The sequence below is a fragment of the Faecalibacterium sp. HTF-F genome, from assembly GCF_023347535.1.
GTDB classification, from domain to species: domain Bacteria; phylum Bacillota; class Clostridia; order Oscillospirales; family Ruminococcaceae; genus Faecalibacterium; species Faecalibacterium wellingii.
In genome coordinates, this window is sequence record NZ_CP094473.1 from 801,901 (window position 1) to 915,313 (window position 113,413).

A 113,413-nucleotide genomic window follows, 5' to 3' on the forward strand; every position below is an offset into this window, starting at 1 on the left:
GAGGACCGGCGGGAGTCCCGGCGGCGGATGGACGAGCTGCAGCTGGAACGTCAGCAGATGCAGACCGAGCTGTCCCGGCTGGCGGACGTGTGCCGCAACGAGTCGGTGCCCGATGCCTTCCAGACCTTTGTGGCGGGCATCCCCACCCTGACCAAGACCGAACGCCGCATCTTTGACGGCTACGCCGCCGGGCTGCGCACCCGGGAGATCGCGCAGCAGCTGGATATCAAGGACAGCACCCTGCGCTTCCACAACAAGAACATCTACGACAAACTGGGTGTCAGCTCCCTCAAGCAGCTGCAGCAGTTCGTGGCGATCCTGAACTCCGGCAGCGGCAGCGCCCCGGACGAAAACGCCCCGCCGAAAGGCCGCTGAACGGAATGCTCCCGCGCCGCTATCCCAAACACCTTTACTTGAAATAGGCCTGAAATGGTGGTAGAGTTGAGAAAAACAGGAGGAAGCAGTATGTGGTTTGTTTTTGCGTTGGGGTCAGCGGTATTTGCCGCATTGACTTCTATTCTTGCGAAGATCGGCATTGACGGAGTAAATTCCACGCTTGCCACGGCCATTCGCACTGCAGTTGTGCTCCTGATGAGCTGGGGCATGGTGTTTCTGACGGGAACACAGACCGGCATCGGGGATATTTCTCACAAAAGCTGGCTGTTCCTGATCCTATCCGGCCTTGCCACGGGTGCAAGCTGGCTGTGCTACTATCACGCTCTGCAGATCGGTGCAGCGTCCAAGGTGGTTCCTGTCGATAAACTGAGCGTGGTCATCACGCTGGCACTGGCATTTTTCATCCTGCATGAGCCGTTCACGGCAAAAAGTCTGATCGGCTGTGCGCTCATTGCTGCAGGAACCTTGTTCATGGTATTATAAAAGCAAGAAATGGCTGTGACACGCTGCGTGGTGCCGCAGCCTGCAGATCAAGCGCTTTCGTCTGATATAACTATTATTTTTGAACAAATGCCTTGACATCTTGTGCGGACTGCGTTATTATAAAGATAATAAAAGTTTGTTCAGAGAATCGAGCAGAACAAACAAGAGGGAAACCGAAAACCCTTTTGTTTGCTCTGCTCTTTTTCTTCTGTTCGGAAAACAGAGCGATCAGGAGGTATTTATGCTGGATGTAGCGATCATCGGCTGCGGCGTCATCGGCGCAGCAAGTGCCTACGAGCTGTCACACTACCGGCTGCAGACCGCGGTCTTTGAGGCGGAAAACGATGTGGCAGACTGCACGACCAAGGCCAACAGTGCTATTCTGCACGCCGGATACGATCCCGAGCCGGGCACCCAGATGGCACGGCTCAACGTGGAGGGCTCTGCACTGGCCAAGGAGATCTGTGCCCGTCTGGATGTGCCGTACCGTCAGTGCGGCAGTCTGGTGCTGGCCCTCAGCCCGGAGGAGCTGCCCCACCTGCAGAAACTGTATGAGAACGGCATCGCCAACGGCGTGCCGGGTATCCGGCTGCTTTCCGCAGAGGAAACGCTTGCCATGGAGCCGAATCTGGCCCCCAATGTGGTTAGCGCGCTGTATGCGCCCAGCGCCGCCATCGTCAGCCCGTGGGACTTTGCACTGGCCATGGCAGAAGTAGCCGTGCGCAACGGCGTGGAGCTGCACCGCAGCTGCCCTGTGACCCACATTGAAAAGACTGCCGACGGATGGGCACTGACAACGCCCGATGGCATCGTGGAGACCCGCTACATCATCAATGCGGCAGGCATCTCGGCACAGGCCGTGCACGATATGGCTGCGCCCCACAAATTTACCATCCAGCCCACCCGCGGCGAATACTACCTGCTGGACAAATCCGAGGGCAGCCGTGTGCACCACGTCATCTTCCAGTGCCCCAACGAAAACGGCAAGGGCGTTCTGGTCGCGCCCACCGTCCACGGCAACCTGCTCGTTGGCCCGGACGCCGTTCGGGTAGAGGGCGACAACACCGCCTGCACCGCTGCCGGTCTGGCTTTTGTCAGCGCCGCAGCCCGCCGCAGCGTGCCGAGCATCCGGTTCGGGGAGTCCATCCGCAACTTTGCGGGCGTCCGCGCCAATGTGGACACGGGCGACTTCGTTATCGGCGAAGCGGAAGGCGCGCCCGGCTTCATTGATCTGGCGGGTATGAAATCGCCCGGCCTGTCCAGCGCCCCGGCTGTCGCAAAGGAAGTTACCAAGATCCTGAAGGCCCACGGCGACCTGCCCGCCGCCAAGACAGACTACAGGGACGGCCGCACCAGAGTGCGCTTTAAGGAGTGCTCGCCGGAAGAAAAGGCCCGGCTCATTGCGGAAGATCCCGCATACGGCCGCGTGGTCTGCCGCTGCGAGACGATCACCGAGGGGGAGATCCTGAACGCCCTGCGGGAAGAGATCCCCGCCACCACCATCGACGGCGTCAAGCGCCGCTGCGGTGCCGGTATGGGCCGCTGTCAGGGCGGCTTCTGCGGGCCGCGGGTGCTGGAGCTGATCAGCAAAACGCTGGGCATCAGCCCGCTGGACGTGCTGCAGGATAAAGCCGGTACCAACGTCTTACTGTGCGAAACCAAGCAGGAGGAAAATCACCATGATTGATCTGGTCATCGTCGGCGGCGGCCCGGCAGGCCTTGCCGCAGCTTACAGCGCATGGCAGCACGGCCTGCGCGATATTCTGATTTTGGAGCGGGACAACGAACTGGGCGGCATCCTGAACCAGTGCATCCACAATGGCTTTGGCCTGCACCGCTTTGGAGAGCAGCTCACCGGCCCGGAGTATGCCGGACGCTGCATTGAACTGCTGCAATCCACCGGCGTGCGGGTGGAGCTGGGCACCATGGTGCTGGAGGTCACCCCGGACAAAAAGATCCACTGTGTCAGCCGAGAAAAGGGTTATCAGATTTTGGAAGCCAGAAGCATCATCCTCTGCATGGGCTGCCGGGAGCGCACCCGCGGTGCCATCGGCATCCCGGGCACCCGCCCCGCCGGCATCTACACCGCCGGTGCTGCCCAGCGCTATGTCAACATGGAGGGCTATCTGGTAGGCAAGCGGGTGCTCATCCTCGGCAGCGGCGACATCGGCCTGATCATGGCCCGCCGCATGACGCTGGAAGGGGCCAAAGTGCTGGCCTGCGTGGAGGTCATGCCGTATTCCGGCGGCCTGACCCGCAACATCGTGCAGTGCCTGCAGGACTTCGACATCCCTCTGTATCTGTCCCATACCATCGTGGATATTCAGGGCAAGGCCCGCGTAGAAAAGGCCATCGTTGCCAAGGTGGACGAGAACCGCCGCCCCATCCCGGGCACCGAAATGGAATTTGATGTGGATACCATCCTGCTCAGCGTTGGCCTGATCCCGGAAAATGAGCTGACCCGGCAGGCCGGGATCCCCATGGACCCCCACACCAAGGGCGCTGTGGTCTACGAGAATATGGAGACCGGCATCCCCGGTGTGTTCGCCTGCGGCAATGTGGTGCACGTGCATGATCTGGTGGACTTCGTTTCGGGCGAAAGCGACCTTGCCGGTGCTTCTGCGGCGGCCTATGTTTTGAAGGGCGAAGCCTCCGATACGGTTGTACTTGACCTTGTCCCGGGCAATGGCGTGGGCTACACCGTGCCGCAGCGGGTGCGCCCCGCCGATGTGGACAGGAGCGTGAATGTCTCCTTCCGCGTGCGGCAGAACTACGGCCCCAGCCAGATCACAGTGGCCTGCGGCGGCAGGCAGTTGGCCCGGTTCAAGCGCCAGCGCATGGCACCCGGTGAGATGGAGCACATCGCCCTGCCAAAAGTCCTGCTGGAAAAAGCGGACGGCCCTCTGACCGTCGCGGTAGAGGAGGTTATTGCAGAATGAGCCGTATCAAAGAAGTTATTTGCATCTGCTGTCCCTGCGGCTGCCACTTGCAGGTGGACCCGGAAAATGATTATAATGTAACGGGAAACGCCTGCCCCAACGGTGCCGCCTACGGCAGGGAAGAACTGACCCACCCCACCCGCATCCTCACCAGCACCGTGCGGGTGGAGGGCGGGCTGTATCCGCGCTGCCCGGTAAAGACTGCGCAGGCTGTGCCCAAAGAGAAGATGACCGAGGTCATGGCTGCACTGGACCGCGTCACTCTGCACGCACCCGTCCGCACCGGGCAGGTGGTGCTGGCCGACGTGTGCGGCACCGGCGTGGACATTGTGGCGACGCGAAATCTGTAATACACACTCCTGAAACGATACGGAGGTAGCAAAAGCATGAGTACAAAATATGTTCTGGCGCTGGATCAGGGAACCACCAGCAGCCGTGCCATCCTGTTCGACAATGAGCAGAACATCATTGCGGTGCAGCAGCGCGAGTTTGAGCAGATCTATCCGCAGCAGGGCTGGGTGGAGCACAACCCTATGGAGATCTGGTCCACCCAGTATGGAGTCATGAACGAGGTGGTGGCCCAGAGCGGCGTCGATGTCCATGACATCGCCGCCATTGGCATCACCAACCAGCGGGAGACCACCATCCTGTGGGAAAAGGCCACCGGCCGCCCCATCTATAACGCCATCGTCTGGCAGTGCCGCCGCACGGCACCGCTGGTGGATGAACTGCTGCAGCAGCCCGGCATGGCAGACTACATCCGGGAGAACACCGGCCTGATGCCCGACGCCTATTTCTCCGCAACGAAGATCAAGTGGATCCTGGACAATGTGCCCGGTGCGCGGGAGCGGGCCGAGGCAGGGGAGATCCTGTTCGGCACCGTGGACACATGGCTGGTCTGGAAGCTGACCGGCGGCAGAGTGCACGTCACCGACCGCACCAACGCCAGCCGCACCATGCTGTATAACATCCGCACGCTGGACTGGGACGACACTCTGCTCAAAGCGCTGGATATTCCGCGCTGCATTCTGCCCCGCGTCACCGATTCCAGCGAGGTCTACGGCACCACCGACCTGTGCGGTGTGCAGATCCCGGTGGCCGGCATTGCCGGTGACCAGCAGGCTGCGCTGTTCGGGCAGAGCTGCTTTGGCAAGGGGGAGGCCAAGAACACCTACGGCACCGGCTGCTTTTTGCTGATGAACACCGGCGACACCATCTGCCGCAGCCGGAACGGCCTGATCTCTACCATTGCCATCAGCCTGAACGGCAGGGTGGAGTATGCGCTGGAGGGCAGCGTCTTTGTGGGCGGTGCTGTAATCCAATGGGTGCGCGACGGTCTGCGCATGATCCAGGAAAGCCGCGACGCGGAATACTACGCCCAGAAGGTGCCGGACAACGGCGGCGTTTACATCGTGCCCGCCTTTACCGGTCTGGGTGCACCGTACTGGGATATGTACGCCCGCGGTGCCATTGTGGGCATCACCCGCGGAACCACCCAAAACCATATCATCCGCGCGGCGGAGGAGTCCATCGCCTACCAGAGCGCCGATCTTGTGGCGGCTATGGAAAAAGACATCGGCGTGCCCATCACCTCGCTGAAGGTGGACGGCGGTGCCTCCCGTGACCAGTTCCTGATGCAGTTCCAAGCCGACATCCTGAACAAGACCGTGCTGCGCCCGGCCATCCGGGAGACGACCGCTCTGGGCGCAGCCTATCTGGCGGGCCTTGCCACCGGCGTATGGAAGGACCGGGATGAGATCCGCAGCCTGTGGCACTGCAACATGACCTTTGCCCCGCAGATGGACGAGGCCGAACGCACCCGCCTGCTGGCCGGCTGGCACAAGGCCGTGGGCCGCAGCAGCGACTGGGCAGAGCATTGATGGTTTTCGCTCACGATCACTTACAGCAAAAATGAGACAGGCAGCCCCTTGTTTTCGGGGAAGCCTGTCTCATTTTTTGGATAGAGCAATTTGCAGCGGCCCATCGGGCCAGATTATTACATCATTTGATGTCGAGTTCGGGCGGGACGTCGATCTGATCCGAGACGTACTTCCCGTTCTTTTTGCGCTGACGCACGCACTCGGTGAGCAGATACTCGATCTGTCCGTTCACCGAGCGGAAGTCATCCTCTGCCCAGGCGGCAAGGGCGTCGTAGAGCTTCGCGTTCAGGCGCAGGGGCACCTGCTTTTTGGGCTCTGCCATCAGTACAGGCTGCCGCTGTTCACAATGGGCTGTGCGTCACGGTTGCCGCACAGCACCACCAGCAGATTGGAGACCATCGCCGCCTTGCGTTCGTCGTCCAGCTCCACCACCTTGTTTTCGCTCAGGCGATCCAGGGCCATTTCCACCATGCCCACGGCACCGTCCACGATCATCTTGCGGGCGTCGATGATGGCGCTTGCCTGCTGGCGCTGCAGCATCACGGCTGCGATCTCCGGCGCATAGGCCAGATAGGTGATGCGGGCCTCCACCACTTCGATGCCGGCCTGCTCAACATTCTTCTGGATCTCGTCCCGGATGCGGGCGGCTACCACCTCCGAGGAACCGCGCAGACTGCCCTCATCGGCCACGCCGTCGCCGGTGGTGTCCACATTGGGGGCTACATCATAAGGGTAAACGCGCACCACGTTGCGCAGGGCGCTGTCGCACTGCAGGGAGAGGTATTCCTTATAGTTGTCCACATTGAACACGGCCTTTGCGGTGTCGGTGACCCGCCAGATGACCGCAATGCCGATCTCCACCGGGTTGCCCAGACAGTCGTTGATCTTCTGGCGGGAGTTGTTGAGGGTCATCATTTTGAGCGAGATCTTCTTGCTGGTAGATTCTGCGGTCTGGGCACTGCTGTTACCTGCCTTGAGCAGGGCCGCCATGCCGGTTTCGCCGCTGTTCACGTCACCGCTCTGGCTGAGCTTTGTGCCCGCCGCAGGGTTGACTGCGGTACAGAACGGATTCACCCAGTAAAAGCCCTGCCCCTTTAAGGTGCCGATGTAGTCGCCGAAGAGGGTGAGCACCAGTGCCTCCTGCGGCTTGAGCACCTTCAGGCCGCAGAACAGGAAAATGCCCGCCACCCAGTACAGGATGGACAGCGCCATGAGCAGAATGCCCGGGAACAGGCTGGTGTCCAGCAGGATCAGGCTGTACACGAACAGTGCCGTGAACACCACATAGCCCAGCAGGGTGAGCAGCAGCATGACCATGCCGTTCTTTTTGGTCTGCAGAATTTTCTCTTCCATAATGGTCTCCTTCTTATCAGGGCTTGAAAACGTTTCTTTATGATATCAAAATCATATCACTTTGAACTTTCTTTGTCAAGCCCCGGAGGCCAAAATCCCTTCAGGCGGGGTACAATGTTTATAAAACCGGCTTCTCAGTCCCGGAGCAATGCCACGGCCACATCGTTGACGTTCGTGCCGGTGGCTCCGGTCATGATGAGCCCCTCCACAGCCCGGAGGGCGTGGTAGGCATCGTTGTGCTGCAGGGTGTCAAACACGTTCCAGCCTTTTGCAGTCAGCGCAGCAAGGGTCTCGCCGTCCACATAGCCGCCTGCGGCATCAGTGGGGCCATCGGTGCCGTCACTGCCCACCGAGAACACTGCCGCGTTCCGCCCTGCAATGGCGGGAGCTGCCGCAAGCGCCAGCTCCTGATTCCGCCCGCCGAGGCCCCTGCCGGTCAGGTGGACGACCGTCTCGCCGCCTGCGATATAGGCCAGCTTTTTCCCGTGCCCCGTGTGGGTGCGGACGATGGAGCCAAGAAAGCTGCCCGCTTCCCGGGCCTCACAGCAAAGTTGATCGGTCAGCAGGATGGGCTCATAGCCCAATTCCCGGCAGGCATTGGCCGCAGCGGTGCACAGTTCCCGCACGCTGCCGGTGATCCGGGTGGTCACGTTGTCCAGCGCTTTGGGCGTTTCCTGCTGCAGCAGCGTCTTTGCCTGTTCCGACAGGTTTAAGTGGTACTTTTCCGCAATGGCAAGGGCCTGTGCGCAGGTGGAGGTGTCCGGCACCGCCGGGCCGCTGGCAATCATGTCCAGCGGGTCGCCGAGAATGTCGCTGAGTACGATGCTGAACACCTCTGCCGGGGCACAGGCCTGCGCAAACCGTCCGCCCTTGACAGCGGAAAGCCGCTTGCGGATGGTGTTCATTTCCACGATATCGGCCCCGCTGGCGAGAAGCTGGCTTGTGATGTCCTGCAGCTCTTCCCCGGGCAGCAGCGGCCGCTCGAACAATGCGCTGCCGCCGCCGGAGAGCAGGAACAGCACAGTATCCTCTGCCGTCAGGCCCTGCACAAGGGCCAGCGCCTTTTCGGTGGCAGCAAAGCTGTTCTCGTCCGGGACCGGATGGCCTGCTTCACAGCAGGTCACGCCCGGGATCTCACCCTTTACGTGGCCGTATTTGGTCACCACCACACCGCCGTCCACACGGCCCAGTGCTTCCACCGCAGCGTGTGCCATCTGCCAGGCCGCCTTGCCCGCTGCCACCAGCAGCACTCTGCCGCCCCTCGGCGCAAAGGCGTTCAACGCACGGCGCACGGCTTCGTCCGGCAGAACGGCGTTCAGGCTGGAGCGGATGATGGCATCTGCATCCCTTCGCAGAGTCGGATTCATAAAGCATTCCTCCACTAACTGTTTTTGCTTTTAGTATAGCGCGTTTCTGCATTCTTTTAAAGTGCAGCTCTGCCGGGTTTCCTTCTTGATTTCAAAGAAAAATAAGGGTGAAAAAAACTGATATAACAGCTAAAATAACGAAAAATGCATTGACAGTTGCACGGTTGTGACGCTATAATAGGCCATGGAATATTTTCCGGCAGGATCATATTCCGAGGGAAAGAGGGGAAGCATACCTTTTTGAACACAAAAAAACAATATCGCGCTGCTGCTGCGGCGCTGGCTGTACTGGTGCTGGCGGCTTTGCTGCTTTTTGCAGGCGGCAGCTGGCTGGAAAAGCGCAGCCGGAAACCGGAGACCCGGACGGAGCTGCCGCAGGCAGAGCAGGAGACCGTGGAACTGAACGGCCATACCTACAAAAAGCGTGACGGGCTTACGACCATTCTTGTAATGGGCGTGGATCATGAAACGCAGGAGTCCTATGCATACCGGCAGGCCGGTCAGGCGGATTTCCTCCGGTTGATCGTGCTGGACAGTAACAACAAGACGGTGCAGCAGTTGCAGATCGACCGTGACACGATCACGCCGGTGACAGTGCTGGGCGTTATGGGGGATCGGTATGAGCCGGTGGAGCAGCAGATCTGTGTGGGCTATGGCTTTGGCGATGGACGCCAGACCAGCTGCGAGGTCACAGTGGAAGCTGTGGAAAATCTGCTGGGCGGACAGACGGTCGATCAGTACCTTTCCATGGGTCTGGATGGCATTTCAACACTGAATGACTTGGCGGGCGGCATTACCGTTACGCTGGAGGATGATTTCTCCGCCATCGATCCGGCTATGACCAAGGGCACGACCCTGACGCTGCATGGAGACCAGGCAGAGACCTTTGTCCGTACCCGCCGCAGCATCGGCGTTGGCACCAATGAGGCCCGCATGGCCCGGCAGGAACAGTATATCCAGAAGCTTGCCACACAGCTGGATGCTGAAGTAAAGCAGAACCAGAACTTTGTGCTCACGGCTTACGACGCAATGGAACCGTATCTCTATACGAACATCCCGCGCGGCCAGCTGGCAAATGAAGTGTGGGCGGCAAAGGATTATGAGCGGATGGATACAATCAAGCCGGAAGGCACCCATGAGATCGGTGCCGATGGCTTTATGGAGTTCTATCCGGATGCTGCAAGCCTGCAGCAGGCTGTATTGCAGCTTTTCTATGAACAGGTTGAATAAATGTGTGTGTTGCACATTTAGATAGAGGTACTCTCGGGGAAAGAGTGTGAAAGTTTGAAAGGAAGAGTCATATGAGAATGAAAAAGGTCGTTGGTGTTGCAGTTTCTGTGGTTCTGGCCGTAAGTATGGTTGCAGCCACTGCTTTTGCAGCAGAGACTGCTCCTGCAAGCCCGACCAGCGCAGATAAGGATGCCGGCAAGATTACCTTTGAGGCCACCGGTTCTTCTTTTGAGGGCCTGAACATCGAGTTAAAGACCACCACTGTTTCTGCCGCGGAAGAGGAAGCTCTGAAGGCAGCAGGCAGCGTGCGGGCTTATCTGGGTGCAGATGCCTATTCTGAAATTACCCGCATTCTGGGCAGCAATGTGACCATCAGCGAGATCAAGGAGCTGATGGTCACCGGTTATGTGGCTAGCATGGGTGATGTTACCGCTTACCTTCACTTTGCAGCTCTGCCCAAGGCAGGCACTCAGGTTGTCGTTACGGTCAAGGTCGTCACTGCGAATGGCAACGTTGTGACTCTGCCTGTGGTTGGTACCGTTGTTGAGCAGACTTCCACCGTCAATGGTAAACCTGTGACCCGGCGTGCTGTCAAGGTTGTGCTGGATAGCGTGACCATGGCAAACATTCAGGCTGGCAAGGCAACTGCTTCTGTTGCTACCGCAAAGTAATTAGCAGACTGCATCATTTGCGGTGCTCCCTGATGAAACAGGGGACGCCGCATTTTTGGCGTATAGGATTTAGAAAAATAGAGGAAAGGGCACAACGCCCGGGCCGCATGGGCGGCAGTATTATGCAGTATTATATAAGTAAGGAGTGAAATCGTGCAGCAAGATACTTTTGTGAAGGAGCGCACAGCTTTAGCGGTACAGCAGGAACAGGGAGAAGACACCATTGATCTGCTGGAACTGTTCATGGGTCTGCTGGCCCACTGGACGCTCATTGCAGCCACGGCTGTGGTGGGTGCCGTACTGATGGCGCTTTATACGTTTTTTCTGGTAACGCCGATGTACAAGGCAACGGCTACCATCTATGTGGTCAGCCGCAATGATTCGGTGCTGAACTTCTCCGACCTGCAGGTCGGCAGTGAGCTGACCAGCGATTACATCAAGGTCTTTGAAATGTGGGAAGTCCACGAAAAGGTCATCAGCAACCTGAACCTGAATTATACCTACACCAATATGGCCAGTATGCTGTCTGTCACCAACACCAGCGACACCCGTATGCTGGATATCACGGTCACGAACCCGGACCCGGAAGAAGCGGCAGCGATCGCAAACGAGTATGCGGATGTGGGCGCAAAGTACATCTCGGAAAAGATGAAGACGGACGAGCCCACCCTGATGTCTTCTGCGCGCGTGCCGGAGAATCCGTTCAGCCCCAACAAGGCCAAGAACATCCTGATGGGCTTTGTAGTGGGCTTTGTGCTGGCCTGCGCCGTGGTGGTGCTGCGGACCATGCTGGATGATACCTACAAGTCTGCTGATGATATCCGCAAGTATACCGGCATGGTCGTGCTGGCATCGATCCCGCTGGCCGACGCCGGCGAACAGCCGAAAGAGAAAAGCGAGTTCAAGCGCCGCACCAAGCGATTTGCCGATGATATCCGCCGCCGTGTGGGCGGCAGCTCCGGGAGGAAAGCATGAAACAGCTGAAGATCACAAAATTTCCGGCTCTGGATTATGCGGGAAATGAAGCCTTTAATACCCTGAGCACCAACCTCTCCTTTGCAGGTGCGAGTGTCAAAAAGATTATGATCACCAGCTGCCATGCTACAGAGGGCAAGAGCTATCTGTCCATGAACCTGATGCGCACGCTGGCACAGCGCGGCCTCAAGGTAGCGCTGGTGGACGCAGACCTGCGCCGCAGCACGATCAACAGTGACTACGGCCTGAAATATGAGGATGGCCGCAGCGACGGCAAAGGCCTCTCCCATTTTCTGGCCGGTATGGTGGGCATGGATGAGGTCATCTACCAGACTGACATCCCCAACGCGATCATGGTGCCGGTGGGCCGCGATGTGCCCAACCCGCTGGCGCTGCTGACCAACAGCCATTTTGCCGAACTGCTGGATATGCTGGCCAGAATGGCAGATTACGTCATTGTGGACGCACCCCCGGTGGGCGTGGTCATCGATGCGGCAGAGATCGCCAAGGCATGTGACGGTACCCTGATCGCAGTGAACTACAACGATGTGAGCCGTCAGGAGCTGCTGGACGTGAAGCAGCAGATCGAGCAGACCGGCTGCCCCATTCTGGGCACGGTGCTCAATCAGGTGGACTACGACAACTATATGGGCCGCAAGTACTACAAATCCTACTCAAAGTATGGGAAGTACGGCTATTACAAAAAGTATTATAAGCGGAGCCACGAAGCGGAAAAGAAATGAGCGGCTTTACGGATTATCATGCGCACTTCGTCTACGGCGTGGACGATGGTGCGCAGACCAGAGAAGAAATGTATGCCATGCTGGATGCAGCGGCAGCAGACGGTGTGCGGCACCTGTTTGCTACCTCGCACAGTACGCCGGGCATGGAACGCTTCCCGCAGGAAGTCTATGACCGGCATCTGGCTCTGGCCCGCGCATACTGCACACAAAAAGGCTACGACCTGAAGCTGGAGCACGGCGCTGAGCTGCTGTATACCCCTGCGGCGGGATATGCGGCAGTCCAGCACCAGCTGCTGACCTTGGGAGATACCGGCTGGGTGCTGCTGGAGTTTGTGCCGAACATAACGGCAAAGGAGCTGGAAACGGCTCTGCAGGAGATCACGGGTGCGGGCTACCGCATTCTGGTGGCCCACATTGAGCGGTATCCCTGCCTTGTGCAGCACGGCTTGCTGGCCCGCCTGCATGAGCAGTACCGGCTGCGCTGTCAGATCAACTGCTCGGCTGTGCTGGACAGCGGCTTCTGGCAGCGGATGCGGCTGGAGCACTGGGTCAAGGCGGGGCTGGTGGACACGGTCTCTTCCGATGCACACAACTGCACCTCCCGCCCGACCCGGATGCGGCAGACCTATGAGCAGCTGTGCAGCCATGTGGGAGAAACCACGGCACAAAAATTGACAGGGTTGGACGGCACGGAATATCTTGTATAACTGCCTGAGCTGCGGGAAATAAGATCCGGCTCAGACACCTCTTTCGGTCAGTGGTTTTGCGGACAAACTGCACGGAAGAGGTGCTTTTTCGTAATTAAGATAAGGTTTCCGTTTTTTTGTGCAAAAATAACTTGCGAATCAGCGGGTGACGTGTTAAACTGAACAAGGGGGAGCGTTTTGAACGTAAGCTTGCGGGGGTGTGTTATTAAATGAAGATATTGGTCGTCGATGACGGACAGCTTGCGATCAACTCGCTGGTCCGCATCCTGTGCCGTGTTGCACCCGACTGTGATTATATCAGCGCCATGACCACCGAAGACGCTCTGACATGGATGCGTCAGGGGCCTATGGATGCTGCCTTCCTGAATCTGGAAATGCCCGGCATGAACGGGCTTGGTTTGGCGCGCATGATCCAGAAGCTGCAGCCGCGCTGCAACATCATTGTGGTGACAGAGCATCCGGAATATGCGCTGGAAGCGCTGCAGATCTTCGTCAGCGGCTTTCTGCTCAAGCCCGCAAACGAGGATGATGTCAAGAATGTGCTGAAGCATCTGCGCTACCCGCCGGAGGATGGCCCGGCAGGCGTCAAGATCCAATGCTTCGGCAATTTTGAGATCTTCGTCAATGGGCGCACACTGGCCTTCAAGCGCAGCAAGAGCAAAGAGCTGCTGGCCTATCTGGTGGACCGCAACGGTGCCACCTGTACCAACGGTGAAATGCTGGCGGTGCTGTGGGAGGACAAGCCCGATACCGCATCCCTGCACAGCCATCTGCGCAACCTGATCTTTGACCTGAGCCATGCGCTGGAAGATGCAGGCGTTACCGGCCTGCTCATCCGCGGCCGCAGCACACTGGCCATCGATACGGGCAAGGTGGACTGCGATTACTACAACTTCCTGAAGGGGGACCGCTCGGCCATCAATTCCTACCGGGGCGAGTATATGACCCAGTATTCCTGGGCAGAGGTGACCCGCTCGGCGCTGCGCCAGCAGGCAAGCGCCCAGAAAACGGCGTCCATTCCCAGCTATTACGCGCCGACCGAATTTTGAAGCAAAAAGAAAGCACTGCATTGCAGTGCTTTTCTTTTTGTCGAAATGCTTTTAGTTTTTCAAATGGGCATCCCAGCCGGAGGAGGTAATGATCTGCTGATCCGGTGTGCACCACATGGCTTCCACGCCGTCCAGACTTTCCACGATCTTCAGCCCGTCCTCCAGCGGCTGGCAGAACAGGCCGGTGGTCAGGCAGTCGGCCAGACCGGAGTCACTGCACAGCACGGTCACACCATTGAAGTAGGTGGAAGGGAACAGGGTGTCCGGGTCGATCAGGTGGTGATAGCGCTTGCCGTCCACCACAAAGTAGCGCTGGTAGTCGCCGCTGGTCACAAGGGCCATATCGCTCATGTTGATGGCACCGCTCAGCATGGAACTGGCGGTGTACAGGTCGGAAGCGTTCCACGGGTTTTCCACACCGCCGGTCCACTGGCTGCCGTCCGGCTTTGTGCCGATGGCACGCAGATTGCCGCCCACACTCACCAGAGCGCTGGTCAGGCCGCGGGCCTCGGCTGCCTGACATGCCATTTCCACGGCATAGCCCTTGCCCACGCTGCCCACGTCCAGCCGCATGTCCGGGTCGGCCAGATAGACGGTCTTGGCGTCCTCGTCGATGATGACATTGTTGATGTCGCAGTGCTGGGCGGCAGCTTCCAGCTCGTCCATGCCGGGCAGCTTGTTGTCCGCATCGGTCTCGGTGGCCTCGGCCGCTTCGCGGTAGTTGTGCCAGATGTTCAGCACGCTGCCCATGGCGATGTTCAGCTTGCCGTTGGTGGTGGCGTACATCTGGTCGGCCAGCTCCAGCATGGAAAGGATGCGGTCATCCACCTCCACGGGGGCCTTGCCGGCGTTGTCGTTGATGGTCTTCACGTTGGTCACGCCGGGGTAATCGTTGTAGATGTCGTACAGCTGATTGTAGGTGACAAGGTCTGCGTGCAGCGCGTCCATCTGGGTCTTGAACACCTCTTCGCTCTCACAATAGGCGATCACCTGCGTTACGGTGTCGAACACATCGTAAAAAATGGTGGAGTAGCGGGTCAGCTCCTTCTTTTTGGGGGCACAAGCGGCCAGCAGGCTCAGGCAGAGCGCACCGGCCAGCAGCATGCTGACCAAACGGTTTGCACGGGTCTTCATAGGGTCTGGTTCTCCTTTGCGGCGGTAACGGCTGCGTGCTCCTCCTGCAGGTGGGCCAGCAGGTCGCCGAACACCCAGCTGCGGTTGGAGGGAGTGACCACGGCCTTGAGCGGGATGTTCACCTGTGCCTGCTTCATCAGGTCCAGCAGGGTGTCCACATCCTTATCCTTGAAGTTTGCCAGCACCAGTGCCGGGGGATAGGCACCCGGTTCCAGCACCAGCGTGCGGGCGGTTCTGGTCTCCACCTCGCCCAGCAGCTGGGCGACGGTCTTGCCGGCATCCGCAGGGGACACGGGCAGCAGCTTCATGCCAAAGGCGGGGGCCATGCCCTCCAGCTTGCCGCGGTCGGCATTGGAAAGATTCCAGCCCAGCGCCAGCGGCACACCGGCGTTCTGGTTGCGTGCGATATGTGCTTTCATAATGATACCTCTTTTTAAAGGGTGATTTCAAAATACACTATAGTATACCACAAACCAAAGCAAACGAAAAGCCCGGGCCTTTCTCTGAGCGGAAACAGGCCCGGACTTTTTCTGTTCAGTCAAAAGGAAAGATCATTTCCGGCTGGTAAGCCGATTCAGCAGCATCACGGACAGAACGATGATGCCGATGACGAGGATGATGCCGACCATCCCAATGAGCATCATCGGCAGTGTGACCATCCACGAAGAAAGATGAAGCATAAGTACACCTCCGTTAAGTCATCAGGGTCAAGATGAGACCGCCTGCAATGACGGATGCGATCTGCCCCGAAACATTGACGCTGATGGAATACATCAGCAGGAAATTCTGGCTGTCCTCTTCCAGACCCATCTTGTTGACGACGCGGCCGCTCATGGGGAAAGCCGAGATGCCGGCGGCACCGATCATCGGGTTCAGCTTTTTGCCTTCGGGCAGGAAAAGATTCAGCAGCTTTGCAAACAGCACGCCGCCTGCGGTATCAAAGACGAAGGCCACCAGACCCAGTGCAAGGATCAGCAGCGTGTCGGGCCGGACGAACTTGTCTGCGGTCATCTGCCCGGCAACGGTCAGGCCCAGCACGATGGTGATCAGGTTTGCCAGCACATTCTGTGCGGTCTCGCTGAGCACGTTCAACACGCCGCACTCCCGCAGCAGGTTGCCGAACATCAAAAAGCCCACCAGTGCCACACTGGCAGGGGCGACTATGCCCGCAATGATGGTCACGACGATGGGGAACAGGATCTTGGTCAGCTGGGTAACGCTGCCTTTTTCATAAGGCATCCGGATGAGGCGCTCCTTTTTGGTGGTCAGCAGCCGGATAACGGGCGGCTGCACGATGGGCACCAGGGCCATGTAGCTGTAGGCTGCCACCATGATGGCACCGAGATACTGGGAGTTGAGGGTGTTTGCCACAAAGATGGCAGTGGGGCCGTCCGCTGCACCGATGACAGCAATGGAGGCGGCATCCTTCAGGTCAAAGAAGAAGCCTGCCAGAAACAAGGTGAAAAAGATACCGAACTGTGCCGCCGCACCAAAGAGCATCAGCCACGGCTTTTCCAGCAACGGGCCAAAATCGATCATGGCACCAATGCCGATGAAGAGCAGCAGCGGGAACAGCTCGTTGGACATGCCCGCATCAAACAGAGCGGAAATTGGTCCTACCGTATCGCCCTGCGTAATGGCACCCGACAGGGGCAGATTGACCAGAATGGCACCAAAGCCCATGGGTAAAAGCAGGCTCGGCTCCATTTTTTTGGCGATGGCAAGGTAAATGAGCAGCGCACCGATGGCCCACATCACCACCATCTGCCATGTCAGGTTTCCAAAGTTGGAAAACAGACTTGCGAATGTGTTCAGAAAGTTCATGCTTTTTCTTTGCCTCCTTGTGCTCCGGTACAGCGGCAAGAAAAAAGAGACCTCTGCCACAGTACCTTGTCTGTGACAAAAGTCTCAAGCGAACACATGACATCGGGCATTTTGCCGTGATGACGCTGCCATGCAGCCGTTTTCTGGATCACAAAACGGAAAACGGCCCTTTACTCCCTTTTATCAAAAGCATTAAAGCAGAAAACAGGGGTAAAGTCAAGGTAAAAGCGGAAATCTTTCCTGCATCTTATCCGGGCCGCTGAGCACCACCATCCATGATCGGGCGGCTGTTGTGGTCCATTATGGCCTTGCAGTGGTCGTGCTGATCGACCTGTTCCAGCTTTAAAAAGTCCATGATCTGCTCCGGCAGCAAAAATCGCGCCCTGTATGCTTTGCTTTTTGCTGCATTTTCTGCAAAAAAACGGGACAAGCCGAAGCGGTTTGTGCTATACTGTGAACAGGCTGCGCCCCTTGCGTGCAGCGGAAAAGTCGAAAAGCCAGCCTGTTTTTGCAGCCACAGCAGGATCTTGTGGGAAAAAGCCCTGGAGCCCGCCTGTGACTGCGGAATACTCGCCATTTTCTTTGTTTTCAGATACGCCCTGAGCAGACCGCAAACGGATAGAAGGAGCATTTCCATGATCACCATCTCAGAACGCAGAGAGCAGGAATCTGCTAAAAATTTTGTCCTGCGGGTGCTGATCGATAACATCGTCAACACCCGTCTGGAACCCGGAGAAAAACTCAACGAGCCGGAGCTGTGCGAGCAGCTGGGGGTCAGCCGCACCCCCTTTCGGGAAGCAGAGCTGGAGCTGGCGCAGCGGCGGCTGATCGAGATCCGGCCCAAGATCGGCACCTATGTCTCCCTCATCGACGCCGGGCTGGTGGAAGAGGTCCGGCATCTCCGGGCAGTGCTGGAAACAGAGCTGGCGGGGATGGCCTGCGAAATGCTGACCAAACAGGAGCTCGACCGTCTGTGGGAGAATGTGGCGCTGTGGCAGATGTACATTCAGCGGGCGCAGGAGGAAAAGATCTTTGCACTGGATAAGGAATTCCACAAAATGCTGTATGAGCTGTGCGGCTGCCCTTACTGGTATGAGCTGGTGGAAAATCTGGCCCCTCATTTTGACCGCACCACGATGCTCAGCTTCCGCTGCCGTCCGGCAAAAGCAATTTTGGATGACCACACCAGCCTGCTGAAGGCCATCGAGGCAAAGGATACCGCCGCTGCCCGCACCATTGCCGCCCGGCATATGCAGCGGTACACCGAAAATCTGGCCACCATCCGGAAGTCCTTCCCCCAATATTTTAAGTAAATGCTGCCGGGGACACCCCGGACAAGAATAAAACGGCCCCGGAAAGCGTTTTCAGATGCTTTCCGGGGCCGCTGGTTTTTTATTGTTGCTCTTCCTTTGTACGCAGGCGGCGGCAGGCGTCCTCCTTCACAAGCTCGAGGATCACCGCAGTCAGGGGGATGAAGAAGATGATGCCGATGATGCCAAAGAGCTTTCCGCCGATCATGGCGGCAACAAGGGTGTAAAGGGGAGAAAGCCCCACGGACTTGCCCACCACGCGGGGATAGATGAACTGATTTTCAATGAACTGCACGGCAAGATAAACGATGAGGCAGCGCACCGCCAGCACAGGGTCTACCAAAAGCACAAGGAACACGCTGACCACGCAGGAGATCAGCGCGCCGACGTAGGGGATGATGGCGCAGATGGCGGTCAGCATTCCCACAAGACTGCCGTAGGGGATCCGGAAAACGGAAAACGCAAGGGTCATGAGGACGCCGAGGATCACTGCCTCGCTGCATTGTCCGGTAAGAAAGTTTGCAAAAGACTGGCGGAACGCTCTGCAGAACTTCAGCAGCCCGGCGGCGTGGTTTGGCTTCAGATAGGCGCACACCAGCGTGCGGGCGTGTCGGCAGAGACTTTCCGAGCCAAGGGACATATAGATGGAGATGATCAGGGCAAAGGAGGCTGTCACCGCAATGTTCACCGTGGCAGATACGGCGCTTACCGCATTGATCAGCACGGTATCGATGCCGGCAGTGATCTTGTGCAGCAGCTGCTCCCAGTTGATGCCTTCCAGCCAGCTCATCAGCCAGCCTGTGTCGGCATTCTGCGCACTCAGATAGGCGGTCCAGCGGGGAATGTTTGCCTCGATCTGCAGATAGAGACTGTGGAAGGACTGCACAAGCTCCGGGATCAGCAGAGTGAGAGCCAGCACCAGCACCAGCACAACGCCCAGCAGCGTGATGGAAAAGCTGATAAGGTGGATGGCTTTATCCGACGGCTGCTTTCTGGCCTTGCGGAACAGACGTTTCAGCCGCTTTTCCAGCCCACTCATGGGCACGTTGATAAAAAGTGCCAGAATGCCGCCTGCCAGAATGGGCAGGACCAGATCCACAAGTTCTGCCGCAAAGGCCAGAACGGTGGAAAGCCGCAGCAGAGCAACAAAAAGCGTTACGCCCACAACAGTTACGAGCAGATATTGTTTGGTTTTTGGTTCCATGACGAAGTTCCTTTCCCGGAGCCGGCGGCTGAAATTTGCAAAGAGACGGTCTGCGGACTCTTTTCCGTATTGTAACCAGAAGAAAAGGGCTTGTCAAGACGCCGGGAAAGGGGAAGGCTTTTGATTTGGCTCAGGCTGCAAAAGCGGATTTCCGTGCAGGCATCCCTACCACCCTTGTTTCCATCCCGCAGAACCATTATAATAGGGGCAAAAGACAAAGCTGAAAAGGGGATATTTCATGGGAGAAGCAGAAGTCAGCCGCTTTCTCTGCATTCTGATCAAAATGGGAGAAGCACTGCAGAACAGCGGGGCCGAGGTTTTCCGCGTAGAAGATACCTTGAACCGCATCGCAGCCGCATACGGCGCGCAGGAGGTCAATGTGTTCGTCATCACATCCAGCATCGTTGTCACCCTGACAATGCCGCAGCTCCCGCCGCAGACCCAGACACGCCGTCTGCGCCATGCGTCCGGGAACGATCTGCTCATGCTGGAAGAGCTCAATGCACTCAGTCGCCGGATCTGCGCGGCACCGCCCTCTGTGGAGGAATTTCAAAGGCAGCTGGACGCCATCCTTGCCAAGCGTGCAGACCCCCGGCTCCGGCTGGCGGGCAGCGTGCTGGCCGCTTCCAGCTTTGCCGTGTTCTTTGGGGGCAGCCTGTGGGACGGCCTGCTGGCCGGCGTCATTGCAGTGCTGGTCTTCTGGATGGAGCGCTGCCTTGCACCGTTCTGCATGAACGGCGTGGAATTTCAGTTCATCGCCTCATTTTGCTGCGGCATTTCCACCCTGCTGTTCTGCCGCATCGGGCCGCAGCTCCACGCAGACAAGATCCTCATTGGCATCATCATGCTGCTGATCCCCGGCATCATGCTGACAAATTCCATCCGGGATATCCTGCTTGGCGATATCATTTCCGGCTCTCTGCGGCTGGTGGAGGCCATTCTGATGGCCGCAGTCCTTGCACTGGGCATGATGGCGGCCATCTGGCTGATGGGAGGGATCGCATGATGCAGGTCTTATCGCAGTTGCTCAGCGCAGCTTTGGGCTCTGTCGGCTTCGGGCTGATCTTCAACCTGAACCGGCGCTACCTGCCTGCCGCCGCTGTGGGCGGGTTTCTGGCGTGGCTGGCCTACCTGCTGGCCGATCATGCGCTGAGCAGCGTCTTTCTTGCAAATCTGCTGGCCGGTTTTTGTGCCGCCCTCTATGCCGAGATCCTTGCCCGGTGCTGCAATGCGCCTTCCACGCCGTTTTTCATCACATCGGCCATTCCCCTCATCCCCGGCAGCACGCTTTACTACTGCATGAATGCGGTGGTCTCCAGCGATCTGCGGGCGGCAGAGCACTTTGGGGAGCAGACTTTTCTGGCCGCCCTCGGCATTGCAAGCGGCATGGCGATCGCGTGGTGTCTGGCAGATCTGAGCCGGAAGCTCCATGTGCTTCTGGTCCGGGCCCGCAAGTGATCTGTACGGTCCGCTCTGTAAAATCACATGGATTTTACAGGGAGTTGATTGCAACGGTACGGAGATCCGGTTACACATTATAAATATTTTTATCGAAAAAAATGGATGCCTCCCGCTCAATGCAGGAAAGCATCCATTTTGGATCTGTATTCAGAAAATCGTGGTTCGTCTGCCGACCGGCTTTCAGCGTGTCAGTTCATCTTCTTGCCGAAGAACTCCACCTCTTTGCTCACGAACTGCATCAGTTCGTCGAACTGATCCGGGGTCAGGCTCTGGGCACCGTCGCACTTGGCCTTGGCGGGGTTGTTGTGCACCTCGATCATCAGGCCGTCGGCACCGGCGGCGACGGCAGCCTTTGCCAGCTCCGGCACCATCCATGCATGGCCGCAGGCGTGGCTGGGGTCCACGACAACGGGCAGGTGGGTCATCTTGTGCAGCATCACCACACCGGCAAGGTCGAGGGTGTTGCGCATGCTGGTCTCAAAGGTGCGGATGCCGCGCTCGCAGAGGATAACGTTCTCGTTGCCTTCGGCCATGATGTACTCGGCGCTCATCACGAACTCTTCCAGCGTGTTGGCAAGGCCGCGCTTGAGCAGCACCGGCTTTTTCTGGCGGCCGACGGCCTTGAGCAGCTCAAAGTTCTGCATGTTGCGGGCACCCACCTGAATGAGGTCCACATTCTCGAACAGCGGCAGGTGCTCGGTGTTCATGATCTCGGTGACGATGGGGGAGCCGGTGGCACGGCGTGCCAGCTTGAGCAGGTCCAGACCCTCGCTGCGCATTCCCTGGAAGGAGTACGGAGAGGTGCGGGGCTTGAACGCGCCGCCGCGCAGCAGGGAAGCACCGGCGGCCTTGACCCGCTGTGCACAGTAGGTGATCTGCTCCTCGCTCTCGATGCTGCAGGGGCCTGCAATGACCGCAAAGTTTCCGCCGCCGATCTTGACGCCGTCCACATCGATGACGCTGTCATCCGGATGGAACTTGCGGTTGGCCTTTTTGTAGGGCTCCGTCACCCGGCGGCAGGTCTCCACCACCGGGTTTGCCAGCACCCAGCTTTCGGCCACGGCCTTGGTGTCGCCGATCAGGCCCAGAATGTGGCTCTCACTGCCCTTGGAGTCGTTGATCTGCAGGCCCATATCCTGCAGTTCGTGGCAGAATTCGCGTACCTGTACTTCGGGTGCATCCTGTTTCAATACGATGATCATGATTTTTGTCTCCTTTGCCTTATCGTGTGAACGGCGAGGGAGACCGGCTCCTTTGCCGCAGCTTGCATTGTCAAACTTCAGTGCTCTGAAGTGTGTGACGCTATGATATCACTTCAGGAAACTGAAGTCAAGAGAAATTTTGAAATTTTATGGAGAAAGTGGTAGAATGGGGGCGGGAAAAGGAAAGCGGGCTCGCCCTCTCAGCTTCGCCTGTGCTCAGCAGCTCCCCCAAAGGGAAGTGTAGCACTGTGCCAGCAGTGACGGAGAGGGCGAGGACGCTGACCCAATATCGCTATCCTTAAAAACAGAACAAGCTAAATATAAAGGGGAATATCACAATGGGAAAAGAAGCAAAAACCAATGCCATGCGCATTCTGGAACGTGAAAAGGTACCCTACACCGCCCACGAGTACGCCCACGAAGAGGGCGTGGCTGTGGACGGCGTGACCGTGGCAGCCAGCATGGGCGAGGACCCGGCATGCGTGTACAAAACGCTGGTAACGCAGGGAGCCAGCAAAAACTATTTCGTCTTCGTCATTCCGGTGGCAGCGGAGCTGGATCTGAAGGCCGCCGCCCGCAGCGTGGGCGAAAAGAGCGTGGCGATGATCCATGTGGCCGATATCAACAAGGTCACCGGCTATGTGCGCGGCGGCTGCAGCCCGGTGGGCATGAAAAAACAGTACAAGACCGTGTTTGACGAGAGCGTGCTGACACAGCAAAAGGTATATGTCTCCGGTGGCCGCATCGGCACACAGGTGTGCTGTGCCCCGGCAGACCTTATCCGCGCAGCACGGGCAGCAACTGCAAAGATCATCTTCTGAGAGGACGAGAACGCTTAAAAGTCGGTCTTTTTCTTCAAAAAGCCGGAGCGCTTCTTTACCTAAAATATACCTAAACTATAAGTCATACTTAGAAAGAAAAACAATGTCGAAACTGCACAAAACTTTTGAAAGTTTTTTGGCGGCATGAAAACACAAGGTAGAATTTATGGAAACGCCCTTTTCAAAGCGTTTCTTTTGCCGTAAACTGTATGTAGTACAGGGACGGATGGCCCGCAGGAAGGGCTTTTGCCGTCCCTGAAAAAACGCAGGCACAAAGAGTTGCGGAGGAAAACTTCAATGATGAAGATGCTGGCCGGTCTCATGAGTCAGAACAACATTCATGCAAGTCAGGGGCATCGTGCAGCTTTGTGCAGCGTGTGGGAAAAGCGCATGCAGAAATAAAGGCGGTGGTACGGGGGTACCACAGCCTTTTTTGTTTGTCGGGATCAAGAAAGAGAGGTTTGGATATGGTTCGTAAAGTGGCTGTGATCATGGGTTCAGACAGTGACTGGCCGGTGGTGAAGGGAGCCTGCGCTCAGCTCAAGGCGCTGGAGATCCCGTTTGAGGCCCACATCCTTTCGGCGCACCGCACTCCTGCCGAGGCGGCAGAGTTTGCAAAGAACGCCCGCGCCAAGGGCTTTGGTGTGATCCTGTGTGCGGCAGGCATGGCGGCCCATCTGGCCGGTGCCTTTGCGGCCAACACCACCCTGCCGGTGATCGGCATTCCCATGAAGGGCGGTGCCATGGATGGTCTGGATGCACTGCTTGCCACGGTCCAGATGCCCAGCGGTATCCCGGTGGCAACGGTGGCCCTGAACGGTGCCAAGAACGCCGCATGGCTGGCAGCGGAAATTCTGGCTTTGAGCGATGACGCTCTGGCCGAAAAGCTGGCTGCAGAGCGAACCGCCATGGCTGCACAGATCGCCGCCAAAGAGGAAAAACTGCAGAACGAACTGAACGAGCTGTAAGACGCGGACCCTCTCCGTCATGCCTGCGGCGTGCCACCTCTCCCGAAGGGCGAGGTCTTACGCCATCTGACGGGAAAGCGGTATAAAAGCTCCCCCCTCGGGGGAACTGGCATTGCGGAGCAATGACTGAGAGGGTTTCAGAGCGAAAAAGGAGAACCAATGTCTGATTTTTCATATCCACTGCACGAAGAATGCGGTGTTTTCGGCATCTATGACCGTGCCGGTACCGAGGATGTGGCCGCTGCCGCCTACTCGGCCCTGTATGCTCTGCAGCACCGTGGTCAGGAGAGTTGCGGCATCGCTGTGAACGATGACGGCGTCATTGTCGGCCACCGCGACCTCGGCCTTGTGAACGAGGTGTTCACCCCGGCAGTGCTGGCAGGTCTGGCAAACCCCAATGCGCACATGGCTACCGGTCATGTGCGTTACGCCACGGCAGGCAGCCGTGTGCGGGCCAATGCACAGCCCATGATCGTCCGGCACGGCCGCGGTACCATGGCCCTGTGCCACAACGGCAACCTGACCAATGCCATTGAACTGCGCCGCCAGCTGGAAAACGAGGGTGCCATCTTCCACGGTTCCTCGGACACCGAGGTCATCTGCTACCTCGTCACCCGCAACCGCCTGCGCATGGGCAGCATCGAGACCGCCATCAGCAAGACGATGGATGTGCTGGAGGGTGCCTACAGTCTGGTGATCATGTCGGCCACCAAGCTCATTGCAGTGCGCGACCCCCGCGGCTACCGGCCCCTGTGCATCGGCACCCTGCCCGGCGGCGGCTATGTGTTTGCCAGCGAGAGCTGTGCACTGGACGCTGCCGGTGCCACCCTGCTGCGGGACGTGGAGCCCGGCGAGATCGTGGTGGCAGACGCAAAAACCGGCGAGCTGCGCAGCATCAAGGATCATTGCGGCCGACCGGACACCCAGATGTGCGTGTTCGAGTTCATCTATTTCTCCCGCCCGGACAGCATCATCGAGGGCAGCTCGGTGCACGAGGCCCGCAAGCAGGCAGGCCGCTTCCTGGCGCAGGAGCACCCGGTGCAGGCCGATGTGGTCATCGGTGTGCCGGATTCCGGTCTGGATGCAGCGCTCGGCTACTCGCAGGAGAGCGGCATCCCCTATGGCATCGGCTTTATCAAGAACAAATACATTGGCCGCACCTTCATTCAGGGCAGCCAGAAGCAGCGCGAGAACAGCGTGCGCATCAAGCTGAACGTCGTTTCCAGCACGGTCAAGGGCAAGCGGGTGGTGCTGGTGGATGACTCCATCGTGCGCGGCACCACCTCTGCCCGCATCATCAAGCTGCTGCGGGACGCCGGTGCCACCGAGGTGCACTTTATGGTGTCGGCCCCGCCGTTCAAGTACCCCTGCTACTTCGGCACCGATATCCCGGACCAGAAGCTGCTGGTGGCCACGGGCCGCACCGTGGAACAGATCAATGAGATCATCGGGGCCGATACACTGGGCTATCTGTCCACCGAGCATGTGGTACAGCTGGCCAAAAATGCAAAATGCGGATTCTGCACCGCCTGCTTTACCGGCGAATACGCCGTAAGGCCGGACGAGGTGCTTTCCACCGATATTCACGAACGCCACCTGAACGACCGTCCCAAGGACGAGAAAAAATTAGGAGAGTAAGACCATGGAAAAGAGCTATTCTGAAAGCTACGCAGCCGCCGGTGTGGACATCACCGCAGGCTACCGCTCCGTTGAACTGATGAAGCAGTATGTGGCCCGTACCATGAACGAGCATTGCATCGGAGGCTTGGGCGGCTTTGGTGGTCTGTTCGAGCTGGACTGCACCGGTTATAAGCACCCGGTGCTGATCTCCGGCACCGATGGCGTGGGCACCAAGCTGAAGATCGCCATGATCATGGACAGGCACGATACCATCGGCATCGACTGCGTGGCCATGTGCGTCAACGATGTGATCTGCGCCGGTGCAAAGCCGCTGGTGTTCCTGGATTACATCGCCTGCGGCCGCAACATTCCCGAGAAGATTGCCGAGATCGTCAAGGGCGTGGCCGAGGGCTGCGTGCAGGCCGACTGCTCTCTGGTGGGCGGCGAGACTGCCGAGCACCCGGGCATGATGCCGGAGGAAGAGTACGATCTGGCCGGCTTCACCGTGGGCGTTGTGGATAAGGAAAAGATCCTGAGCAACGAGACCATGGCAGCCGGTGATGTGATCATCGCCCTGCCTTCCACCGGTGTGCACTCCAACGGCTTCTCGCTGGTGCGCAAGATCTTTGACATTGACGCAAACCCCGATGTGCTGCACACCAAGCCGGAAGAGCTGGGCGGCAAGACCCTCGGCGAGGCCCTGCTGGCCCCCACCAAGATCTACGTAAAGCCTGTGCTGAAGGTGCTGGAAGAGGTGGATGTGAAGGGCATTTCCCACATCACCGGCGGCGGCTTCTATGAGAACATCCCCCGCAGCCTGAAAAAGGGCTGCTGCGCACGCATCAACAAGGCGGATGTCCGTACCCCGGCGCTGTTCCAGCTGATGCAGAAGGCCGGCAGCATCTCCGAGCATGACATGTTCAACACCTTCAACATGGGCGTGGGCATGGTGCTCACCGTCCCCGCAGAGCAGGCCGACAAGGCGCTGGAGATCCTGCACGCAAACGGCGAGCCGGAAGCTTACCGTCTGGGCGTCATTGCAGAAGGTGAGGGCGTGGAGCTGTGCTGAACATTGCAGTTTTAGTCTCCGGCGGCGGCACCAACCTGCAGGCTCTGCTGGACAGCGAAGCCCGGGGCGAGAACCCCAACGGCAGGATCACCCTCGTGGTGGCCTCCAAGCCCGGTGTCTATGCGCTGGAACGGGCTGCAAAGGCCGGTGTGGAAGGCTGCGTGGTGCGCCGCAAGGATTACGAAAACAGTGGGGATTTCGACGCGGCTCTGCTGAAAACGTTGAAAGACCATAACATCGATCTGGTGGTGCTGGCAGGTTTTCTGTCCGTGCTGGGGCCCAGTGTCATTGAAGCGTATCCCCGCCGCATCCTGAATGTGCACCCGGCGCTCATCCCGTCTTTCTGCGGGCCCGGCATGTACGGCCTGCGTCCGCATGAGGCGGCGCTGGCCCGGGGCTGCAAGGTGACCGGTGCCACCGTCCACTTCGTGAACGAAGAGTGCGACGGCGGGCCCATCCTGCTGCAGAAGGCCGTGGACATCCTGCCCGGCGACACCCCCGAGGTGCTGCAGAAGCGTGTGATGGAGCAGGCCGAATGGAAGCTGCTGCCCAAGGCGGTGGCTATGATCTGTAACGGTGAAGTGGAGTAAAAACTCCTTCCGTCACGCCTGACGGCGTGCCACCTCCCTCAAGGAGGGAGGCAAGGCTCCCTCTCCGAGGGGGCTGTCGCCGCAGGCGACTGGGGGAGTTCCGTAATAGGAGAATTTGACATGGAAAAGATCAACCTGAACGAGTATCTGGCATCCAACGAGTACCCCGGCCGCGGCATTGCTGTGGCAATGGCTCCGGATGGCCGACAGATGTTCATTGGCTACTTTATCATGGGCCGCAGCGAGAACAGCCGCAACCGCGTGTTTGACCCCGTGCCCGAGCGCGGCGGTATCTGCACCATCGCAGCGGACCCCGCAAAGCTGGAGGATCCCAGCCTGATCATTTACAATCCGGTGCTGACGCTGGGCAAGACCCATATCGTGACCAACGGCGACCAGACCGATACCATCTATGACCTGATGAGTCAGGGCAAGAGCTTTGCCGATGCCCTGCGCACCCGCACCTTTGAGCCGGACGGCCCCAACTACACCCCCCGCATCTCCGCTGTGGTGTACGCCGACGGCAGCTACCAGATGAGCATTCTCAAGTCTGCGGACGGCAATGGCGACAGCGTGCAGCGCTATTTCTTTGATTACCCCCAGCCCGTTGCAGGCGAAGGCCATTTCATCAGCACCTACAAGCACAACGGAAATCCCATCCCCAGCTTTGAGGGTGAGCCGCTGCGCTTTGCCTGCCCTCGCACCATCGGCGATTTTGCCCACGATCTGTGGAACAGCCTGAATCTGGACAACAAGGTGAGCCTGTTTGCCCGGGTCATCGATCTGGAAACCGGCGAGAGCGGCGATATGATCTTTAATAAATATGACCCGGTGTGCAGCGATCTGGACGACCCCGAGGAGCCGGAGTTGCTGCCCGAGGAGCTGGAACTGCTCAAAAAGCTTGACGCTGAGGAAGAATAAGAGTAAACCTTTAGGATATAAGGAGGATGCACCAATGAACGAACTGGCACTGAAGTACGGCTGCAACCCCAACCAGAAGCCCAGCCGCATTTATATGGAAGATGGTTCTGACCTGCCGGTGACCGTGCTGAACGGCAAGCCCGGCTACATCAATTTTCTGGATGCCCTCAACTCCATCCAGCTGGTCAAGGAGCTGAAAGCTGCCTGCGGTCTGCCCGCAGCAGCTTCCTTCAAGCATGTTTCCCCGGCGGGCGCGGCTCTGGGCCTGCCGCTCACCGATGTGGAGCGCAAAATGTACCACATTGCCCCGGATATGGAGCTGTCTCCGCTGGCAAATGCCTACGCCCGTGCACGCGGTGCCGACCGCATGTCCTCCTTTGGCGACTGGATCGCCCTGTCCGACATCTGCGATGTGCCCACCGCAAAGCTGATCCAGCACGAGGTGTCCGACGGCATCATCGCCCCGGGCTACGAGCCGGAGGCACTGGCCATCCTGTCCGGCAAGAAGAAGGGTAACTACAACGTGGTTGCTATCGACCCCGCCTACAAGCCCGCTCCCATCGAGCACAAGCAGGTGTACGGTATCACCTTTGAGCAGGGCCGCAACGAGCTGGTCATCAACGCCGACACCATGCTGAACAACTGGGTCACCGAGAACAAGGACGTGACCGAGGAGCAGAAGCGTGATTTGGTCATTGCCCTCATCACCCTGAAGTACACCCAGTCCAACAGCGTGTGCTACACCTATCATGGTCAGACCATCGGTGTGGGCGCAGGCCAGCAGAGCCGCATCCACTGCACCCGTCTGGCAGGCCAGAAGGCCGACAACTGGCAGCTGCGCCACATGGACAAGGTACTCAACCTGCCCTTCCGCGATGATGTGGCAAAGCCCAACCGTGACAACGCCATTGATGTTTATATCGGCGATACCCCGGAAGATGTCATCGGTGATGACGTCTGGGCAGAGACCTTCACCGAGCAGCCCGCGCCTTTGACCGCAGAGGAAAAGAAGGCATATCTCAGCAAGGTGACCGGTGTGTGCCTTGGCTCGGATGCATTCTTCCCCTTCGGCGACAACATCGAGCGCGCCCGCCGCTCCGGCGTCACTGCCATCGTGCAGCCCGGCGGTTCCATCCGTGACCAGCAGGTCATCGACACCTGCAACAAGTACGGCATCGCAATGGCCTTCTGCGGCCTGCGGCTGTTCCATCACTAAGGAAAAAGAACGAACCCTCTCAGTCGCCTGACGGCGACAGCTCCCCCGAGGGGGGAGCTTTATGCGAGAAAACGGACAGAAACAAGCATTCCGTTGAATGCAGTACCTGCCGTCAGCAGAAAAAAGCTCCCCCCTTCGGGGGAGCTGGCATTGCGCAGCAATGACTGAGAGGGACATTCAAAAACGGGAAGGTGAATGATATGGCTGAAAAAATTCTGGTAGTGGGCGGCGGTGGCCGCGAGCACGCCATCATCAAGGCACTGAAAAAGAGCCCTGACTGCGGCGAGATCTGGTGTGCACCCGGCAACGGCGGCATCAGCTATGACGCAAAGTGCAAAAACATCAAGTCTACCGATGTGGACACCATGGTGGGCTTTGCCGTAGAAGAAAAGTTCGATTACGTTGTGGTGGCGCAGGACGACCCCCTGGCCCTCGGCATGGTGGACGCGCTGGCAGCAGTGGGCATCCCGGCCTTTGGCCCGGACAAAGCTGCAGCCCGCATTGAGGCCTCCAAGGTGTTCTCCAAGGACCTGATGAAGAAGTACGGCATCCCCACCGCAAAGTACGAGGCTTTCGATGATCCTGCAAAGGTCATGGATTACATCCGCGCCGAGGGCAAGTACCCGGTGGTCATCAAGGCCGACGGTCTGGCACTGGGCAAGGGCGTGCTGATCTGCGAAAACGAGCAGCAGGCAGCCGAGGGCGTCAAGGAGATCATGCTGGACAAGAAGTTCGGCGCTTCCGGCAACCATGTGGTGGTGGAAGAGTTCCTCACCGGCCCGGAGGTCAGCGTGCTGAGCTTTACGGACGGCAAGGTTGTCAAGCCCATGGTGTCCAGCATGGACCACAAGCGCGCCAACGACCACGACACCGGCCTGAACACCGGCGGCATGGGCACCATTGCGCCCAACCCCTACTACACCCCGGAAGTGGCTGCCGAATGCATGGAGAAAATTTTCCTGCCCACCATCAAGGCCATGAACGCCGAGGGCTGCCCCTTCAAAGGCTGCCTGTACTTCGGCCTGATGCTCACCCCGGACGGCCCGAAGGTCATCGAGTACAACTGCCGCTTTGGTGACCCGGAGACGCAGGTAGTGCTGCCCCTGCTGGAAGGTGACCTGCTGCACATCATGCAGGCCTGCACCAACGGCACGCTGGAAAACGAGGAGGTCAAGTTCTCGGACGGCGCTGCCGCCTGCGTCATTCTGGCTTCCGGCGGCTACCCGGTGGCTTACGAGAAGGGCAAGCCCATCACCGGCCTTGTGGACGGCCAGCTGCCCGGCGAGGAGAATGTGACGGTCTACCACTCCGGCACCGCCATCACCGAGGATGGCACCCTTGTCACGGCCGGCGGCCGTGTGCTGGGCGTCACCGCTACCGGCCCGCGCCTGACCAATGCACTGAGCCATGCCTATGAGGCAGCAGAGAAGATCAGCTTTGAAAAGCTGCACAAGCGCAGCGATATCGGCCTGCGCGCCCTGAAGGCACTGGCAGAGAAGGAATAAATGGCTCGCCCTCTCAGGCCGCTTCGCGTCCAGCTCTCCCAAAGGGAGAGCCCTTGGCAAAACCATGAACTTTGCGTGGACTGCCAAGGCCTCCCACTTTGGGGGAGGTGGCAGCGCGTGAGCGCTGACGGAGAGGGCGAGGACGCTAGATAAATTTTAGAATCATAAGGGGGAACCTACCCAATGGTCTATCGTATTTATGTGGAAAAAAAGCCCGGCTTCGATGTGGAAGCCACCGGCCTGAAAAATGAGCTCACCAGCCTGCTGGGCATCAAGGAACTGTCCGGCCTGCGTCTGCTGAACCGTTACGACGTGGAAGGCATCGACGAAGCGCTGTTCAACCAGTGCGCAGACACCGTGTTCAGCGAGCCGCCGGTGGATAACACCTATGCCGAGCTGCCCGCCAGCGATGGCGTGTCCTTTGCAGTGGAATATCTGCCCGGCCAGTTCGACCAGCGCGCAGACTCCGCTGCTGAGTGCATCCAGCTCATCAGTCAGGGCGAGCGCCCGCTGGTGCGCTCTGCCCGCGTCTATCTGCTGGAGGGTGCCCTGACCGATGAGCAGGTGGCCGAGATCAAGAAATACGTCATCAACCCGGTGGAGGCCCGCGAGGCTTCGCTGGACACCAAGCAGACCCTGAAAATGGAGTACCCCGTGCCCGCCCCGGTCAAGATGCTGGAGGGCTTCAACCAGCTGGACGAAGAGCAGCTGAAAAAGTTCATTGCGGACAACGGCCTTGCCATGGACCTTGGTGATATCGAGTTCTGCCAGAAGTATTTCCGCTCGGAGCACCGCGACCCCACCATCACCGAGATCAAGATGATCGACACCTACTGGTCCGATCACTGCCGCCACACCACCTTCGGCACCATTCTGGACGATGTGCAGATCGACGATGCCGTGGTGCAGAAGGCCTTTGACCGCTACATGGCCATGCGCGCCGATCTGGGCCGGGAGAACAAGCCCCGCTGCATGATGGACCTTGCCACCATCGGCGCCAAGGAGCTGAAGAAGCAGGGCATCCTGAAAAATCTGGACGAGTCCGACGAGATCAACGCCTGCACCGTCAAGATCAAGTGCGATGTGAACGGCAAGGATGAGGACTGGCTGTTCCTGTTCAAGAACGAGACCCACAACCACCCCACCGAGATCGAGCCCTTCGGCGGTGCGGCTACCTGCATCGGCGGTGCCATCCGTGACCCGCTGTCCGGCCGCAGCTACGTCTATCAGGCCATGCGCGTTACCGGCGCAGGCGACCCGCTCAAGCCGGTCAGTGAGACCCTGCCCGGCAAGCTGCCCCAGCGCAAGCTGGTGACCACTGCAGCCGCCGGTTATTCCTCCTACGGCAACCAGATCGGTCTTGCTACCGGTCAGGTGGATGAGATCTACCACCCCGGCTATGTGGCAAAGCGCATGGAGATCGGCGCCGTTGTAGGCGCTACCCCCGCTTCCCACGTCCGCCGCGAGTGCCCCGCCCCCGGCGATGTCATCGTTCTGCTGGGCGGCCGCACCGGCCGTGACGGTGTGGGCGGTGCTACCGGCTCCTCCAAGGCCCACAAGCTGGACAGCCTTGAGCACTGCGGTGCCGAGGTGCAGAAGGGCAACGCTCCCATCGAGCGCAAGCTGCAGCGCCTGTTCCGCCGTGAGGATGCCTGCAGGATGATCAAGCGCTGCAACGACTTTGGTGCAGGCGGTGTGTCCGTTGCCATCGGTGAGCTGGCCGACGGCCTGTACATCGACCTGAACAAGGTCACCAAGAAGTACGAGGGTCTGGACGGCACCGAGCTGGCCATCAGCGAGAGCCAGGAGCGCATGGCTGTGGCGCTGGCCCCCGAGGACGTGGACAAGTTCATTGCCCTCGCCAACGAAGAGAACCTTGAGGCCACTCCTGTGGCAAAGGTGACGGCTGAGCCCCGCCTGAATATGGTGTGGAATGGCATGTCCATTGTGAACATCAGCCGTGAGTTCCTGAACTCCAACGGTGCCGAGAAGCACCAGAAGGTCCATGTGGAAAAGGCCACGGTCTGGCAGCCCCAGTGGGAGGGCCTGACCTTCAGCCAGAAGATGAAGAACATGGTGGGCGATTTGAACGTCTGCAGCAAGAAGGGCCTGTCTGAGCGGTTCGACTCCACCATTGGTGCTGCCACCGTGCTCATGCCCTTTGGCGGTGCCTATCAGCTGACCCCGCAGAACGCCATGGTGGCAAAGCTGCCGGTGGACGGCGAGACCAGCACCTGCTCCGGCATGGCATGGGGCTTCAACCCCTTCCTGATGAGCGCAGACCAGTACAAGGGCGCTCAGATGGCTGTCATCGAGAGCGTAACCAAGCTGGTGGCCTCCGGCTTCCGCTATGAGGATGCTTACCTCACCTTCCAGGAATATTTCGAGCGTCTGGGCACCGCCCCGGAGCGCTGGGGCAAGCCGCTGGCCGCTCTGCTGGGTGCACTGGATGCTCAGATGGGTCTGGGCATTGCATCCATCGGCGGCAAGGACAGCATGTCCGGCTCCTTTGAAAAGCTGGATGTGCCTCCCACGCTGGTCTCCTTTGCCACCGCCATCGGCAAGGCAAACAAGGTGGTGTCCACCGAATTCAAGAAGCCGGAAAGCACGGTGGTGCTCATCCGGCCCATCATCGACCCCGAGACCGGCTGCCCCAACTTCTTCTCCCTGAAGGCCAACTACAAGATCGTGGAGGACATGATCGAAGAGGGTATGGTGGCATCCGCCTGCTCTGTGGGCTACGGCGGCATTGCCGAGGCTCTGTTCAAGATGGGCCTTGGCAACCACATCGGCTTCAAGATGCGTGCGGATAAGACCACCCATGAGATGTTCCAGCCCATGTACGGCTCCATCGTTCTGGAAATGGTGTCCGATTCTCCCGCCGGTGAGATCCTGGGCGAGACCACCAAGGAATACGTCTTTGAAGCCTGCGGCGAAAAGCTGGATATGGCCCAGCTGCAGGAGATCTGGGAAGGCAAGCTGGAGCCGGTGTACCCTTACCGCAAGGCAGGCCCCACCGTGGAAAAGATCAACGGCAGCCTGACCGCACCCGCCGCACCCAAGATCGGCGTGGCAAAGCCCAAGGTCATCATTCCGGTGTTCCCGGGCACCAACTGCGAGTACGACACCGCCAAGGCCTTTGCCCGCGCCGGTGCCGACCCGGAGATCCTGGTCATCCGCAACCTGACCCCCGCTGACGTGGCCGAGAGCTGCAAGGCACTGGTCAAGGCCATCGATAACAGCCAGATCGTCATGCTGCCCGGCGGCTTCTCCGGCGGCGACGAGCCGGACGGCAGTGCAAAGTTCATTGCTTCCTTCTTCCGCAACCCGGAGGTCACCGAGGCAGTGCGCCGTCTGCTGCAGCAGCGCGACGGCCTGATGCTGGGCATCTGCAACGGCTTCCAGGCTCTCATCAAGCTGGGTCTGGTCCCCTACGGCGATATCCGCCCCATCACTCCCTACGACCCCACCCTGACCTTCAACACCATCGGCCGCCACCAGAGCATGCTGGTGCGCACCCGCATTGCATCCACCGGCAGCCCGTGGCTTTCCAAGTGCGAGGCGGGCGAACAGTTCACCGTTGCCATCAGCCATGGCGAGGGCCGCTTCGTGGCTCCGCAGGAAGTGCTGGACACCCTCCTGAAGAACGGACAGATCGCCACTCAGTATGTGGACATCGAGGGCGAACCCACCATGGATCAGAGCTATAACCCCAACGGCTCTGTGCTGGCCATCGAGGGCATCACCAGCCCGGATGGACGTGTGTTCGGCAAGATGGGTCACTCGGAGCGCAGCGGCGAGTACCTGTACAAGAACGTTACCGGTGACAAATATCAGCCGATCTTTGAGGGCGGCGTGGACTATTTCAAGATTTGATGGTAGAATAGAGAAAAACTCCTTCCGTCATCGCTGATGCGATGCCACCTCCCTCGGAGAGGGAGGCTGAAAGGCCCCCTCCCCGAGGGGGCTGTCGCCGGAAGGCGACTGGGGGAGTCACTTTCAGGAGGAAATAACCAATGTCTCAGCATGATCGTTATATCAGCCCCTTTTCCACCCGCTATTCCTCGGACGAGATGCAGTATATCTTCTCGGACGACAACAAGTTCCGCACGTGGCGCCGCCTGTGGGTGGCACTGGCCCGGGCCGAAATGGAGCAGGGCCTGACCAACATCACCCCCGATATGGTGGCCGAGCTGGAAGCCCATGTGGACGATATCAACTATGAAGTGGCCATTGAGCGCGAAAAGCTGGTGCGCCACGATGTGATGAGCCATGTTTACGCCTACGGCCAGCAGTGCCCCAAGGCAGCCGGCATCATCCATCTGGGTGCCACCAGCTGCTATGTGGGCGACAACACCGACATCATCGTGATGCGTCAGGGTCTGGAGCTGGTGCGCAAAAAACTGATCGGTGTGCTGGCAAAGCTGGGCCGCTTTGCTGAGGAATACAAGGACATGCCCTGCATGGCCTACACCCACTGCCAGCCTGCTCAGCCCACCACCGTGGGCAAGCGCGCCACCCTGTGGGCCAACGAGCTGGTGATGGATCTGCAGGAGATCGACCACCGTCTTGCCGTTCTGCAGCTGCGCGGCGTCAAGGGCACCACCGGCACGCAGGCTTCCTTTATGGAGCTGTTCAAGGGCGACGCCGATAAGATCCGCGCCGTGGACGCTTCCATCGCCAGGGAGATGGGCTTTGCGCCCGAAGCGGTCATCCCCGTGTCCGGCCAGACCTACAGCCGCAAGGTGGATGCCTTCATCCTGAATGCACTGGCCGGCATTGGCCAGAGCTGCATGAAGTTCGCCACCGACCTGCGCCTGCTGGCTAACTTCAAGGAGATGGAAGAGCCGTTTGAAAAGAACCAGATTGGTTCTTCCGCCATGCCCTACAAGCGCAACCCCATGCGCTGCGAGCGCATCTGCGCGCTGAGCCGCTACCTGATGGTGGATGTGCTGAACCCCAGCTTTACCACCGGTACCCAGTGGTTTGAGCGCACGCTGGATGACAGCGCCAACAAGCGCGTCGCCATGGCTGAGGGCTTCCTTGCCACCGACGCTATCCTGAACATCATGCTCAACGTCACCGACGGCATCGTGGTGTACCCCAAGGTGGTGCGCAGCCGTCTGATGGCAGAGCTGCCCTTCATGGCCAGCGAGAACATCATGATGCAGGCTGTGGAAAAGGGCGGCAACCGTCAGGAGCTGCACGAGCGCCTGCGCCAGCACGCCATCGCCGCCGGCAAGCAGGTCAAGGAAGAGGGCCTGCCCAACGATATGGTGGACCGCATCGCTGCCGACCCCGCCTTTGGCCTGACCCGCGAGGAGATCGTGGCGGGCCTTGTGCCGGAAAACTTTGTGGGCCGTGCACCGCAGCAGGTGGAGGAGTTCATCGCCAATGTGCTCAAGCCCATCTTCGATGCCAACCCCGATGCCGTGGAGCAGCACGCATCCCTGAGCGTGTAATAGGGCAGGCCATCAGGGATCTTTCTCCGCGAACAGCGACGGGTTGCGGCACCCAGCATCCGCTTCGCTATCGCTTGCGTCTTGCTGGCCGCTGCCCCAACAGCTTCTCCCTGTTTTCTGCCGCGGGCAGCGGTCGTCGCTGTTGCAAGACTCCAGTCCCGCCCTACCGCCTGCGGCGGCAGGGTCCCACCCCCAGGACATTCGCTGGAGAAACTTCCTGCCGTCCTGCCGGGTAGCTGCAGTAAATATTAAAAGGTCGTCGCCGAAAGGCGGCGGCCTTTTTGTCTTTACAAAAGAAACCAGCTATGGCATTATTATAGAAGAAAAAAATTGCCGTGTGGAGGAACTATGAAAAAGGAAACAAAAAAGCAGCTTCTCATAGGGGCTGCCCTTGTGCTGGAGCTTTTGCTCCTGCTGCTGTATCTGAACGGAAGGATCAACAAGCTGCTGGACTCTGATATGTCCAGTGAGATGATCTTAGGACAGCTGCTTGCCCGGGAAAACGCAGTCCTCACGCCCCATTGGTACTATTCGACAGAGCTGCGTGTGCTGAATACGCAGATCATCTACGCATTTTTCTTTAAGCTGATGAACAACTGGCATCTGGTAAGAATGGCAGCGACGGTCTGTTTTTGGGGCATTATGCTTGCAGCCTTTTACTTTCTGTGCCGCCAGTTTCGATGCACTGAGTATTTTCTGCTGCTGTCGATCCTGCTGATATCGCCCTTTTCACAGGATTATTTCAACTTTGTTCTGATGGGCGGTTATTATATTCCGCATATTGCAATCGAGTTTGCAGCGCTTGGCTTGAATGAAATGTATCATGAGAGCAACGGCAGAAAAAAGTGGCTAAGTCTGGCAGGTTCGGTCATTCTGGCTGTGCTGGCGGGCATGGGCGGTCCCCGAATGATCTTGGAACTGTATTTCCCACTGGGGCTTGCGGCGCTGGTGGAATTGCTGAACCGGACGAATCGACAACGCGGCCAGCAGTTTTTCTATGCGGTGGTCACCTCGGCCTTTGGTGCACTTGGCGGCTATGCGGTCAATGTATTTTATCTGCATCAGAGATACCAGTTTCAAAAGTGGGATGATCTTCGGATCGACATGTCCCAGATAGAGCGGCTGAAAGACATTATAGGCTTTTCCTTTGCGGCATTCGGACTGGAAAATGTTGGCACAAGTCTGCTAATCCAGTTGGTCAGCAGCGTAGTCAGCATTGGCTGGGTCAGCCTTACCGTTTTGTGCATCGCGGGCGGTTTTACATCCAAAGCAAGCGCACGGTACAGACGTCTGGCGAGCTGCACGCTGGCGGCCTATGCTGCGTATATCGTGCTGTACTGCGTGACGAACATGAATCTGATAGTTCGCTACAGCCTGCCGACCAATGTCCTGACCATTCCTCTGATTGCAGTGGCTTTTCAGGAACTGCGGGGAGATGTGGAACGCAAACAGAAGTTTCTTGGCGGCTGGGTCGTACTTGTGGCAGCATGGAGTCTGTTTGTGCTTTTGCGTGTTGGAAGCGTGGACAAGAATGCAGGACTTCGTGCAGTATCAGAAGAACTGGTGAACGATGGCTATGCAAATGGTTATGCTACCTTTTGGAATGCGAACGTCCTGACGGAACTTTCCGATGCGGAGCTCGAAGTCTGGTGCTGGTGCGACTATGGGGATGGATGGCAGAAGCATGGAGTGGATGTGGACAAGATGTATCCGTGGCTCCAGCTTACCAGCCACGACACCGAGAGACCGGGCGGAAAGGTATTCGTGCTGTTCTCACAGGAAGAATTTGAGGATAACCCATGGAAGCAGAACCTTCAGCCAGAGGATGTGATCTATGAGTCGGAGGAGTATGTGGTGATGGGGTATCCGGATTATGATACGATGAAGGCAACGCTGGAAAAAGACCTGTAAAAATCGGAGGGAAAGCAATACACATGCGATTGGATAAATACTTAGCCGAAACGGCCCAGTGCACCCGCAGCGAGGCCAAGGCGCTGCTTTCCAAAGGGCGGGTGCAGGTGAACGGTGCTGTCTGCAAAAAAGGGGACACCCAGCTCAGGGAAACCGATACGGTGGCCGTGGACGGCAAAGCCCTGAATTACCAGCAGTTTGTGTACCTGATGCTCAACAAGCCCGAGGGGGTGGTGAGCGCTTCCACGGACAAGCGGGACACTACTGTGGTGGATCTGGTGGGGGACGCCTACCCGCGGCGGCAGCTGTTTCCGGCGGGGCGGCTGGACAAGACCAGCACCGGCTTTGTGCTGCTGACCGATGACGGCACCTTTGCCCACGAGATCCTTGCTCCAAAGCGCCACGTCTCCAAGACCTACACTGTGGTGCTGGACACCCCCCTGACCGAGGAAATGCGCACCGGCTTTGCCGCCGGGGTCACGCTGGCGGACGGCACAGCGCTTTCGCCTGCGGAGGTCACGGCCCTTTCTGCCGACGGCCTGACCGTGCGGGTGGTGCTGCGGCAGGGGGTCTACCACCAGATCAAGCGGATGTTCGGCGTGTACGGCGCAGGCGTGAACGGCCTGCACCGGGACGCCATCGGCGGCCTTGCGCTGGATGCAGCCCTTGCACCGGGGCAGTGGCGGGAGCTTTCTGCCGAAGAAGTGTCAAAAATTACCATCTGAGAGGGTGCGCTTTTCACCCGGATTTCAAAAAAGCAACACATTTTGCCGGTAAAATAGAGGCCAGAACCACGCAAAAAGGCACTTTTTTGGCTTGAAAAACCCCTGAGAGATAATATTCACAAGAAAAAACTATCTTTTTTGTTGAAATATGTTGCAAAAGTAAATTCTTTTGTGTAAAATATAAAATGTAATGCAGCTAAATTGTTGAAAATCACGACCGGCTGCCGCTGCGGTTTGCACAAACGAGGAAAAGGGGTATCCATTATGGCCAATAGAGTATTTCAAAGCGTGATCTACCAGATGAAAGATGCGATCAACCGGGTGGTCGGCGTGGTGGATGAGACCGGCGCTGTCATTTCCTGCTCGGAGCTGAACCTGATCGGCGAGGTGCGCGAGGGCTTCATGGCAGAGCGCCTGACGGCGGGGGACCGCTTCGTGCGCGATGGCTACACCTATCAGCAGTTCTCCAGCGCCAAGCACAACGATTACGCAGTGTTCGTGGAGGGCGTGGATGAGACGGCTGGTCAGTTTGCCGCTATGCTGTCCATCAGCCTGCAGAGCATCAAGCAGTACCACGATGAGAAGTTCGATAAGTCCAACTTCATCAAGAACGTGGTGCTGGATAATATCCTGCCCGGCGATATCTATGCCAAGGCCCGTGAGCTGCACTTTGCCACCGACGTTTCCCGCGTGGTGTTCATCGTGCGCGTGACTTCCGGCGGCGACATCTCCGCCTATGATGTGGTCAGCAGCCTGTTCCCGGATAAGCAGAAGGACTTTGTGTTCAACATCAGCGAGACGGATACGGTGCTGGTCAAGGAGATCCGCAAGGGCATCGACCGCACGGATATGGAAAAGCTGGCTGCCAGCATTGTGGATACCCTGTCCGGCGAGCACTACATCAAGGCTGTGGTGGGCATCGGCACCCCCATTTCCAACGTGAAGGATCTGGCTACCTCCTTCAAGGAAGCACAGATCGCCATGGAAGTGAGCAAGGTGTTCGACACCGAAAAGCAGATCATCCGCTACGATAATCTGGGCATTGCACGCCTGATCTATCAGCTGCCCACCACCGTGTGCGAGATGTTCCTGCGTGAGGTGTTCAAGCAGGGCAGCATCGAGAGCCTGGATCAGGAGACCCTGTTTACCATCCAGCGCTTCTTTGAGAACAACCTGAATGTGTCGGAAACCAGCCGCGGCCTGTTCGTGCACCGCAACACGCTGGTGTATCGTCTGGAAAAGATCAAAAAGCTGACTGGCCTGGATCTGCGTGAGTTCGACGATGCTATCGTATTCAAGGTAGCATTGATGGTCAAAAAGTACCTGTCCAACAATCCGGCCAAATACTAATAGGCTGCAGGCTCTGCCTGCAGTGCAGAACCGGCCGCTCGCAACCGATGCTGGCCGGTTCTTTTTGCTGTGAAAACAGATTTTAATGTCAGGAGCTAATATTACCCTATGATCGATTTAGAACACGTTTCCAAGGAATATAAACGGGGCGGACCGCTTGCACTGGACGACATCAGCCTCCATGTGGACGATGGCGAGTTCGTGTTCCTGCTGGGCCATTCCGGCGCAGGCAAATCCACCCTGCTCAAGCTGCTGCTGCGCGAGGAGCTGCCCAGCGAAGGCAAGGTGACTGTGCTGGGCAAGGATGTTGCCCGGCTGCGCCGCCATCAGGTGCCGTATCTGCGCCGTCAGATGGGCATTATCTTTCAGGATTTCCGCCTGATCCCCACCATGACCGTGTACGAGAACATCGCTTTTGCCATGCACGTCACCAATGTCAAGCGCAAGGAGATCCGTGACCGTGTGGAGTACATGCTGGAACTGGTGCATCTGGAGGATAAGGCCAAGGCTTATCCGGACACCCTTTCCGGCGGCGAACAGCAGCGCGTGGCTGTGGCCCGTGCACTTGCCCACGGCCCCAAGCTGGTCATTGCGGACGAGCCCACCGGCAACATCGACCCGGAGCTGAGTCTGGAAATGATGGAGCTGCTGGAGCGGGTGAGTGAAATGGGCATCACCGTTGTGGTCGTCACCCACGAACACGAGCTGGTGCGTCAGTTCCATCAGCGGGTCGTTACCCTGAAAAAGGGCCGCATCATTTCGGACGTGCCTGCCGATAAGGAAGCCATCCGGGAGCGGGCAGAGCGCCGGGAGCGCCTGTTTGAGACCGAGCTGGAACCGAAAAACACTGCAGAAAAGGAGGCGGCCACCGTATGATGAGACCTTCTACCTTCTTTTTCCTGGTCCGGCGCGGCGTGTGCAATCTGGGCAAGCACTGGGCCATGACCTTTGTGTGCATCCTGTCCCTCAGCGTCTGTATGACCCTGAACACCTTTGCAAGCCTTGCAGAGGTAAACGTGGACAGCATGGTCAACTATCTGGGCAGCCAGAACGAGACCGTGGTCTATCTGGACCCGGAGTGCGATGATGCCACCGCCCAGGCTGTGGGCGAAAAGCTGTCTGCCATGCCCGGCGTGACCAATGTGCAGTTCGTCTCCAAGCAGGACGTGCTGAACACCTACCGCGATTACATGGAAGATTACTCCTCCCTGTGGGACGAGTTTGAAAACGACAACCCCTTCAAGGCAAACTACCGCGTCTCCATCGCAGACCTGAGCCAGATGGAGGCGATGAGCAAGAAGATGCAGGCCATCCAAGGGGTATACAGCGTGACCGCTCCGGTGGAAATGACCAACGTCTTTGTGCAGGTGCAGCGCTCTGTTACCAAAGTGGGCCGCGGTATCGTGCTGGTGCTGATGGTGGTCAGCATCATTACTGTGGGCAGCACCATCCGCCTGAGCGTGTTTGCCCGCCGCCGCGAGATCGAGATCATGAAGTATGTGGGCGCCACCAACAGCCTTGTCACCCTGCCCTTCTTTGTGGAGGGGCTGGCCATGGGCCTGATCTCCGGTACACTCACTGCAGCGATCAGTCTGGGCGGCTACTCCTATATGGTGCAGGCCTCCGATGGTCTGGGCGGCGTATGGGAAATGATCATGGGTCAGGCACTTGTGCCGGTGAGCGCCGTCTGGTCCACCATCATCCCGTACAGCCTCATCGGCGGTGCTGTTGTGGGTGGTCTGGGCAGCATGTTCTCCATCCGCAAACACCTGAATGTATGATGGAAAGGAGCCGCACATGAAAAAAGCACTTCATGCAAAGCCCTTCCGGCTTCAACTGCCCGGCTACACGCCGCGCCATGCCCGGCCGGAGCCTGCCCGCAGTAAGCTGCTGCGGGGCGTCAGCCTGTGTCTGGCAGCCGCGTGTCTTGTGGCAAGCGTAAGCTTCCACCCGGCTACGGCAGCCACCAGTATGGCCAGCCTGCAGAACAAGCTGAACAGCCTTTCCAAATCCATTGACCAGCACAAAAAGGAGCTTTCGGACGCAAAGAAAAAGGAAACTGCGGCAAAGGCGCTGGAAAGTGAACTGAAGGAGCGCGTGGGCGTCATTCAGTCTCAGATCGGTGTGCTGAGCACCCAGATCGCGGCAGTACAGAACAGCATCGGCCAGACCGAGCAGAAGATCAGCGCCAAGGAAGCGGAGATCACCCAGAAGCAGACCGAGATCGACGGCCAGTGGGACGATTTCAAAAAGCATATGGCGGCGATGCAGGAGCTGCGCGATGGCGGCAGTGTGGCCATGTTGAGCGCGGTGAACGACCTGTATGAGCTGCTGACCTTCAACGAGGTCATGCAGGATATCTCCATCAAAGATACCGAGATCATGGACAATATGAAGGCCGCCAAGAGCGCTTTGGAAGCGGATAAGGTGGAGCTGGAAGCCCAGCGCAAGGAGCTGACGAGCCAGAAGGCAGAGCTGGATACCCAGAACTACCAGATGAAGGCCAAACAGAGCGAGCTGAACAGCAGCATCTCTGCAGCACAGCTTTCTGCACAGGACGCCCAGAAGGCCCAGAAGGCAGCGCAGGCGGCCATTGAATCAGACGAGCTGAACTATGAGGCAGTCAAAAAAGAGATCCAGAAGTTGATCGCAGCGGCTGCATCCAGTAAGCCGCAGCTGAGCTTTACCGGCTTTGCCTGCCCGCTGAAGAGCTATACCCGCGTTTCCAGCGAGTACGGCTGGCGTAAGAATCCGGTGTCCGGCGTCAACAGGCTGCATGCCGGCATCGATCTGGCGGCCCCGGGCGGTACGCCCATCTACGCAGCCGCCAGCGGCTATGTGCAGGTGGCAGGCTGGTCCAGCGGCGGCTATGGCAACTATGTCATCATCTATCACGGCAGCATGTCGGACGGCAATGCCTACAGCACCCTGTACGGCCACATGAGGTCGGTCGCCACCAGCGCAGGCAAGTATGTCAAGCAGGGCGAGCTGATCGGCTACGTTGGCTCTACCGGCAACTCTACCGGCAACCACCTGCATCTGGAGGTCTGGAAGGGCGGCAAAAAGGCCAATGCGGTCAATCCGCGCGGTTATATCCCGTTCCCGCACAACTGAGTGTATTTATAAGGAGTCTGGTATTCTATGAACGAACAAAAACATAAGCGTTTGCTGCGCATCGGCTGCCTTTTGCTGGCAGGCTTGTTTGCACTTTCGCTGCTGGGCAGTGTGCTGATGATGCTGCTGTTCTGACAGGAGGGAGCAAGGCATGAACCGTAAGATCTCTGTAGGCATGGCCGTCACCATTGTGATCCTGGCTATGACCGTGACCTTTTCCATCACCATGCTGATCGCCATGCGGCTGTTTGACAGCACCGTCAGCAGCGTGAAGGAAAAGGAGAGCATGTACAACAAGGTGGCCGAGGTGGACCGCTATGTGCGCAGCAACGACTACTATTCCATCGACGAAACGGTGCTGTATGACCGCCTGACGGCGGGCTACCTGCTGGGCACGGGCGACAAGTACGCCCGCTACTACAGCGCCATTGCTTACACGGAGCTGATGAATCAGCAGAGCGGCAAGGTGATGGGCATTGGCGTGGAGCTGGGCATCGACCAGACCGGCTACGCAAAGGTGACCAAGGTCTACGAGGACTCGCCTGCACAGGAGGCCGGCATCGTGGCAGGGGACTACATCACCGCCATTGACGGCACCGAGGTGAAGAGCCTTTCCGGCGTGGACGCTGTGCAGGCCCGCCTGCAGGGCGAAGCCGGTACGACCGTCAATGTGACATGGCTCAACAGCGAAGCGGCCTCCAAAACGGCAGACCTGACCCACTCCGGCTATACCAGCACCACTGTGGATTACCAGATGCTGGACAGCGTGGGCTACATCAAGATCCGCCAGTTCGACGGCAGCACGCCCAGTGAACTGGATTATGCCATTCGTTCCCTGACCGCCAGCGGGGCGCAGAGCTTTGTGTTCGACCTGCGCGACAACGGCGGCGGTGTGCTGGATGATGCCGTCAGCTGCATCGACCTGATCGCTCCGGAGGGCACGGTGGCCTATGCTGAGGATAAGAACGGCAACCGCACGATCATTGGCAGCAGTGACAACGAGAGCAGGGTAGACCTGCCCATCGTCTGTCTGGTGAACGGGAACACCGCCAGCGCAGCAGAGCTGTTTGCCGCCAGCCTGCACACCATGAACGGTGCACGTCTGGTGGGCACCACCACCATGGGCAAGGGCACCATCCAGAGCAGCCCCCAGCGCCTTTCGGACGGCAGTGCGGTGAGCATCACGGTGGCAAAGCTCATCTGTGGCGACGGCTCCTGCTTTGACGGCACCGGTCTGAGTGTGGATGTGGAAAAGGCTCTGACCGCAGAAGAGACCACCAATTTCTATGATTACACCCCGGAGACCGACCCGCAGATCCAGCGTGCGGTCAGCGCAGCACAGCAGCTGAGCGGTACCACGACTCTGGGCGGCGTCAACGACGCGGCTTCCTCGGCGGCTGCATCCGGATCTGCGGACAGCGCCGCTGCTGAGCAGGAGAACGCTTCCTCTGAGGAAACTGCTTCTTCTGCCCAAGCGGAAACAAGCAGTGAAGCTGCGTCCAGTGCGGAATAAAAGGTAAAACCGGCAGAAATGCTGCATGGGCTTCTTCTTGTCAAAAAGTAACCCGGTTTATTGCAGTGCTGTTTGCCGTACGCATGTTCCTTTCTTGAAACGGCTTTTGATCGCGCCCGTAGGGCGCGGTGATGCCGCTTGCCGTACCAACGCCTCACGTGAAAAAGCGTTTTGGAGCGCCCCGCAGCGCTCCCGTTTACCGTACCGACCCCTTCTCGTGAAAATGCAACCCAGCCAGACCCGCAGGTCTGGCTGGGTTGCCATATTATAATAATATTTCCGCTGAATATGCCCAAAGCGACGCGGAGGGCATTCAAATCGTACTATGAAAAAGGATGGAATCTATGCCCGAACTGACCGACCTCTCGGTGATCCGTGCCCTGTGCGAAAAATATGATTTTGCACTCTCCAAGGGTTTTGGACAGAATTTTATCATCAACCCGGGTCTGCCGCCCAAGATCGTGGATGCCAGCGGCGTAGATCGGCGCTATGGCGTCATTGAGATCGGCCCCGGCATCGGCGTGCTGACCCGGGAACTGGCAAAGCGTGCTGCCAAGGTGGTGTCCATCGAGGTGGACGAACGCCTGCCGCCGTTGTTGGCTGAAACGATGGCCGGAGTGGACAATTTCAAGCTGGTATTACAGGATGTATTGAAAGTGAACCTGAAGGCGCTCATTGCAGAAGAGTTTCCCGGAATGCCGGTGGCGGTGTGCGCCAACCTGCCGTATTACATCACCAGCCCCATCGTCATGAAGCTGCTGGGCGATCGTCTGCCCATCGAGAGCCTGACCGTTATGGTGCAGAAGGAAGCCGCAGACCGTCTGGCTGCTGCGCCCGGTACCCGGGCCTCCAGCGCCATCAGCTGCGCCGTAAGCTACTACGCAACCTCCAAAATGATGTTCACTGCCGCGCCCGGCAGCTTTTACCCGGCACCCAAAGTGACCAGCGCTGTGGTGCGCATGGAGATCCGTCCGCAGCCCGCCGTGCAGGTGGAGGACGAAGAAGGCTACTTTGCACTGGTGCGTGCCGCCTTCGGTCAGCGCCGCAAGACCGCCGCCAACGCCATTGCCAGTGGTCTGGGGATGCCCAAGGACGCAGTGACTGCCGCCATTGAAGCTGCGGGGTTTGACGCCCGCATCCGCCCGGAGGCTCTCACGTTGGAGGATTTTGCCAAGATCCAGCAGGCTCTTGCCCGCTGACCCCGCCGACGTCCCGCCCGTTTCAAGGTGAAGCCTGTCTCTTACGCGATTACCGAACCACCATCCACCCGGACGGTGGTTTTTGTTTGCGCATTTTTCATGAATTTCGCGAGCCGCGCATCTAAAAAAGCCCCGCAGGGGCTTTTTTGCCCGCCGGACTATTCGGCGGGCCTTACGAGTTGCGCTTGCCGCTTTTTCTGCAGCCCCTTGGCAGGGCTTAAAAAAAGCGGAGCGCTGCCCCAGCCTCGCCTCCCTGTTTCCGCCGCAGGCGGCGGTCGGCTCCGCTGTTGTTCGAATCCACCCTTGAGAGTGAAACTTGAGATACCGGATAAAACAAAAAACCAGCGTATTTTCTACGCTGGTCTTTTTGGTGGGCGCGGGTGGATGTCGCGAGCCGCGCTGCTAAAAACAGCCCACTGGGCTGTTTTTGTGCCGTCTTCAGCGACGTCGCCGCAGCTGTTCGAATCCACCCTTGAGAGTGAAACTTGAGATACCGGATAAAACAAAAGACCAGCGTATTTTCTACGCTGGTCTTTTTGGTGGAGCGAAGCAACCCAAATCCGAACCATTGCCCTCTGGGGCATCTTTGGCGGCGATCTCATCGAAAGTGACGGTTTTTGTGCCGTCTTTGTAGTTGAATGCAATCAAAACTTTTTCATCATAGAGATAAACAGCATTCACGAATGTATTGATAAGCGTTTCCCGGTGGCTTTTCACGTTCGGGTCGAGCTTGCGGAACCGGGTCAGCCAGAAACAGACCTGATTTTCGCTTAACCGTGGCCGAGCGATTTTTTCTTCGGCAATCCGAATCTCAAGTTCTTTCTGCTGGGCTTCCAGCTTTTCCAAACGCGATTTGGTGGAATTGGTCAACACACCCGCTTGGATGGCGTTCAGCATATTCTCAATGCCGTTTTCTATCTCGCGCATCTGCTTTTCCAGCAAAGGGAGCGTGGTGTTTTCCTGATCCTGCAACGCCATGACTTCTGCAACGATGGCATCAATCACGGCATCGTCCTGAATCAGCTTCATGGTTTCAGCTATGACCAAATCTTCCAGCCACTCTTTACGGACGGTCTTTTTCTTGCAGGTCTTGAAACGCTTCGCGGTGGCGCACTTATAATAATGATGAACGACCTTGTTTCTACCCGTACCGCACTCGCCGAACATCATCGCGCCGCACATTCCGCAGAACAGCTTGGTGGTGAGCAAGTAATCGTCCTCGGCCTTGTGACGGGCAGGAGCACGGCTGTTCTTTTTGATTTTCAGCTGCACTTCCTCAAACAAGTCCTTGTCCACGATGGCCGGGATGCTGTCCGGCATTACGATATCCTTGAAGTGGTTTTCACCAATGTACCGTTTGTTCGTCAGCAGCGTCTGAACACTGTTGTAGGTGAACTTCTGGTTGCGGTTGGTGGTCACGCCACTGTCGTTCAGCCAGTTCATCAGTTCTTTCATAGTTGCGCCATCGTTGTACCGCTGAAAGGCTTCTACCACAAAGGGAGCTTTCAGCGGGTCGATTTGAAAGAACTTCTCCTCATCCACCTTAAAACCAATGGGAATCGTGCCGCCGTTGTACTTCCCCTTCAGAACATTCTCGGTCATGCCGCGCACGACCTTTTCAGAAAGTTCTGCCGAGTAGTATTCAGCCATGCCGGTGAGCATACTCTTGACCATGATACCCGCAGGGCTGTCAGAGATAGGCTCCGTGGCAGATACCAGCTTGACGTGATTTCGTTCCAACTGGTACTCATAGTGGGCCGAATCATAACGGTTTCGGGCAAAACGGTCAAGCTTCCAGACCAACACGATATCAAACAACCGCTTTTCGCTGTCCTTGATCATCTGCTGGAAATCCGGGCGGTTGTCAGTTTTGGCAGAAAGGGCGCGGTCGATGTAGTGCTTGACCACGGTAATGCCGTTCTTTTCGGCATAAGCCGTACATTCACGAATCTGGCCTTCGATGGATTCTTCGCGCTGGTTGTCGCTGGAATAGCGGGCGTAGATTACGGCGGTCATGCAAACACCCCTTTCACTTCATTCTCCGCAGGCGGCGCACAAGGTCGGATGCACTGTACAGCACACGAGCCACTGACACCGCATCCTCGCCCACGATGTAGAACACCGAGTAGTTGTCCACTAGCATCTGCCGCAGCCCTTGGGTGCGCTCTGGTTCACTTTCCACCAGCGCGCAGCGTTCCGGCAGGATGTTCAGCGATTGGATAGCTTCTGCAATGCGGTTATACTGCCCCATAGCCGTGTCAGGCTCCAACAGACGGTCAGCAATGTAGCTGTAAATCTGCTCCATATCACTGAGGGCTGCATGGGAAATTTTTACGTCATACTGCTTCATCTGTGCTGTTCCCTGAACTGTGCGAATGCGCTTGCAGCATCCACGGTATCACCGTTCTGAATCTCCTTGATGCCCACCTGCAAGGCTGCATGGAGCTGGTCATCGGTCATAGTGTCAGCGTTCAGCGCAGCCGGAGCCTTCGGCAGGGACAGCGAGAAGGGGATGCCGCCAGTCAGGGTAATCTGGCGCAGGTACATATCAATGGCTGTTGCCATTGGGATGCCGAGCTGCTTCAGGACATCCTCGGCTTGCTGCTTAACGCTGGGGCTGACCCGGACGTTCAACATCATCGTTTTTTCCATGGTTATCACCTCGAATTTATTGTAATGCTTTTTGCATTACAAGTCAATCGAGTGCGAAGCCGCTATTGAAATTCTCTGTATTGCACAATATATTCGTCATTAAATTGTTTAAAGCGCAGAATATTCATTCGTTAGAATAAATCTTTGGAGTACGCCCAGTTTGTGCTGGGTGGTGAGATTGAGCATTATCTCTCACTCAGCTGTGACTATAGCAGATTTTGCAAAATCGTCGAGAAAAAGTTCTGTATCTTTTTCATTCGTACCACTTTACCCCATTATTAGAATTGAAAATTAGTAGCCATTTGATATAAATAAGTAAACGATGAATCCACCCCACAAAACAACTTCAGCAATTATCAAACACTTCAAGTGTTGCTGCAATTTTTCGGGGTCAATTTCGCCTTTTTTCAGAAAATCATAAATTGAATTTCGCAATTTATCTATGTCTTCCTGCTTGATTTCCAGTTTCAAATAAAAATTTTTCCCGAAAAGGAGCTGGTGCATCCCATAATATATTGAAAGCAATATTAAAAATGAAGTAATACTTACAAGCGCTGGCTGGGTCCAGCTTATTGTCATACCTTCTACCGATGTAAGATTTCTATAAAAAACAATATCACTTAAACCAGCTACAAACAACAGAAAATTCCAAACCAAAAATGTATATAAAGTTTTCTTCATTGTCTATACCTTCTTTCACTACTGCCCACATCGCTGGCAATATCGAATTCCTACTTTATTTTTATGCTCTCAATTTTTACAAATCATCAAACCTACCCTCCTTGCTTTTTGTTTAGATAACGAAATTCAAGCCTATTTTATTTCGTTTGTCCACAAAATTTTTCAAAATCGTATAGCTGCACATAAATTTCCAGAAAACTTGTAGCACAATCACGATTTTTCTTTTCATTCAATCAAACCACCACGGCAGTTCCAGCCACAGGTTATCCATATCCCCCACCGACTTGACGGCATTGGTTTGAGTGGCCGCACACCAAAAATCAAGTCTTGGAGGATACTATTATGACAAAATTGCTTTCCTGCCGCTACAATATGGATACCAACCGGGTGGAAGCCCGGTTCGCGGACGGTTCCACCCTTGCCATCGACTGCATCGCCATTGAGGATGAATACGGCAACACCCCGACACGGCGGGCGGAACTGGACTGGCTGCTGTACAATAAGCCGCTGGAGTATGCCCAGCTTGTGCTGGGTGGTGAGATTGAGCATTATCTCTCACTTGGCTGTGACCATGGCATATTAGAAGACTAACCTTTAATTAAAATATCCAAAGCAGACAAAACATCCCTCTACTTTGCAGTCGTTGCAAATAGAGGGCTGTTTGTCATCATCACAAGATGAAAAGCTATAAATTTATTTCAATTTTCCTCCACTCTCATAATCGTGTAGAACAGATGTCCCTAGTACCAAGAGAATCACACATATAATGCAGATCCAAGGAGTATCAAACCACAGCGAAATCAGCACTGGAACACAAGAAATCGCTATTACCCAAAAACCAACAGCCAAGAATCTTGATGTCTTTTTCAAGTTGTAGTGTTTTTTCTTGCTATACGCTTCTGCGATTGAATTTTTAGGAATCACCCAAAAATAGATTCCAACAGCAACTAAAAGAATAATCACCCAAAAACTATTGACAAATTTTTCTTGATTGCTTAAAGACATTTGCACTTCCTCGGCATTACGCCCATCCTACAACATTCCATGCATTATAAGTGAACATTTCATTGTGAAAGTTCACAGCAAGAGACTGCGTTTTCCAGTCTTTCGGAACATAGCCTTCGTAGTAATTGTTGTTTTTTGCGGCAGACTTCACATCTGTTATATAATATTTATATGCTTTAAGTTCTGCATTGGAATCACCTCATATCAAGTTTGAATTCATATTCTATGCGTCAAATTGTGACTGATTTCAATGATTTTTTTGGTGATGACTAAGATGTTTTATTTAGCTCATTTCGTCCAATTTGATAGATTTTCTTGTCTTGTTCTTCTACTTCAACAATAAGTCCATCTTTTTGATGATGAACAATCACCGGAATATAAGCATCCGAATCCTCAACCATCAAACAAGTGATTCCATTGTCCCATTTCTCGTCCAACTCCGTTGACAGCATAGAAATAATTTCTTCTCGTGTCATTTTGATTCGCTGTTCACCTCCATTTTTTGCTCCCAATAGGAGCTTTTGTTTAGTCAACGTAGTTCACATTGTGTTTGTGACAGCTTTTTGGGAAAAAGTTTAAGGTCTTGTCAACTTTGGATGTTTCGACAAAAAAACGCCCGCACATTTGTAAGCAATTACAAGTGTGTGGGCAAGAATTAGCCCGTCAGGAAATGCTCTCTGCAATTTTTAGAATCTCTTTACGTGGTATCTTTCCAATAATCGTATGTGAAATGCCATCTTTCTCCCATACTAGTACATATCCTGTATGTCCTCCATTATTACTCGTTCCGAGTGTGGCATCAGCTGTTCCAGCTTTAATGCGCTCATAAACCGTATGCTCATTGTCGAAAGTTTCGACTTGTCCATAGTCTTGAATTATGGAACTGTCCACATAATAAAAGATGTTCTTATCATTGGCATCAACGTAGGCATGAAGGAATGATATTTCGTTATCATATCCTTGTTCATAATCTCGTTCAAAACCGTCCGGCACATAATGATCGTTGTATCCATCCGGCAATCGTTCCAACGGCTCGCCATCCACCTGATATGTCAGCTGCATCTCAACAGGCAGGAACTTCTGAATCATCGTATAAACTGCCTTGCGGAAGTCTGCGCTTACTGCAAGCGCACCGAGGGTCAGAATTACCAGCGTCAGGGCCGCAACAAGCACTCGTTTCAGCACAGGGCGGCGTTTATGCAACGCCGCTTGCAGGCGAGCATCCCATCGGAAAGTATCCGGGTAGCGTTCTTTAAGCTGTGCCGGAGTTGGCAGCTCGTCCAGTTCTTTCTGTGCATCTGCACGGAGTGCCATCATCAAAGCTGCATCAAAAGAGATCTCTGTCCGCTCACTCACGGCTGTTCAACTCCTTCCACAATATTTTTCTTCCACGGAAAAGCCGCATCCGAACTACTTCATCTGTCAGTCCAAGCGATTCTGCAATCTCCCGGTTTGTGTAGCCCATCGCCAAAAGGCGCAGAGGATCACGGTACATCGGTTTCATCTGTCCGATCAGTTCTGTCAGGTGTTGGATGTTATCGGTGCTGACTACGGCATCATCCGGCACCGGGGCATCATCTGGTGCGTCCGGGACTTCTTCCAGCGGTTCTTCTCGCTGCTTGCGAAGCATATCGTATGCACGGCTTCTACTACAACTAACGAGATAAGCGGCGAGTTCGTGACAGTTTTCTCGATGAATTTTAGAAAAATTTTTGGCAACGTACAAAAAAACCTCTTGCAGCACATCTTCTGCCAGATATGAATCGCCCATAATTTTGTAAGCGGTATGGTAGACCAGCCGCTTGTAGGTATTATATACATCTATAAATTGTTCTTCGCTGCTCCGGTCATCCAGAACTGCCAGATACATTGCCAGCATTTTCGCTCACATCCCTCTTATCGGGAGGAATTATGTCAATTTGACACAATTCCTCTCTGCCCATTCATATAAACCACCACGGCAGTTCCAGCCACAGGTTATCCATGGCCTGTTCCTCGGTCTTTTTGGCGCGGCCTTTTGTCAGGTGGAAGTATATCGCCGTACCGATCAAAGGATGTTCCTCACCATCGGTGAAGCCATAGCGGTACAGCAGGTAAGTCTGCTCCCGTTGGGTCAGCCGTTTCAGGCCATCGTACAGTTCCCGGCGCGATTCTTGCTCTTCCATAATACTCTGCGGCTGCATGGCGTAGGGGTCGGCTATGGCTTCGATACGCCGCAGCTGCTCTTCTCCCGGCAGAACCTCATCCAGCGAAACGCGCTGGTAGCAGACGCCGTCCTTGTCCTCCGTTACCATCCGCTGCTCAAAAGCGGCAAAGGCATCTCGTACCATGTCCATCATGGCGTTGCGGATGGCAGGAGCCGCATAGGTCAGGAACTTCATGCCGCGCGCTGCATCGAACTTCGGCACAGCTTTCCATAAGCCCAGATTGCCCGCCTGTTTCAAATCGTCCGTGTCAAGGTTCAGGCCAGCCTGTGCCAAATTCATGCTGCGAAAAAGGTCATTCGCCACCTTGCCAATAAAGGACTTGTTGTTGTCGATCAGGCTGTCCAGCGCGGCAGCATCGCCTTTCTGTGCCAGCGCACAAAGCCGTTCATTCGTCTGCTTCATGGGCGTTTTCCTGCTCTGCGGCAGACTGCAAGATTCCCAGCAGACCGTTCCGCAGCTGTTCCAGTGCTTCCGGCGTGGCTCCTTCCATGCCCGAAACACTGTCCAACATTGCATCTGTCAACTGCTCTGCCGTAATCGTTGGGTGCTGCACATCCTGCCCTTTGGTCAATTCAGTGAACATCTTCTCTGCCACTTTCTTGCTCATGGCTTCCTGTTCGGCGTAATGGCTCCCGATCCCCTTTTTGATTTCCTTGACCGCCGCCATGAAGTACATTTCAATGTCATCAAGATCGCCTTGATACACCGGCTTTCTCCGAAGGCTGATGTCCTTTGCGGCTTTGGCTGCTTCCGGGGTCTTGACCTTTGTGCGCAGCAGGGTGCTCAATGTCGTGAGCATGGCGTTCTGTGCCGCGATGCCGGAAGCAAAGGTATCATCAAAATACTGCGATATGCGGTAAGTAAGCTCTGCGAAGCGGGCATTTTCCAGCAGCAGATTGACCACCTCTGTATTGACACGCCCTGTGTAGAGGTTCTTTGCAGCTTCTACGGACAAGCCCAGTTCGGCAATGTCGTAATTTTTGCGGTCGGGGATGTTGGTTTCTCCCAGCAGGAAATCCGTGGACACATTAAACAGCCTTGCGATTTTCAGCACCTGCTCATGGGTCAGCGTCCCTTTTGCGCCGCTGATGAAGCGGCTGATGGTGCTTTTGGAGCAGCCGATTTCCTTGGCAAGCTCCGGTTGGCTGATGTCGTGCTCTTTCATCAAGTCCGCAAGACGGATGTTGGATGGTGCGGGCAGATATTCCTGTGCCATGTGGTCGGCCCTCCTTTTTGAGCTTTTTCCTCATTATAATACGCTCTGCCGTTTTGTTCAATATACGGTCACCTCTCCACCCTTGCTGTTGCAGCCCTGCAACCAGTAAGGGCTTTTTTCTTTTTCCGTTGCAGTTCTGCCGCTTTTTCACCCTTTCTGCAAAATTCTCCGTATATTCAGGCAGGAAGCAAAAAACACCAGAGTTCCCACGCCGGGTACTCTGGTGCAACACACGAAACAAAGGAGGAATGCCCTTGAGCCTGTATCAAACTATCAAGTCCGCCATCACCGTTCGGCAGGTGGGAGAGATGTACGGCATGGAGCCCGACCGCCATGGCATGGTGTGCTGTCCGTTCCATTCCGACAGCGACCCCAGCATGAAGCTGAACGACAACTATTATTACTGCTTTGGCTGCGGGGCCAATGGAGATGCCATCGACCTCACCGCCAAGCTGTTCGACCTGAACCCCCGGCAAGCCGCCGAGAAGCTCGCAAGTGACTTCGGGCTTGACCCGGACAAGCCGCCCGCCAACGCCATCGCCCTGCCGCCGCCCAAGCGTGGCCTGACGGACGAGCAGTGGGCAGACATCGCCTACTGCCTGCGGGTGCTGACCGATTATCTTGACCTGTTGCACGACTGGCAGGAGCGCTACAAGCCCGCCACCCCGGAGGAACCGCATGACCCACGGTTTGAAGAAGCCCTCCACATGACCGAGACCATCGAGCACCTGACGGACTGCGTTGCATTTGGGACGCCCCAGCAGAAGGCCGCTGCCGCCTCACAGCTGCTGTCCGGGTCGTACCTGCTGATGCTGGAAGAGCGCATCGACCGCCTTGCTCTGGCGAAGTGCGCCTGATAATTTATTCACCCGAAGTGGTGGGTCTCACCGTGAGACCCACCACTTCACTTTTCTAAAGGAGAACTACCCTATGAAGAAAAACATTTCCCGCAACCCCTTATGGCCGGACTGGTACAACGGCAAGAAAATTGACGAAGTCCAGTTTGGACGTGCCCTTCTGGAACAGTGGCCGCTGAAATGCGTCAATGGAACGCTGTACACGCTGGACGGCCCGGTGGAGGACGAAAGCGAGATCAAGCAGCGCATCTTGGAGAACATCGAGGAATACGTCACCTCCGGCCTGTCCAAAAAGGTCACCAACATTCTGGAGACCATCAAGCTGCTGGCCTTTTCCGACCCGTTTCCCATCGAGCAGGACTGCATCCACCTCCAGAACGGCGTGTACCATCTGCCGGACGGCTCTTTTCAGGAGAACCGCCTGTTCTGCCAGAACCGCCTGCCTGTGAGGTATGACCCCAAAGCCGCCAGCCCTGACCGCTGGCTGACCTTTCTGCACGAGCTGCTGGACGATGCCGACATCCTCACCTTGCAGGAGTATCTGGGCTACTGCCTGATCCCCAGCACCAAGGGACAGAAGATGATGCTCATTGTCGGCAAGGGCGGCGAGGGCAAGTCCCGCATCGGGCTGGTGCTGAAACGGCTCATGGGAGATGCCGCCAGCAACGGCAGCGTCCAGAAGGTGGAGAACAACCGCTTTGCCCGTGCCGATCTGGAACGCCGCCTGCTGATGATCGACGACGACATGGACATGAACGCCCTGCCCAAAACGAATTATATCAAGACCATCGTCACCGCCGAAGCCAAGCTGGACTTGGAGCGCAAGGGTGTCCAGAGCTACCAGCGGGACATCTACGCCCGATTCCTCTGTTTCGGCAACGGTGCGCTGACCTCGCTGTACGACCATTCGGACGGCTTCTTCCGCCGTCAGCTCATCCTGACCACCAAGGACAAGCCTGCTGACCGCACGGACGACCCCTTCCTTGTGGAAAAGATGTGCGCCGAGTTGGAAGGCATCCTGCTGTGGTGTCTGGAAGGACTGCACCGGTTGGTGCAGAACGATTTCCGCTTCACGGTCAGCGAACGAGCCGCCGCCAACGTGGACACCATCAAGCGCAGCAGCAACAATGTCATCGACTTCATGGAGTCCGAGGGCTACTTCCGCTTCAAGGCAGACTACTCCATCAGTTCCAAGGAGTTCTACGACATTTACAAGCAGTGGTGCGAGGACAACGCCTGCCACAGCGTATCTGCCATCCGTTTCAGCGCGGAACTGCGACAGAACGACCGCCGCTATAACCTTGAAGCCACCAACAACATCTACCTGCCCGGTGGCCGCAGGGTGCGGGGTTTTGTAGGCATCGAACCGCTTGTCCACCCCTGCCCGTAAAAAGTGCATTTTTCACGGAAGAAGTTCGTACAACCTGTACGGTCTGTACTTGTACGCACCTGTACGGCAAATCGAGACAAATTAAAACGTGCTATCGTTTTTATTTTGGATTTTCGTACGTCGTACAGACCGTACGGGTTATTTGAAGTCCGTACGCAATTTTTTCAGATGCGTACGGAGCAATCAAGTTCGCATTGTGCGAACTTGTCGGGGCGAGGCCCCTCCATCTTGCTGGCGCAAGACCGTTCGGTCACTTAAAAGCCCCACTGGGGCTTTCATTGCTTCGCAAACGTGAACTTGATTAGCTCTCCCGCAGGAGACGTTCCCCCTCGGAGAGTCCTCGAAGAGCCCACTACACTTTGCAGCCCATAGGGATGAAAGTGTCATAGTGGGTTATTACACTTCCGGGGAAGTGCATCTCCGTCCTCGTCACCTTCCTCTGAACCCCAAAAGGAGGGATGCCCTTTGGCAAGAAATGATGGTATTGACCGCACCAGTGTCCGAAATCTCGCCGTTTCAGACAAAGCCGTTGGCAACACCCAGCAGCACAACGAGCGCGAAAAGGACAGCTATCGGAACCCCGACATTATCCCCCAGCGCACCTCATGGAACGTCCACTTCAAAAAGCCAACCGCCAGCTACACCGACCTATTCGCCCAACTGGAAGCCGCCGAAACCATCTCCACGCGCGGCTTGAAGCCGGATGCTACCCACTACTGTGAACTTGTCTTTGATGTCAACTCGGCCTATTTTGACAATCACGGTGGCTACGAGTTCGCCAAGCAGTTCTATGCGGATGCCTACAAAGCTGCTGTGCAAATCGTGGGCGGTGAGCAGTATATCCTCTCGGCAGTCATGCACGCCGATGAGATCAACCGTGCCATGACCGAAGCACTGGGCCGGGAGGTCTACCACTACCACCTCCATGTGGTCTATGTACCTGTGGTGGAAAAGCAGATCCTCTGGTCGAAACGCTGCAAGGACAAGGCACTGGTCGGCACCGTCAAGGAGACTGTCATGCAGGTCAGCCGGAGCAAGAAGTGGGCATCCAAGCCCCTGCTGGACGATGCCGGAAAGCCCGTGCTGCAAAAGAACGGCAAGCCAGTCCTGAAGAAGTCGTACAGCGTCCTGCAGGACGATTTCTTCAACTATATGCGCGCTGCCGGGTACACGGATGTGGAGCGCGGTGAGCGCGGCAGCACCGAAGAACACCTGACCGTCACCCAGTTCAAAGTCCAGCGGGAGCAGGAACGGCTGGACACCCTGACCACCCAAGCCGACCAGCAGGCACAATCGCTTGCTAAAACCAGTCAGGCCCTCTCCCGAAAGGAGAAAGAACTTGCCTCCATTCAGAAAAAGACCACGCTCACGAAAGAAGCCCTCATTCATGCGCGCGATCTGGATTATATCGGCAAGCGCACCTTTCTCGGTAACTACTCGCTGACCGAAGAAGAATTCTCCAAGCTGAAAAAACAGGCCGACCACGGCTATATGATGGACGTGGAGAACCGCCGCCTGAAAGAAGAACTTTCCACCGCCAAGAAGGAAGCTGCTCATTGGGGTCAAAAGTATCATGAGCTCTGGTATGAAGTGAAGCCCTATCTGGACGCGCTACACCGTGCGCCTGAACTGGTGCGCGGCTTTCTGGAAAAGATTCTTGCCCCCAAGCAGGAGCGCACCATGAATGTGCCGCAGCGAAACCGCAAGCGTGGGCAGGATATGGAACTTTGATTTTCGGAGGATACCATTTGAACAAAAAGAAGAAGTCAAACAAATCCGGCTACCCGGATGAAGCAATCAAGACCCTTGCACGTTGCTTTTATCCCTCCATGGTTGAGTTTTTCAACAGCGAGGAAGGCCAGCGCGAATATGAGGAATGGCTGAAAGAGCAGGAAGCACTACAAGCCTTGCCTGTTGCAGCATAAAAACAGCAGGACGCTCCCAGTAAAGGGAACGCCCTGCCTTATATAGATGTATCTCACCGAGGTGTGTCCAGTTGGGCACACCTCTTATTTTTTTGTCCTTAATCTTCTAGCCCATGGCTCCCGGTTGCATTTTTCAAATATTCCTCTGGGTCGCCATTCAAAATCAAGTCCGCATAGCCCAGCGGGTCATTGTAGATGAGGTAGTCCAGTTCTGACCTCTGCTCCATGGTAACATCCAGAGCATCCTCGGCCCCGGTGCAGTCAATGGAAATTTTTCTCCCATCCCGGAGTAGCAGTTCCACGCACCCGGTATCCATGTTGAAATGGCAAGCTCTTGCATCGTACTTCATAATCATACCCTCCAAATCTTGTGATTGTCTTACGGTCTATGACAAGGTATCGGAGTTTTGTGCCGTCCACGGGAGCCTTCATTGTTGTACCCGAAGAAAACGAAAAATCCGAACCCTTCTCCAATCGGAAACAGGTTCGGATTTTTCTTGTTTGGTGGGCGCGGGTGGATTCGAACCACCGAAGCTGAAAGCAGCAGATTTACAGTCTGTCCCCATTGGCCACTCGGGAACACGCCCATATTCAATTCGCAGTCTCACAGACTGCCTGTATATATTACCACTGGGGCAAGGGTTTGTCAATGTTTTTTGAGGAAATTTTCTTGCAGGGGACGGAAGTAAGTGAAAAGCCCCGGGATCAAGGCGTCCCGGAGCTTGTTGGAGCTGGTGACAGGAACTGAACACGTTCCAACATTTTTTTTTGAGAGAAAAATGCACAAAAAACATACCTTGAAAATGTTCAGGACGCTAAATTATTTCGGAACCCGAAAAAAGTATTGATGTATCCCAAACAGCGTGTTATTCTGTAGACAGTGCTTATTTCACAATCCGAAATAAGCGAAGACAATGGGGTCTGAAAGGAATCACAGCTATGAAAAAATCCAGCCTGCGGACAGTAAAGGAGAAGAACCGCCGCCTGATTTTGCGGGCACTGCTCACCGAGGGCGGGCTCTCCCGGATCGAACTGGCAAAACAGACAGGACTTTCTCCCAGCACCATCACGGCGCTGGTGGGAGAGCTGCTGGCAGAGGGCGTCGTGCAGGAGAGCGGCCTGCGTGCCGCAACGGCAGGGCGCAGCCGTGCCGGACTGACCATCTGTCCGGACTATGGCAGGGTCGTTGTGGTAGATATCGGACGCAGCCATGCGGTTTTATATCTCTACGACATGGCTTTGCAGTGTGTGTTCCGCACGGTGCTGCCCGACCACGGCGGGGATGGAAACGAGCTCCTGACTTCGATCTCTGATGCGATCTTTCAGGGCTTTTCCATGGAGGAGCTCCACGCAGGCAAGATGAAGAGCATCGGGCTGCTGTTTCAGGACGACACCGAGATCAGCGAGTTCCGCGTGATGTACTCCACCGGTTATACCGCGGCGACCATTTCTCTGCGGGAGGCGCTGTTTACCCAGTTCAAAGTGCCGATCGTGGAGGAATACAGCCGGGTCTATACCGTAAGCCGTGCACTGGCAGAGGCCGGCAAGTCGGTAGGTTCCAACTATGCACACATCGACCTTGGCGACCGGGCCGTGGTGCAGATCGTGCAGAAGGAACAGCCGGTGGCACTGCGCAGCGAGGGACAGGCAGACATCACCGGTCTGCTGCTGCCCGAAGGCGGCTCTCTGCTGGAGCTGGCGCAGAACTTTGAAGTTGCACCGCCCGCTCAGCAGGCGGCAGCGCTGAAAAACACGCAAAGCCCGGTGAGCTGCTTTACGGTGCGGCTGAGCAATGTGGCGCGGCTGCTCTGTTCGCTGTTCGTGATCGAGAAGCTGTATCTCTCCGGCCCGGCGGCTGCAAGCCCGGCGTTCATGCGCGGGGTGGTGCAGAAGCTGAAAAGCCCGGAGATGCGTCCGGTGGTGCTGAACCCGGATCCCGTCCATACGCCTGCCTTTATGGCAACGGATCTGCGTCAGAGCCTGTTGTGCAGCACGGACGCCTGAAAATGAAACTTGCCGTGGTTTACGGTGAGAATAAAGGGGGCTTGCCCCCGCAAAAAAAGGAGCAGAACTATGTTACAAGGCATTCTGATCGTTGTGGCATTCCTGGTCGTCGCGGCATTGATGATGACCAAGAAGATCCCTACTCTGCTGGCGCTTCCTTTGATGGCTGTCGTCATCTGCATCATCGCCGGTGTGCCGATGTTCGGCAAAAACGCGGACGGCGCAGAGATCGGCTGGCTGACCACCGTGTTTGAAGCCGGCACCGTCCGTATGGGCAGCGCCATCATGGCAACCATCTTTGGTGCATGGCTGGGTCAGCTGATGAACAAGACCGGCGTCACCGAGAACATCATCAAAAAGAGCGCTGAGCTGGGCGGCGACCGTCCGCTGGTAGTCACCCTGATCATGGTTGTGGCCACCGCTGTCCTGTTCACCACCCTGAGCGGTCTGGGCTCCATCATCATGGTAGGCTCCATCGTGCTGCCCATCCTTATCTCTGTTGGCGTGCCCGCTGCAAGCGCAGCCTGCATCTTCCTGATGGCATTCACCACCGGCCTTGCCTGCAACATTGCAAACTGGAAGAGCTTTGCAAGCATCTTCTCGCTGGACATCGCCGACATTCAGGGCTTTGAGATCTACCTGATGGCAGCGACTGCCATCGCCACCCTCATCATGGTCATTGTGGAGTTCAAGCGCAACGGCATCAAGTTCGCATTCTCCGCTCCCGTGGACAACACAAAGCCCACAAAGCAGCTCACCGGCGTGCGCGGCGGTCTGGCCATGATCACCCCGCTGATCCCCATCGTGCTGGTCGCCTTCCTGAAAGTGCCTGTCACGCCTGCATTCACCGTTGGCATCATCTGGTGCCTGCTCTTCACCTCGCAGAGCTTCAGCAAGGCCATGAACCAGATGACCAAGACCTGCTACGACGGCATCACCGATGCAGGCCCCGCCGTCATCCTGATGGTCGGCATCGGCATCCTGTTCCTGGCTGTCACCAACGCAAGCGTCAAGGAAGTTCTGAACCCGCTGCTGCTGGCCATCGTTCCCACCAGCCGCGTGCCCTACATCATCTTCTTCGCCATTCTGGCACCTCTGGCGCTGTACCGCGGCCCCATGAACATGTTTGGCCTCGGCTCCGGCATCGCAGCGCTGATCATTGGTCTGGGCACCCTGAACCCGCTGGCTGTCATGGCTGCCTTCCTGGCGGCTGAGCGCATCCAGTGCGGCGGCGACCCCACCAACACCCAGAACGTCTGGACCGCAAACTTCTGCGAGGTGGACGTGAACACCTGCACCAAGAAGATGCTGCCGTATCTGTGGGCAGTGTCCATCGTCGGCGTCATTCTGGGCGCGATGCTCTACTTCTGAGTTGTTTTCTCCCCCACAAGCCGTCTGCAGCGGGCTGTACGCAGCCCGCTGCATGGGCGGTCCGAGTATCCCGCGCGTTTGTCGTTCCATCTTCGCGAGATGCTGGGACCGCCCATTCTTATACCCGGATCTGCCCGGGCTCGAAAAGCAGCAAAGAAGAAGGAAAAACAGGAGGTTTTTGCTTTATGAAAGTCCGTATCGGAATTGATGTTGGTGGTACCTTCACCGACGCCGTTGCCATTGATAACGAGACCTTTGAGGTCGTTGGAAGCGTAAAGGTCCCCACCACCCATACCGCCGCCGAGGGCGTTGCTGCCGGCATCGTACAGGTGCTGCACAAGGTCATGGAGCAGTGCGAGATCCGGCCGGAGGATGTTATCTTCATCGCCCACGGTACCACGCAGGCCACCAACGCCCTGCTGGAGGGCGATGTGGCCCCCGTCGGCATCATCACGCTGGGCAGCGGCCTGCAGGGCGCAAAGAGCAAGGGCGATACCACCATGGGGGACATCGAGCTGTCTGAGGGCAAGTACTTGCGCAGCTGCAACGAATATGTGGACACCAATACACCGGATCTGGACGGCAGCATCCGCGCGGCTATCCAGAAGCTGCAGGAGCAGGGGGCACAGACCTTTGTTGCCGCCGAGGCCTTCAGCGTGGACGACCCGAAGAACGAGAACCGGGTGGTGGAGATTTGCGGTGAAATGGGCCTGCCTGCCACAGCGACCAACGAGATCTCCAAGCTGTACGGTCTGAAGGTCCGCACCCGCACCGCCGTGATCAACGCCAGCATCATGCCCAAGATGCTGGATGCCGCCACCATGACCGACCAGAGCATCAAAAATGCGGACATCAAGAGCCCGCTGATGGTCATGCGCTGCGACGGCGGCGTGATGACCGTGGACGAGGTGCGCAGCCGCCCCATCCTGACCATCCTCTCCGGCCCTGCCGCAGGCGTTGCCGGTGCTTTGATGTACGAAAAGCTGACCGATGGCCTGTTCTTTGAGGTGGGCGGTACCTCTACCGACATCTCCTGTGTCAAGGACGGCAAGGTGATGATCAAGTACGCCGAGGTGGGCGGCCACAAGACCTACCTGAACAGTCTGGACGTGCGCACCGTCGGCATCGGCGGCGGCAGCATGGTGGAGGTGAAGGACGGCAAGGCCTGCGATACCGGCCCCCGCAGCGCCCACATCGCCGGTCTGGACTATGAGGTGTTCACCGATGCCGACAAGATCCAGAACCCCCGTCTGGTGCCCGTGAGCCCCATGCCCGGCGACCCGGAGTACGCCAGCATCGAGTGCGACAACGGCGTCAGGGTCTGCCTTACCATGTCCGGCGCTGCCAACATTGCGGGCTACGTCAAGCCCGGCGATTATGCCTATGGCAACGTGGAAGCCGCCCGCAAGGCATGGAAGCCGCTGGCAGACAACATGGGCTGCACCGTGGAAGAAGCTGCCCGCAAGGTGCTGGGCTTTGCCGCCGCCAAAAACAGCAGGGTAGCTGCCCAGCTGATGAAGGACTACCACATGGATCCCCAGCACACCGTGTTCGTGGGCGGCGGCGGTGGCGCTGCCAGTGTGGTGCCGCATCTGGCCGAGACCATGCATCACAAGAGCCGGCTGGCAAAGAACGGCCCGGTCATTTCCACCATCGGCGTGGCATTGGCCATGGTGCGTGATATGGTGGAGCGCAGCGTTTCCAACCCCACCGACAATGACATCATCAGTGTGCGCCGGGAGGCCGAGCAGAAGGCCATCCGGAACGGAGCCGCGCCCGGTTCTGTGGAAGTGACCGTGGAGGTGGATACCCAGCGCAACGTGATCCGCGCCATCGCCGTGGGTGCTACCGAGCTGCGCAGCAAGAACCGCAGCGCCGAAAAACTGACCGAGGACAAGCTGCTGGAACTGGCGGCAGAGAACCTGAGCATGGACCCCAAGGCCCTGCATATCGCAGCCAGAAGCGAGAACATGTGCGCAGTGACGGCGGATAAGGTGGAGAAAAAGCTGTTCGGCCTGATGAAAAAGACCTCTCATCCGCTGCGCCTGATCGACGAAGAGGGGGTCATCCGCCTGCAGAAGGCCAACGCCACGGTGCGTCAGGCCGATATCAGCAGCTGGCGTGATGCGGTCGCCTATATGCTGGAAGAGCTGACCGTCTACAACGATGGCGGCACCAACTACCCCAATGTATACATCGTGCTGGGCAAGCGCATCATCGACCTGTCCGGCATGTCCAGCGAGGAGCAGATCTACAGCCTTGCCAATGTGGAGCTGAACGGCTACGATGCCAAAACTCCGGTCATTGTGGCTGCGACCCTGCGCATCGATTCCTGACCGACCAAAGGAGGCTGCCATGTCGTCTTATGCACTGCCTTTTCCCGGCCGTGATCTGGCGGAAAAAGAGCTTTCCTACGACCCGTGCTGCCCCCGCATCCCGGAGGCAGACCGCGCCCGCATCGTGGATGCCGCGTGGGAAAAAGGCTGCGCCGCGGCAAGGGATGTCTTTGCACAAAGCGGCGGCAGTGCAGACTTTTTTGCCATCTGCAAGGCAAACGGGCTGACGGTGGTGGAGCGGGACATCGACTTTGTTTCCGGCAACCAGCGCTATTTCAGCGACTATGTGGCGGGCAAAAACTGCGTCACCCTCTATCTCAGATCGGTGGAACTGTGGGCGCAGCAGAACAAAATGACCCGCATGGAAGCGGAGAACCTGATCCTCAGCCATGAATATTATCACTTTCTGGAGTGGAACAAGCTGGGCCTGACCAGCCGGGACTATCAGGTGCCCATGATCAGCATCGGCCCGCTCCGTCTGGGCAAGACCGGCATCCGTGCCCTTTCCGAGATCGGCGCACACGGCTTTGCCCATACCTATCATCAATTGTTGGAGGCGCAACATGGAAAGCATTGAATATCTGGGCAGGCAGCTGCCCCTTCTGGGCCACTATGATACTGTTGTGGTGGGCGGCGGTGCTGCCGGTGCCGCAGCCGGCATCCGCTGCGCCATCGACGGGCAGAAGGTCCTGCTGGTGGAAAAGGGGGCGTTTCTGGGCGGCACGGCTTCCCGTGCGCTGGTGTGCCCCATGATGCCCACCTATGTGGAACATCTGGATGTGCTGCACAGGGTAGAGGAGACCCTGAACAGGCACGGCGTCACCACCCGTGACGGCATTACCACAATGATCTGGTTTGCACCGGATCAGCTCAGCGATGCTTTTGAGGAATTGTATGTCAGCAACGGCGGCAGGCTGCTGTATGACGCCACACTGGTGGATGCGGTGTGCGAGGACAAGCACATCCGGTACATCGTGGTGATGACCGTGAACGGTCTGCAGGCCATTGCAGCCGGAAACTTTGTGGATGCTACCGGTGATGCTGTGCTCACCCGCATGGCTGGCGTGCCCACCAGCTCCGGCGATGAGAACGGGGACAATCAGGTCAGCAGTCTGCGCTTTATCATGGGCGGCATCGACGTGGAAAAATACCGCGAATATGTGCTGTCTCTGCACGACGAGTTCTCTCCCCTCAAGACCGGCTATTTCTTCGAGTCTGCCATGGTGGCAGGACGCAGCTTCAAGCTGGAGCCCATCTTCCGCGAGGGCGTAGCCGATGGCTTGCTCACCGAGGAGGACCTGCGCTATTACCAGTGCTTCAGCCTGCCCAATAAGCCCGGCTGCATGGCCTTCAACTGCCCGCATCTCCCCAGCCTGAAGCAGAACACCGATGCATTGGCCCGCTCTGCCGCCATTGCAGAGGGACACGAGAAGATCGGCCGTCTGGTACGTTTTCTGCAGGCAAAGATGCCGGGCTTTGCGCACAGCTATCTGCTGCAGACAGCGGACATGCTGGGCGTGCGCGAGAGCTGGCGGCTCAAGGGCAACTACCTGCTGACCGAGGAGGACTACACCCGGCAGGCGCGCTTCCCGGATGGTCTGGTCAAGGGGGACTGGTACATTGATGTGCACTCCAACAAAAAGGGACTATTCCACCAGAACACCTACCAGCACGGCGATTACTACGAGATCCCTTACCGCAGCATGGTTACGGACGAAGCCGAGAACCTGATCGTGGCGGGCCGCTGCATTTCCACCACCTTCCTGATGCAGGCCAGTGTCCGCATCCTGCCCACGGTCATTGACATGGGCGATGTGGCGGGCAGCGCCTGCACGCTGGCGCACACCACCGGTCAGCCGCTGTGCAAACTGGATGGCAGCAAGCTGCGCCGGTTTGAACCGACCTCATTGCCGCAAAAGTGAAAGCGCCGGGTATGCCCGTCTTTGCCGAAGGGCTGAAAGTGCGTGCCGCGCAGCGGCACAATGACATAAAAAATCCCACCAGATGACGATCTTCGCCGTTTCTGGTGGGATTATTTTATGGGGAGCTGCTGTGCCGACAGAGACGAACCTGCCAAGCTGTCGCACTTTCCGGGCGTTTCACAACGCATAGAAAAGCAAAAATCCCACGATACACGCCGTTGTTTTAACGGTATATCGCAGGATCTTTCTTGGAGCTGGTGACAGGAGTTGAACCTGCAACCCACTGATTACAAATCAGTTGCGCTGCCATTGCGCCACACCAGCTTATTCAGGACGGCAGAAGATCACCGTCCTGAAATAGGATAGCAGAAATCGTGCAGATTGTCAATATCCATGCGGGAAACTTTGTCACGGCAGATCCTGCCGGCCCGAAAACGCTGCGGTTCAAAACGGACTTGAGGGGCTTTTGGATTTCCCTCTTGCAAATTTTGATTTTGGTGTTATGATACGAGAAGATACAGGATGTGTAAAATGAATCCTGCACATGGCAACAATATCTTTTTTACATGAAATGGGAGGGCGCTCCATGTACGTGGACTGGGAATATTATAAGATCTTCTACTATGTGGCAAAGTATCAGAACTTTACCAAGGCCGCGCGGGTGCTGGGCAGCAATCAGCCCAACATTACCCACGCCATGAACCGGCTGGAAAGCCAGCTGAATTGTGTGCTGTTCATCCGCTCCAACCGCGGCGTTACCCTGACGCCGGAAGGAGAGCTGCTCTATTCCCGCATTGCATCGGCGGCGGTGCAGATCCAGGATGCGGAGGAAGAGCTGAGCGCCAGCGCTACGCTGGAACACGGAGCCATCAGCATCAGTGCTACCGAGACGGCCCTGAACATCTATCTTTCGGAGAAGCTGCGCGCCTTCCACACCGAGTACCCCGGCATCCGGCTGCGCATTTCCAACCACTCCACGCCGCAGGCCGTGCAGGCTGTGAAAAACGGCGAGGTGGATTTTGCCGTTGTATCCACCCCGGCAGAGGTGGACGGCAGCTTGAAAATGGTGGAGCTGAAAGCATTCTACGAGGTGCTGGTGGGCGGCAGGACTTTTACGGCCCTTGCCAGCCAGAACCTGAGTTTGAAGGAGCTGAAAAATTATCCGCTGATCTCGCTCAGCGATACAAGCATGACCCGCAGCTTCTACAGACAGTTCTTTCTGGAGCATGGCGCGGTGCTGAAGCCGGACACCGAGGCCGCCACCACCGACCAGATGCTGACATTGGTCAAAAGCGAACTGGGCATTGCGTTTGTGCCGGAACCCATGGCAAAAGAACTGCTGGAACGCGGGGAGCTGGTGCAGCTCCATCTGCAGGAGATCATCCCGGAGCGCAGCATCTGTCTGGTGTATGACCGCCACCGCCCGCTGAACACGGCGGCGCGCAAGTTCCAGCAGATGCTTACAAAGTCTGCCATCGGCAGGCCGGCAGCCCAGTAATGCAGCATGCGGCAAAAGCTGTCCGTGCAAAAAAACAGGGTGATGCCCTGCACAAGTGCAGAGACATCACCCTGAAAGGCGGCTGTTATTCCTCGGCAGCGGCCTTGGATTCATTTACGAATGCGGCGATCTTGTCCACCTGAATCTCGGCCACGGCACGGCCGGTGTCGTAAACACGGCGCAGCTGGGCTGCATCGCGCTCCATGGAGCCGATCTCCAGCGGGATGGGCGGGCGGATGACGAAGGCTTTGCCCGTCTGTTCCAGCATGGAAACATGGGCAAGGGTCTCGTTGTAGCGCTCGTGGCGGTCGGCCACGGCATCCACGAAGGCCGGATAGCGCAGGTAACGCGCCCGGATGGCGGGCAGCATCTTGTTTTTCTTCTTCACAAAGCCCTTGGGCTGGGTCAGCACGATCAGGTTGCGCTTGTAGCCGATGGACTCAAAGAACCGCACCGGGATGGAATCTGCAATGCCGCCGTCCAGCAGCTGGTAGTGGCCGATCTTCACGATCTTTGAGGCCAGCGGCATGGAGGCCGATGCCTGCATCCACTGGATGTCCTCGGCGTCGCCGGTGCGGCACTTGTGATAGATGGGGTCGCCGGTGCGAACATCGGTGCACACCACAAAAAAGTCCATGGGGTTCTCCCGGAAAGCCTTGGAGTCAAAGATGTCCAGCTTTTCCGGTACGGTGTGGTAGCAGAACTGCTCGCTGTACAGATTGCCGGTGCGCAGCAGGTTGCCAAAGCTGGCATAGCGCTTATCGGTGCAGTATTCCGTGTTGTAGCGGATGGTGCGCCCGATCTGGTGCGACTTATAGTTGCAGCCGAACACTGCACCGGCAGAAACGCCGATGGCACCGTCCAGCACGATGCCGTGCTCCATCAACACATCCAGAACACCGGCGGTGAACATTCCGCGCATGGCGCCGCCTTCCAGCACAAGTCCAGTTTTCATACAGCTCTCCCTCTCCGCAGTACCGGCACACAGCTGCCGGACAACCCTTTATACTAATTCTAGTATACTCAATTCTGCAAAAAGTACAAGGGCCGAAAGGGCTGAACTTTGGCAAGAAAAGCTCTTGCCAAAGCAGGATGCATCCGGTATACTATATGAAATAAAAAACATGTGTGCCGGAGAGTGCACGGAGATGGAAAATAGACTTGGAGGAACTGGTTCGCTATGAAGATGCTGGAAGAACGTATCCGCAAGGATGGTATTGTACGCGAGGGCAACGTGCTCAAGGTAGACAGCTTTATCAACCACCAGATGGATATTCCGCTGTTCCGTGAAATGGCAAAGGAGTGGAAGCGCCTGTTTGCCGGCAAGACCATCAACAAGGTGCTCACCATCGAGGCCAGCGGCATCGGCATTGCAGCCGTGGTGGCAAGCGAGTTCAATGTGCCGGTGGTGTTCGCCAAAAAGTCTATGAGCATCAATCTGGACTACGATAACTACGAGACCAAGATCCAGTCCTTCACCCACAAAAAGATCTACAACGTCATCGTCTCCAAAAAGTTCCTCACGGCAGAGGATCATGTGCTAATCATTGACGACTTCCTTGCCAACGGCTGCGCTCTGATGGGCCTGCTGGATCTGGCCAAGGAAGCCGGCGCCACCGTGGAAGGCATCGGCATCGCCGTGGAAAAGGGCTTCCAGCAGGGCGGCGAGCTGATCCGCAGCAAGGGCATCCAGCTGGAAAGCCTTGCCATCGTGGACTCCATGAACAGCGAGACCGGCGAGATCGTCTTCCGCGACCAGCCGCACCAGAATTAAAAACCATTTTGCATTTCAGCGTAACGGAACGTCTGCGGACGTTCCGTTATTTTTTGCAGCTGAACAGGAGTATTTGCCGCGCTCCGCGGATGTTTCCGCAGGAAACCAGCGCGGCAGCAGCCGCTCCCGGTCACGACCCCTCCTGTGAAAATGCGTTTGGAGCGCTCCGCAGAGCGCGACAAACGCGAAATTATAAATAAATTTTCCGCTGAATATGAGCAAAGCGCACGCGGCGCGCATTCCAAATCGTCACGCCCCGTCAAAGCTGTCACCGTCTGCGGGCAGGTCTGCGGCGGTCTGGGCGGGACCGGCATCCGCTTCCGGTTCGGCGGCGCGGGGAACGCCCCGGTACACCAGCGTCTGTTCCAGCACCTCGGCGCACACGGGGGCCGAAAGACTGCCGCCGGCAGTGGTCCAGCTGTGGGGCTCATCCAGACAGACCAGACACAGAAACTGCGGGTCATCGATGGGGGCCACAGCCACAAAGCTGGCAATGCGGGCTTTTTCATCGGCGCTGTCCAGCTTCTGGCTGGTGCCGCTCTTGCCGCCCACCCGGTAGCCCCGGATCTGGGCATAGCGCCCACCGCCGTTCAGTACCACGGCCTCCATCATGCCGCGCATGATCCGGGAGGTCTCCGGCCGGATGACCTCCCGCCTGCACACCGGGTCGATGTGCTGCAATACGCTGCCGTCCGGGTTCAGGATGTCGCTGACGAGATAGGGCTGCATGAGCTTTCCGCCGTTCACCACGGCGCACACGGCTGCGGCCATTTCCATGTAGGAGATCTTGCTGCTCTGGCCAAAGGCGCAGGACGCCAGCTCCACCGGGCCCATGCGGTCGGCGGTGTAGTACAGGCTCTTTTTCGGCTCGGCGGGCAGGTCGATGCCGGTGGGCTCCCGCAGACCAAAGGCGGCAAAATAATCGCAGAAGGCCTCTTTGCCCAGCCTGGCCCCGATCTGGATAAAGCTCTGGTTGCAGGAGTTTTCCAGCGCCTGCGTCACAGTCTGGCTGCCGTGGCGCTTGTGATTGGCACAGTGGAACCGGGTGCCTGCCACCGAGATGGAGTCCCCGCAGTAAAAGGTGGAATGGGGGCTCACAGCCCCGGCATCCAGCGCAGCGGCGCAGGTGATGAGCTTGAACACGCTGCCCGGCTCGTACAGGTCGCTGACGGCTTTGTTGCGCCACTGGGTCTGCTGGGCCAGCTGCAGCGCCGCCGTGCGCTCTTTGCCGGAGAGCGCGTCCACCCTCTGCCGGGCGGCGTCGTCGTAAATGACGCGGGGCTGGTTGGGGTCGTAGGCAGGGGTGGTGGACATGGCCAGCACCGCCCCGGTGTTCACGTCCATCACGATGCCCACAGCCCGTGCCGCCACATGGTGCTCCCTGACGGCATAGGTCAGGGCATTTTCGAGGTAGTGCTGGATGCTGGCATCGATGGTCAGCCGCAGGCCGCTGCCTTCCAGCGGCACCCGCTCGGTCTCGTAGCTCTGTTCCAGCGTATAGCCCCATGCGTTCACGGCGGTGAGCACTACACCGTTCTGCCCGGTGAGCACCTCGTTGTACTTGAGCTCCAGCCCGCTCACACCGGCGTTGTCTACGTTGGTAAAGCCCAGCACGCTTGCAAGAAACTCCCCCTGCGGATACCAGCGTTTGGAGTCCTGATTGATGCGGATGCCGGTGATGCCGTTTGCTTCGCAGAAGTCCCGCACCCGGTCGGCGGTGTCCCGCTCCACACGGTAGCGCAGCAGGCAGTCGTTGGAGCGGCGGTCGCTGAACTTTTCCAATAATGCGGCTTTGTCCAGCTCCAGGATTTCCGCAAGGCCGTCTGCGGCAAGGCGAAGCTTTTCTTCCGGCATTTCACGCGGGGAGGCCCGCAGGGTCCAGCAGCTGCTGTTGGCGGCCAGCAGCGCGCCGTCCGCACTGTAGATGCGGCCCCGGTCGGCGGGCACCACGGTGTCCCGCAATTGCTGGCCCAGCGCACGGCTGGTGTACCAGCTGCCCGTAAATAATTGCAGATATGCCAGCCGTGCGGCCAGCCCTGCAAAGCAGACGCAGCACAACAGGGCGGCCACCAGCCGTGCCCGGGCACGGAATGCCCGTTCCGGCAGGGTGCGCAGGGGCCGTGGCTCCGGTTTTGGCATGGCGGGCACCTCTCTTTCAAATGGAATGTATGCGCCGGTGCGCCGGGCCTATGACTAACCGGCACCGCCGCCGCGTACAATAAGGGAATGGAGGTGATGCAGATGCCGAAAGCCGCAGCCCACGGGGTGCACACCCACAAAGGGCGGGGCCTGCCGCTGCGCCGTCTGCCAGCCATGGACCTGCCCTTTCTGGTACTGGTGCTCACGCTGGTGGGGTTCGGCCTTGTGATGCTGGGCAGTGCCAGCAGTGCCGTGGCACTGTACCGGAGGAACGATGCCTTTGCCTACCTGCGGCCCCAGCTGCTGTATGCGGCGCTGGGCATCGGGGCCATGTGGGCGGCCAGCCGGGTGGATTACCACATCTATCATAAGCTGGCATGGCCGCTGCTGGGGCTTTCCATGGTGCTGCTGACAGCGGTGCTCTTTATGCCGGAGTACAACGGCTGCAAACGCTGGCTGGTGCTGCCGGGCCTTGGAACGCTGCAGCCCAGCGAGATCGCCAAGTTTGCGGTGGTGCTGGTGTTTGCGCATATCATTTCCCTCAATCACGACCGCATGGGCAGCTTTGCAGTAGGGGTGCTGCCCTTTGCGCTGGTGCTGGGGGTGGTGGCAGTGCTCATGCTGCTGGAACCGCACCTCTCCGGCACGGTGCTGATCCTGTGCATTGGTGCGGTGCTGATGTTCGTGGGCGGCACCGGGCTGCGGTGGTTCGTGCTGGCGGCGGTGGGCGGCGCAGCGGCCATCGGTGCGGCCATTGCCATCATGCCGGACCTTGTGCCCTATGCAGCCAGCCGCCTGAGCTCATGGCTGGACCCCTTTGCGGACCCGCTGGGGGACGGCCACCAGACCATCCAGAGCCTGTACGCCATCGGCAGCGGGGGCGCAGCGGGGCTGGGCCTTGGCAGCAGCCGCCAGAAGCACCTGTTCGTCCCCGAGCCCCAGAACGACTTTATCTTTTCCATCCTGTGCGAGGAGCTGGGCTTTGTGGGGGCCTGTGGGGTGATCCTGTTGTTTGCGCTGCTGCTGTGGCGGGGCGTCACACTGGCGGCCCACGCGCCGGACCGGTTCGGGGCGCTGCTGGTGGTGGGCTTTGTGGTGCAGGTGGCCCTGCAGGCGGTGCTGAACATGGCCGTTGTCACCAACACCATCCCCAACACCGGCATCAGCCTGCCGTTTTTCTCCTCCGGCGGCACCAGCCTGATGATGCTGCTGGGCGAAATGGGCATCGTGCTGTCGGTGTCCCGCGGAGAGATGTAAAACCGGACGTTCCGCGTCTTAAAGCGGTATGCTCCGGCCCCGGAACTGCTACAAATGACCCGACAAATAAAACACAAGCCGCAGAACAAATAGAAACAAACTGCCCTCGTTCCGCATAGCATGAGGTATCTTTTGCGGAACGGGGGTTTTTGCATGGGCGGAGATCTGATCATTACAGGCGGTGTGCCGCTGAACGGTACGGTGCGCATCCCTGCAGCCAAAAACAGTGTCCTGCCGCTGCTGGCGGCGTCCCTTCTGTGCAGCGGCACGGTGCGGCTGCTGGCGGTGCCGCAGCTTGCGGATGTGGACGCCAGCCTTGTCCTTTTGCGGGGTGCAGGCTGCACGGCCCGCTGGCAGGGCAGTGACATCACGGTGCAAAGCATGCCGTCGGTCTGCCGTCTGGTGCCAGAGGCCGCAGCACAGATGCGGGCGTCCATCCTGTTCTGCGCACCGCTGCTGGCACGGCTTGGCCGGGTGGAGACTGTTCTGCCCGGCGGGTGCCGCATTGGCGCAAGGCCCATCGACCTGCATCTTTCCGGCCTTACGCAGATGGGGGCACACTGCTGCGAGGAGGGAACACGGCTGATCCTGACCGCCCCGGCGGGGCTGCGTGGTGCGGACATCACGCTGGGGTTCCCCAGTGTGGGGGCCACCGAAACGCTGCTGCTGGCGGCTGTCTGCGCACAGGGCGAAACCGTACTCCGTGGTGCGGCGCGGGAGCCGGAGATCGTCGATCTGGCGGCATTCCTGAACCGCTGCGGTGGCTGCGTGCAGGGGGCAGGCACCGGCACGGTCCGGGTGCAGGGACGGCGGGTGCTGTACGGCTGCAGCTTTGCGCCCATGGCAGACCGCATCGTGGCCTCCACCCTTGCCTGTGCCTGTGCGGCGGCAGGCGGCAGGGTGGAGCTGACCGGCTGCGCGCCTGCAGTTTATGCGCCGCTGCTGGAAATTCTGGCACAAATGGGGTGCGGCATAGAAACCGGGCCCGAAAGTGCGGTCATTGTCCGGTCCGGTGCGCTGCATGGGGCGGGCAGGGTGTTCACGGGGGTGTATCCGGCACTGGCCACCGACGCAGCCCCGCTGCTGGCGGCAGCGATGCTGTGCGCCGACAGCGTGAGCAGCATCGAGGATGTGGTGTTTGAGCGGCGGTTTGCCTGCGCAGATGGGTTTGCGGCCTTTGGAGCGGATGTACAGGTGCAGCAGCGTACGCTGCACATCCGGCCGGTGCGGCAGCTGCAGGGCGCGGAGGCGGCGGCCCCGGACCTGCGCGGCGGGGCAGCGCTGGTGATCGCGGCGCTGGCGGCAAGAGGCCGCAGCCGCATTGCAGACACCGGCCATATCGACCGCGGATATGCCTGTTTTGTGCAGATGCTGGCGGAACTTGGGGCCCAAATTGAGCGGGAAATGCCGTGCGGGAGCACCTGTGAGAAAAAAACACCTTCAAAAAAGCAAATTTGACTTGCATTCAGGGCAAAAAGATGATACGATACAGTTATATAAATGTAAACAGGATACTTTCTGTGCGTTCCGCGCACTTCTAGATAAAATCCGATGGAGGACAAAGTTATGGCACTCATGCTCGATGAAGAAATGGACGAAAACGTTACGACGATCAAGGTGATCGGTGTTGGCGGCGGCGGCGGCAACGCAGTCAACCGCATGGTCAGCGATGGCCTGCAGGGCGTTGAATTTATCGCAATGAACACCGACCAGCAGGCTCTGGCCAAGAACCACGCTGCCACCAAGGTGCAGCTGGGTTCCAAGCTGACCAAGGGCCGCGGTGCAGGTGCGGACCCGGAGATCGGCCAGCGCGCTGCCGAGGAGAGCAAGGACGAGATCGCAAATGCACTCAAGGGCTCTCAGATGGTCTTTATCACTGCCGGTATGGGCGGCGGCACCGGCACCGGTGCGGCTCCCGTTGTGGCCGAGGTTGCCCATGATCTGGGCATCCTGACCGTGGGCATCGTCACCAAGCCCTTCTCCTTTGAGGGCAAGCGCAAGATGGGTCTGGCAGAGCAGGGCATTGCAAACCTGCTCATGCATGTGGACAGCCTGATCGTCATCCCCAATGAGCGACTGAAGATGATCAGTCAGGAAAAGATCACCCTGATGAACGCCTTCCAGGCAGCAGACAACGTGCTGCGTCAGGGTGTTGAGTCCATCTCTGCTCTGATCAATGTGCCCGCCTTCATCAATCTGGACTTCGCCGATGTGCGCTCCATCATGAAGGATGCCGGTTATGCACACATGGGCGTGGGCAGCGCAAAGGGCGCAGGCAAGGCCGAGAACGCCGCCAAGGCTGCCATTTCCTCTCCGCTGCTGGAGACCAGCATTGCCGGTGCACACGGCGTGATCATCAACATCACTTCCAGCCCGGATATCGGTCTGGAGGATGTGGAGACCGCAGCAGGCCTCATTACCCAGAGCGCACATCCGGATGCGAACATCATCTGGGGTACTGCGTTCGATGAGAACCTCTCGGACGAGATGCGCGTGACCGTTGTTGCCACCGGTTTTGACAACAAGAGCGCAAACGACCTGCGCAGCAGCATCAGCAATGCCATGGGCGGCGCACAGTCCACCCCGTCTGCAGTGTTCAGCAGCGAGGCTGCAGCGCAGGAACCTTCTGCCGCAGCACCGGCTGCTTCCGCTGCTGCAAAGCCGGTGGAAGAGGATAACAGCGACAATGGCTATTACGATCAGCTGATGGCCATGCTGAACAAGCGCAGATAAAACCAGGATAATAAGCATACAGGCGTAACGGATGGATCGGAGGGACACCATGGCGCAGGGCAGGCAGCAGAACAATGGTTCGCGGCAGCGCTGTGCCCAGTCTGCCGCGGCAAAGGCTTCGGCAGAGCCGCCCAAAGCGGTGTGTGCCCAGCTGGAACAGCTGAACCGCAAGCTGGCAGCTGCCAGTGCGGAGATCCTCCGCTACCAGACCCGTCTGTTTGCCTGCGAGCGGCAGATGGCGGCACTGCGGCAGGAGAATGCCCAGCTGGAAGCGGCCTGTGAACAGGCGCGGCAGGAGGCTGAGTGCGCGGGCGCTCATGCAGAGCAGCTGCGTCAGGAGCTGGCCCGCCATGCGGAAGCTGTGCGGCCTGTGCCGGTTGCGGCACATACGCCCCCGCAGCCGGAACCATCGGCTGCCCAGAGCCCGCGGCCGGAGCCGGAGGCCGAACAGCGCCCGCAGCCCGAGCCGGAGGCCCCACAGCCTGCTCAGCCGGACTGGAAGCCTCAGACCAGATTGGAGCACCTCTCGGTGGAGCTGATGAACTGGTTCGACGATATGATGGGCGCATAATGCGCTGGCTGGGATGCTCCGCTTCTGCGGGACAGGAACCGAAATAAAAAAGGGACTGCTGCACCGGATGGGGTGGCAGTCCCTTTTTGCGCTCATCCGTCCCGCAGGCGATCCGATTTAAAAAGCCCGGACAGGCACAGCAGAGAAAACTGCGGCCTGTCCGGGCTTATTCTTTGCGGTTTCAGCGCACCGCGCTGGTGCGGTGCTCCATCAGATAGGTGGCTTCCAGATCAGCGATGTGCAGCTTGACGGCAAGGGGATACTTGTCGTAGGCTTCCGAGATGGCAAAGCAGCCGCCCCGGGCCGCATCGTCAAAGCCGCCCATGTGCCAGCGGATGGCAACAGCCTCCTCGACCCGCAGCTTCATGAACCGCTCAATGAGGAATACGCTCTTTTCGCCGTGGCCGTAGGGGAACAGATCCTCCACGCTGTAGCTGGGCACCTTTTCCCACTGGCCGGTGGCTTCGTTTTTTACGTTGCGGGTGCCGGGCTTGTAGTAGTTGGCCTTGCACAGGTCGTGCAGCAGTGCACAGATGGCAAAGCTCTCCTCGTTGTCGCCCTCGGCAAAAAAGGTGTCGTGCAGCGCGTGATAGACGTTCAGGCTGTGCATGCACAGCCCGCCCTCACAGGCACCGTGGAACCGGGTGGATGCCGGTGCCGTGAAGAAATCCGTCTTGTGGTCCAGCCAGTCCAGCAGCTTTTCGCTGCCGGGGCGGGTGACGTGCTGCTTCCAGATCTGCAAAAACTCTTCGCGGTCGCCCATGCTCACAGCTCCAGCTCGTCCAGCAGGCCCTTGAGGATGGCCATTTCGTCATGGCTCAGGGAAATGCCCTTGCCCATGCGGGTGCCGTCCGGGGACCAGTCGCGGATGTCGTATTTGGGCTCGCCGTCGTTCCAGCTGATGAGGTTCAGCTGACGCTCCCAGCCGCGGGGACGCTCCGAGAGCACTGCAATGCGCTGAACTACTTCGTATTTGATCTCTGCCATGATGCAAAACCTGCCTTTATCTTTGTTTGCTACCATAATAAGGGAAGCGGACGAAGATTTCAACAGGTAGAGCGAAAATAATTTGAAAAATTTTTAGCCATAGGGGGATTCTTCCCGCCAGTCCACAAGTTCCAGCACGGCGGCGGTGTCCTCATCCGGGGCCGGATGGCGGGAGTGGGTGTGCTGGCCGGTGCTGAACAGCCCGGGGGCATAGTGGGCCATCACGCTGGTCTGCACGTCTCCGGCTAAAAAATCTTTGGCGTTTTTCTGGCGGCAGGCCACAGGAGTGCCGTCGGTCATGGGCACACCCTGCGGGGTGCTGCCGGTGTCCGGGTGGGGCGTCTGGCCCGGCGTTTCAATGTGCGGCGGCACCTGTGTGCCGGGGGCAGTGGGGTCGCCGGGCGGCAGGATGACGGGGGCCTCCGGCTCTTTGCCCAGCGGCGGGCTGCAGCGGGAGCAGCTGTTTTCCGGTGCGGAAGAAGCACCGGGCTGCTCGTCCATCTCGTGGCGGATGAAGGGCGTGAGAGAGTTCATTGAAAAAATCACCTCCGCCCATAGGATGCCCAGCGAAAAGGAAATTTATTTGGCAGGGCAGGCCATCGGGGAGCTTTCCTGCTGTCAGGGCAGCGGGCTGGTAGTTTCTCTGAGGACCGTCCGCTGGGGTGGGACCCTGTTGCCCGCAGGGCAATAGGGCGGGCGATGGAATGGCCCGAACTCGTGTCCGAAGAGAAAGCTACCGGCACACTGCCCCAGAGCACCTGCCTTGTTACACGATCAATTCTACGGTAGAGCCGCCGGTGCGGGCTTTGCGCACCACCACCTGCCGGTCGATGCGGTCCTTCAGGGCGCTCACATGGGAGATGATGCCCACCAGCCGGTCGCCCTCGGTCAGCCCCGCCAGCACCCGCATGGCCTGTTCCAGCGATTCCTCGTCCAGACTGCCGAAGCCCTCGTCCAAAAAGAGGGTGTCCAGCCGGATGCCGCCTGCGGCGCTCTGCACCTCGTCCGAAAGGCCCAGCGCCAGCGCCAGCGAGGCCTTGAAGCTCTCGCCGCCGGAAAGAGTCTTGACATTGCGGCGGGTGCCGTTGTAGTGGTCGATGACTCCAAGATCCAGCCCGGACTGGCTGCGCTGGTTCTCTGCCCCGATGCGCTCCAGCTCGTACTGCCCGGCGGTCATCTGCATCAGGCGGGTGTTGGCATGGCGCAGGATGCGGTCCAGATAGTTCATCTGGATATAGGCTTCCAGCCGGATCTTCTGCTTGCTGGTCAGAGTGCCGCCTGCTGTGGCGGCAAGGGCGCTCACCCACTGCCAGCGCTGTTCCAGCTGGGTGCGGGCGGCAGCGGCTGCGCGGTATTTTTCTGCCGCAGCGCTGTTGGGCAGCAGCTGTGCTGCCAGCTGCTGTTCCTGCTCGCGCAGAGCGCTCCGGGCAGCGGTGAGCCGGGTCTGCCGGGCCTGCAGATCTTCCAGCGGCTGTGCGGGCACGGCCTGTGCTGCGGCGGTCTGCTGCGCCTGCAGGGCATCCACGGCGGCCTGCGCGGCGGCCTGCGCCTGCTCCGCCCGCTTGAGGGCAGCCTGCGCCTGCTCCATGCCGGTGCGCAGAACGGTGCGGCGGGCTTCCAGTGCATCCAGCGCGGCCTGTGCTTCGGTTCGCTGGGGATAGGGCAGGGCAGAACGCTGCCCGGCGATCTGCTGTTCCAGTGCGTCGGCCTGTGCGGCCTGTGCGGCGGCAGAGCGGTCTGCCTCGGATGCCGCCTGTTCCAGTGCCGGGCGCTGGCGGGTCCTCGTCTGCCGGTCGGCCTCCAATGCGGCGCGGCGGGTGCAGTCGGCTGCGGCCCGGCGCAGGGCGGCGGTGCATTCGGATTGTGCCGCGTGCAGGGCGGCGGTCTCCTCGGCAAGCACGGCGCTCATTCCCTTGAAGGTCAGCTGCACCGGGCCGTCGGGCGCGGTGAACCGTTCGGGCAGAAGGTCCTCGGCATCCCGGCGCAGAGAGCGGCGGGCTTCCTCTGCGGCAGCGTTGGCGCTCTGTGCGGCGGCGCTGGCATTCTGGGCAAGGGCATCTGCGGTCTCGGCCTCCTGCTTGGCAGCGTCTACCTGTGCCTGCGTGGGGGCGGTGCGGGGCAGCTGGGCTTTGGCCGGGTGGTGGGTGCTGCCGCACACCGGGCAGGGAGCACCCTCGGTCAGGCTCTGGGCCAGCAGCCCGGCCTGTGCGTCCAGAAATGCCCGGTCCAGTGCATCCCGGCGGGTGTGCGCCTGCGCCTTGGCTTCGGCGGCGGCGCGGTAGGCCTCCTGTGCACGGTGGGCCTTCTGGGCCAGCTGCTGGCAGGCGGTAAGCCGCTGGGTCAGGGTGGAAAGCGCTGTGCCGCGCTGGGCCAGCTCCTTTTCCTTCGTTTCCAGCGCCAGCCTGCGGGTGGAAGCGTCGGCCAGAGCGTCCAGCTCCTGTTCATCGGCAGCAAGATTTGCAGCCAGCTCTTCCAGCTGGGCGCGCTTTTGTGCGGCCTGCGCCCGGGCCAGCTGTGCGGCGTCCCGGGCAGCGCTCTGCTGGCGGCAGAGCCGTTCCAGCTCGTCATAGGCGGCAAGGGCAGCTTTGGCCTGTGTGGCCTGCCCGGCCAGCAGGTCCAGCTGTGCGGCATCGCCTGCATGACGGGAGCTCTCGGCCCGGGCGGCTTCCAGTACGGGCTGCGCGGCGGCAAGGTCGGCCTGCTTTGCGGCCAGCTGCTCTGCCAGCTGCCGGGCCTGCTGTGCCGCACCCAGCTGCTGCTGCATGGCGTCCAGCTGCGCTTCGGTGTCCTTCAGGGCGGCAGCTGTGCTTTCCTGTGCGGCCCGCTGGCGGGCCAGCAGGGCGTCCAGCAAAGCAAGCGCGGCATCCGGCTCAGTCTGGGCGCTCAGCGCGGCAAGAGCCGCGGCGTCCGGATCATCGGGGGCGTACTGGATGCCGGAGAGCAGGCTGTCCAGCTTTGCATTCTGGGCGGTGCGCTGCTGGCTGAGGGCAGCGCTTTCGGCCTGCAAGCGCTCCTGCAGGCGGGCGTAGCGCTGGGTGCGGAACAGCTTGCGGAAGATGCGGCTGCGCTCCTCGGTGGAGGCGTTGAGCAGCCGGGTGAACTGTCCCTGTGCGATCATGGCGATCTGGCAGAACTGGCTGTAATCCAGCCCGATGATCTCCATGACGGCGGCGGTCACATCCTTGGCTCTGGTCACCGGCGGACGGGTGTCGGGGAAAGTGAGGACGGCATCCGCCTTCTCGGTGGTGAAGCCCTCGCCGCGCACCTTGGGACGGGTGTACTCCGGGTTGCGGCGCACGGTATAGCGCTGCCCGTTCACCTCAAATTCCAGCTCCACAAAGGTGGGCGTTCTGGGGTCGGCATACTTGCAGCGCAGCATGGCACCCTCGCGCACACCGCCGCTGGAATGGTCGTACAGGGCGTATGTAATGGCATCGAACAGGGTGGTCTTGCCTGCGCCGGTGTCGCCGGTGACAAGGTACAGACCGCCTTTTCCCAGTTTTTCCAGTTCCAGCACGGTCTCGCCCGCATAGGGGCCAAAGGCCGAAAGGGTCAGCCTGAGCGGTCTCATGCGTCCTCGCCCTCCTTCCAGATCTCCTCAATGAGCTGCTGGCAGAATGCCGCCTGCGCAGCGGTCAGCGGCTGGTTGTTCTGCAGCTGGTAGAACGCCGAGAAGTGCTCCAGCGGGGTGATGCTCTCGGCGCGCTCCGGTGCGGTGATCTGCTGATCTTCCCGGGTGCGGAGGTTGTCGTAGTCCAGCCGCATCAGGTTGGGGTAGATCACCCGCAGGCGGGCCAGCGCGTCCGGCACATCCTGCTCGTCGGTCAGGGTGATGTGCAGGTAGTCGTCCACGGCGGTGTCTGCGTAGCGGCGGCGGTCGGTCAGCTCCATGTAGCTGCCGCGCACCTCCCGCAGGTCGTGCTTCGGGGTGAGCGTCGCGGTGGTGATGGACACTTCGCCCTTGGGGCCAAGCTCCACAAAGCAGGCGCTTTTGTGCTGCCGGGCCTCCGAGAAGGAATACTTGAGCGGGGTGCCGCAGTAGCGCACGGTGTCGCGGCCCACCTTCTGGGGGCTGTGCAGATGGCCGAGGGCCACATAGTCAAAGGCATCGAACAGGCTGGCGTCCACGCTGTCTACGCCGCCCACCGACACCTCCTCGCTCTCGCAGCAGGCAGCACCGGCCACGAACTGATGGGCCACCAGCACGCTGCGGTGCGCCGGGTCCGGCGGGCAGTGGCGCAGCACGCAGGCAAGGGCGTCGTTGTAGGTCTCCACGGGCTCGTCCGGCCAGACATGCCGCACCATGGCGGGCTTGAGGAAGGGCAGAAGGTACACGTCCAGCGTGCCGTACTCGTCGGTGAGGGGGATGGACACCGGCGCACCGGAGAACACCGGGCTGACGTACACCCGGCTGTTTTGCAGCAGGGCCGCGCCGAAGGCAATGCGGTCGGCGGAGTCGTGGTTGCCGCTGATGGCGAACACCGGCAGCTGCCGCTCAGCCAGTTGGGTGAGGAACCAGTCCAGCAGGCGCACGGCCTCGGCAGGGGGAACGGGCTTATCGTAGAGGTCGCCCGCCAGCAGCACACCGTCCACGGGCGTGCTGTCCAGCAGGGAGAGGATCTGTTCCAGAATGTACCGCTGGTCGTCCAGCATGGAGAACTCGCACACCCGCTTGCCCAGATGCAGGTCGGAAAGATGCAGAAAACGCAAACGGAAACACCGCCTTTTCAGAGTTTTCTTTATTATACAGCAGGGCGGGGGTGGGGGCAAGGAAAACAAAAAAGGGAAACCCTCTCAGTCAATGCTTCGCATTGCCAGCTCTCCCGAAGTGCGGGCTTTTATGCATCAGGAGGCAAAGCGCAGAAGCCGCTCTTGAAAATGCTGCCGACGGTTACGGCTCCAACTGTGAAAAAGTGGATCGGAAACAACCGCCGTTGTTTCCGATCCACAAATAATAAAAGTTTATTCCGCATCGTTTTACGACCTGCAAATGATCAGAACATCTTCTCCCACGTTTCTTTGCCGACCGCGCCGTCGGCGGCAAGGCCGTTGCGGCGCTGGAACCGCTGCACCGCTGCAGCTGTGGAAGCCCCGAATCTGCCGTCTGCGGTCAGCCGCTCGCCCAGAGAGTTGAGCTTCTGCTGCACCAGACGCACTGTGCCGCCGGAAGAGCCGCTGCGCAGGGCAATGCCGGGGTAGGGCACATGCAGGCCGTGCTTGGCCGTGTAGCGGGTGTAGAGCACGTTCCATGTGTTCGCGCCCACCTTGCCGTCCACATTCATCTTGTTTTTCAGTTGGAACTCCTTCACGGCGTTCTCGGTGGAAATGCCGAATTTTCCGTCGGTCTTCAGCTCGCTGTACCATGTGCAGGCGTCGCGCACACCGTTGAGCCAGGTCTGCACAAGGGCTACGTCCGGCCCGGAGGAGCCACGCTGGAGCAGGGAATAATAAGCAGGGATCGCCATAGTGGATAACACACTCCTTTCGCCCTATGCTATGCGGCGAAAGCGCCGGGCGTTACCCAAGCAGCACCACGTCCTCCCGGCAGGCGGTGCGCTGCTGCACCCATTCCACCAGCCGGAGCCGGAGAATATAGTTCCCGCAGACGAGGTCGTTTTCGGCGGGCCGGGCGTAGCCCCCGCAGGCAGAGCGGCACAGGCCCGGGTAGAGCACGCACCACCAGTTGCGGCCGGTGCCGGAGCCGATCTGGATGCGCAGCGCGTCGTACCGCCCGGCAGGCAGGATGCCCGAAGCGTAGCGCCGGGTGTCGAAGTACATGTTCACCAGCTGCACCCGCACCGGGGCGCGGATGTTCAGCTCTGCCAGCGCGTGCCGGGCCGTGAGCTGCAGTTCGAACAAATGCCGCGCCGCCCAGCAAAGGGCGTCAGGCTTGCTTTCGGCAGGGCAGGCGGCGTCCAGATAGGCCAGCACGGCGTCCCGCACATGGAGCTTTGCGCTCTGGCTGGCGATGGAATCGTTCTCGGGCCGGATGTGCAGCCGCAGGGTGTCGGCGCACACCAGTGCCCCGGTGTCCAGCTGGGTGCGGCCCCATGCAAATGTCTGCCATGCGCCGCACAGGGCAAGGGCGAGAAACAGGCCAAGGCAGAGCAGAGCCATCTGAGCGCGTGTAAGCATTCTGGATAACATAAAAACAGACCCTTCTTCTGGAAATGTTATCCAGAGGATGGGCCTGTTGAAAAGGTTTTATGCACAGGCGGCCTCATGTGGCCAGAGAAACCCTATGATACACAGGGAGCTTGGCCACATGGGGACTTGAACGAAGAAAATGCACATTTATCTTACGGAATAACAACAGATTTCTTCAAGTGGCCAGATTGGCCACATGGTAAAAATAACGTATCAATGAAATAAAAAACCAAGTGGCCAAATAATTCAAGTTATAATAAAGTAAGATACTCTGGTCGGCGGCCAAATTTGGCCACATGGGCATTTTCAGTTCTTCAGCGACTGCATGGGGGCAGGCAGTCGACCGCCGCGGTTGATGAACACGGACGGGTCGTGCTGGTTCACGGCCATGATGGGGCCATAGCCCAGCAGACCGCCAAAGTCCAGCACCTCGCCGGCCTTGCGGCCAATGGCGGGAATGACGCGCACGGCGGTGGTCTTGCTGTTCACCATGCCGATGGCGGCTTCGTCGGCGATCAGGGCGCTGATGACGGCCGGGGTGGTGTCGCCCGGGATGATGACCATATCGATGCCCACCGAGCAGACGGCGGTCATGGCTTCCAGCTTTTCAATGGTCAGGCAGCCGATCTCGGCGGCGTGAATCATGCCGGCGTCCTCGCTGACCGGGATGAAGGCACCGGACAGACCGCCCACGTGGTTGGAGGCCATCACGCCGCCCTTCTTCACGGCATCGTTCAGCAGGGCCAGACAGGCGGTGGTGCCGCAGCAGCCGCAGGTCTCAAGGCCCATCTCTTCCAGAATGTTGGCCACGCTGTCGCCAATGGCGGGGGTAGGTGCCAGCGACAGGTCGATGATGCCGGCGGGCACGCCCAGAGCCTTGGAGGCAAGGTTTGCCACCAGCTGGCCCACACGGGTGATCTTGAAGGCGGTGCGCTTGACCAGCTCTGCCACCTCGTCGATGGGGGCATCCTTGGGCAGGCGGGCCAGTGCGGCGCGCACAGCGCCGGGACCGGAAACGCCCACGTGGATCTCACAGTCCGGCTCGCCGGGGCCGTGGAATGCACCGGCCATGAAGGGGTTATCCTCCGGTGCGTTGCAGAACACCACCAGCTTTGCGGCACCGATGCACTGACGGTCGGCCGTCAGCTCGGAAGCCTTCTTGACGGCCTCGCCCATGAGCTTGACGGCGTCCATGTTCAGGCCTGCCTTGGTGGCGCCGATGTTCACCGAGCTGCACACGATGTCGGTCTCGGCCAGCGCACGGGGAATGGACTCGATCAGGCGGCGGTCACCGGCGGAGAAGCCCTTGTGCACCAGAGCACTGTAGCCGCCCACAAAGTTGACGCCCACCTTTTTGCCGGCGGCATCCAGGGTCTTTGCAAAATCCACGGGGTCGGCATCCGGGCAGGCGCCCAGCAGCATGGCGATGGGGGTGACACTGATGCGCTTGTTGATGATGGGGATACCATACTCGGCGCTGATGTGCTCCACGGTGGGCACAAGGCTTGCAGCCTTGGTGGTGATCTTGTTATAGATGTTCTCGCACGCCTTCTTCGGGTCCGGGTCGATGCAGTCCAGCAGGCTGATGCCCATGGTGACAGTGCGCACGTCCAGATTGTCCTGAGTGAACATCTCGATGGTCTCGAGGATGTCACCGGTATTAAACATACTCATTGCAGTGTACTCCCTCCATCAGATGGTGTGCATGGCGTCAAAGACTTCCTGACGGGTCACGTTGATCTGCATCCCCATCTCGGCGGCCAGTGCATCGCAGCGCTTGTGCAGCTCTTCGTGGCTCACATTGCACTTGGAGATATCCACCAGCATGATCATGGCGAACATGCCCTGCAGGATGCTCTGGGTCACGTCCTCGATGTTGATGTTCAGTTCGGTGCACAGACCGGCGACCTTGGCAACAACGCCCACGGTATCGTGACCAATGACGGTAATGAATGCTTTCATCGTTTCCACCCTCGTTTTCCTTTTGATGAACGGTGCCGCAAAAGCTCCGGCACACTCTTACCCTTCCAGTATAGCAGATTTGGCAAAATTTGAACACACTTTTTGTAAAAAAGAACAGACACGAAGGGAAAAAGACATTCTATCCCAAAAATTGGGTGCAATCTTTTACAGCTTGTGCTATACTTATAAATAATTTATTTCCCGGTTACGGGCTGAGAAGGAGCAAGATACTATGGAACAGCTTTTGAAGATCCTGGAAGACAATGCGCGGCTGCCCATTGAGGACATCGCCACGATGCTGAATAAATCTCCCGCCGAGGTGGCGGCCATGATCGATCTGGCCCGGGCGCAGGGCATCATCAAGGGCTACAAGACCCTTGTGGACTGGGAAAAGGCCGGGGTCAACCGTGTGGAGGCCGTCATCGAGCTGAATGTCAGCCCCAAGAAGAGCCGCGGCTTTGACGAGATCGCAGCCACCATTGCCTCCTTTGACGAAGTGGAGAGCGTGCTGCTGATGAGCGGCGGCTACGACCTGCAGCTGGTCATCAAGGGCCAGACCTTTCAGGAGATCGCCCTGTTCGTGGCAAAGCGCCTGTCCCCGCTGGACGATGTGCTGTCCACCGCCACCCACTTTGTGCTGCGCACCTATAAAAAGGAGGGCCGCCTGTATCAGGACGAAGAAATCGATGAAAGAGAGTGCACGGTGCTGTGATGGACTACGATAAACTGATCGCGCCTGCCGCTGAGGCTATGCGTCCCTCCGGCATCCGCAAATTTTTCGATCTGGCTGCCGAAATGCCCGAGTGCATCAGTCTGGGCGTGGGCGAGCCGGACTTCAAAACGCCATGGGCCGTGCGCGAAGCCGGCATCGAGAGTCTGGAGCATGGCCGCACCCGCTACACCTCCAACGCAGGCCTGAAGGAGCTGCGCGCCGAGGTGGCAAAGTATCTGGAGCGCCGCATGGGCCTGCACTACGACCCGCTGCACGAGGTGCTCATCACGGTGGGCGGCAGCGAAGCCATTGATATGTGCATCCGCACGCTGGTGCAGCCCGGGGACGAGGTCATTATCCCGGAGCCCTGCTTTGTGTGCTACGAGCCCATCACCACCCTGTCCGGCGGTGTGCCGGTGCATGTGGCCTGCCGTCAGGAGGACGAGTTCCGCCTGCGTGCCGATGCCCTCAAGGCTGCCATCACCCCCCGCACCAAGCTGCTCATCATGCCGTTCCCCAACAACCCCACCGGTGCGGTGATGGAGCGTGAGGATCTGGAAGCCGTTGCTGAGGTGCTGCGCGGCACCAACATCATGGTGCTCTCGGATGAGATCTACGCCGAGCTGAACTATGGCCTGCGGCCCCATGTGTCCATTGCCACCCTGCCCGATATGGCAGAGCGCACCATCGTGGTGAACGGCTTCTCCAAAACCTACGCCATGACCGGCTGGCGTCTGGGCTATGCCTGCGGCCCGGCACCCATCATCCGGATCATGACCAAGATCCACCAGAGCGCCATCATGAGCGCTCCCACCACCAGCCAGTACGCCGCCATCACTGCCCTGAAGGAGTGCGACGGCGAGATCGACCGCATGCGCGACGAGTACAATATGCGCCGCCGCCTTGTGGTGAAGTCCTTCAACGATATGGGCCTGACCTGCTTTGAGCCGCGCGGTGCGTTCTACGCCTTCCCCTGCATCAAGAGTACGGGCATGAGCAGTCAGGATTTCTGCACGAAACTGCTGGAACAGAAGCATGTGGCCATCATCCCCGGCGACGCCTTTGGCGCATCCGGCGAAGGCTATGCCCGCATTTCCTACGCCTACAGCGTGGAGCATCTGAAGGAAGCGCTCCGGCGTATCCGGGAATTCCTGCAGGAAAACGGCATCTATCACGGCATCTGAGGAGGAACAAATGGCAAGGCTGAACTGCGTGACCGTTCTGGCCCCCGCAAAGCTCAATCTGGCGCTGGATGTGGTGGGTCTTCTGCCGAGCGGCTACCATGATCTGGACATGACCATGCAGGCCATCACCCTCTACGAGCGGGTGGTGCTGCGCCGCAGCCCCTACCTGAACCTGCGGCTGCCGGGCAGTCTGGTGGCCCCCAATAACAAAAACACTGCCATCAAGGCAGCGCTGGCCTTTTTTGACTACACCGGCCTTCTGGCGGGTGTGGACATCACCATCTATAAGAATACCCCGGTGCGGGCAGGCATGGCAGGCGGCAGCGCCGACGCCGCCGCTGTGCTGGTGGGCATGAACGAGCTGTACGGCGCACGGCTCTCCATGAGTGAGCTGTGTGCACTGGGCGCAAAGATCGGTGCGGACGTGCCCTTTGCCCTGATGGGCGGCACCTGCCGGGTGCAGGGCGTGGGAGACTTCCTCAAGGCCCTGCCGCCGGTGCCGGAGTGCTGGTTCACGGTGGTGATGCCGGACTACGGCGTTTCCACCCCGGAGGCCTTTGCGGCCTATGACCGGGTGGGCAGCAGCGTCCACCCGGACTGCGGCGCACAGGAAGCCGCCATTCGTGCCGGAGATCTGGACGCCCTTTGCGCCGCCGCCGGCAATGCGCTGGAAGAGTGCAGCGGAGCAAAGGATACCGGGGCCATCAAGACCCTGCTGCGGGAGCATGGCGCTGTCACCGCCCTGATGACCGGCAGCGGTGCGGCGGTGTTCGGCGTGTTCCGGGACGAAGGGGCCGCACGGGCCGCTGCACAGGCCGCAAAGCGGCGCTGGAAGCAGGTGTACGTGGCGCAGCCTGACCGCGGCGGCGCACGGGTGAGCCGATAAAAATGCATAGACCTCCTTCCCACGGGGCATACTGTCCGCAAGGGAAGGAGGTCTTTTTTGTGCAGACCTTTTATAAAATCTGCCTGATCCTGTTGATCGTGGGCGGCATCAACTGGGGCCTTGTGGGGCTGTTCCAGTTCGATTTTGTGGGCTGGCTGCTGGGCGGCAGCGCATCCATCTGGTCCCGCATCGTGTTCACACTGGTGGGCATCGCAGCCCTGTGCGGCATCCCGGGGCTGTTTTCGGACGAAAGTTCCTCTGAAAGCTGAAAAATCATGCAAAAACAAAAGCACTTGCAAAACCAATTGCAGGTGCTTTTGCTTGTTGACTCAATTACTGCTTCCGTCCAGATCATCCCACCCCACAAGGTCCGGCAGGGTGAGCGTCTCGTCCGAGCAGTGGGGATGTGCACGCCGCTGGTCCTCGGCCATGGTGCGCACCACCTCGCGGGTGATCTCCCGGATGGCGGCGCAGTCCTCGGGCAGGTCGGTCTGGCTGCGGCCGGAGTGGGTGAACAGGATCCTGCCCTGATGGCCCACCACCAGCGTCAGCGGCAGCAGCTGCGGGGCGCTGGTGTCGTAGCGGTAGCCCTGCTCTCTGGCGGTTTTGTAGATGCGCTGGGCCGCAAAGCTCCAGCTCAGGATGCCCCGGGCCTGCTCCACGCCCAGATAACCGTACAGCACCCCCGGCGCGTCGCAGATGAGCGTGAAGGGAAACTCGGCTCCCTGTGTGGCTTTTGCCACCGTGCGGGGCGAAGAGCGCACCACGCAGGCCAGCCGCACGCCGCGCAGTCTGGGCAGGGTCTGCAGGTAGCGGGTCAGGTATTCCCGGGTGACAGGGTGGTCGAAGGCTGGCAGGAAGATCATCGCCAGCGGGTGCTCACCCTCGCACAGCTTATAAAAATCGTTTCCCGGTGTGGTGGGGGTATCAAAGGTGAAACGGGGGATGGAGGTGCCAACCAGATGTTCTGACTTCATGCCGCAATGCACATCCTTTCCATATTCAGGGAAATAAAAAAATCCACACACTGTCTCTGTTTTTGCAGAGGACAGCGGTGGATGGATTGCTATAAAAAGATCCCGCCCGGTCGTCTGCGGTCAATCAAACCTACCCTTACGGACAGGTGGGTGCCCTGTCGCCGGATTCACGCTTCCTCATCGAACCTCCATGGTCGACCCATGGCGGGGAGGTCTGCAATCCGCCGGAGAACTCCGGGCTCCCGTTGAATGATTAGTAGGATCATATAAACCGCAACAAATCGAGCCGGGCAGGAAGTCTTGCCGGGTAATTTGTCTGGAATTATTCTTCGATGTCGTACTCGTCGCTCAGGCGCTCTTCAAACAGCTTGCCCAGCTCCAGCAGCAGTTCGTCGTCATCCACGACGTCCAGATACTCGCCTTCATCGTCTTCGCCGACGCTCAGGATGACCAGCTGAGCGTTCTCAGCCTCTTCCTCGGTCTCGGCGTATTCCACAGCAGCCAGATAATGCACGCCCTTGTAGTCCAGCGCATCGATCACCTCAAACGTGATCTCGTTGCCGTCCTCATCTTCCAGGGTCATCAGGTCGGGCTGATTTTCCTCTTCGGTATTGGGGTTCTTGATCTCATCAGACATAGATAGCGTCTCCTGTATCGTGTCATAAAACGGGCCGCTTGTGTGCCGCCCGCTCGGGTCTGCATATAGTGTAGCGTTTTTTTGCCTGCTCGTCAAGATGCTTTTTCGCACAGAAATTGTGTAACAAATTTTCACGCATTTGCTCTCGCACTCTGGGGCAGAATATGATATACTATCCTCTGAATCTTTTGCGCACGGTGTGCCGTGCGGTTACTAGAGTGTATGGAGCGTGGGTGAAAATGATGCATAAAAAAAGATGGGCGGCACTGGTGCTGGCAGCAGCACTGGCCCTGACCGGCTGCAGCTTTGGCGGCGTCGGCGGAGGCGGTAGCACCGCCCAGAAGATCGACCGCCCGGCGGTGGAGTCGGCAGAGCTGCAGTTCACCCACCCGGCGGCGGGGGATACCGTTGCGGTGTTCGATACCTCGGCGGGCGTGTTCCGGGCGGTGCTCTTCCCGGATAAGGCCCCGCAGGCCTATGATAACTTTGTGGGCCTTGTGCAGGCGGGTTACTACAACGGCCTGACAGTCTCCCGTGTGGAGAGCGGCTTTGTGGTAGAGGCCGGACAGGGGGCCGACGGCAGGGGCAACACCATCTGGAACGGCGGCCGCTACCCGGCTGAGACCACCGACAGCCTGCACCATTATTCCGGTGCCCTGTGCATGGGCACGGATGTTTCCGGCGAGTGCGCCAGCGTCTTTTACGTGGTGCAGACCCTGCCGGGAGAGCAGTCTGTGACGCAGGAGCTGGTGGATCAGATGAACAGTGCCGGCTACCGCGCAGAGGTCGTTTCTGCCTACCAGACGGCGGGCGGTGCGCCCTACCTCGACTACACCGACACGGTATTGGGACAGGTGTACGAGGGCATGGACGTGGTGGATGCCATCGGCCAGACCGCCGTGGACGAAAACCAGAAGCCCCGTGAGGACATCACCATCAACAGCGTGAGCATTACGCAGTACGAATAAGAAAAAGGACACCGTCAGGTGTCCTTTTTCTTATATTTCCCCCGGGTGCTCCTTCCGCCACGCAAGATAGTCATCCAGAATGACCGTGGCGCTCACAGAGTCCAGAATTTCCTTCCGCTTTGTGCCAAAGGTGCCGCTCTCGTCCAGCAGGTCGGCAGCGGCGCAGGTGGTCTGGCGCTCGTCCCACATGCGCACGGGCAGGCCGCTCCAGATTTCGACCGTTTTTGCCAGCTTGCGGCTCTTGGCGGCGCGCTCGCCCTCGGTGCCGTCCATGTTCAGCGGCAGACCGATGACGATGAGCTCGGCACCGATCTCCTTTGCCACCTCGCATACCCGGGCGGCTACCTTGTTGCGGGCTTTCAGGGTGATCTGCGGGGTGATGGCTGTGGTCAGGAACTCGGTGCGGTCACAGGTGGCAAGGCCGGTGCGGCTGTCGCCGTAGTCAACAGCTAAAATTTTCATACAGGCTTCCTCTCTTGTGTGGAAAAGTTTGTCGGTCCAAGTGTACCACAGCTGCAGGCTAAAGGGTAGAGAATCACACTTTTTTTGAGAGGATTTTCGTGTTACAATAAACACAAATCGTTTTTCAAGGAGGAAGTGCCCCATGCTCAAACTGGTTTTAGGCGGCTCCGGCAGCGGCAAAACGACGCTGCTCTATTCCCGCATCCGCGCCCGGGCCGAGGCGGGCCGGTACAGCATCCTGCTGGTGCCGGAACAGTTCACCTCCAGCACAGAGGGCCGCATCTACCGGGAACTGGGTGATGCGCTTTCCGGCATGGTGGAAAGCTTTTCCTTTACCAGTCTGGCCGAGCGCATTCTCTCCGCTGAGGGAGGCGCGGCGGTGCAGACCCTTTCGGACGCAGGCCGGGCCGTGCTGGTGCGCCGCGCACTGGAAGAACTGCAGGACAACGTGCATTACTACTACCGCCACCGCCGCAGCGCAGCCTTCTGCCAGATGGCGGCCCAGACCATCGACGAGCTGAAGAGCGCCGGGCTTTCCGGCACACAGCTGGCAGAGCTGGCCCGGGATTGCGGCCCCGAGAGCGGCAAGCTGAGCGAGCTGGCGCTGATCTTTCAGGGCTACGAGACGCTGCTGGCGGGCACCGGCATGGACCCCTCCGACCGGCTGGAGCTGGCGGCGGCCCGGCTGGAAGCTGCCCTTGCCCGGGGCGAGCTGCCGGACTTTCTGCGGGAGCGGGAGGTGTTCATTGACGAATTTGATACCTTCAACGCCCCCAAAAAGCGGCTGATGGGCGCGATGCTGGCGGCGCTGCCCACGGTCACGGTGGCCCTGTGTGACGACGGTTCCCCCATGGTGCCGGGGGAGATGGGGCTGTTTTCCGGCGCAAAGCAGGTGGCGGCGCAGCTGCGCCAGCTGGCCCGCAAAAACGGGGCCGAAGCGGCAGTGCCGGAGCTTTTGCGCACAGACCTGCGCCACAGGGACGCCCCCGGCCTTGCCGCTGTGACGGAACTGCTGGAGACCGGTACCTGTGAGGTGCCGCCTGCGGCACCGGAGGTGCGGCTGTTTGCGGCCGCCAGCCGGGAAGAAGAAGCCCGCTGCACCGCTGCGGCCATCCGCCGCCTGATGCGGCAGGGCGTGCGCTGCGGAAAGATCGCGGTGGTCTGCCGCGACATCGCCGGTTATCGCGCCGCCATCCGGTACGAGTTCCGCATGGCAGACATCCCGCTCTACTGCGATGAACCCACCACGCCGGAGTTCAGCGCCCCGGCTACGGCGGTGCGGGCGCTGCTGGCCCTTGTGCGCGGTGCGGACATGACCGAGAACCTGACCGTTCTGGCCAAGACCGGTCTGTGCGCCCTGAGCGAGCCGGAGGTCTGTGCACTGGAAAACTATGCCTACACCTGGTCGCCCGATGCGGCGGCGTGGCGGACAGGCTTTGCAAAAAGCCCCCGGGGCTTTGGAGAGAACGAGCTGACCGAAGAGGACCGGAAAACGCTGGCCGATGCCGAAAAGGCCCGTCAGCTGCTGGTAACGGCGGTGGACAGCCTGCGCGGCAGGGTGCGCGGGGCCAACGCGGAGCAGATCAGCCGGGCGCTGTATTTCTGCCTGAAGGAGCTGGGAGCCGAGGAACAGCAGGCCGCACAGATCGAGTCCATCCGTGCGGCCCGGGGCATCCCGGCGGCAGAGGAAGCGGCCCGGGAGTGGAACGTGGTGATGCAGCTGCTGGACGAAATGGCCCATCTGCTGGGCGGGCAGGGCGTGACCCTTGCGGAATATGAGGACCTGTTCAGCCTGCTGCTGCGCTCGTCGGACCTTGGGCACATCCCGCAGACGCTGGACGCGGTGGTGCTGGCAAGCGCCGGCAAAATGCGTCTGGATGCGCCGGACTATGTATTTGTGCTGGGCCTTGCGGAAGGGGAGTTCCCCTGTGCGCCGTCCGAGACGGGTCTTTTGACCCACGCCGACCGCGATGCCCTGATGGCAAAGCAGATCGACCTGCCGGACTGCTTTGAGAACCGCGTGGTGCGCGAGCAGGTGTGCTTTTACAAGGCCCTTACCGTCCCGGCCAAGGGACTGTGGCTCAGCTGGCCCAAGGGGCAGGGCAAGACCCTGTGTGCAGCGCTGGAGCCCATTGTGGAAGCCCTGCACCCGGCGGCACCGGAGCTGGAGCTTCCCGACCTTGCGGCTACCCCCGCCGATGCACTGGACACGCTGGGCGGCTGGCCGCTGACCGACACGGAACGCGCCAGCCTGACCGAGGCGCTGCGCCTGCCGCAGACGGATGCACCCCGGGGCCTTGCACTGCTGCAGCGCATGGAGGAGGACCCGCCCCGGCAGGTGAACGACCTGTCCGCGCTGAGCGGCCTGCTGGGGCAGCGGCTGCGCATTTCGCCCAGCCAGCTGGAAAAATACTATACCTGCCGGTATGGCTATTTCCTGCAGTATGTGCTGGGCCTGCGCCCCCGCAGGCGGGCCGAGCTTTCAGCCGACCAGAGCGGCACCCTGATGCACTGGGTGCTGCAGATGGCGCTGGACCCGCACCCGGCTGCGGATAACCCCTGCAAGGCGCTGACGCCTTTTCTGGAACTGGACGACGAAGCCATGGCGGGCCTTGCCAGCCTGCTGGTGGATGAATATGCAAAGCGCTATCTGCCCGAGGATACGGCCCGGTTCGCCTATCTGCTCTCCCGCCTCAAAAAGAGCATGACCGGCCTTTTGTGCTATCTGCGGGACGAACAGAAGCAGTCCTGCTTCCACCCGGCAGCCTGCGAGCTGCGCATCGGCTCCGGGGAGGACGCCGTGCCCGGGCAGGTGTATCATCTCTCGGACGGGCGCACGGTGCAGCTGGTGGGCACGGTGGACCGCGCCGACGAGTGGGTGGAGGAAAACGGCACCCGCTGGGTGCGGGTGGTGGACTACAAGACCGGCACCAAAAAGCTGAACCTGAAGGAAGTCTACTGCGGGCTGGACTGCCAGATGCTGCTGTATCTGTTCAGCCTGACCCGGGATAAGAGCGGGCGCTTTACCGGCGCGGAACCCGCAGGTGTTTTGTACCTGCTGGCAGACCCGGCCCCCAAGACCACGGCCCGGCAGCAGGCAGAGCGCGGGACGGAATACGAGCTGGACGGCCTTGTGCGGGACGAACAGCGGGTGTTCGATGCCATGGACGCTGCCGAGACCGGCCGTTACCTGCCCTTTGGCTACCGGGACGGCAAGCCCAGCCCCAACCAGAAGGATAAGCGTGCGGATATCGCCAAGCTCAACCGGATCCAGCTGCATCTGGATGACCTTGTAACGCAGATGGGCAGCCAGCTCTACAGCGGCCGCATCGAAGCGGAACCGCTGGTGGCCGGGGCAGGCAGGAACCCCTGCGTCTGGTGCGACTACAGCTTTATCTGCTGCCACGAGACCGGCATCGGTGAGCGTGCGCTGGAGGCCCCGGCCAAGCCCTTTGAGCCGGAAGAGACCGAGAACGAGAAGGAGGGTGAGCAGGCATGAGCGAACCCAAATGGACCCCGGCCCAGCGGGCCGCCATCGAGGACCGGGGCGGTGCGCTGTTGGTAAGCGCGGCGGCGGGCAGCGGCAAAACAGCGGTGCTGACCGAACGTGCCGTGCGGCTCATCACCGACCCGGAGCACCCGGTGGATGCAGACAGGCTGCTCATCGTCACCTTTACCAATGCGGCGGCGGCAGAGCTGCGGGCCCGCATCGGGCAGGCACTGCTGCGGCTCAGCGTGCAGCAGCCCCACAACACGGCCCTGCGCCGCCAGCGGATGCTGCTGCAGCGGGCACCCATCTGTACCATTGATGCCTTTTGTCTGGATCTGCTGCACAAACACTTTCAGGCGCTGGACATCCCGCCGGACTTTGCCCCGGCAGACCCCGGCAGCGTGGAGGTGCTGCGGGCTTCGGCGCTGGCCGAAACGCTGGAAAATGCCTACCGCGACCCGGATTTCTGTGCCTTTGCAGACCTTTACGGCAAGGGCCGCACCGATCAGGCCGCAGGCAATACCATCCTGCATGTGTACGATTTTCTGCGGGCACTGCCGGACTACGACCGCCGCATGGACGAATATCTGGCTCCATGGCAGCAGGAGAACGGTTTTGGCTCCACCTGCTGGCATGATCTGCTGCTGGCCGAAGCGGCCCGCTGCGCCGGAGCGGCCCGGGAGCTGCTGACGGCGGCGCTGGCCGACTGCAGAGAGGACTTTGCCCTTGCGCAGGCGCAGGCCGAGGAAAAAGGCAAGACGGCAGCCTCCAAAGCCAAGGCCGCGGCGGGCGTCAACGATAAATTTGCAGAGCCGCTCTCCCGGCTGGAAAACGCCGCTGCCCTGCTGGGCGAGGTGGAGCGGCTGGCGGCGGCAGGGGAGTGGACACCGCTTTATGATAAGCTCACGCCCTATGTGCTGGGCATGGAGGAGATGCCCGGCTTCAAGGGCATGAAAAAGCGGCTGACCGGCGACCACAAGGCGGCGGTGCGCACCCGCACGGACGAAGCCGCCAAGCTGTTCGAGCAGATCACGGAGCTTATCTCCTGCAGCGAGGAGGAAGCCGAAGCCGACCGCAGGGAGGCGCTGCCCCGGCTGCGGGCCCTGTTTGCCGCGGTGCGGGACTTTGACGCCCGCTTCTCGGCAAAGAAAAAGGAGCGCAAGCTGCTGGAATTCAGCGATTTTGAGCATCAGGCCCTGCGGCTGCTGCGCACGCCGGAGGGAGAACCTACCCCGCTGTGCCAGAGCATCCGGCAGAACTATGCCGCTGTGATGGTGGACGAATATCAGGATACCAACGCGCTGCAGGACGCCATCTACCGCTGCCTTGCATCCCCGGCGGGGGACGATCTGTTTCTGGTGGGCGACCTGAAACAGAGCATCTACCGCTTCCGGCAGGCCGACCCCAGCATCTTCCGGACGAAGCTGGATGTCTGGGCCCCTCTGCCCGGCGGCACGGCACGGCCCCGCCCGGCGGAGGGAACGCCGGGCACCGATGCACTGCTGGCACTGGATGCCAACTTCCGCTCGGCCCCGCAGGTGGTGGCAGGCATCAACTTTATCTTTGAACAGCTCATGACGCCCCGGCTGGGCGATACCGCCTATGGCGATGGTCAGCGGCTGGTGTGCGGTGCACCCGGCGAATACGCCGGCAGCGTGGAGGCACACTTCCTGCCGGACGACACCGCCGAGACCGACGCGGCGTGGATCGCCCAGCACATCGAAGAGCTGGTGCAAAACGGCACACCGGTGCGGGACGGCGGGTCTGTCCGGCCCGTGCAGTACGAGGACTGCTGCATCCTGCTGGCGGCACGCGGCGATTTTCTGGCCTATGAGGAAGCACTCACGGCCCGGGGCATCCCGGTCTACGCGGACGCCCGGGAAAATCTGATGACAGCTCCGCACATCCGTCCGCTGATCTCGCTTTTAAAGGTCATCGACAACCCGGCGCAGGACATCTATCTTGCTGCCGCCATGCTGGGGCCGATGTTCGGGTTTACAGACGACGACCTTGTGCGTCTGCGGGCCTGCAGCGAGGAGGCGCAGAAAAAACAGCAGGAGCCCGGCACAAAGCACACCCGCATGAGCCTGTACGGCGCAGTGCTGCAGGTGGTGCAGAGTGAAGATGAAACACCGTTCACCCAAAAGGTGAAGGCTTTTTACGCCCGGCTGACCGAGCTGCGGCGCATGGCCCGCAGCGTTCCGGCAGAGCAGCTGCTGGAAGAGATCTTTGTCTCCACCGGCTACCTTGCCGCGCTGGGCGTGCTGGAAAACGGAGCCCGCCGCCGGGAGGATGCCCGCCGGTTTGCAGCGTTCTGTGCGGAATCCGGCACAAACGGCATTTCGGCGCTGGTGCGTGCCATCGATGCGGCGGCACAGGCAGGCTCCACCGGGCAGGACGCAGTGCCGGGCGGCGCACGCCCGGGCTGCGTGACCATCATGACCATCCACCGCTCCAAGGGCCTGCAGTTCCCGGTGGTGTTCGTGGGTGATACGGCCCGGCACTTCAACCTGAGCGACACCTATCAGCCGGTGCTGCTGCATCGGGAATACGGGGCAGGCCTGCGGCTGCGTCCGGAACAGGGGGACCTGTACAAGACCGCCGCATACACCGCCCTTGCCAATGCTCACGCACAGGAGACCCGCAGCGAGCAGATGCGCCTTTTGTATGTGGCGCTCACCCGCGCACAGGATATGCTGATCCTGACCATCCCGCTGGGCATGACCAAGACCGGCAATCCCTTTGCCCGGGCGGCGGCGTTTCTGGCGGCAGGAGCGGGGGAGACCCTGAACCGGCAGGCAAACAGCTTTGCCGACTGGCTGCGTGCGGCGCTGCTGGTGCATCCCTTTGGCGGGCCGCTGCGGCGGCTGGCCGGAGATCTGGAGCTGCCCTTCGTGTTTACGGAAAGCGAGATCACCGTATCGGTTCAGGAGGCCGGGCCGGAACCGGAAGCGTCCGGGCAGGAGCCGGAACAGCCTGCAGCCGTCCCGGCAGACCCGGCTCTGGTGGACGGGCTGCGGGAAGGCTTTGCTTGGCATTACCCGGCGGCGGAGCTGGCCGCTGTGCCCGCCAAGGTCAGCGTGACCAGCATCGTGCACAAAGCCGAGCAGACCACGCTGGAACGGCCTGCCTTCCTCTCCAGAGACGGCCTGACTGCCGCCGAAATGGGTACGGCCCTGCACGCCTTTCTGGAACATGCGGACTTTTCGGCCCTTGCAGCGGCAAAGGCTGCGGGCGGGCTGGAAAAAGCCATTCTGGCCGAGCGTCAGCGGCAGGTGGACAGGCAGCTTGTGGCCCCGGAGATCGCGGAAAAGCTGGATGTGAGCCGGATCCGCCGCTTTATGGAAGGCGAGGCCTTTGCAAAGATCTGCGCAGCAGACGAGGTGCTGCGGGAGCTGGCTTTCATCACGGCACTGCCAGCCGATGCGGTGCTGGCTGCGCAGGGCACAGAGGGCGTCCGGGCCGAGGGAGAGCAGGTGCTGGTGCAGGGCATCGCAGACCTTGTGCTGGTATATCCGGATCATCTGGAACTGCTGGACTACAAGACCGACCGCCGCAAGACCGAGGCAGATTTCCTGCGGGCCTACCGCGCGCAGCTGAACCTCTACGCCCTTGCCATCGATAAGCGCTTTGCCCCGAAGAAGGTGACCTATAAGGGCATCTGCTCGCTGGAGCTGGGGAAGCTGATCGAGGTGTAAAACCCTCTCAGTCCGCTCCCATTGGTCGCGCGAAGCGATGACTGAGAGGGTTCAAAAGTCATATTTTTCCCGCAAAACGCATAAAAAGTGCTTGACAGCGCTTTCTGCCTGTGGTAGAATAGCCGAGTAAAGAAAGCAGCTACGGCCTGTGCCGCGCTCGCCTTGTGGGGTCGGAATCCCCGGGCTATACCCGAAAAGCAGTTTATCTTTGTGTGAATTGCGGCTTTTGAGTGAATTTTTGCGCGGCTGTCCTGAAAATGGGCGGCCGCGTTTTCTATGCCAAATATTGCAACAAAATGGATTTTGTTTGGAGGTGCATTCATTATCGCTACCGCTGGAAAGTCGAAGGAACTGGAGATCAACGGTCAGATCCGTGACCGTGAGGTCCGTCTGATCGGTGCAGACGGCGAGCAGAAGGGCGTTGTGTCCATTCAGGTGGCTATGCGCGCTGCAGAAGAGGCCGGACTGGATCTGGTCAAGATCGCACCGCAGGCCGTCCCGCCTGTGTGCAAGGTGCTGGACTACGGTAAGTACCGTTTTGAACAGCAGAAGAAGGAGAAGGAAGCCAAGAAGAACCAGAAGGTGGTCGAAGTCAAGGAGACCCGCCTCTCGCTCAACATTGACACCAACGACTTCAATACCAAGCTGAACCAGACTGCCAAATTCCTGGCAGCTGGCCACAAGGTTAAGGTTTCGATCCGCTTCCGCGGCCGTGAAATGGCGCACAGTGCTCTGGGCGCAGATGTGCTCAAGCGTTTTGCCGAGGCTCTGCCGCAGGCATCCACCGACAAGCCGCCGGTGCTCGAGGGCCGCACGATGTCCATTCTGCTGATCCCGAAACCCAATAAGGACTAATTTTAGGAGGAAACTAAAATGGCTAAGATGAAACTGAAGACGCATTCCGGCGCTAAGAAGCGCTTTAAGCTGACCAAGAACGGCAAGATCAAGCGCGGCCACGCATTCCGCAGCCACATCCTGACCAAGAAGACCACCAAGCTGACCCGTGGCTACCGTCAGCCCAGCTACGTTGATAAGACCAACGCAGCTACCATCAAGAGCATGCTGCCCTACGCCTAAGAGCGAGCCGCAGGCACAAACATTCTACTACTGATAACTAAAGGAGATATATAAAATGGCACGTATCAAGGGCGCAACCATGACTCACAAACGTCGTAAGAAGATGCTGAAGCTGGCCAAGGGCTTCTACGGCTGCAAGAGCAAGCACTTTAAGATGGCCAAGCAGCAGGTCATGAAGAGCGGCAACTACGCTCTGGCTGGCCGCCGCATGAAGAAGCGTCAGTTCCGCAACCTGTGGATCTGCCGCATCAACAATGCAGTCCGTCCTCTGGGCATGAACTACTCCACCTTCATGGCAGGCCTGAAGAAGGCTGGCATCGAGCTGAACCGCAAGATGCTGTCCGAGATGGCCATCAACGATCCCAAGAGCTTTGCAGCTCTGGTCGAGACCGTCAAGAACGCCTGATCAAGAACCTGAATCGTGACGCCCGCGTATACGCGCGGGCGTCCGTTTTGTATCCGGGGTTCTTGCGGACGAAAACAGTGTTTCAGGGCAGTGCCCTGCCGCAGGAGCTTTTGTGGCAGACGCTGCCCTTTTTGCTTTTTTACAGATGAATGCCCGCTTTCAGCAGGAGGAATACAATGGACGAAAAGATCACCAGCCGGGAAAACGCAAAGATCAAATATGCCTGCCGCCTTTCTTCCGGCGCGGCATTCCGCCGCAGTGAGGGCCGCTTTCTGGCCGAGGGCCGCAAGCTGTGCCCGGAGCTTGCCCGCGGCGCACAGCTGGAGACCTTGTTTTATACCGAGAGCGCCATGGCAAAGTGCCCGGAGCTGGCAGACCTGCCCGGCGAGCACTACCTTGTGGAGGATCACGTGGCCGACAAGCTGGCCGATGTGGGCACCCATCAGGGGGTGTTCGGCGTGTTCCGCACCCCGGTGCACGGCTTGGACGAGGTGAAGACCGGCGGGCGGTATCTGGCGCTGGAACGGGTGCAGGACCCCGGCAACGTGGGCACCCTGCTGCGCTCTGCAGCTGCCTTTGGCTTTGACGGCGTGATCCTGAGCGACGGCTGCGCCAGCGTCTACGCCCCCAAGACCCTGCGGGCTTCCATGGGAGCCGCCGTGCGCATCCCGGTGATCGAAGCCGGTGCCATGCCCGATGCCATTGCCCGGCTGCGGGAAAAGGGCATCACCTGCCTTGCGGCTGCGCTGTACAAGTCCCAGCCGCTGAGCGCGGCGCAGGCCAGCTATCCCGGCGGCGTCTGCGTCGTCATCGGCAGCGAGGGCCAGGGCCTGACCGACGCGACCATTGCCGCCTGCACCAGCACGGTGCGCATCCCCATGACCGACCGGGTGGAAAGCCTGAACGCCGGCATTGCGGGCAGCATTCTGCTGTGGCATTTCCGGGAGGAGAGCCTGTGAGGGAACTTGCCGGGCAGACCGGCCTTTTTCCGCCGGAGCCTGCTCCGGACCCGCTGCTGTGCTGGCTGTGGCTGGCCCATGTGCTGGGCCCGGCCAGCATCCACGCGGGCCGCGTGCTGGATGCGTTTGGTGGTGCGCAGGAAGCGTGGGAAGCACGGGACACCGCTGAATTCCGCGCTGCAGCCGGGGATGCTGCCGCGCTTCGCGCACAGCAGCTGGACCCGGAACAGTATCACGCACTGGTCATGCGGTGCGATGATCTCGGTGTGCGCATCCTGACCTTTGATGACCCGGATTACCCGCTGGCCCTTTCCCGCATTCCGGATATGCCGCTGGTGCTCTACTGCACCGGCGACCCGCGCTGGCTCAATGAACCGGGCACGATCGGCATCGTGGGCAGCCGCAGGCCGACAGAATACGGCCTGAATGCAGCGGCAGACATCGGCGGGGCACTGGCAAAGAGCGGTGCGGTCATCGTCAGCGGCCTTGCCGACGGACTGGACAGCGCCGGACACCGTGCCGCCGTGAAAAACAACTGCCCCACCATCGCGGTGATGGGTGTGCCCATCGACCGCACCTACCCGGCAGCGAATGCGGTGCTGCGGCATAAGATCGAGCAGAAGGGCTGCGTCATCAGCGAATATCCGCCCCGCAGTGAGGGCGTTGGCGCCAATGGTTTTCTGCAGCGCAACCGGCTCATTGCGGCGCTCAGCTCTGCGCTGCTGGTGGTGGAAGCACAGGAGAAAAGCGGCACCATGTCCACCGTGTCCCATGCAGAACGCTATGGAAAACCGGTGTTTGCGGTGCCGGGCAGCATCTACTCGCCCAATTCCGCAGGCACCAACGGCCTGCTGAGGGATGGCCGTGCCCGCGCTGTGAGCAGCGCAGATGACCTGATGGGCCCGCTGGGCCTGCGCCGGCAGAGCGCAGCGGCGGTGACGGCAAAGCAGCCGGAGCCTCTGAGCGAGAACGAGCGGAAGGTGCTTTCCTGCATCGGCCCGCAGCCGCTTGGCATTGAGGAGCTCTGCGTGCGCAGCGGCCTGCCCACGGCAGCATTGCTGGGCACTCTGATGAAGCTGGAGCTTTCCGGCAGGGTGCTGTGCATGCCGGGAAAGCGCTATATGATAAAATAGTATAATTTCCGCTGGCGCAGCACACAACAGCTGTGGTATATTATAAAAATAGAGAATCCCGTACTGTGCGCACCGCACAGCGCGTTACCGATAAAGAAGAAAGAAAAACGAATGGGAGTAAACTCGAATGGCGAAACTGGTTATCGTGGAGTCGCCTGCCAAGGCGAAGACCATCGGCAAATATCTGGGCGATGACTACGAAGTCACCGCAAGCATGGGCCATATCCGCGACCTGCCCGCGTCTCAGCTGGGCATCGATGTGGAGCACGGCTATGCTCCGCAGTACATCAGCATCAAAGGCAAGGAAAAGCTCATCAAGGAGCTCAAGAGCAAGGCCAAACACGCAGACGGCGTGCTGCTGGCGACCGACCCGGACCGCGAAGGCGAAGCCATCAGCTGGCATCTGGCAAACATTCTGGGGCTGGACCCCCACGAGCCCAACCGCGTCACTTTTGACGAGATCACCAAGAAAGGCGTCAAGGAGGGCATGGCCCACCCCCGCGCCATTGACGAGGATTTGTTCAACGCCCAGCAGGCCCGCCGGGTGCTGGACCGTCTGGTGGGCTACAAGCTCAGCCCGTTCCTCTGGCGCAAGGTGCGCCGGGGCCTGTCCGCAGGCCGCGTGCAGAGCGTGGCTGTGCGGCTGATCGATGACCGCGAAAAGGAGATCGAGAGCTTCAAGCCGGACGAATACTGGAACGTGGACGCCACCCTCGGCGCAGGCCACAAGAGCTTTACGGCGCGTCTGGCTGCCGATGCCAAGGGCAAGAAGCTGCTGCCCAAAAACGAAGCCGAGGCCCGGGCCATTGAAAAGGGTCTGGAAGGGGCCGAGTACGTGGTGGCAGAGCTGAAAAAGGGCAAGCGGGCAAAGCAGCCCACTCCGGCTTTCATCACCAGTACCCTGCAGCAGGAGGCGTCCCGTCGGCTGGGCTTTACGGCCACCCGCACCATGCGCGCTGCCCAGACCTTGTACGAAGGCGTGGATATTGCAGGCCACGGCACCATGGGTCTGATCACCTATATGCGTACCGACAGCCTGCGCATTTCGGACGAAGCGGTGGCTGCCGCCAAGGAGTATATCGCAGGGGCCTACGGTGAAGCCTATATCTGCCCCTACAAGCGCACCTGGAAGACCAAGAGCGCCACTGCCGCGCAGGACGCCCACGAGGCCATCCGTCCCTCGGTGCCGTCCCTGACGCCCGACGAGGTGGACAAGAGCATCAGCGGCGACACGGCAAAGCTCTACCGCATGATCTGGAGCCGCTTTATGGCCAGCCAGATGGCAGACTGCCAGCAGGACACCGTGTCCGTCACGGTCAGCGCGGCAGACTACCGCTTCAAGGCCAGCGGCTATACCGTCACCTTTGACGGTTTTACGGCTCTGTACGAGGAAGCCACCGATGAAAAGGAAAAGAAGGAGACCGCCCTGCCCCCGCTGGAACAGGGTCAGGTGCTCAAGCTGCGCGAGCTGAAGAGCGAGCAGAAGTTCACCCAGCCGCCCGCCCGCTACACCGAAGCGACCCTCATCAAGGCGCTGGAAGAAAACGGCATCGGCCGTCCCTCCACCTATGCGCCCATCATCACCACCATCATCGACCGCGGCTATGTGGAGCGCGACCAGAAAAAGCTCAAGCCCACCCTGCTGGGCCGGGCGGTGGATGGGCTGATGCTGGAACAGTTCCCCCACATCGTGGACGTGGACTTCTCTGCCCAGATGGAGAAGAATCTGGATAAGATCGAGAGCGGCAAGGCCGACTGGCACAAGACGGTGGATGACTTCTATCAGGGCTTTGCCGCCAGTCTGGAGCAGGCCGAAAAGAACATGGAAGGCAAGAAGGTCAAGGTGCCGGACGAGCCTTCCAGTGAGGTGTGCGACCTGTGCGGCCGGCCCATGGTCATCAAGGTGGGCAAGTACGGCAAGTTTTTGGCCTGCAGCGGCTTCCCGGAGTGCCGGGGCACCAAGCGTCTGGTCAAGGATACCGGCGGCATCTGCCCCAAGTGCGGCAAGGGCCGTATGCTGGAACGCAAGAGCTCCAAGGGCCGCATCTATTACGGCTGCGAGCGCTACCCGGACTGCGATTTCATGACATGGGATACCCCGGTGCCCACCAAGTGCGAGAAGTGCGGCAGCACCCTGTTCCGCAAGGGTTCCAAGCTCTACTGCGCAAAGGAAGGCTGCGGCTTTGAGATGCCGGTGCCGAAGAAGGATTGATAAATAAAAGCCTTCCCCCGGACGGGGAAGCTTTTCAGAGAATACGCTACAACCTCCCTCTTTGGCAAAAACTCCCCCCTCGGGGGAGCTGGCATTGCCGCAGGCAATGACTGAGAGGGTTGGAGCAAAGGAAAAACCAAATGAGCGAATACAAAGTAACCATTCTGGGCGCGGGTCTTGCGGGCTGCGAGGCGGCTCTCTGGCTGGCGGGCAAGGGCGTGCAGGTGGACCTGTACGAGCAGAAGCCCGTCCACTTTTCACCCGCGCACAAGAACGCAGGCTTTGCGGAGCTGATCTGCTCCAACAGCCTGAAAGCCGAACGGCTGGACTCTGCCTCCGGCCTGCTGAAGGAAGAGATGCGCCGCATGGGCAGCCAGCTGCTGAACGCTGCCGAGACGGCCCGTGTGGCTGCAGGCGGTGCACTGGCGGTGGACCGCGATGCCTTCAGCGCCGAAGTGACCCGCATGGTGGAAAGCTGTGAAAACATCACCGTCCACCGGGAACGGGTGGAGCACATCGACGAGACGGCCCCCATTCTGGTGGCCACCGGTCCCCTGACCGACGGCGCACTGGCCGACGAGATCGGGGCCTTGACCGGGGACGAGCGTCTGCATTTCTACGATGCTGTGGCCCCCATCGTCACCGCCGAAAGTCTGGACTATAACAAGGTGTTTGCCGCCTCCCGCTATGACCGGGGCGAGGCCGACTACCTGAACTGCCCTTTCAACAAGGAAGAGTACGAGAAATTCCACGCGGCTCTCGCGTCTGCCGAGCGCGCCCCTCTGCACGACTTTGATACCGGCGCAGAGCAGAGCGCTCAGCCCGACCCGGACGCCCACGGCAAAAAGGCCGACACCGTCACGGTCTACGAGGGCTGCATGCCCATTGAGATCATGGCTGCCCGGGGCGCCGACACCATGCGGTTCGGCCCCCTGCGCCCGGTGGGCCTTGTGAACCCCAACACCGGACACCGCCCCTGGGCCAATGTCCAGCTGCGTGCCGAAAATAAGGAACGCACCCTGTATAACATCGTGGGCTTCCAGACCAACCTCAAGTGGGGCGAGCAGAAGCGGGTGTTCAGCATGATCCCGGGCCTTGAAAATGCCGAGTTCGTGCGGTATGGCGTCATGCACCGCAACACCTTCCTCGATGCGCCCCGGGTGCTCAGCGCCCAGCTGTGCCTGAAAGAGCACCCCAATGTGTTCTTTGCAGGGCAGATCACCGGCTTTGAGGGCTATATGGAAAGCGCTGCCTGCGGCCTGCTGGCAGCCCGCAGCCTGTATGCTCGTCTGGAAGGAAAGGAACTGCCCGCCCCGCCTGCCGACACCATGTGCGGCGCACTGGTGCAGTATCTGACTACCGAGAACAAGCACTTCCAGCCCATGGGCGCGAATATGGGCATCCTTCCTCCGCTGCCGGAGGAGAGCCGCCCGCGGGACAAGCGCCTGCGTTACATGGCACAGGCCCAGCGCGCTGTTGCCAGCTTCCAGCATTGGCTGGATGAAACTTCTCTTTAAGAAGGGAGAAAAGCTATGAAAATTATCGTGGACATGATGGGCGGCGACAACGCCCCTCTGGCGGTGCTGGAGGGTGCCGCACAGGCTGTGAAGGAGTACGGCGTCAACGTCGTCGGCGTGGGCGACGAAGCGCTGGTGCGCAAGACCGCACAGGAGAACAGCATCCCGCTGGACGGCATCGAGCTGGTGAACTGCACCGAGGTCATCGACATGTGCGATGAGCCTGCCCGTGCCATCCGCCAGAAGAAGGACTCCTCCATCGTGGTGGGTCTGAACATGCTGAAGGACGGCAAGGGCGACGCCTTTGTTTCGGCCGGCAGCACCGGCGCGCTGCATGTGGGCGCAAGCCTCATCGTGCGCACCCTCAAGGGCATCAAGCGCCCGGCTCTGGCCACCATGGTGCCCGCTAAAAAGCAGGCCTATCTGCTGCTGGACTGTGGTGCCAATGTGGAGTGCCGCCCTGAGATGCTGGCAGCGTTCGCCGTCATGGGCAGCTGCTATGTGAATAAGGTGGAGGGCCGCCGCAGCCCCAGCGTGGCGCTGACCAACAACGGTGCAGAGGAGAGCAAGGGCACCCCCATGCTCAAGGAAGCCCACCAGCTGCTCAAGACCACCCCCGGCATCCGCTTTGTGGGCAACATCGAGCCCCGCGATGTGCCGGGTGGCGAAGTGGACGTGGTGGTGTGCGACGGCTTCACCGGCAATGTGATCCTCAAGCTGACCGAGGGCGTGGCAAAAATGCTGCTGGGCATGCTGAAACAAATGTTCCTCGCAAACCTCGGCGGCAAGCTGGCCTACCTGCTGCTCAAGGGCAGCGTGGCAGACCTGAAGCACCAGATGGACAGCGAGGAATACGGCGGCGCACCCTTCCTGGGCGCAAGGCAGCCGGTCATCAAGGCCCACGGCTCTTCCAAGGCCAAGGGCATCAAGAACGCCATCCGTCAGGCAAAGATCTGCGTGGAGAACGATCTGTGCGGCACCATGCAGTCTGCGCTGGATGAGCTGGCTGCGGCACAGAAAACTGAGGAATAAAAGGGAGTAAAAACGACCATGAGCCATCAGTTGGAAACAATTATTGGTTATAAGTTCAAAAACCCGGAGCTGCTGGAGATCGCGCTCACCCATACCAGCTACGCCAACGAGAGCCGCACCCCGGTCAAGCATAACGAGCGGCTGGAATTTCTGGGCGACAGCGTGCTGCAGATCGTCTCGGCAGACTATCTGTTCCACGCCTATGCCGACCGGCCGGAGGGCGATCTGACCCGCATCCGCGCCAGCCTTGTCAGCGAGGGGGCCCTGTTCCAGTTTGCACAGGAGATCGATCTGGGCGAATACCTGCGCCTTGGCCGCGGCGAGGAGCGCTGCGGCGGACGCACCCGCCCCAGCGTGGTGTCGGACGCCTTTGAGGCGGTCATTGCCGCACTGTATCTGGACGGCGGCATGGAGGTGGCCCGCAAATTCATCCTGCCCTTCATCACCGAGGGCAAGCACGCCGAGGCTGACTACAAGACCCGCCTGCAGGAGATCGTGCAGCAGAACCCGGAAGAGCGCCTGAGCTATGTGGTGGAAAGCGAGTCCGGCCCCGACCACGACAAGCATTTCGTGGTGGCGGTGCGGTTCAATTCCGACCGCGTGGCCCGTGGCGAAGGCCGCAGCAAAAAAGCCGCAGAGCAGTGCGCCGCCAAAGAAGCGCTCAAGCTGCTGGGCGTGATAAAGGAAAAGTAAATGGTATTCAAAGAACTGGAGATCCAGGGCTTTAAAAGCTTCCCCGATAAGGTCAAGATTCGCTTTGACGCAGGCGTGACCGGCGTGGTGGGTCCCAACGGCTCCGGCAAATCCAACCTTTCGGACGCGGTGCGCTGGGTGCTGGGAGAGACCAGCTCCCGCCAGCTGCGCGCGGCAGGCAAGATGGAGGACGTCATCTTCGGCGGCACCCGGCGGCGCGGAGCCATGGGCTTTGCGCAGGTGCGGCTGACGCTGGACAACGCCGACCATACCTTTGATCTGGACGCGGACGAAGTGACCATTGGCCGCAAGTATTACCGCTCCGGTGAGAGCGAGTATACCATCAACGGGCAGGTGTGCCGCCTGCGGGACGTCTACGAGCTTTTGCTGGACACCGGCATCGGCCGCGACGGCTACTCGGTCATCGGGCAGGGCCGCATCGCGGAGATCGTGGCCGCAAAAAGCAGCGAACGCCGCGAGATCTTTGAGGAAGCCTGCGGCATTGCGAAATACCGCTACCGCAAGACCGAAGCCGAGCGCCGCCTTGCTGCGGCGGGCGAGAACCTTGAGCGCCTGCGGGACATTCTGGGCGAACTGGAAAGCCGGGTGGGCCCGCTGGAAAAAGAGAGCGCCAAGGCAGAAAAGTTTCTGGAGCTGAGTGCCCGGCGCAAGACGCTGGAAGTGACCCTCTGGACCGACGGCGTGCACCGCGCCCGGGAGACCGTGCGCCAGCAGGTGCGGGACTACGAGACGGCGCAGGCCGATTACGAACGCTTTGACCGCGAGACCAGAGCCGCCGAGCAGGAGGCTGAGGAGATCCGGATGCAGGCACAGCAGCTGACGGTTGCCGTCGAGCGCCTGAATGGGGATATCCGCAGCATCACCCAGCAGATCAGCGGGTCGGAGAGCCGCATCGCCGTGCTGGAGAACGACATCCTCCGCAACGAGGAGAGCGCCGCATCCCTGCGGGAAGAGATCAGCGCCGGGGAACAGGACAGCACCGAGGCACAGGCCGCCTTGCAGCGCCACCGTGCCGTGGCAAAGACCATGGAAGCGGAGGGCGAAAAGCTGGCGGCAGAGATCGAGGCACTGAACGCGGAGATCGCACGCCTGACCGATGCCAGCAGCGCCAGCGGTGCCCGCAAGGACACCCTGAAAGCAGAGCTTGCCGGTCTGACGGCCCGGCGCACCGAAGCACAGGTGGCGCAGGCCGCTGCCGAAGCTGCCGGGGAAACAGCCCGCCAGCGTTTGCCCACCCTCGAAGCGAACGCAGAAGAGAGCACCGCCCAGCGGGACGAGGCAAAGCGGGATCTGGAAGACACCATAAAATACCGCCGGATGCTGGAAGAAAACGAAAAGCAGCTGGCGAATGTCCGTTCCGGTCTGGAGCTCAAGCTGAAAAGCCGCAAAGCCGCGCTAGACGATGCCGACGCGGCAGAGCAGAAGCTTGGCCGGGAGCTGGATGCTGCCCGCCAGCGTCTTTCGGTGCTGCGGGAGCTGGAAAAGAACATGGACGGCTACCAGAACTCGGTCAAGGCCGTCATGCGTGCCGCCGGTGCCCGCCGCCTGCGGGGGGTCATCGGGCCGGTGTCCGCCATCCTGACGGTGGAGCCGGGCTGTGAGGTGGCTGTGGAGACCGCCCTTGGCGGCGCTTTGCAGAACGTCGTGGTGGAAAACGAGGCCGCCGCCAAAGCGGCCATCGCCCTGCTGCGCAATGACAATGCGGGCCGCGCCACCTTCCTGCCGCTGGACACCGTCCAGCCCGGCGTGTTCCGGGGGCGTCTTTCCGGCACGGCGCGTCTGGCATCCAGCCTTGTACAGGCCGACCGCCGGTACGACAACATCGTGTCAAACCTTTTAGGCCGCATCATCGTGGTGGACGACATCAACGAAGCCTCCCGCGTGGCGCGGGACAACGGCTTCCGGAGCAAGGTGGTCACCATGGATGGTCAGGTGGTCAATGCAGGCGGCAGCTTTACCGGCGGCAGCGTCCAGCGCAGCGCGGGCCTGTTCACCCGCAAGCAGGAGATGGAAGAGCTGCGGGTAAAGGCTGCAAAACTGCAGAAGGACTGCCTTGCCGCGCAGGAAAAGACCGACCGCTGCAAAGAGCAGGCAGATGCCCTTCAGGCAGAGCTGACCGCCATGGCCAGCGAGCAGATCACCGCAGCCAACGACAGGGTGCGTGCCGAGGCAGAGCAGAAGCGGCTGGAAGCTGCCGTACAGCAGCAGGAGAGCACTCTTGCCGCCCGGCAGCAGGAGATCGATGCCCTGAAAGAGTCCCTTTCCGAGAGCCAGAGCAGGGCCGAGGGCGCTGCTGCTCTGCAGGCAGAGCTCACAGCAAAGGTCGATCTGCTGACTGCTGAAATGAACCGCCTCGCCGAGGGAGACGACAGCTTTGTGGCGCAGCAGACGGTGCTGAACCAGAAGCTCAGCGCAAAGCGGCTGGAACAGGTGACCCGACAGAAGGACGCCGAGCTGGCCTACAGCCAGATCGCCGCGCTGGAACAGCGGGCACAGGATGCCGCTGCACGCCGTGCCTCGCTGGAAGAAAGCCTTGGGGCACTGGCGCAGCGCAGCGAGAGCTGCCGGGCAGAAATTGCAGCCATCCGGCAGGCAAAGTCCGACAGCCAGACCGAGATCACTCAAAAAGAAAAGGCGATCCGCGAAGCCACCGAACAGCGGTTGGAACGCCAGCAGGCAGAGACCGCGGCACTGGGCCGGGCGCGCACTTCCTCCGACAGCCGCGAGGAGATGGGCCGCGAAATGGCCCGCCTTGCCGAACGCAAGGCCGCAGCCGAGACCGAGTACGACCAGACGGTGGCAAAGCTGTGGGATGAGTACCAGCTCTCGGTGAGTCAGGCAGAGAACCTCTGCGTGGAGTTCGAGAGCCTGACGGCCCTGCGGGCGCAGGTGGCAGAACTGCGGGGCAAGATCCGTGCCCTTGGCAGCGTGAACGTCAGCGCCATCGAAGAGTACAAAGAGGTCCGGACCCGCTACGATGCCCTTGTGCATCAGGTGACCGATGTGGAGGAAAGCCGCCACGAGCTGATCCGCATGATCTCCAAACTCTCGGCGCAGATGCGGGAGATCTTCACTGACAGCTTCCGCGCTATCAACGAAAACTTCGGCCGGGTGTTCACCGAGCTGTTCGGCGGCGGCGAAGCCAGCCTTGTGCTGGAGGATGAGGCCGATGTGCTGTCCTGCGGCATCGGCATCCGGGTGGCCCCGCCGGGCAAGGTCATCAAGAATCTGGAAGCGCTTTCCGGCGGTGAACAGGCGCTGGTGGCCATCAGCATCTACTTTGCCATTCTGGCGGTGAATCCGGCACCGTTCTGTATTCTGGACGAGATCGAGGCCGCTCTGGACGATGCCAACGTGGTGCGGTTTGCCCAGTATCTGCGCCGGGTGAGCGACAAGACCCAGTTTATCGTCATCACCCACCGCCGCGGTACGATGGAAGCCGCGAATGTGCTATACGGCGTCACCATGCAGGAGGACGGCGTGTCCAAACTGCTCAGACTGGATCTGGAACAGGTTGACGCCACGCTGGTTTCCTGATATATATTAAAGAAAAAGATAGGAGGACACTATGGGGTTCTTCGGATTTGGCAAAAAAAACAAAGAAAAAGAACAGGAAAAAATGAAAACGGGTCTGGAAAAGACCCGCACCGGTTTCTGGGGCAATATCCTCAACACCCTCACCGGCAGCGTCATCGACGACGAAATGTACGATGATCTGGAAGAGCAGCTCATCCTTGCAGATGTGGGCGGCGAAGTGGCTGTGCGTCTGGTGGACAAGCTGCGGGACCGGGTGCGCGAGAAGGGCCTGAAGACCGGCGAAGAAGCGGCAGATGCCCTGCGGGACATCATTGCCGAGGAGATGACGCCGGAGGCTGAAATGGACCTTTCCGGCAAGCCTGCCGTCATTCTGGTCATTGGAGTGAACGGCGTGGGCAAGACCACCAGCATTGCAAAGCTGGCCGATTACTACACCCGCGAGGGCAAAAAGGTGATGCTGGCCGCAGGCGATACCTTCCGTGCCGCTGCCAGCGAACAGCTGGAGATCTGGGCAAAACGCGCCGGTGTGCCCATCGTCAGTGCGGGCGAGGGCGCAGACCCGGCGGCTGTCATTTTCGACACCGTAAAGTCTGCCACCGCACGCGGCTATGACATGGTCATTGCCGACACCGCAGGCCGTCTGCACAACAAATCCAACCTGATGGCAGAGCTTTCCAAGATCAGCCGCAGCGTCAAAAAGGCCAGCCCCGAGGCCAGTCTGGAGACCCTGCTGGTGCTGGATGCCATCACCGGCCAGAACGCCATCAGTCAGGCCAAGGAGTTCTGCAAGGCTGCAGACGCCACCGGCATCATCCTGACCAAGCTGGACGGCACCGCCAAGGGCGGCTGCGTTGTGGCGGTCAAGCAGCGTCTGGGCCTGCCGGTGCGCTTCATCGGCGTGGGCGAGGGCATCGACGACCTGCTGCCCTTCACCCCGGAGGGCTTTGTGGAAGAGCTGCTCCCGCGCCAGTGGAAGCACTAAGGAGGGCCGCAGCATGAAGATTTGTGCAGCCACCGGCAACGCCGGAAAGCTCCGCGAACTGCGCCGCATTCTGGAAGCGCAGGGCCACGAGGTGGTCAGTCAGAAGGAGCTGGGCATCACCATCGAGCCGGAGGAGACCGGCACCACCTTTGCCGAGAATGCCCTCATCAAGGCCGAGACTATCTGCCGGGCCAGCGGTCTGCCCACCATCGCCGATGACTCCGGCCTGTGCGTGGATGCACTGGGCGGTGCGCCCGGCGTCTACAGTGCCCGCTACTGCGGCCGCCACGGCGACGACGAAGCCAACAACGACAAGCTTCTGGACGCCATGCAGGCTGTGCCTGCCGGGCAGCGGGGTGCAAAGTTCATCTCGGCGGTGTGCTTCATCCTGCCGGATGGGCGGCATCTGACCTGCATAGGCGAGTGCCCGGGCAGCATCGCCTTTGAGCGGCTGTGCGGGGACTACGGCTTTGGCTACGACCCGTTGTTCATCCCCGCCGACTGCGGCATGGGAAAGCACGAGAAGCGCCCCAACACCGAGGGCCGCAGCTATGCCCAGCTGACCCCGGACGAAAAGGACGCCATCAGCCACCGCGGCAACGCGCTGGCGGAATTGGAAAAAGAACTACCTGATTTTTTGAAATAAAAGGAGAAAAACTATGCTGACAAGCAAACAGCGCGCCATCCTGCGCGGCAAGGCAAACACCATGGACCCCGTTTTCATCGTGGGCAAGGGCGAGATCGACGAGACCATGATCCAGGGCGTGAAGGACTGCCTCGACGCCCGTGAGCTCATCAAGCTCAAGGTGCTGGAGAGCAGCATGTACAATGCCCGTGAGGCTTCGGTCAAGCTGGCCGAGGCCACTGGCGCCGACTGCGTGCAGGTGATCGGCTCCAAGTTCGTGCTGTACCTGCAGAAGAAAAAGGACAGCGCTTACGCCGACCTGCTGAAGTAAAAATGAAAGTTCTTCTCTACGGCGGTACATTTGATCCGCCCCACAACGGCCACCTGAACAATCTGCGGGCTGCCGCCGACCGTGTCCGTCCGGACAAGGTGGTGGTGATGCCGGCCGGGCTTTCACCGTTCAAGCAGCACACTTCGGCCCCGGGTGCGCTGCGGCTGGAAATGTGCAGCTGCTTCCATGTACTGGAAGAGGGGATGGATGCCATCCCGCAGCTAGAAGTCAGCGGGTGGGAGGTAGCTCAGGCCGAAGCCGGGAGCCACAATTACACGGTGCTCACGGTGGAAAAGCTGGCCCGGGACTACCCCGGGGCACAGCTGTACCTTGCCATCGGCAGTGATATGCTGCTGAGCTTTGACGGCTGGCACCGCTGGCAGGATATCCTACGCCTTGCCCATCTGGTGGTCACCAGCCGCAATGTGGGCGATGCGCCGGAGCTGCACGCAAAGGCTCTCCGGCTGGACCCCACCGGGGCACGCATCCTGTTTGCACCGGTACAGGCGCTGCCCATGGCCAGCAGCGACATCCGCACCCGTCTGGCTGCAGGCGAAGGGTGCGAAGCTGAGCTGCCGGAGGCAGTGCGGGCGGTCATCCGCCGGGAGAAACTCTACAAAAAGGAAGTATCAGCCAATGAACCTCAAACAGGCAAAGGAGCTTGTGCGCGGCCGCTTGAGCGATAAGCGCTATGAGCATACCTTGAATGTGAAAAAAATGGCCGTCAAGCTGGCAAAGATCTACGGTGAGGACGAGGAGCGGGCCGCGCTGGCAGCCCTGCTGCACGATTCCGCCAAGGAGATCAGCAAGGATGAGATGCGCGAGATCCTGCGCGCTTACCCCCAGTATGCCGAGGGCGGCGAAGAGCGCCCGGCCCCGGTGTGGCACGGCGTGTGCGCCGCGATCCTAGCCCGCACCCAGTGGGGTGTGACCGACGAAGCGGTGCTTTCTGCCATTGCCTGCCACACGGCGGGCAAACCCGGCATGACCCGGCTTGACAAAATTTTGTATCTGGCCGATATGACCAGCGCTGAACGGGACTGGCCCGGCGTGGAAAAGCTGCGCAAGCTGGAAAAAAAGGATCTGGATGCCGCCATGCTGGCCGCGCTGAAGCAGACCAACGATTTCGTGCTCTCGCAGGGCAAGCCTCTGGACCCGATGTCCAAAGCGGCCTATGAGGATATCCTGGCCTGCAGCGGGCAGAATGAAAGGGAAGAAACGGCAGAAAGCAAAGGTCTCTGACCGGATGCAGAAAACAGATTGCAGATTCTGCCGGACAATGTTATACTAAAGACTATGACAGGTCTTGCAGAGAACCTTTTGCACGA

107 protein-coding genes, 2 tRNA genes and 1 other RNA gene (1 of these 110 cut by a window edge) are annotated in these 113,413 nt (G+C 59.3%); 72 read left to right on the forward strand and 38 right to left on the reverse strand.

Annotation, left to right across the window (positions count from 1 at the left end; translation table 11 throughout):
• The 6 genes from MTP37_RS03750 to glpK form a co-directional block, all read left to right on the forward strand.
• On the forward strand, positions 1-375 hold the final stretch of the coding sequence (locus MTP37_RS03750; protein WP_249238259.1) for a helix-turn-helix transcriptional regulator. It extends 1,176 nt beyond the left edge of the window; only the last 375 of its 1,551 coding nucleotides appear in the window; its start codon lies beyond the left edge, outside the window; its stop codon occupies positions 373-375.
• 90 nt (positions 376-465) lie between these two features.
• The gene (locus MTP37_RS03755; RefSeq protein ID WP_249238260.1) at positions 466-879 is read left to right on the forward strand and encodes an EamA family transporter; all 414 of its coding nucleotides are present in this window, start codon (positions 466-468) and stop codon (positions 877-879) included.
• Positions 880-1,120: 241 nt separating this feature from the next.
• Positions 1,121-2,566: an NAD(P)/FAD-dependent oxidoreductase gene (locus MTP37_RS03760; protein ID WP_249238261.1), complete on the forward strand. Its 1,446-nt coding sequence runs from the start codon at positions 1,121-1,123 to the stop codon at positions 2,564-2,566.
• Positions 2,559-3,818 carry an NAD(P)/FAD-dependent oxidoreductase gene (locus tag MTP37_RS03765; protein WP_249238262.1) on the forward strand — a complete coding sequence of 420 codons (1,260 nt, stop codon included), beginning with the start codon at positions 2,559-2,561 and terminating at the stop codon, positions 3,816-3,818. The genes MTP37_RS03760 and MTP37_RS03765 overlap by 8 nt, the downstream gene beginning before the upstream one ends.
• Positions 3,815-4,168, forward strand: a complete 354-nt coding sequence (locus MTP37_RS03770; RefSeq protein ID WP_249238263.1) for a DUF1667 domain-containing protein — start codon at positions 3,815-3,817, stop codon at positions 4,166-4,168. The genes MTP37_RS03765 and MTP37_RS03770 overlap by 4 nt, the downstream gene beginning before the upstream one ends.
• Before the next feature lie 36 nt (positions 4,169-4,204).
• On the forward strand, positions 4,205-5,698 hold the full coding sequence (gene glpK, locus MTP37_RS03775) for a glycerol kinase GlpK (protein ID WP_249238264.1): 1,494 nt from the start codon (positions 4,205-4,207) through the stop codon (positions 5,696-5,698).
• A gap of 121 nt (positions 5,699-5,819) precedes the next feature.
• Here glpK and MTP37_RS03780 read toward each other — a convergent pair whose 3' ends face one another.
• From MTP37_RS03780 to MTP37_RS03790, 3 genes are all read right to left on the reverse strand, one after another.
• Positions 5,820-6,020, reverse strand: a complete 201-nt coding sequence (locus MTP37_RS03780; protein WP_005940562.1) for a type II toxin-antitoxin system antitoxin — start codon at positions 6,018-6,020, stop codon at positions 5,820-5,822.
• Entirely contained in the window at positions 6,020-7,051 is a 1,032-nt protein-coding gene (locus tag MTP37_RS03785; RefSeq protein WP_249238265.1) for an SPFH domain-containing protein, read from the reverse strand. Before MTP37_RS03785 ends, MTP37_RS03780 begins: the two co-directional genes overlap by 1 nt.
• 134 nt (positions 7,052-7,185) lie before the next feature.
• Positions 7,186-8,418, reverse strand: a complete 1,233-nt coding sequence (locus MTP37_RS03790) for a glycerate kinase type-2 family protein (RefSeq protein WP_249238266.1) — start codon at positions 8,416-8,418, stop codon at positions 7,186-7,188.
• A 240-nt stretch (positions 8,419-8,658) separates the two neighbouring features.
• Between MTP37_RS03790 and MTP37_RS03795 the strand changes: the two genes are divergently transcribed.
• The 6 genes from MTP37_RS03795 to MTP37_RS03820 all read left to right on the forward strand — a co-directional run bounded on the left by MTP37_RS03795 (position 8,659) and on the right by MTP37_RS03820 (position 13,793).
• Positions 8,659-9,648, forward strand: a complete 990-nt coding sequence (locus tag MTP37_RS03795) for an LCP family protein (RefSeq protein WP_249238267.1) — start codon at positions 8,659-8,661, stop codon at positions 9,646-9,648.
• 71 nt (positions 9,649-9,719) lie between these two features.
• Positions 9,720-10,319 carry a hypothetical protein gene (locus MTP37_RS03800; protein WP_249238268.1) on the forward strand — a complete coding sequence of 200 codons (600 nt, stop codon included), beginning with the start codon at positions 9,720-9,722 and terminating at the stop codon, positions 10,317-10,319.
• A 153-nt stretch (positions 10,320-10,472) separates the two neighbouring features.
• Positions 10,473-11,294, forward strand: coding sequence for a YveK family protein (locus MTP37_RS03805; RefSeq protein WP_249238269.1), 822 nt, complete (start codon positions 10,473-10,475; stop codon positions 11,292-11,294).
• Positions 11,291-12,037: a CpsD/CapB family tyrosine-protein kinase gene (locus MTP37_RS03810; protein WP_249238270.1), complete on the forward strand. Its 747-nt coding sequence runs from the start codon at positions 11,291-11,293 to the stop codon at positions 12,035-12,037. Before MTP37_RS03805 ends, MTP37_RS03810 begins: the two co-directional genes overlap by 4 nt.
• A complete protein-coding gene (locus tag MTP37_RS03815; RefSeq protein ID WP_249238271.1) occupies positions 12,034-12,744 on the forward strand; it encodes a CpsB/CapC family capsule biosynthesis tyrosine phosphatase in 711 nt (236 codons plus the stop codon). The genes MTP37_RS03810 and MTP37_RS03815 overlap by 4 nt, the downstream gene beginning before the upstream one ends.
• A gap of 209 nt (positions 12,745-12,953) precedes the next feature.
• Positions 12,954-13,793, forward strand: a complete 840-nt coding sequence (locus MTP37_RS03820) for a response regulator (protein ID WP_249238272.1) — start codon at positions 12,954-12,956, stop codon at positions 13,791-13,793.
• A 51-nt stretch (positions 13,794-13,844) separates the two neighbouring features.
• Here the strand turns inward: MTP37_RS03820 and MTP37_RS03825 are convergent, their stop codons facing one another.
• The 5 genes from MTP37_RS03825 to MTP37_RS03845 all read right to left on the reverse strand — a co-directional run bounded on the left by MTP37_RS03825 (position 13,845) and on the right by MTP37_RS03845 (position 17,388).
• Positions 13,845-14,927 carry an FAD:protein FMN transferase gene (locus MTP37_RS03825; protein ID WP_249238273.1) on the reverse strand — a complete coding sequence of 361 codons (1,083 nt, stop codon included), beginning with the start codon at positions 14,925-14,927 and terminating at the stop codon, positions 13,845-13,847.
• Positions 14,924-15,346 carry a DUF3783 domain-containing protein gene (locus MTP37_RS03830; RefSeq protein WP_249238274.1) on the reverse strand — a complete coding sequence of 141 codons (423 nt, stop codon included), beginning with the start codon at positions 15,344-15,346 and terminating at the stop codon, positions 14,924-14,926. Before MTP37_RS03830 ends, MTP37_RS03825 begins: the two co-directional genes overlap by 4 nt.
• A gap of 132 nt (positions 15,347-15,478) precedes the next feature.
• The gene (locus tag MTP37_RS03835) at positions 15,479-15,607 is read right to left on the reverse strand and encodes an oxaloacetate decarboxylase (protein ID WP_249238275.1); all 129 of its coding nucleotides are present in this window, start codon (positions 15,605-15,607) and stop codon (positions 15,479-15,481) included.
• A gap of 13 nt (positions 15,608-15,620) precedes the next feature.
• Complete coding sequence (locus MTP37_RS03840) at positions 15,621-16,751, reverse strand: sodium ion-translocating decarboxylase subunit beta (protein ID WP_249238276.1); 1,131 nt, start codon at positions 16,749-16,751, stop codon at positions 15,621-15,623.
• A 247-nt stretch (positions 16,752-16,998) separates the two neighbouring features.
• Complete coding sequence (locus MTP37_RS03845) at positions 16,999-17,388, reverse strand: hypothetical protein (RefSeq protein WP_249238277.1); 390 nt, start codon at positions 17,386-17,388, stop codon at positions 16,999-17,001.
• Here MTP37_RS03845 and MTP37_RS03850 point away from each other — a divergent pair.
• Positions 17,387-18,064: a GntR family transcriptional regulator gene (locus MTP37_RS03850; RefSeq protein ID WP_249238278.1), complete on the forward strand. Its 678-nt coding sequence runs from the start codon at positions 17,387-17,389 to the stop codon at positions 18,062-18,064. The two genes, MTP37_RS03845 and MTP37_RS03850, sit on opposite strands and share 2 nt — an antisense overlap.
• Positions 18,065-18,143: 79 nt before the next feature.
• On the opposite strand, the gene MTP37_RS03855 is transcribed toward MTP37_RS03850, so the two are convergent.
• Positions 18,144-19,265 carry an AI-2E family transporter gene (locus MTP37_RS03855; protein ID WP_249238279.1) on the reverse strand — a complete coding sequence of 374 codons (1,122 nt, stop codon included), beginning with the start codon at positions 19,263-19,265 and terminating at the stop codon, positions 18,144-18,146.
• A gap of 238 nt (positions 19,266-19,503) precedes the next feature.
• On the opposite strand from MTP37_RS03855, the gene MTP37_RS03860 reads away from it, so the two are divergent.
• The gene (locus MTP37_RS03860) at positions 19,504-20,271 is read left to right on the forward strand and encodes a threonine/serine exporter family protein (protein WP_249238280.1); all 768 of its coding nucleotides are present in this window, start codon (positions 19,504-19,506) and stop codon (positions 20,269-20,271) included.
• On the forward strand, positions 20,268-20,723 hold the full coding sequence (locus MTP37_RS03865; protein WP_249238281.1) for a threonine/serine exporter family protein: 456 nt from the start codon (positions 20,268-20,270) through the stop codon (positions 20,721-20,723). The genes MTP37_RS03860 and MTP37_RS03865 overlap by 4 nt, the downstream gene beginning before the upstream one ends.
• 191 nt (positions 20,724-20,914) lie before the next feature.
• Here the strand turns inward: MTP37_RS03865 and aroF are convergent, their stop codons facing one another.
• Entirely contained in the window at positions 20,915-21,928 is a 1,014-nt protein-coding gene (gene aroF, locus MTP37_RS03870) for a 3-deoxy-7-phosphoheptulonate synthase (protein WP_249238282.1), read from the reverse strand.
• A gap of 338 nt (positions 21,929-22,266) precedes the next feature.
• Between aroF and ybaK the strand changes: the two genes are divergently transcribed.
• The 18 genes from ybaK (at position 22,267) to rsmA (ending at position 45,912) form a co-directional block, all read left to right on the forward strand.
• Positions 22,267-22,749 carry a Cys-tRNA(Pro) deacylase gene (gene ybaK, locus MTP37_RS03875; protein WP_249238283.1) on the forward strand — a complete coding sequence of 161 codons (483 nt, stop codon included), beginning with the start codon at positions 22,267-22,269 and terminating at the stop codon, positions 22,747-22,749.
• A gap of 467 nt (positions 22,750-23,216) precedes the next feature.
• Positions 23,217-23,717 (forward strand): 5-(carboxyamino)imidazole ribonucleotide mutase, encoded by a 501-nt coding sequence (gene purE / locus MTP37_RS03880; protein WP_249238284.1) that lies wholly within the window; start codon positions 23,217-23,219, stop codon positions 23,715-23,717.
• A gap of 159 nt (positions 23,718-23,876) precedes the next feature.
• Positions 23,877-25,355 (forward strand): amidophosphoribosyltransferase, encoded by a 1,479-nt coding sequence (gene purF, locus MTP37_RS03885; protein ID WP_249238285.1) that lies wholly within the window; start codon positions 23,877-23,879, stop codon positions 25,353-25,355.
• A gap of 4 nt (positions 25,356-25,359) precedes the next feature.
• Complete coding sequence (gene purM / locus MTP37_RS03890) at positions 25,360-26,406, forward strand: phosphoribosylformylglycinamidine cyclo-ligase (RefSeq protein ID WP_249238286.1); 1,047 nt, start codon at positions 25,360-25,362, stop codon at positions 26,404-26,406.
• Positions 26,400-26,996: a phosphoribosylglycinamide formyltransferase gene (purN, locus tag MTP37_RS03895; protein ID WP_249238287.1), complete on the forward strand. Its 597-nt coding sequence runs from the start codon at positions 26,400-26,402 to the stop codon at positions 26,994-26,996. The genes purM and purN overlap by 7 nt, the downstream gene beginning before the upstream one ends.
• A 120-nt stretch (positions 26,997-27,116) precedes the next feature.
• A complete protein-coding gene (locus tag MTP37_RS03900; RefSeq protein ID WP_249238288.1) occupies positions 27,117-27,917 on the forward strand; it encodes an IMP cyclohydrolase in 801 nt (266 codons plus the stop codon).
• Positions 27,918-27,951: 34 nt separating this feature from the next.
• Positions 27,952-29,133 carry a phosphoribosylaminoimidazolecarboxamide formyltransferase gene (locus MTP37_RS03905; protein ID WP_249238289.1) on the forward strand — a complete coding sequence of 394 codons (1,182 nt, stop codon included), beginning with the start codon at positions 27,952-27,954 and terminating at the stop codon, positions 29,131-29,133.
• A 200-nt stretch (positions 29,134-29,333) separates the two neighbouring features.
• Positions 29,334-30,638, forward strand: coding sequence for a phosphoribosylamine--glycine ligase (purD, locus tag MTP37_RS03910; protein ID WP_249238290.1), 1,305 nt, complete (start codon positions 29,334-29,336; stop codon positions 30,636-30,638).
• 183 nt (positions 30,639-30,821) lie between these two features.
• Positions 30,822-34,514 (forward strand): phosphoribosylformylglycinamidine synthase, encoded by a 3,693-nt coding sequence (locus tag MTP37_RS03915; protein ID WP_249238291.1) that lies wholly within the window; start codon positions 30,822-30,824, stop codon positions 34,512-34,514.
• A gap of 140 nt (positions 34,515-34,654) precedes the next feature.
• Positions 34,655-36,100 (forward strand): adenylosuccinate lyase, encoded by a 1,446-nt coding sequence (purB, locus tag MTP37_RS03920; protein WP_120120281.1) that lies wholly within the window; start codon positions 34,655-34,657, stop codon positions 36,098-36,100.
• Between the two features lie 348 nt (positions 36,101-36,448).
• Positions 36,449-38,011 (forward strand): hypothetical protein, encoded by a 1,563-nt coding sequence (locus tag MTP37_RS03925; RefSeq protein WP_249238292.1) that lies wholly within the window; start codon positions 36,449-36,451, stop codon positions 38,009-38,011.
• Positions 38,012-38,034: 23 nt separating this feature from the next.
• The gene (locus MTP37_RS03930) at positions 38,035-38,736 is read left to right on the forward strand and encodes a pseudouridine synthase (RefSeq protein WP_249238293.1); all 702 of its coding nucleotides are present in this window, start codon (positions 38,035-38,037) and stop codon (positions 38,734-38,736) included.
• Between the two features lie 264 nt (positions 38,737-39,000).
• Positions 39,001-40,086, forward strand: coding sequence for a PucR family transcriptional regulator (locus MTP37_RS03935; RefSeq protein WP_005944450.1), 1,086 nt, complete (start codon positions 39,001-39,003; stop codon positions 40,084-40,086).
• Positions 40,087-40,194: 108 nt separating this feature from the next.
• Positions 40,195-40,962: a cell division ATP-binding protein FtsE gene (gene ftsE, locus MTP37_RS03940; protein ID WP_249238294.1), complete on the forward strand. Its 768-nt coding sequence runs from the start codon at positions 40,195-40,197 to the stop codon at positions 40,960-40,962.
• Complete coding sequence (locus MTP37_RS03945) at positions 40,959-41,867, forward strand: cell division protein FtsX (RefSeq protein WP_249238295.1); 909 nt, start codon at positions 40,959-40,961, stop codon at positions 41,865-41,867. Before ftsE ends, MTP37_RS03945 begins: the two co-directional genes overlap by 4 nt.
• A gap of 16 nt (positions 41,868-41,883) precedes the next feature.
• Positions 41,884-43,200 (forward strand): murein hydrolase activator EnvC family protein, encoded by a 1,317-nt coding sequence (locus tag MTP37_RS03950; protein WP_249238296.1) that lies wholly within the window; start codon positions 41,884-41,886, stop codon positions 43,198-43,200.
• Positions 43,201-43,351: 151 nt separating this feature from the next.
• Positions 43,352-44,713, forward strand: coding sequence for a S41 family peptidase (locus MTP37_RS03955; RefSeq protein WP_249238297.1), 1,362 nt, complete (start codon positions 43,352-43,354; stop codon positions 44,711-44,713).
• A gap of 344 nt (positions 44,714-45,057) precedes the next feature.
• Positions 45,058-45,912, forward strand: a complete 855-nt coding sequence (gene rsmA, locus MTP37_RS03960; protein ID WP_249238298.1) for a 16S rRNA (adenine(1518)-N(6)/adenine(1519)-N(6))-dimethyltransferase RsmA — start codon at positions 45,058-45,060, stop codon at positions 45,910-45,912.
• Between the two features lie 522 nt (positions 45,913-46,434).
• Here rsmA and MTP37_RS03965 read toward each other — a convergent pair.
• The 3 genes from MTP37_RS03965 to MTP37_RS03975 are packed head-to-tail and all read right to left on the reverse strand — an operon-like array spanning position 46,435 to position 48,564.
• The gene (locus MTP37_RS03965; RefSeq protein WP_249238299.1) at positions 46,435-47,928 is read right to left on the reverse strand and encodes a recombinase family protein; all 1,494 of its coding nucleotides are present in this window, start codon (positions 47,926-47,928) and stop codon (positions 46,435-46,437) included.
• 13 nt (positions 47,929-47,941) lie between these two features.
• The gene (locus tag MTP37_RS03970) at positions 47,942-48,262 is read right to left on the reverse strand and encodes a type II toxin-antitoxin system RelE/ParE family toxin (protein WP_015537812.1); all 321 of its coding nucleotides are present in this window, start codon (positions 48,260-48,262) and stop codon (positions 47,942-47,944) included.
• Positions 48,259-48,564 carry a type II toxin-antitoxin system RelB/DinJ family antitoxin gene (locus MTP37_RS03975; RefSeq protein ID WP_097781600.1) on the reverse strand — a complete coding sequence of 102 codons (306 nt, stop codon included), beginning with the start codon at positions 48,562-48,564 and terminating at the stop codon, positions 48,259-48,261. The genes MTP37_RS03970 and MTP37_RS03975 overlap by 4 nt, the downstream gene beginning before the upstream one ends.
• A 144-nt stretch (positions 48,565-48,708) precedes the next feature.
• Between MTP37_RS03975 and MTP37_RS03980 the strand changes: the two genes are divergently transcribed.
• Positions 48,709-48,846 carry a hypothetical protein gene (locus MTP37_RS03980; protein ID WP_316543452.1) on the forward strand — a complete coding sequence of 46 codons (138 nt, stop codon included), beginning with the start codon at positions 48,709-48,711 and terminating at the stop codon, positions 48,844-48,846.
• A gap of 9 nt (positions 48,847-48,855) precedes the next feature.
• On the opposite strand, the gene MTP37_RS03985 is transcribed toward MTP37_RS03980, so the two are convergent.
• Positions 48,856-49,245 carry a hypothetical protein gene (locus MTP37_RS03985; protein ID WP_249238300.1) on the reverse strand — a complete coding sequence of 130 codons (390 nt, stop codon included), beginning with the start codon at positions 49,243-49,245 and terminating at the stop codon, positions 48,856-48,858.
• Positions 49,246-49,587: 342 nt separating this feature from the next.
• Here MTP37_RS03985 and MTP37_RS03990 point away from each other — a divergent pair, with 342 nt between their 5' ends.
• Positions 49,588-49,836 carry a DUF6061 family protein gene (locus MTP37_RS03990; RefSeq protein ID WP_118526362.1) on the forward strand — a complete coding sequence of 83 codons (249 nt, stop codon included), beginning with the start codon at positions 49,588-49,590 and terminating at the stop codon, positions 49,834-49,836.
• Between the two features lie 102 nt (positions 49,837-49,938).
• Here MTP37_RS03990 and MTP37_RS03995 read toward each other — a convergent pair whose 3' ends face one another.
• The 6 genes from MTP37_RS03995 to MTP37_RS04020 form a co-directional block, all read right to left on the reverse strand.
• A complete protein-coding gene (locus tag MTP37_RS03995) occupies positions 49,939-50,250 on the reverse strand; it encodes a hypothetical protein (RefSeq protein ID WP_249238301.1) in 312 nt (103 codons plus the stop codon).
• A gap of 269 nt (positions 50,251-50,519) precedes the next feature.
• A complete protein-coding gene (locus tag MTP37_RS04000) occupies positions 50,520-50,726 on the reverse strand; it encodes a hypothetical protein (protein ID WP_118526364.1) in 207 nt (68 codons plus the stop codon).
• A gap of 187 nt (positions 50,727-50,913) precedes the next feature.
• The gene (locus MTP37_RS04005; RefSeq protein ID WP_249238302.1) at positions 50,914-51,606 is read right to left on the reverse strand and encodes a DUF4367 domain-containing protein; all 693 of its coding nucleotides are present in this window, start codon (positions 51,604-51,606) and stop codon (positions 50,914-50,916) included.
• Positions 51,599-52,129 carry an RNA polymerase sigma factor gene (locus MTP37_RS04010; RefSeq protein ID WP_249238303.1) on the reverse strand — a complete coding sequence of 177 codons (531 nt, stop codon included), beginning with the start codon at positions 52,127-52,129 and terminating at the stop codon, positions 51,599-51,601. The genes MTP37_RS04005 and MTP37_RS04010 overlap by 8 nt, the downstream gene beginning before the upstream one ends.
• 64 nt (positions 52,130-52,193) lie before the next feature.
• Complete coding sequence (locus MTP37_RS04015; protein ID WP_249238304.1) at positions 52,194-52,859, reverse strand: sigma-70 family RNA polymerase sigma factor; 666 nt, start codon at positions 52,857-52,859, stop codon at positions 52,194-52,196.
• Positions 52,843-53,673 carry a helix-turn-helix domain-containing protein gene (locus tag MTP37_RS04020; protein ID WP_249238305.1) on the reverse strand — a complete coding sequence of 277 codons (831 nt, stop codon included), beginning with the start codon at positions 53,671-53,673 and terminating at the stop codon, positions 52,843-52,845. Before MTP37_RS04020 ends, MTP37_RS04015 begins: the two co-directional genes overlap by 17 nt.
• 248 nt (positions 53,674-53,921) lie before the next feature.
• On the opposite strand from MTP37_RS04020, the gene MTP37_RS04025 reads away from it, so the two are divergent.
• The 4 genes from MTP37_RS04025 to MTP37_RS04040 all read left to right on the forward strand — a co-directional run bounded on the left by MTP37_RS04025 (position 53,922) and on the right by MTP37_RS04040 (position 57,845).
• Positions 53,922-54,530, forward strand: a complete 609-nt coding sequence (locus MTP37_RS04025) for a CHC2 zinc finger domain-containing protein (protein ID WP_249238306.1) — start codon at positions 53,922-53,924, stop codon at positions 54,528-54,530.
• A gap of 73 nt (positions 54,531-54,603) precedes the next feature.
• Positions 54,604-55,920 (forward strand): DNA primase family protein, encoded by a 1,317-nt coding sequence (locus MTP37_RS04030; RefSeq protein WP_249238307.1) that lies wholly within the window; start codon positions 54,604-54,606, stop codon positions 55,918-55,920.
• A gap of 465 nt (positions 55,921-56,385) precedes the next feature.
• Positions 56,386-57,651, forward strand: coding sequence for a plasmid recombination protein (locus MTP37_RS04035; RefSeq protein WP_249238308.1), 1,266 nt, complete (start codon positions 56,386-56,388; stop codon positions 57,649-57,651).
• A gap of 17 nt (positions 57,652-57,668) precedes the next feature.
• Complete coding sequence (locus tag MTP37_RS04040; protein WP_223387700.1) at positions 57,669-57,845, forward strand: hypothetical protein; 177 nt, start codon at positions 57,669-57,671, stop codon at positions 57,843-57,845.
• Positions 57,846-57,943: 98 nt separating this feature from the next.
• Here the strand turns inward: MTP37_RS04040 and MTP37_RS04045 are convergent, their stop codons facing one another.
• Together MTP37_RS04045 and MTP37_RS04050 are read right to left on the reverse strand one after the other, a co-directional pair.
• The gene (locus MTP37_RS04045; protein ID WP_112146413.1) at positions 57,944-58,195 is read right to left on the reverse strand and encodes a DUF6061 family protein; all 252 of its coding nucleotides are present in this window, start codon (positions 58,193-58,195) and stop codon (positions 57,944-57,946) included.
• 152 nt (positions 58,196-58,347) lie between these two features.
• A tRNA-Tyr gene (locus MTP37_RS04050) sits at positions 58,348-58,432 on the reverse strand.
• A 352-nt stretch (positions 58,433-58,784) separates the two neighbouring features.
• Between MTP37_RS04050 and MTP37_RS04055 the strand changes: the two genes are divergently transcribed.
• From MTP37_RS04055 to MTP37_RS04075, 5 genes are all read left to right on the forward strand, one after another.
• A complete protein-coding gene (locus tag MTP37_RS04055; protein WP_249238309.1) occupies positions 58,785-59,849 on the forward strand; it encodes a winged helix-turn-helix domain-containing protein in 1,065 nt (354 codons plus the stop codon).
• A 69-nt stretch (positions 59,850-59,918) separates the two neighbouring features.
• Positions 59,919-61,220, forward strand: coding sequence for a C4-dicarboxylate ABC transporter (locus tag MTP37_RS04060; protein WP_249238310.1), 1,302 nt, complete (start codon positions 59,919-59,921; stop codon positions 61,218-61,220).
• A gap of 185 nt (positions 61,221-61,405) precedes the next feature.
• A complete protein-coding gene (locus MTP37_RS04065) occupies positions 61,406-63,556 on the forward strand; it encodes a hydantoinase/oxoprolinase family protein (RefSeq protein WP_249238311.1) in 2,151 nt (716 codons plus the stop codon).
• Between the two features lie 19 nt (positions 63,557-63,575).
• On the forward strand, positions 63,576-64,133 hold the full coding sequence (locus MTP37_RS04070) for a hypothetical protein (protein WP_249238312.1): 558 nt from the start codon (positions 63,576-63,578) through the stop codon (positions 64,131-64,133).
• Positions 64,120-65,478 carry an FAD-dependent oxidoreductase gene (locus MTP37_RS04075; RefSeq protein ID WP_249238313.1) on the forward strand — a complete coding sequence of 453 codons (1,359 nt, stop codon included), beginning with the start codon at positions 64,120-64,122 and terminating at the stop codon, positions 65,476-65,478. The genes MTP37_RS04070 and MTP37_RS04075 overlap by 14 nt, the downstream gene beginning before the upstream one ends.
• A gap of 249 nt (positions 65,479-65,727) precedes the next feature.
• Here the strand turns inward: MTP37_RS04075 and MTP37_RS04080 are convergent.
• Positions 65,728-65,802, reverse strand: a tRNA-Thr gene (locus tag MTP37_RS04080).
• Between the two features lie 262 nt (positions 65,803-66,064).
• On the opposite strand from MTP37_RS04080, the gene MTP37_RS04085 reads away from it, so the two are divergent.
• A complete protein-coding gene (locus MTP37_RS04085) occupies positions 66,065-66,976 on the forward strand; it encodes a LysR family transcriptional regulator (protein ID WP_249238314.1) in 912 nt (303 codons plus the stop codon).
• Between the two features lie 85 nt (positions 66,977-67,061).
• Here MTP37_RS04085 and MTP37_RS04090 read toward each other — a convergent pair whose 3' ends face one another.
• Positions 67,062-67,931, reverse strand: a complete 870-nt coding sequence (locus MTP37_RS04090) for a patatin-like phospholipase family protein (protein ID WP_249238315.1) — start codon at positions 67,929-67,931, stop codon at positions 67,062-67,064.
• A 225-nt stretch (positions 67,932-68,156) separates the two neighbouring features.
• Between MTP37_RS04090 and MTP37_RS04095 the strand changes: the two genes are divergently transcribed.
• The gene (locus MTP37_RS04095) at positions 68,157-68,750 is read left to right on the forward strand and encodes a xanthine phosphoribosyltransferase (protein ID WP_249238316.1); all 594 of its coding nucleotides are present in this window, start codon (positions 68,157-68,159) and stop codon (positions 68,748-68,750) included.
• Positions 68,751-68,999: 249 nt separating this feature from the next.
• Here MTP37_RS04095 and MTP37_RS04100 read toward each other — a convergent pair whose 3' ends face one another.
• Positions 69,000-70,889, reverse strand: coding sequence for a peptidoglycan D,D-transpeptidase FtsI family protein (locus MTP37_RS04100; RefSeq protein WP_249238317.1), 1,890 nt, complete (start codon positions 70,887-70,889; stop codon positions 69,000-69,002).
• 102 nt (positions 70,890-70,991) lie between these two features.
• On the opposite strand from MTP37_RS04100, the gene MTP37_RS04105 reads away from it, so the two are divergent.
• From MTP37_RS04105 to MTP37_RS04120, 4 genes are all read left to right on the forward strand, one after another.
• Complete coding sequence (locus MTP37_RS04105; RefSeq protein ID WP_249238318.1) at positions 70,992-72,146, forward strand: FtsW/RodA/SpoVE family cell cycle protein; 1,155 nt, start codon at positions 70,992-70,994, stop codon at positions 72,144-72,146.
• 153 nt (positions 72,147-72,299) lie between these two features.
• Positions 72,300-73,604, forward strand: coding sequence for a UDP-N-acetylglucosamine 1-carboxyvinyltransferase (locus MTP37_RS04110; protein WP_249238319.1), 1,305 nt, complete (start codon positions 72,300-72,302; stop codon positions 73,602-73,604).
• Positions 73,605-73,712: 108 nt separating this feature from the next.
• Entirely contained in the window at positions 73,713-74,879 is a 1,167-nt protein-coding gene (gene ftsZ / locus MTP37_RS04115; RefSeq protein ID WP_249238320.1) for a cell division protein FtsZ, read from the forward strand.
• A gap of 31 nt (positions 74,880-74,910) precedes the next feature.
• The gene (locus tag MTP37_RS04120) at positions 74,911-75,450 is read left to right on the forward strand and encodes a hypothetical protein (RefSeq protein WP_249238321.1); all 540 of its coding nucleotides are present in this window, start codon (positions 74,911-74,913) and stop codon (positions 75,448-75,450) included.
• Between the two features lie 181 nt (positions 75,451-75,631).
• Here the strand turns inward: MTP37_RS04120 and MTP37_RS04125 are convergent, their stop codons facing one another.
• The 9 genes from MTP37_RS04125 to MTP37_RS04165 all read right to left on the reverse strand — a co-directional run bounded on the left by MTP37_RS04125 (position 75,632) and on the right by MTP37_RS04165 (position 84,546).
• A complete protein-coding gene (locus MTP37_RS04125; protein ID WP_249238322.1) occupies positions 75,632-76,213 on the reverse strand; it encodes a hydrolase in 582 nt (193 codons plus the stop codon).
• Between the two features lie 2 nt (positions 76,214-76,215).
• Positions 76,216-76,437 (reverse strand): YdbC family protein, encoded by a 222-nt coding sequence (locus MTP37_RS04130; RefSeq protein WP_120079997.1) that lies wholly within the window; start codon positions 76,435-76,437, stop codon positions 76,216-76,218.
• A 93-nt stretch (positions 76,438-76,530) separates the two neighbouring features.
• Positions 76,531-76,971 carry a hypothetical protein gene (locus tag MTP37_RS04135; protein ID WP_249238323.1) on the reverse strand — a complete coding sequence of 147 codons (441 nt, stop codon included), beginning with the start codon at positions 76,969-76,971 and terminating at the stop codon, positions 76,531-76,533.
• Positions 76,972-77,203: 232 nt separating this feature from the next.
• Positions 77,204-80,008: an AAA family ATPase gene (locus MTP37_RS04140; RefSeq protein WP_249238324.1), complete on the reverse strand. Its 2,805-nt coding sequence runs from the start codon at positions 80,006-80,008 to the stop codon at positions 77,204-77,206.
• Positions 80,005-81,147, reverse strand: coding sequence for an exonuclease SbcCD subunit D (locus tag MTP37_RS04145; protein ID WP_249238325.1), 1,143 nt, complete (start codon positions 81,145-81,147; stop codon positions 80,005-80,007). Before MTP37_RS04145 ends, MTP37_RS04140 begins: the two co-directional genes overlap by 4 nt.
• A gap of 284 nt (positions 81,148-81,431) precedes the next feature.
• On the reverse strand, positions 81,432-81,902 hold the full coding sequence (locus MTP37_RS04150) for a peptidoglycan-binding domain-containing protein (RefSeq protein WP_249238326.1): 471 nt from the start codon (positions 81,900-81,902) through the stop codon (positions 81,432-81,434).
• Between the two features lie 52 nt (positions 81,903-81,954).
• Positions 81,955-82,584, reverse strand: coding sequence for a stage II sporulation protein R (locus MTP37_RS04155; RefSeq protein ID WP_249238327.1), 630 nt, complete (start codon positions 82,582-82,584; stop codon positions 81,955-81,957).
• Between the two features lie 306 nt (positions 82,585-82,890).
• Positions 82,891-84,252 carry a PFL family protein gene (locus MTP37_RS04160; protein WP_374121318.1) on the reverse strand — a complete coding sequence of 454 codons (1,362 nt, stop codon included), beginning with the start codon at positions 84,250-84,252 and terminating at the stop codon, positions 82,891-82,893.
• Positions 84,253-84,276: 24 nt separating this feature from the next.
• Positions 84,277-84,546 (reverse strand): ACT domain-containing protein, encoded by a 270-nt coding sequence (locus MTP37_RS04165; RefSeq protein WP_249238329.1) that lies wholly within the window; start codon positions 84,544-84,546, stop codon positions 84,277-84,279.
• A gap of 232 nt (positions 84,547-84,778) precedes the next feature.
• Between MTP37_RS04165 and MTP37_RS04170 the strand changes: the two genes are divergently transcribed.
• From MTP37_RS04170 to MTP37_RS04185, 4 genes are read left to right on the forward strand one after another with little or no spacing between them, the layout of a single operon-like run.
• Entirely contained in the window at positions 84,779-85,258 is a 480-nt protein-coding gene (locus MTP37_RS04170; RefSeq protein ID WP_005944413.1) for an Lrp/AsnC family transcriptional regulator, read from the forward strand.
• Positions 85,258-86,442, forward strand: a complete 1,185-nt coding sequence (locus MTP37_RS04175; RefSeq protein WP_249238696.1) for a pyridoxal phosphate-dependent aminotransferase — start codon at positions 85,258-85,260, stop codon at positions 86,440-86,442. Before MTP37_RS04170 ends, MTP37_RS04175 begins: the two co-directional genes overlap by 1 nt.
• Positions 86,443-86,452: 10 nt before the next feature.
• Entirely contained in the window at positions 86,453-87,328 is an 876-nt protein-coding gene (gene ispE / locus MTP37_RS04180; protein ID WP_249238330.1) for a 4-(cytidine 5'-diphospho)-2-C-methyl-D-erythritol kinase, read from the forward strand.
• 59 nt (positions 87,329-87,387) lie between these two features.
• Positions 87,388-87,597 carry a DUF378 domain-containing protein gene (locus MTP37_RS04185; protein WP_249238331.1) on the forward strand — a complete coding sequence of 70 codons (210 nt, stop codon included), beginning with the start codon at positions 87,388-87,390 and terminating at the stop codon, positions 87,595-87,597.
• A 60-nt stretch (positions 87,598-87,657) separates the two neighbouring features.
• Here MTP37_RS04185 and MTP37_RS04190 read toward each other — a convergent pair whose 3' ends face one another.
• From MTP37_RS04190 to MTP37_RS04200, 3 genes are all read right to left on the reverse strand, one after another.
• The gene (locus MTP37_RS04190; RefSeq protein WP_249238332.1) at positions 87,658-88,305 is read right to left on the reverse strand and encodes a thioredoxin domain-containing protein; all 648 of its coding nucleotides are present in this window, start codon (positions 88,303-88,305) and stop codon (positions 87,658-87,660) included.
• Between the two features lie 95 nt (positions 88,306-88,400).
• Positions 88,401-88,605: non-coding RNA, 6S RNA (gene ssrS / locus MTP37_RS04195), on the reverse strand.
• Positions 88,606-88,627: 22 nt separating this feature from the next.
• Complete coding sequence (locus tag MTP37_RS04200; protein WP_249238333.1) at positions 88,628-88,942, reverse strand: DUF1292 domain-containing protein; 315 nt, start codon at positions 88,940-88,942, stop codon at positions 88,628-88,630.
• Between the two features lie 239 nt (positions 88,943-89,181).
• Between MTP37_RS04200 and MTP37_RS04205 the strand changes: the two genes are divergently transcribed.
• Positions 89,182-89,910 carry a peptidylprolyl isomerase gene (locus tag MTP37_RS04205; RefSeq protein ID WP_249238334.1) on the forward strand — a complete coding sequence of 243 codons (729 nt, stop codon included), beginning with the start codon at positions 89,182-89,184 and terminating at the stop codon, positions 89,908-89,910.
• Between the two features lie 30 nt (positions 89,911-89,940).
• Here MTP37_RS04205 and ruvX read toward each other — a convergent pair whose 3' ends face one another.
• Positions 89,941-90,372 (reverse strand): Holliday junction resolvase RuvX, encoded by a 432-nt coding sequence (ruvX, locus tag MTP37_RS04210; protein ID WP_249238335.1) that lies wholly within the window; start codon positions 90,370-90,372, stop codon positions 89,941-89,943.
• 142 nt (positions 90,373-90,514) lie between these two features.
• Between ruvX and MTP37_RS04215 the strand changes: the two genes are divergently transcribed.
• The 17 genes from MTP37_RS04215 to yqeK all read left to right on the forward strand — a co-directional run bounded on the left by MTP37_RS04215 (position 90,515) and on the right by yqeK (position 113,327).
• Positions 90,515-93,871 (forward strand): PD-(D/E)XK nuclease family protein, encoded by a 3,357-nt coding sequence (locus MTP37_RS04215; RefSeq protein ID WP_249238336.1) that lies wholly within the window; start codon positions 90,515-90,517, stop codon positions 93,869-93,871.
• The gene (locus tag MTP37_RS04220; RefSeq protein WP_249238337.1) at positions 93,868-97,560 is read left to right on the forward strand and encodes a UvrD-helicase domain-containing protein; all 3,693 of its coding nucleotides are present in this window, start codon (positions 93,868-93,870) and stop codon (positions 97,558-97,560) included. Before MTP37_RS04215 ends, MTP37_RS04220 begins: the two co-directional genes overlap by 4 nt.
• 276 nt (positions 97,561-97,836) lie before the next feature.
• On the forward strand, positions 97,837-98,415 hold the full coding sequence (gene infC, locus MTP37_RS04225; RefSeq protein WP_249238338.1) for a translation initiation factor IF-3: 579 nt from the start codon (positions 97,837-97,839) through the stop codon (positions 98,413-98,415).
• 18 nt (positions 98,416-98,433) lie between these two features.
• Positions 98,434-98,637, forward strand: a complete 204-nt coding sequence (rpmI, locus tag MTP37_RS04230) for a 50S ribosomal protein L35 (protein WP_005928215.1) — start codon at positions 98,434-98,436, stop codon at positions 98,635-98,637.
• Positions 98,638-98,692: 55 nt separating this feature from the next.
• Positions 98,693-99,043, forward strand: a complete 351-nt coding sequence (gene rplT / locus MTP37_RS04235) for a 50S ribosomal protein L20 (RefSeq protein ID WP_005928218.1) — start codon at positions 98,693-98,695, stop codon at positions 99,041-99,043.
• A gap of 176 nt (positions 99,044-99,219) precedes the next feature.
• Positions 99,220-100,002: a TrmH family RNA methyltransferase gene (locus MTP37_RS04240; protein ID WP_249238339.1), complete on the forward strand. Its 783-nt coding sequence runs from the start codon at positions 99,220-99,222 to the stop codon at positions 100,000-100,002.
• Positions 99,999-101,135, forward strand: a complete 1,137-nt coding sequence (gene dprA, locus MTP37_RS04245; protein WP_249238340.1) for a DNA-processing protein DprA — start codon at positions 99,999-100,001, stop codon at positions 101,133-101,135. Before MTP37_RS04240 ends, dprA begins: the two co-directional genes overlap by 4 nt.
• Positions 101,136-101,262: 127 nt before the next feature.
• On the forward strand, positions 101,263-103,347 hold the full coding sequence (gene topA / locus MTP37_RS04250; RefSeq protein ID WP_249238341.1) for a type I DNA topoisomerase: 2,085 nt from the start codon (positions 101,263-101,265) through the stop codon (positions 103,345-103,347).
• Between the two features lie 140 nt (positions 103,348-103,487).
• A complete protein-coding gene (gene trmFO / locus MTP37_RS04255) occupies positions 103,488-104,864 on the forward strand; it encodes a methylenetetrahydrofolate--tRNA-(uracil(54)-C(5))-methyltransferase (FADH(2)-oxidizing) TrmFO (protein ID WP_249238342.1) in 1,377 nt (458 codons plus the stop codon).
• A gap of 15 nt (positions 104,865-104,879) precedes the next feature.
• Positions 104,880-105,896 (forward strand): phosphate acyltransferase PlsX, encoded by a 1,017-nt coding sequence (plsX, locus tag MTP37_RS04260; RefSeq protein WP_249238343.1) that lies wholly within the window; start codon positions 104,880-104,882, stop codon positions 105,894-105,896.
• An 18-nt stretch (positions 105,897-105,914) separates the two neighbouring features.
• On the forward strand, positions 105,915-106,589 hold the full coding sequence (gene rnc, locus MTP37_RS04265; protein WP_223451991.1) for a ribonuclease III: 675 nt from the start codon (positions 105,915-105,917) through the stop codon (positions 106,587-106,589).
• Positions 106,590-110,147 carry a chromosome segregation protein SMC gene (smc, locus tag MTP37_RS04270; protein WP_249238344.1) on the forward strand — a complete coding sequence of 1,186 codons (3,558 nt, stop codon included), beginning with the start codon at positions 106,590-106,592 and terminating at the stop codon, positions 110,145-110,147.
• A 31-nt stretch (positions 110,148-110,178) separates the two neighbouring features.
• Positions 110,179-111,129, forward strand: a complete 951-nt coding sequence (gene ftsY / locus MTP37_RS04275) for a signal recognition particle-docking protein FtsY (protein WP_249238345.1) — start codon at positions 110,179-110,181, stop codon at positions 111,127-111,129.
• 13 nt (positions 111,130-111,142) lie between these two features.
• Positions 111,143-111,775 (forward strand): RdgB/HAM1 family non-canonical purine NTP pyrophosphatase, encoded by a 633-nt coding sequence (rdgB, locus tag MTP37_RS04280; protein ID WP_249238346.1) that lies wholly within the window; start codon positions 111,143-111,145, stop codon positions 111,773-111,775.
• A 13-nt stretch (positions 111,776-111,788) separates the two neighbouring features.
• Positions 111,789-112,085: a YhbY family RNA-binding protein gene (locus MTP37_RS04285; RefSeq protein ID WP_005932885.1), complete on the forward strand. Its 297-nt coding sequence runs from the start codon at positions 111,789-111,791 to the stop codon at positions 112,083-112,085.
• Between the two features lie 2 nt (positions 112,086-112,087).
• Positions 112,088-112,771 (forward strand): nicotinate (nicotinamide) nucleotide adenylyltransferase, encoded by a 684-nt coding sequence (gene nadD, locus MTP37_RS04290; RefSeq protein WP_249238347.1) that lies wholly within the window; start codon positions 112,088-112,090, stop codon positions 112,769-112,771.
• Positions 112,722-113,327 (forward strand): bis(5'-nucleosyl)-tetraphosphatase (symmetrical) YqeK, encoded by a 606-nt coding sequence (gene yqeK / locus MTP37_RS04295; protein WP_249238348.1) that lies wholly within the window; start codon positions 112,722-112,724, stop codon positions 113,325-113,327. Before nadD ends, yqeK begins: the two co-directional genes overlap by 50 nt.
• The last annotated feature ends 86 nt before the right edge of the window (positions 113,328-113,413 follow it).

Bases quoted from the DNA above. Each gene is read 5' to 3' on its own strand.
- MTP37_RS03755 (WP_249238260.1), top strand. From the start codon at position 466: ATGTGGTTTGTTTTTGCGTTGGGGTCAGCGGTATTTGCCGCATTGACT.
- MTP37_RS03760 (WP_249238261.1), top strand. From the start codon at position 1,121: ATGCTGGATGTAGCGATCATCGGCTGCGGCGTCATCGGCGCAGCAAGT.
- MTP37_RS03765 (WP_249238262.1), top strand. From the start codon at position 2,559: ATGATTGATCTGGTCATCGTCGGCGGCGGCCCGGCAGGCCTTGCCGCA.
- MTP37_RS03770 (WP_249238263.1), top strand. From the start codon at position 3,815: ATGAGCCGTATCAAAGAAGTTATTTGCATCTGCTGTCCCTGCGGCTGC.
- glpK (WP_249238264.1), top strand. From the start codon at position 4,205: ATGAGTACAAAATATGTTCTGGCGCTGGATCAGGGAACCACCAGCAGC.
- MTP37_RS03780 (WP_005940562.1), bottom strand. From the start codon at position 6,020: ATGGCAGAGCCCAAAAAGCAGGTGCCCCTGCGCCTGAACGCGAAGCTC.
- MTP37_RS03785 (WP_249238265.1), bottom strand. From the start codon at position 7,051: ATGGAAGAGAAAATTCTGCAGACCAAAAAGAACGGCATGGTCATGCTG.
- MTP37_RS03790 (WP_249238266.1), bottom strand. From the start codon at position 8,418: ATGAATCCGACTCTGCGAAGGGATGCAGATGCCATCATCCGCTCCAGC.
- MTP37_RS03800 (WP_249238268.1), top strand. From the start codon at position 9,720: ATGAGAATGAAAAAGGTCGTTGGTGTTGCAGTTTCTGTGGTTCTGGCC.
- MTP37_RS03810 (WP_249238270.1), top strand. From the start codon at position 11,291: ATGAAACAGCTGAAGATCACAAAATTTCCGGCTCTGGATTATGCGGGA.
- MTP37_RS03815 (WP_249238271.1), top strand. From the start codon at position 12,034: ATGAGCGGCTTTACGGATTATCATGCGCACTTCGTCTACGGCGTGGAC.
- MTP37_RS03820 (WP_249238272.1), top strand. From the start codon at position 12,954: ATGAAGATATTGGTCGTCGATGACGGACAGCTTGCGATCAACTCGCTG.
- MTP37_RS03825 (WP_249238273.1), bottom strand. From the start codon at position 14,927: ATGAAGACCCGTGCAAACCGTTTGGTCAGCATGCTGCTGGCCGGTGCG.
- MTP37_RS03830 (WP_249238274.1), bottom strand. From the start codon at position 15,346: ATGAAAGCACATATCGCACGCAACCAGAACGCCGGTGTGCCGCTGGCG.
- MTP37_RS03835 (WP_249238275.1), bottom strand. From the start codon at position 15,607: ATGCTTCATCTTTCTTCGTGGATGGTCACACTGCCGATGATGCTCATT.
- MTP37_RS03840 (WP_249238276.1), bottom strand. From the start codon at position 16,751: ATGAACTTTCTGAACACATTCGCAAGTCTGTTTTCCAACTTTGGAAAC.
- MTP37_RS03850 (WP_249238278.1), top strand. From the start codon at position 17,387: ATGATCACCATCTCAGAACGCAGAGAGCAGGAATCTGCTAAAAATTTT.
- MTP37_RS03845 (WP_249238277.1), bottom strand. From the start codon at position 17,388: ATGGAAATGCTCCTTCTATCCGTTTGCGGTCTGCTCAGGGCGTATCTG.
- MTP37_RS03855 (WP_249238279.1), bottom strand. From the start codon at position 19,265: ATGGAACCAAAAACCAAACAATATCTGCTCGTAACTGTTGTGGGCGTA.
- MTP37_RS03860 (WP_249238280.1), top strand. From the start codon at position 19,504: ATGGGAGAAGCAGAAGTCAGCCGCTTTCTCTGCATTCTGATCAAAATG.
- MTP37_RS03865 (WP_249238281.1), top strand. From the start codon at position 20,268: ATGATGCAGGTCTTATCGCAGTTGCTCAGCGCAGCTTTGGGCTCTGTC.
- aroF (WP_249238282.1), bottom strand. From the start codon at position 21,928: ATGATCATCGTATTGAAACAGGATGCACCCGAAGTACAGGTACGCGAA.
- ybaK (WP_249238283.1), top strand. From the start codon at position 22,267: ATGGGAAAAGAAGCAAAAACCAATGCCATGCGCATTCTGGAACGTGAA.
- purE (WP_249238284.1), top strand. From the start codon at position 23,217: ATGGTTCGTAAAGTGGCTGTGATCATGGGTTCAGACAGTGACTGGCCG.
- purF (WP_249238285.1), top strand. From the start codon at position 23,877: ATGTCTGATTTTTCATATCCACTGCACGAAGAATGCGGTGTTTTCGGC.
- purM (WP_249238286.1), top strand. From the start codon at position 25,360: ATGGAAAAGAGCTATTCTGAAAGCTACGCAGCCGCCGGTGTGGACATC.
- MTP37_RS03900 (WP_249238288.1), top strand. From the start codon at position 27,117: ATGGAAAAGATCAACCTGAACGAGTATCTGGCATCCAACGAGTACCCC.
- MTP37_RS03905 (WP_249238289.1), top strand. From the start codon at position 27,952: ATGAACGAACTGGCACTGAAGTACGGCTGCAACCCCAACCAGAAGCCC.
- purD (WP_249238290.1), top strand. From the start codon at position 29,334: ATGGCTGAAAAAATTCTGGTAGTGGGCGGCGGTGGCCGCGAGCACGCC.
- MTP37_RS03915 (WP_249238291.1), top strand. From the start codon at position 30,822: ATGGTCTATCGTATTTATGTGGAAAAAAAGCCCGGCTTCGATGTGGAA.
- purB (WP_120120281.1), top strand. From the start codon at position 34,655: ATGTCTCAGCATGATCGTTATATCAGCCCCTTTTCCACCCGCTATTCC.
- MTP37_RS03925 (WP_249238292.1), top strand. From the start codon at position 36,449: ATGAAAAAGGAAACAAAAAAGCAGCTTCTCATAGGGGCTGCCCTTGTG.
- MTP37_RS03930 (WP_249238293.1), top strand. From the start codon at position 38,035: ATGCGATTGGATAAATACTTAGCCGAAACGGCCCAGTGCACCCGCAGC.
- MTP37_RS03935 (WP_005944450.1), top strand. From the start codon at position 39,001: ATGGCCAATAGAGTATTTCAAAGCGTGATCTACCAGATGAAAGATGCG.
- ftsE (WP_249238294.1), top strand. From the start codon at position 40,195: ATGATCGATTTAGAACACGTTTCCAAGGAATATAAACGGGGCGGACCG.
- MTP37_RS03945 (WP_249238295.1), top strand. From the start codon at position 40,959: ATGATGAGACCTTCTACCTTCTTTTTCCTGGTCCGGCGCGGCGTGTGC.
- MTP37_RS03950 (WP_249238296.1), top strand. From the start codon at position 41,884: ATGAAAAAAGCACTTCATGCAAAGCCCTTCCGGCTTCAACTGCCCGGC.
- MTP37_RS03955 (WP_249238297.1), top strand. From the start codon at position 43,352: ATGAACCGTAAGATCTCTGTAGGCATGGCCGTCACCATTGTGATCCTG.
- rsmA (WP_249238298.1), top strand. From the start codon at position 45,058: ATGCCCGAACTGACCGACCTCTCGGTGATCCGTGCCCTGTGCGAAAAA.
- MTP37_RS03965 (WP_249238299.1), bottom strand. From the start codon at position 47,928: ATGACCGCCGTAATCTACGCCCGCTATTCCAGCGACAACCAGCGCGAA.
- MTP37_RS03970 (WP_015537812.1), bottom strand. From the start codon at position 48,262: ATGAAGCAGTATGACGTAAAAATTTCCCATGCAGCCCTCAGTGATATG.
- MTP37_RS03975 (WP_097781600.1), bottom strand. From the start codon at position 48,564: ATGGAAAAAACGATGATGTTGAACGTCCGGGTCAGCCCCAGCGTTAAG.
- MTP37_RS03985 (WP_249238300.1), bottom strand. From the start codon at position 49,245: ATGAAGAAAACTTTATATACATTTTTGGTTTGGAATTTTCTGTTGTTT.
- MTP37_RS03990 (WP_118526362.1), top strand. From the start codon at position 49,588: ATGACAAAATTGCTTTCCTGCCGCTACAATATGGATACCAACCGGGTG.
- MTP37_RS03995 (WP_249238301.1), bottom strand. From the start codon at position 50,250: ATGTCTTTAAGCAATCAAGAAAAATTTGTCAATAGTTTTTGGGTGATT.
- MTP37_RS04000 (WP_118526364.1), bottom strand. From the start codon at position 50,726: ATGACACGAGAAGAAATTATTTCTATGCTGTCAACGGAGTTGGACGAG.
- MTP37_RS04010 (WP_249238303.1), bottom strand. From the start codon at position 52,129: ATGCTGGCAATGTATCTGGCAGTTCTGGATGACCGGAGCAGCGAAGAA.
- MTP37_RS04015 (WP_249238304.1), bottom strand. From the start codon at position 52,859: ATGAAGCAGACGAATGAACGGCTTTGTGCGCTGGCACAGAAAGGCGAT.
- MTP37_RS04020 (WP_249238305.1), bottom strand. From the start codon at position 53,673: ATGGCACAGGAATATCTGCCCGCACCATCCAACATCCGTCTTGCGGAC.
- MTP37_RS04025 (WP_249238306.1), top strand. From the start codon at position 53,922: ATGCCCTTGAGCCTGTATCAAACTATCAAGTCCGCCATCACCGTTCGG.
- MTP37_RS04030 (WP_249238307.1), top strand. From the start codon at position 54,604: ATGAAGAAAAACATTTCCCGCAACCCCTTATGGCCGGACTGGTACAAC.
- MTP37_RS04045 (WP_112146413.1), bottom strand. From the start codon at position 58,195: ATGAAGTACGATGCAAGAGCTTGCCATTTCAACATGGATACCGGGTGC.
- MTP37_RS04055 (WP_249238309.1), top strand. From the start codon at position 58,785: ATGAAAAAATCCAGCCTGCGGACAGTAAAGGAGAAGAACCGCCGCCTG.
- MTP37_RS04060 (WP_249238310.1), top strand. From the start codon at position 59,919: ATGTTACAAGGCATTCTGATCGTTGTGGCATTCCTGGTCGTCGCGGCA.
- MTP37_RS04065 (WP_249238311.1), top strand. From the start codon at position 61,406: ATGAAAGTCCGTATCGGAATTGATGTTGGTGGTACCTTCACCGACGCC.
- MTP37_RS04070 (WP_249238312.1), top strand. From the start codon at position 63,576: ATGTCGTCTTATGCACTGCCTTTTCCCGGCCGTGATCTGGCGGAAAAA.
- MTP37_RS04075 (WP_249238313.1), top strand. From the start codon at position 64,120: ATGGAAAGCATTGAATATCTGGGCAGGCAGCTGCCCCTTCTGGGCCAC.
- MTP37_RS04085 (WP_249238314.1), top strand. From the start codon at position 66,065: ATGTACGTGGACTGGGAATATTATAAGATCTTCTACTATGTGGCAAAG.
- MTP37_RS04090 (WP_249238315.1), bottom strand. From the start codon at position 67,931: ATGAAAACTGGACTTGTGCTGGAAGGCGGCGCCATGCGCGGAATGTTC.
- MTP37_RS04095 (WP_249238316.1), top strand. From the start codon at position 68,157: ATGAAGATGCTGGAAGAACGTATCCGCAAGGATGGTATTGTACGCGAG.
- MTP37_RS04100 (WP_249238317.1), bottom strand. From the start codon at position 70,889: ATGCCAAAACCGGAGCCACGGCCCCTGCGCACCCTGCCGGAACGGGCA.
- MTP37_RS04105 (WP_249238318.1), top strand. From the start codon at position 70,992: ATGCCGAAAGCCGCAGCCCACGGGGTGCACACCCACAAAGGGCGGGGC.
- MTP37_RS04110 (WP_249238319.1), top strand. From the start codon at position 72,300: ATGGGCGGAGATCTGATCATTACAGGCGGTGTGCCGCTGAACGGTACG.
- ftsZ (WP_249238320.1), top strand. From the start codon at position 73,713: ATGGCACTCATGCTCGATGAAGAAATGGACGAAAACGTTACGACGATC.
- MTP37_RS04120 (WP_249238321.1), top strand. From the start codon at position 74,911: ATGGATCGGAGGGACACCATGGCGCAGGGCAGGCAGCAGAACAATGGT.
- MTP37_RS04125 (WP_249238322.1), bottom strand. From the start codon at position 76,213: ATGGGCGACCGCGAAGAGTTTTTGCAGATCTGGAAGCAGCACGTCACC.
- MTP37_RS04130 (WP_120079997.1), bottom strand. From the start codon at position 76,437: ATGGCAGAGATCAAATACGAAGTAGTTCAGCGCATTGCAGTGCTCTCG.
- MTP37_RS04135 (WP_249238323.1), bottom strand. From the start codon at position 76,971: ATGAACTCTCTCACGCCCTTCATCCGCCACGAGATGGACGAGCAGCCC.
- MTP37_RS04140 (WP_249238324.1), bottom strand. From the start codon at position 80,008: ATGAGACCGCTCAGGCTGACCCTTTCGGCCTTTGGCCCCTATGCGGGC.
- MTP37_RS04150 (WP_249238326.1), bottom strand. From the start codon at position 81,902: ATGGCGATCCCTGCTTATTATTCCCTGCTCCAGCGTGGCTCCTCCGGG.
- MTP37_RS04155 (WP_249238327.1), bottom strand. From the start codon at position 82,584: ATGTTATCCAGAATGCTTACACGCGCTCAGATGGCTCTGCTCTGCCTT.
- MTP37_RS04160 (WP_374121318.1), bottom strand. From the start codon at position 84,252: ATGTTTAATACCGGTGACATCCTCGAGACCATCGAGATGTTCACTCAG.
- MTP37_RS04165 (WP_249238329.1), bottom strand. From the start codon at position 84,546: ATGAAAGCATTCATTACCGTCATTGGTCACGATACCGTGGGCGTTGTT.
- MTP37_RS04170 (WP_005944413.1), top strand. From the start codon at position 84,779: ATGGAACAGCTTTTGAAGATCCTGGAAGACAATGCGCGGCTGCCCATT.
- MTP37_RS04175 (WP_249238696.1), top strand. From the start codon at position 85,258: ATGGACTACGATAAACTGATCGCGCCTGCCGCTGAGGCTATGCGTCCC.
- ispE (WP_249238330.1), top strand. From the start codon at position 86,453: ATGGCAAGGCTGAACTGCGTGACCGTTCTGGCCCCCGCAAAGCTCAAT.
- MTP37_RS04190 (WP_249238332.1), bottom strand. From the start codon at position 88,305: ATGAAGTCAGAACATCTGGTTGGCACCTCCATCCCCCGTTTCACCTTT.
- MTP37_RS04200 (WP_249238333.1), bottom strand. From the start codon at position 88,942: ATGTCTGATGAGATCAAGAACCCCAATACCGAAGAGGAAAATCAGCCC.
- MTP37_RS04205 (WP_249238334.1), top strand. From the start codon at position 89,182: ATGATGCATAAAAAAAGATGGGCGGCACTGGTGCTGGCAGCAGCACTG.
- ruvX (WP_249238335.1), bottom strand. From the start codon at position 90,372: ATGAAAATTTTAGCTGTTGACTACGGCGACAGCCGCACCGGCCTTGCC.
- MTP37_RS04215 (WP_249238336.1), top strand. From the start codon at position 90,515: ATGCTCAAACTGGTTTTAGGCGGCTCCGGCAGCGGCAAAACGACGCTG.
- MTP37_RS04220 (WP_249238337.1), top strand. From the start codon at position 93,868: ATGAGCGAACCCAAATGGACCCCGGCCCAGCGGGCCGCCATCGAGGAC.
- infC (WP_249238338.1), top strand. From the start codon at position 97,837: ATGCCAAATATTGCAACAAAATGGATTTTGTTTGGAGGTGCATTCATT.
- rpmI (WP_005928215.1), top strand. From the start codon at position 98,434: ATGGCTAAGATGAAACTGAAGACGCATTCCGGCGCTAAGAAGCGCTTT.
- rplT (WP_005928218.1), top strand. From the start codon at position 98,693: ATGGCACGTATCAAGGGCGCAACCATGACTCACAAACGTCGTAAGAAG.
- MTP37_RS04240 (WP_249238339.1), top strand. From the start codon at position 99,220: ATGGACGAAAAGATCACCAGCCGGGAAAACGCAAAGATCAAATATGCC.
- topA (WP_249238341.1), top strand. From the start codon at position 101,263: ATGGCGAAACTGGTTATCGTGGAGTCGCCTGCCAAGGCGAAGACCATC.
- trmFO (WP_249238342.1), top strand. From the start codon at position 103,488: ATGAGCGAATACAAAGTAACCATTCTGGGCGCGGGTCTTGCGGGCTGC.
- plsX (WP_249238343.1), top strand. From the start codon at position 104,880: ATGAAAATTATCGTGGACATGATGGGCGGCGACAACGCCCCTCTGGCG.
- rnc (WP_223451991.1), top strand. From the start codon at position 105,915: ATGAGCCATCAGTTGGAAACAATTATTGGTTATAAGTTCAAAAACCCG.
- smc (WP_249238344.1), top strand. From the start codon at position 106,590: ATGGTATTCAAAGAACTGGAGATCCAGGGCTTTAAAAGCTTCCCCGAT.
- ftsY (WP_249238345.1), top strand. From the start codon at position 110,179: ATGGGGTTCTTCGGATTTGGCAAAAAAAACAAAGAAAAAGAACAGGAA.
- rdgB (WP_249238346.1), top strand. From the start codon at position 111,143: ATGAAGATTTGTGCAGCCACCGGCAACGCCGGAAAGCTCCGCGAACTG.
- MTP37_RS04285 (WP_005932885.1), top strand. From the start codon at position 111,789: ATGCTGACAAGCAAACAGCGCGCCATCCTGCGCGGCAAGGCAAACACC.
- nadD (WP_249238347.1), top strand. From the start codon at position 112,088: ATGAAAGTTCTTCTCTACGGCGGTACATTTGATCCGCCCCACAACGGC.
- yqeK (WP_249238348.1), top strand. From the start codon at position 112,722: ATGAACCTCAAACAGGCAAAGGAGCTTGTGCGCGGCCGCTTGAGCGAT.